Raw genomic sequence first — 115,105 nt, forward strand, 5'->3', positions numbered from 1 at the left:
GTTACGCTGTGCGCGTTCCTACCATCAACGTGTCCATGGTTGACCTGACTTTCGTGGCCAGCCGCAACACCAGCGTTGAAGAAGTGAACGGCATCCTGAAGGCGGCTTCTGAAGGCGCCATGAAGGGCATTCTGGACTACTGCACCGAACCTCTGGTGTCCATCGACTTTAACCACACCACCGCTTCCAGCACGGTTGATTCCCTGCTGACCAAAGTTACCGGCGGCAATATGGTCAAAGTGGCTGCTTGGTACGACAACGAATGGGCCTTCTCCATTCGTATGCTCGACAGCACCATCGCACTGATGTCGGCCAAGTAAGATCTGAATAGCAGGGGCGGGATTTCCCGCCCCTGTCACGTTAATTCCCAGAACAAAAAACCATGTCTACAAGCATCAAGACCTTGTCTGCGCTGGCCGAAACGGACGCGCTGCGAGGCAAGCGGGTATTTATCCGCTCTGATCTGAATGTCCCTCTGCAAGACGGACGTATTACCGAAGACACGCGCGTGCGTGCCTCGGTACCTGCCATTCGCATGGCGCTGGATGCCGGCGCTGCGGTGATGGTCACGTCTCACCTGGGTCGCCCTAAAGAAGGCGAGTGCCAGCCTGTGGATTCGCTGGAACCCGTGGTGCAACGTTTGTCCGAGTTGTTGGGCATGCCCGTTGAGCTGCGTCGCAATTGGCTGGATGGCGTGCAAGTGTCGCCCGGTCAGGTGGTCTTGCTGGAGAACTGCCGCTGCAACGTGGGGGAAAAGAAGAACGATCCCGAGTTGGCTCGCAAAATGGCAGCCTTGTGTGACGTTTACGTAAACGACGCCTTTGGTACGGCTCACCGTGCTGAAGCGACTACCGAAGGTATCGCCCGCTTTGCCCCCGTGGCTTGCGCCGGTCCCTTGCTGGAAGCCGAGTTGAAAGCCTTGGGCCGCGCTTTGAATCAGCCCGCCCGTCCTTTGGTTGCGATTGTAGGTGGTGCCAAGGTGTCCACCAAACTGTCCATCCTGCGCGCTTTGGCTGAAAAGGTTGACCAACTGGTGGTCGGCGGCGGCATCGCCAATACCTTCATGATGGCCAGCGGCCTGTCCGTGGGCAAATCCCTGGTGGAAGAAAGCCAGCTGGAAGAAGCCCGCGAAGTGATCCGCATCATGAAAGAGCGCGGTGCAGAAGTACCTATCCCTGTGGATGTGGTGTGCGCCAAGTCCTTTGCTGCCGATGCAGCGGCTGAAATCAAGGCTGCTGATCAGGTCCAGGACGACGACATGATTCTGGACGTGGGCCCGCAAACGGCTCAGCAGATCGCTGACATCATTGCCAAAGCGGGCACAGTGGTCTGGAACGGCCCTCTGGGCGTGTTCGAGTTCCCGGCTTTCGCACAAGGCACCGAAACCCTGTCGCGCGCAATTGCAGGTTCCAAGGCCTTCTCGATCGCTGGCGGTGGCGACACCCTGGCAGCGATTGCCCAGTTCAATATCGGCGAAGATGTGGACTACATCTCCACCGGCGGCGGTGCATTCCTGGAATTCCTGGAAGGCAAGCGTTTGCCAGCCGTGGCTGCGTTGGAAGACAAGGCCTAAGCCAGTCTTTGCTTCGTAAGAAAAAGCCAGTCAACGAACGTTGGCTGGCTTTTTTGTTTGCTATGAAAGCTTACGCCCCATCTTTAATCAACTGAGCATACCCTTGCATCGAATCGGGCCAGTCCAGCTGAAAGCCGCTGTCCAGCAGTCGCTGGTTGCTCAGGCGTTTGCCACCTTCATTGGATTGGCGTCGTTCTGGGTGGGCCACTTCCAGTAGATCCGCCAGTCCGTCATACAGTTCGGTAATCCGATAAGGGCGGCTATCCGTACCTATGTAGCAAGGGAAGGGCGCGGGAGTGCGCAGCAGGTGCCAGCAGGCGCGCGCGGCGTCTTCAATATGCAGGCGGTTGGCCCAGTGCTCCGGGTCGTCCGGCACGGTGGCACGGCCTTCACGCAGGCGATCCAGCAATTGGGTGCGTCCTGGCCCGTACAGACCGCTTGGGCGGATGACGACGGCTTGAGCCGGGATGCGGTGGTGCAGCAGTTGCTCGGCCTCCAGCAGTACTCGGCCATTGAATTGCGTAGGCTCTGTGGGCGAGTTTTCGTCCACCCATTCAGTACTCGGCCCGTAGACGGCGCTGGACGATACAAAGACAAAGCGTTTCAGGGCTTTCAGGTCCAGCTCGTTGAGCAGGTTTTCCAGACCGTGCAGAAATACCCGCTCATAAGCAGCCTGGCTACGCTGGTCGGGAGAGACAGCGTAAATTACGTGGGTGATTTTGCGGTGTTTCAGGCGCAGGGAGGTGGGCTCGCTCAAATCGGCTTCCACCCATTCAATTCCGCTGTGATCGTCCAGGGGGATGCGGCGGCGCAGGCCGATCACCGGCCATTCGTGTTGGCGGGCCAGCTTCCCGGTGCGGGTGCCCAGATCGCCAGCGCCCGCTAAGAGCAAAGTACGTTGTCGAGAGTCCAAAGCAGCAAGTCCTTGAGTAGAATGATCTCGAGCAGGGCTCGATTGGCTGAGATAACAATAGCATTGGAGGCGGTCATGGAGTGTCGCAATTGGATTGACGGACAGCAACTTGGCGCGGAGGGCGGTGGTTTGCTACCGGTTATCGACCCCTCCACAGGCGAGACTTTCGCCCGCCTGGCGCAATCGTCCGAGGTGGATATTGATTGGGCCGTACAGGCCGCCCGCCGCGCCTGCCAGGGGCCGTGGAGCCGCCTGACTGCCGCTCAGCGCAGCCAGTTGTTGCTGCGTTGCGCCCGAACATTGTCTGATGCCCGAGAGGAGCTGGCGCGGCTGGAATCCCGCGATACCGGCAAGCCTTTGCGTCAGGCCCAGTCCGATGCTGCTGCCATTGTCCGCTATTTTGAGTTCTATGCGGGCGCGGTGGACAAGTTGCATGGTCAAACCATTCCGCTGGGCTGGGAAATGACGGCCTTTACCTTGCGTGAACCCTTAGGCGTTACCGCGCATATCATTCCCTGGAATTACCCCTTGCAGATTTTTGGGCGCAGCGTGGCCGCGTCCCTGGCAGCGGGCAATACCTGCGTGGTGAAACCGGCAGAAGATGCCAGCCTGTCCCTGCTGCGGGTGGCCGAGCTGTTGCACGAAGCGGGTTTGCCAGCGGGTGTGCTGAATATCTGCACGGGGTTGGGGAGCGAGGCCGGGCAGGCCTTGTCCGCACATCCTGATATCAATCACATTTCCTTTACCGGCTCTCCCGGCACGGGCCGTCAGGTGGCCTTGCAGGCGGCGCAGAATTTTGTGCCGGTCACCTTGGAACTGGGCGGCAAGTCTCCCCAAGTCGTGTTCTCGGATGCGGATCTGGATGCGGCCTTGCCAGTCGTGGTGAATGCGATCGTGCAGAACGCGGGGCAAACGTGCTCGGCGGGCAGCCGGGTGCTGATTCAGCGCGCTATCTATGGCGACTTTACCGAGCGTCTGGCCGAAGCCTTCAAGGCGCTGCTGACCGGCGCGGCCAGTGACAATCTGGATTGCGGTCCCCTGATCAGTGCACAGCAGCAGGCACGGGTCCGTTCCTATCTGGAGAATCTGGACCAGGACGGTATTGTGGTGCTGGCCCAGGGCAAGCTGGACTCCAAAGCCCCGGCGGCCGGCTTCTACCAGGTACCTGTTTTATTGGGCCATGTGCCTGTTGAACATCGACTGGCGCAGGAGGAAATCTTTGGTCCGGTTCTGGTCGCTCAGCCCTTCGGCACAGAGGAAGAAGCCATCGCCATGGCCAATGGCACGCCTTACAGTCTGGTGGCCGGGGTCTGGACCCGCGACGGGGCCCGTCAGGTGCGTATGGCCAGACAGCTGCGAGCCGGCCAGGTCTTTGTGAATAATTACGGCGCAGCAGGCGGGGTAGAGCTGCCTTTTGGCGGAACGGGTCAGTCTGGCATAGGCCGCGAGAAGGGTTTCGAAGCCTTGTACGCCCTGACTTCCCTGAAAACGGTTGCGCTACGTCATGCGGCCAGCTGATCGTAGGGGTATTTAGGGGTAAGCGCGGCTGTGGCGGTTCGGGTTTTCTGGCAGCATGGCAGCTGAACGCTAAACAGGTTTCACCAATGGCGGCGCACAGCCGCCATTTCTATATAAAAAGCAGAAGGAGACAAACATGCGATTGCAAGACAAAGTGGCTATCGTGACGGGCGGTGCATCGGGTTTTGGCCTGGGCATTGCACAGCGCTTTGCACGCGAAGGAGCGCGTGTACTGATTGCCGACCTGAATGCAGAGCAAGGGCAGGCCGCAGCAGCCCAGATTCAGGCACAGGGTGGTCAGGCCATTTTTGCCGCTTGCGATGTCTCGCAAGGGGACGAAGTTCATGCCCTGTTGGATATTGCCCTGCGCGAATGCGGCGGGCTGCATATTGTGGTGAACAATGCGGGCACCACGCATCGGAACAAGCCTTTGCTGGAAGTCAGCGAAAGCGAGTTCGATCTGGTCTATGCCGTTAACGTGAAAAGCATTTACTGGGCTGCGAAGCACTTTGTGCCCTATCTGCGCGCCCAGGGCTCGGGTTCCTTCATTAATATTGCGTCCACTGCTGCCTTGCGTCCGCGCCCCGGACTGGTCTGGTACAACGGCACCAAAGGTGCGGTCGTGACCATCAGCAAGGGCATGGCGGCAGAGTTGGGGCCGGATAACATTCGAGTCAATTGCATTAATCCGGTGATTGGTGACACGGCGTTGCTGGAACAGTTCATGGGTATGCCCGATACGCCGGAAAACCGCAGCCGCTTTTTGGCGGGAATTCCGCTGGGACGTTTTTGCACACCCAAGGACGTGGCCGCAGCGGCGCTGTATCTGGCCTCGGACGAGGCCGAGTTCATTACCGGCACCTGCATCGAGGTAGACGGCGGCCGTTGTATTTAAGCCCCACTGCGATTCGTTACAATCGTGCTATTGGCAGGCCCGTTCAGGGCCTGTAGTTTATTTCGCTTCCAAGGAAAAGCATGACATTCAATCGGCAGTCTCCCCGCGAGCATCCGGATCAATTGCGTATCGGCTTGGTGTCGGTTTCGGATCGCGCCTCCAGCGGACAGTACCAGGATCAAGGCATACCGGCGCTGCGTCGTTGGCTGGACTCGGCCTTGACGGTCGCGCCTGCCTATCTGGAGCGGCTGATTCCCGATGAGCGTGCCCAGATTACTGGCACTCTGGTCGAGTTGGTGGAAGCGGGTTGCGACCTGATTTTGACCACTGGCGGCACCGGCCCGGCCCGTCGCGATGTGACGCCGGAGGCGACTCTGGACGCTGGAACGCGCGAAATGCCCGGATTCGGTGAACAGATGCGCCAAATCAGTTTAAAATTCGTACCAACAGCGATTTTGTCGCGGCAAGTTGCGGTCATCCGAGAAATTCAGGACCACGCTGCTCTGATTATCAATCTGCCTGGGCAGCCCAAAGCCATTCAGGAAACTCTGGAAGGATTACGGGATACGGAAACCGGACAAGTATTGGTGCCGGGTATTTTTGCAGCTGTCCCGTATTGCATCGACCTGATTGGTGGACCTTACGCACAAACTCACGAGCATGTGGTCAATGCGTTCCGCCCCAAGTCGGCGCGCCGGACCGCCAGTTAACACGCTTACAAACGATCGGCTGTGCACGGAACCGTGCCCGGCCAAGTTTTTCAATTGTTTTAGTCTTCAGGAGGTCTTCTCATGGCCCTAGTTTCCATGCGCCAGCTGCTCGATCACGCGGCCGAGCACGGTTATGGTATTCCAGCGTTCAACGTCAATAACCTGGAGCAGGTCCAGGCCATTATGGAAGCCGCCTCGGAGACGGATAGCCCCGTCATCATGCAGGCATCGGCCGGCGCCCGTAAATACGCAGGCGAAGCGTTTCTGCGTCACCTGATTGAAGCTGCTGTCGAGTCCTACCCCAACATCCCTGTGGTGATGCACCAGGACCACGGCCAGTCCCCCGAGATTTGCAAAGGCGCCATCGAGCTGGGTTTCTCCAGCGTGATGATGGACGGCTCCCTGTTGCCCGACGGCAAGACCATTGCCGACTTTGAGTACAACGTGGAAGTCACCCGCAAAGTGGTCGAAATGGCTCACAAGCTGGGCGTGACGGTTGAAGGCGAACTGGGCTGCCTGGGTTCCCTGGAAACCATGCAGGGCGACAAGGAAGACGGCCACGGCGCTGACGGCGTTCTGACCTTGGACCAGTTGCTGACCGACCCCGAGCAGGCTGCTGAATTTGTGACACGCACTCAACTGGACGCACTGGCCATCGCCATCGGTACCAGCCACGGTGCTTACAAGTTCACCCGCAAGCCTACCGGCGATATTCTGTCCATCGAGCGCGTGAAAGAAATTCACCGTCGTTTGCCCAACACTCACCTGGTGATGCACGGCAGCTCCAGCGTGCCTCAGGAACTGCTGGCTGAAATCCGTCAGTTTGGTGGCAACATGAAAGAAACCTACGGCGTGCCTGTGGAAGAAATTCAGGAAGCCATCAAGTACGGCGTGCGCAAGGTCAATATCGACACCGATATCCGTTTGGCCATGACCGCTGCCATCCGTCGTTTCCTGTTCGAAAACCCCGAGAAATTCGACCCACGCGAATACCTGAAACCTGCTCGCGAAGCCGCCAAGAAAGTGTGCGTGGCCCGCTACCAGCAGTTCGGCGCCGCCGGTCAGGCCTCCAAGATCAAGGCCATTCCTTTGCAGGAAATCGCCCGCCAGTACAGCACCGGCGAGCTGTCCCAGATCGTTCAGTAATTTTGTCAGGCGGAGCAGGAGTGGGCAGCACGACTGCCCGCCCCGATCTCCGCGTCTTTGCCCGGTGCCGCAGGCGCCGGGATTGTCGTCCCGCCTGCATCCATAGTCAGCGGGATGTTTTCGTTTTAAGGATGAAATCGTGCAAGAGCCCTTACATCAATCCAGCCTGAGCTCCCTGCCGCTACTCGCGCGCGGCAAAGTTCGGGACATGTATGCGGTGGGTGAGGACAAGTTGTTGATTGTGGCCAGTGATCGCATTTCGGCATTCGATGTGATTCTGGACGACCCCATTCCCGGCAAGGGCGCTGTCTTGACGCAGATGACCGAGTTCTGGCTGAACAAGCTGGCACACATCATCCCTAATCACACGACGGGCGTGAACCCGGTTGATGTGGTGGCGCCTGAAGAGCGCGCCCAAGTGGAAGGCCGCTCCATGGTGGTCAAGCGCTTGAAGCCCATCATGGTGGAAGCGGTGGCTCGTGGTTACCTGATCGGTTCGGGCTGGAAAGACTACCAGGCTACCGGCGCGGTATGTGGCATCACCTTGCCTGCAGGCCTGAAGCAAGCGGCCAAGCTGCCTCATGTGCTGTTTACGCCGGCTGCCAAAGCAGAAATGGGCTCGCATGACGAGAACGTGGATTTCGCCCATGTGGTCAAGGAAGTCGGTCAGGAGCTGGCCGAGCAAATCCGTGATGTGACCTTGCGTTTGTACACCGAAGCTGCTGACTACGCGGCCAGCCGTGGCATTCTGATTGCCGATACCAAATTTGAGTTTGGCTTGGACGATCAAGGCCAGTTGCATTTGATGGATGAAGTGCTGACTCCGGATTCCTCGCGTTTCTGGCCAGCCGACAGCTATGCCGAAGGCATCAGCCCACCGTCCTACGACAAGCAATTTGTGCGCGATTGGCTGGAAACCCAGGTTTGGGACAAGACGCCACCGGCTCCTCGCTTGCCTGCTGAAGTGGCCGAGCGCACCGCTGACAAGTACCGTGAAGCCCTGGAACGCCTGACGGCGTGAACGGTTTGCAGTCCGGACAGGCACTCGACGTAAACGAACTGCCTGCTCGTCCTGAGCAGGGTCGTGTTGGGATGGGCCCTGCTGTTTTTCTATTTACCAAGGCGCCTGGCAGCATGGCGCCTTCTTCCTTTTAGGGCGTATCTCTGATGAGCGTACAAACTCCTGCGGCTCCCACAGTGGGCATTGTGATGGGTTCCTCCAGCGACTGGGATGTGATGAGCCAGGCCGTGGCCATTCTGGACGAATTTGGTGTGTCCTATGAGTGCCGTGTGGTCTCTGCCCACCGCATGCCGATTGATATGGTGGATTACGGTGCCCAGGCTCCGGCCCGTGGCCTGAAAGCCATTATTGCGGGTGCAGGCGGCGCGGCTCATTTGCCCGGCATGCTGGCTGCCCTGACGCACTTGCCTGTGTTTGGCGTCCCCGTGCCTTCGCGCTACCTGCGCGGTGAAGATTCCCTGCTGTCGATTGTGCAAATGCCCAAGGGCGTGCCAGTTGCCACCTTCGCCATTGGCGAGGCCGGTGCCGCCAATGCCGCTCTGCACGTGATTGCCAATCTGGCCGTCAATGACGCCGTGCTGACTGAAAAACTGATTGCGTACCGAGCCCGCCAGACCGAGGCCGCCCGAGCTATGCGTGTTCCTCCTGCTACTGCCTGATTTTATTTTGTGATGATGACCCCCATGACTGATGCTGCCCTTCTGGTCCCTGGCTCCTGGCTGGGCATGATTGGAGGCGGCCAACTGGGCCGCATGTTCTGCCATAGCGCCCAAAGCCTGGGCTACAAGGTGGCCGTGCTGGACCCGGATACCCATAGCCCTGCTGGTGCAGTGGCCGATCTGCATATCTGTGCGGCCTACGATGACGCCCAAGCGCTTGCCCGTCTGGGGGACTTGTGCCAAGCCGTCAGCACCGAGTTCGAGAACGTCCCGGCGCAGTCCTTGCTGACTCTGGCGCAGCACACACGAGTCACGCCGTCCGGCGATGCCGTCGGCATTGTGCAGGACCGTATTCGTGAAAAAGCCTTTATCTCGCAGGCCGGTGTGCCGGTGGCTCCTTATGCGGCCATCGAAAGCCTGGACGATTTGCAGGCCGCTGACGGCGCCTTGTTCCCCGGCATTCTGAAGACTGCGCGTTTTGGTTACGACGGCAAGGGTCAGGCACGAGTGGCAGACCGTGAACAGGCGCTGGCTGCCTTCAAGGAGTTCGGTTCCCAGGCCTGTGTGCTGGAAGCCCTGCAACCCTTGAAGTCCGAAATTTCGGTTGTCCTGGCCCGTGGCCTGGACGATCAGGTCAAAACCTTCCCATGTGCCCGTAACGAGCACCGTGATGGCATTTTGGCCGTGTCCACCATCAGCGCCCAGTTCCAGGACGATGCCTTGTCCGAACAGGCTCGTCAGGCGGCTGCCGCTATCGCCCGTACGCTGGATTACGTGGGGGTGTTGTGTGTGGAGTTCTTCATTCTGGAAGACGGCCGTTTGCTGGCCAATGAAGTGGCTCCCCGTCCGCACAATAGCGGTCACTACACCATGAATGCTTGCGTCACCAGTCAGTTTGAACAGCAGGCTCGCGTGATGGCGGCCTTGCCCCTGGGTGATACCGGCGCTTTGTGTCCTTCCATGATGCTCAATATCCTGGGCGATATCTGGTTTGACGAACAAGGCCAGATGCGTGAGCCGGATTGGGCCGCCTTGCTGGCTGTGCCTGGTGTGTCCTTGCACTTGTATGGCAAGGCCGAGGCCCGTGTTGGCCGCAAGATGGGGCACGTGAATATTGTGGGCGGGTCGGATCAGCAAGTGCGCGAACGCACTGCCCGAGCTGCCGCCGCTTTGCACATCGCTTTTGACCATGACTGATACTCCCTCCAGCCCTTCCGAGCAGCAGATAGAGCAAGCCGCCCGTGTGCTGGCACAAGGGGGGCTGGTGGCCTTTCCAACCGAGACGGTCTATGGTCTGGGCGCGGATGCAGAAAACCCGGCTGCAGTGCAGCTGATTTACAAGGCCAAGGGCCGTCCTGCGAATCATCCCTTGATTGTGCATGTGGCCCCCGGTGCCGACCTGCGTTACTGGGTGACAGATATTCCGCCCGTGGCACAGCAATTGATGGATGCCTTCTGGCCCGGTCCTTTGACGCTGATCCTGCCGCGCAATCCGGCTATTCCGGATACGGTCAGTGGCGGGCAAAGCAGCATTGGTATTCGTTGTCCTTCCCATCCGGTGGCTCAAGCCTTGCTCAAGCGCATGGCGGAACTCAAGCCCGGCGGTCAGGCCGGTGTGGCGGCGCCTTCGGCCAACAAGTTTGGTCAGGTATCGCCTACGGCTGCCAGCCATGTACGCGATGAATTCGCGGACATGAGTGCAGAGGAACTGCTGATTGTGGAAGCGGGCCCGTCGGAAGTGGGCATCGAGTCCACTATTGTGGACGTGTCGCGTACTCATCAGGGTGTGGGTGCCGTACTTTTGCGGCCCGGCCATATCAGTGCGGCCATGATTGCCGAGGTCATCGGCTACGAACCCGCCAGTCCGGATCAACAAGCCCCACAGGTTTCGGGCAGCTTGAAAGCGCACTATGCGCCGCGTACCCCTTTGTCTTTATTTGATGAAGGCAATGCACCTGCGGTGCAGGCTGCTTTGGCCAAAGGGGGCAAGCAGGCCATTGTTGCCTTTGCCTCTTTACCGCCTTTTTCGGCCGATGTGCACGACTGGTATGTGTGCAGCCCGGATGCGCAGCTTTATGCCCAGGATTTATACGCCATGTTGCGTCGCCTGGACCAAGGCCAGTACCAGCATATTTGGGTGCAGCGTTGCCCGGATATGCCAGACTGGCAGGCGGTCAATGACCGCCTGGGCCGAGCCGCAGCAGCCTTTGAGTAAGGCTGCTGTTCAGTAGGCGTGTGTGCTTTAAGGACTGAGCTTAGGGACTGAGTGAGTTCGCTGCTTAGCGGGCTGTTCGCTTCAGAAAGTCCACAATCGCCTGGTTCACCTGCGCTTCCTTATCCCGGTAGGGCAGGTGGCCGCATTGCTCCAGCTCCAGCAGCTCCGTGTGCGGCACCAGCTCCTTGATGCGACGGATCTGCTCCAGCGTGCCGTATTCATCATCCACGCCTTGAATGGCCAGAATCGGGCAGGTGATGCGGCTGACGTCCTCTTCAATATTCCAGTCGCGGAACCGGGGATCTGTCCAGGTGGCGTTCCAGCCCCAGAAAGCGGATTCCACATCATCGTGATAGCGGCCCAGACGTTCGCGTAAAAAACCTTGCTCGTAGGCTTCGCGGGCGACCAGAATGCCGCGCAAGGAAATATCCTCTACAAACAGGTGCGGGGCCATCACCACAATGCCTTGCAGCTTGTCGCTAAAGCCGCTGGCCGCCAGCAGGGCAATCGAGCCACCATCGCTGTGGCCAACCAGCACAATCGGACGCTTCTTGCCGTCTTCACCCAGTTGCTCCAGCAATTGGGGCAGCACCTCCAGCGACTGCTCATGCAGGTAGTCTGGCTCTTTGGGGCTATTGTCCGGGCGCGGGGTGCTGCGGCCATAGCCATAGCGGGAGTACATCAGGCCGCTGCAGCCGGTTTGCTCGCACAACTGTGCCGGCCAGTCTTTCCACATGGCAATGGAGCCCAGACCTTCGTGCAGGAACACCAGCAAGGGGGCGGTTTCACGCTCGGGGGCAATACGTTGATATTCCAGCTCGATGGCTTGGGTGCCCTGAGTCAGGCTCGCAAATTGCAAAGATGAATCGAGTGTTGTCATAGCCTTGGTGTGCATAGCCCTGAACAAACCGGGCGTTCAGGTAATTGGTAATTAGGAAACCCTCTTTATGCCATAGATTGATCCGCGACGCACAAGCGTGCCCCAGCTGATCCTTGATGTGGACATTTTGCTGCTGTTTTGAGCCGCTTTCCGCCGGGGGCTGCAAATTTTGACAGAGATGGTAGAGTGGCGCTCTCGATCTTTTTTTTGCCGCCGGGCCGTCCCAAGGTGAAAGCTCCCCCTTTGGGGGCAGCAAGCCGAAGGCGCAGCGTGGGGGCTTTTTTGTCGCCGGGCCGCCCCAAGGCAAAAACTCCCCCTCGGGGGGCAGCAAGCCGAAGGCGCAGCGTGGGGGCTTTTTTTGTCGCCGGGCCGCCCCAAGGCAAAAACTCCCCCTCGGGGGGCAGCAAGCCGAAGGCGCAGCGCGGGGGCTTTTTTCGTTGTACAACAACATGAAATTTGCTGAATTTGAAGTGGGTATGCTTATCAAGCACCCACTTGTTCCTGTGACTCGCGAAGAGATGCTGGATTTCGCCCAGAAGTATGATCCGCAGTCTTTTCATATCGACGACAAGCAGGCCGAAGAAGGCCATTGGGGCGGTTTGATCGCCAGCGGCTGGCTCACTTGTGGCAAAGCCATGCGTATGGCCGTGGATTCTGCCTTGCACGATTCCGAGTCCTTTGGCTCGCCGGGTCTGGAACGTCTGCGCTGGGTCTTGCCTGTGCGGGCCGGTGACTCCATTCGTCTGGAGGCCACGGTGGCATCCAAGCGTGTGTCCAGTAGCCGTTCAGATCTGGGCATCATTCGCTGGAACTGGAATGTGTTCAACCAGCGCGATGAGCTGGTGCTGGAGATGGAAGCGACCAGCATGTTTGAGTTAAAGTCCGAACAAGAATAAAAAGATCACCACAGCATAGCTTCGGTTTATCGATTTCCCAGTGGCCGCTTTGATCCTGAAGTGGCCTTGCAGCTGGAAAGAATCTCCACCCACACCAAGCTTTTTACCTCGGGTTTCCCGGCAGTAAAAACTGCCGATGCAGGCGGGGGGATGTGCCACTACTGCAGGCAATCCATCAGTTTGATCAGGCTCTGAACGGACAAGGGCAAAGCCTCTTGCTTTGCCCTGTTCGGTCTGCTTTAGAAGAAAGCCTGAATGCCGGTTTGTGCACGACCCAGAATCAGGGCGTGTACGTCGTGGGTACCTTCGTAGGTATTCACCACTTCCAGGTTGACCAGGTGGCGAGCAATGCCGAATTCGTCAGAGATACCGTTGCCACCCAGCATGTCGCGTGCCAGTCGGGCAATATCCAGTGCCTTGCCGCAGGAATTGCGCTTCATGATGGAGGTGATTTCGACGGCCGCCGTGCCTTCGTCCTTCATGCGTCCCAGACGCAGGCAGCCCTGCAGCGCCAGCGTAATCTCGGTTTGCATATCGGCCAGCTTTTTCTGGATCAACTGGTTGGCGGCCAAGGGGCGGCCAAACTGCTTGCGGTCCAGGGTGTACTGGCGGGCGGTGTGCCAGCAGGATTCGGCAGCACCCAAGGCGCCCCAGGCAATCCCGAAACGGGCCGAGTTCAGGCAGGTGAAGGGGCCACGCAAGCCCGAGACATGGGGCAGCATCTGGCTGTCTGCAATTTCCACGTCGGCCATGACAATCTCGCCGGTCAGGGAAGCGCGCAAGCCCACTTTGCCGTGAATGGCCGGGGTGGACAGGCCCTTCATGCCTTTTTCCAGAATGAAGCCGCGGATCTTGCCGTCGTCTTCACCGCCCACGACCTTGGCCCAGACCACCAGCACATCGGCAATGGGAGAGTTGGTAATCCAGGTCTTGTTGCCGCTCAGGCGATAGCCGCCGTCCACTTTCACGGCGCGGCTTTCCATGGCGCCGGGGTCCGAACCGTGATTGGGTTCAGTCAGGCCAAAGCAGCCAATCCACTGTCCGCTGGCCAGCTTGGGCAGGTACTTCTGTTTCTGCTCCTCGCTGCCAAATTCAAAAATCGGCACCATGACCAGGGAAGACTGCACGCTCATCATGGAGCGGTAGCCCGAGTCCACACGTTCCACTTCGCGGGCGATCAAGCCATAGCTGACGTAGTTCAGACCAGCACCACCGTAGGCTTCGGGAATCGTGGCTCCCAACAGGCCCAGCGAGCCCATCTCGGCAAAGATGGCGGGGTCGGTCTGTTCGTGGCGGAAGGCCTCCAGCACGCGCGGCAGCAGCTTTTCCTGTGCGTAAGCGTGGGCGGCATCGCGCACCATACGTTCTTCATCGCTTAACTGCTGATTCAGCAGCAAGGGGTCGTCCCAATGGAAAGAGGGATTGTCAGACATAGAGGTACTCCGGGTAGATCAAAGACGGTCAATCAGGTGGGGCCAACAAGGGCACCATCGGTCTGGAAACAGGGAAAGAGCAGGCCAAGTATCGCTGAACGCGGGAAGATTTGTGCATCTTCAGGTAGGCGATATCAGGTTAAAGTCCCAGCATAGTGTGCGTAAAGCGCACAAGGCAATTGATAAAATTGCACAATGTCGTGTGCTGGCGTAACGATCCGGCCCTGCGCTGTATGGGCAGAGCTGAGGTGGCAGAATTAAGAGGGAGACCTATGAGACAAGGCGTGCCCAGTTTGGGCGCTTTACAGGCCTTTGAGGCCACGGCCCGCTTGGGGACTTTTTCCCGCGCGGCCGAGGAGCTTTCTTTGACGCATAGCGCGGTGTATCGGCAGGTCAGCGGCCTGGAGCAACGCCTGGGCGTGACCTTGCTGACACGGGTGCGGCGGCGTCTGGTGCTGACCCCGGCTGGGCGCGATTATGCCGCCCGTATCCGCCACCATCTGGAGCAAATCGGCAAAGACACTTTCAGCCTGATTGCGCGCGCTGGTGTGGGCCGCAGCATTCATCTGGCGGTGCTGCCTACCTTGTCCACGGTGTGGCTGATGCCGCGCCTGGCGCGTTTCTCCCAGCGGTATCCGGATATCACGGTCAGCCTGTCCGTGCGTACCACTCCGTTTCAGTTTGGCGACCATCCCTTTGATGCCGCCATTTATCATGGGCGGCAGTTATGGCCGCAAACCGAGGGCATCAAGCTGTTTGATGAAGGCGAACTGGTGCCGGTGTGCTCGGCCAAACTGGCGGCCAGTGGCGACTGGAAAAAACTGGTTCATCTGCATATGTCCACACGCCCCGATAGCTGGTCGGACTGGTATCGCTCTGCCGGTCTGGAGCCTGACCTGCGTGTCAGTTCCGGCCCGCGTTACGAGCTGTTCAGCTTGGTGATGGCAGCACTGCATGCCGACATGGGCGTGGCCTTGATGCCGCGCTTTCTGGTGCAAGAGGCGCTGGAGCAGGGCGAACTAATCATGCCGCTGGACCATGCCATGCCCGTTAGCGAGGCCTATTTTTTTAGTTATCCCACGGCCAATGAGCCCAGCGAAGCGGTGCTTTTGCTGGAACAATGGCTGCTTGAGCACGAAAAGGAGAACACATGAGATTGCACTGGAAACCGGCTCTGCTGTCGGCTGCCTTGACCCTGGCCCTGGCGTTACCGACGCATGCCCGGGAAGTAGCCAGCCAGCACTTGAATCCGGAAGCGGCCAGCAGTGTCATGCAGCGCGACAAGCTGGTCACCCAGAAAAGCATGGTGGTGACAGCTCACCCTTTGGCGACTCAGGCCGGTTTGCGCATTCTGGAACAGGGCGGCAGTGCGGTTGATGCGGCCATTGCGGCTCAGTTGGTGCTAGGGCTGGTGGAGCCACAGTCCTCCGGTATTGGCGGTGGCGGCTTCTTGCTGATGTTCCAGCCCAAGACCGGCTTGATGAGCTATGACGGACGGGAAACGGTGCCTGCAGCCAGCAGTCTGGATCGCTTCGAGCTGGACGGTAAAACCATGTCCTTCAAACAGGCGGTCAATAGTGGTCGTTCGGTAGGCGTACCGGGTTTGCTGCGTGCCCTGGAGTTGATGCATAAAGATGGTGGCGTGCTGCCGTGGGCGAATTTGTTTGACCCGGCGATTGAGCTTGCCGAGGTCGGCTTCGAGGTCAGCCCTCGTTTGAATACCTTGATTGCCGATAATCCCGAACTGGCTGACAAGGCTGCTACACGTGCCTATTTTCTGAACGAACAGGGCAAGCCCTGGCCCGTCGGCCATCGTTTGCAGAACAAGGAATACGCGCAGGTGCTGCGCTTGTTGGCCAGCCAGGGCGCACAGGCTTTCTATCAAGGTGAGCTTGCTCAGGATATGGTGGCCGCCGTTGCCGCCGACCCGATTGCGGGCGATTTGGCGGTGTCCGATTTGATGCAGTACCGTGCGCTGCGCCGCGAACCCCTCTGTATGGACTGGCAGCAAGTGGCGCTTTGTGGCATGGCGCCGCCCAGTTCCGGGGCTATCAGTGTGATGCAGATGTTGGGTATCTTGCAGCACACGCCCATTGCTGACGCAAAACCGCAATCTGTCGAAGCGATTCATTATTTCTCTGAAGCAGGGCGCCTGGCTTTTGCGGATCGGGATGCCTGGGTGGCTGATCCGGCGTTTGTGTCTGTGCCACAGCAGGCTTTACTGGCTCCGGAGTATCTGAAATCCCGCGCCGCCTTGATCCAGCCTGACCGGTCCATGGGACACGCCCAGCCAGGCAAGCCTTTGGCTGACTCACAAGCCGTAACCGACAACACGCCCGAGTTGCCCTCCACCACGCATCTGTCCGTGGCGGATGACAAGGGGCAAGTGGTGTCCATGACCACGTCGGTAGAATCTGCTTTTGGCAGCAAGATTATGGTGCATGGTTTCTTGCTGAACAATCAGCTTACAGATTTTGCCTTGAGTCCCAAGGACGAGATGGGACGCCTGTCCGTGAATCGGGTGGAGCCAGGCAAACGTCCGCGCAGTTCCATGGCGCCGATGATGGTGCTGCAGGATGGTCGCCCTGTGATTGCCCTGGGTTCACCCGGTGGCAGTGCCATCATTCCTTACGTGGCTCAGGCCCTGACCGGCATGTTGATGTGGAATCTGGATGCTCAAGAAGCTGTCAGCCTGCCGCATTACGGTAGCCGCAATTGGGCGACTGAGCTGGAGGCAGGAACCGCAGTGACAGAACAAGCGCAGGCGTTGAGGGCGATGGGGCACGAGGTGCGTGAGCAGCCTTTTCCTAGCGGTACGCATGTGATTCGCTGGACTCAGGATGGACTGGAAGCCGGGGTAGATCCACGGCGGGAAGGGCTGGCGCTAGGGCAATAAGCAGCATTTTGTAGCCACGTATCCTAGCTAAACATTGGTTATGTCTAAGAGACATGCTGCTCAGCTGAAAACGCATGTTGGACTTGGATAAGCAGTCAGATTCGGGAAAGACCGTCGGCAATTTGAAGCAGAGACTCGTCAGAGATTGGCAGAGACAGCAGTCGATCGTTGCCAGAGGCTGGTAGAGCTAATTGCCAAGTAGCTAGCAGGCTCAAATCGTCTGGCTTTTGAAAAAATGGGTGACCAGTAAAAAAGCCCTCAATGCTGTGGATATAGATCCACGCATTGAGGGCTTTTTTTCGGCTTAAGGTAGGCCTGATCTCGCTGCTTAGCGGAATACCACCGTGCGCTGATCGTTCAGCAAGATGCGATGCTCAACGTGGGCGCGCACGGCACGGGCCAGAACCAGAGACTCCACATCGCTACCTATTTGGGTCAGCTCAGCTGGGCTGACCGAGTGGGTGACGTGTTCCACGTCCTGTTCAATGATCGGGCCTTCGTCCAGATCAGCCGTCACGTAGTGGGCGGTGGCACCAATAATTTTCACGCCGCGGGCGTGTGCCTGGTGGTAGGGGCGTGCACCCTTGAAGCTGGGCAGGAAGCTGTGGTGAATATTGATGGCGCGGCCAGACAGGGACTGACACAGATTGGTGGACAGAATCTGCATGTAGCGGGCCAGCACAACCAGATCAATCTTCAGATCACGAGCCAGGTCGATGATTTGCTGCTCTTGCTCGGGGCGAGTTTCCGGTGTCACGGGCAGGTGATGGAAAGGAATGCCGTAAGAAGAAGCCAGACCAGCGTGGTCGGTATGGTTGGAGGCAACGGCAGCAATTTCCACCGGCAGTTGGCCGCTATGGGCGCGGAACAGCAGATCGTTCAGGCAGTGGCCTTGGCGGCTGACCAGGATCAGCAGGCGGGCTTTGCGCTGGGCGTCATAAATATTGGCGTCCATGCTGAATTTTCCAGCAATGGGGGCGAAGCTGGTTTGCAGCGCGTTGACGTCCTGCTTTTCGGGCAGGGAAAACTGGATGCGCAGGAAAAAGCGGTTGGTGGCGGCATCGCCAAACTGCTGTGCCTCAAGAATGTTGCCGTTCTGCTCAAGCAGCCAGCCCGATACGCTGTGGACAATGCCGGTACGATCCGGGCAGGATAGGGTCAAGATGTAATCGTTCATCGACAGTATTGTAAAGATTTCAGAAAAGTTTTTAAGCTGCCTGGGCCAGGGTTTCTTGGCTGTGTTGTGCAATCGCTAAACACGCGGTCAGGCCGGGCGATTCGATGCCGAACAGATTCAGCAATCCGGGTATGCCGTGCTCGGCGGGACCCGAAAAGACAAAGTCGGCTGCCGCATGGCCTGCGGGCACAATTTTAGGCCGGATACCGCTATAGGCGGGGTTCAGGCTGTCATCAGGCAAAGCGGGCCAGTACTCGCGCACGGCCGCGTAAAAAGATTGGCCCCGCTGCGGGTCCATATCGTAGTTCTCGTCCTGTACCCATTCCGTGTCCGGGCCAAAGCGGGCCTGACCGGCCAGATCCAGCGTCAGATGCACACCCAGCCCGGCTTTATTGGGCATAGGGTAAATCAGGTGCTTGAAGGGCGAGCGACCCGTCAAAGAGAAATAGCTGCCTTTGCACAGATAGGCATTCGGGATATGGCTGGCATCCAGCCCCTCGATCTGGCGTGCGGCGGCGACCGCGCCCAAGCCAGCGGCATTGATCAGGTGGGTAGTCGTCAGGCTGAAAGCTTCTGCTCCACCGACGTGGACCTCAAAACCTTGTCCGGGCAGGACACGCGCACTGACAAAGGGTGTATTGAAGGCCAGTTGGGCACCGTGGTTCTCCGCATCGCCCTGCAAGGCCAGCATCAAGGCGTGGGTATCCACAATGCCGGTGGAAGGAGAGAGCAGGGCGGCGCTGCAATTCAAGGCCGGCTCCAGAGCCTGGGCCTGGGCGGCATCCAGCCACTGCAAGTCGTCCACACCACAAGCCCGCGCCTGGGCCTGCAATTTCAGCAGGTCTGCTTCCTGTTCGGGCGTAGTTGCCACAATCAGCTTGCCGCAACGGGCGTGGTCGACATGGTGTTCCTGGCAGTAGTCATACAGCCGGGCTTTGCCTTCTACGCACAGGCGGGCCTTCAGGCTGCCCGGCGTGTAGTAAATGCCCGCGTGTATGACTTCCGAGTTGCGCGAACTGACGCCATTGCCAATGCTGGCGGTTTGCTCGATCAGCAGAACCTCCATGCCTTGCTGGGCCATTTGTCGGGCGCAGGCCAAGCCTACGACCCCCGCTCCCAGCACTATGCAATCGACATCGTTTGCCATGAATCAGGACCTTATTGGCGCGTTAAAGCAAAAGGCGTAGTGTACTCCCGCCATGCAGCCGTCGTCAGGGGGGCGTTGCAACACCCTGTCACGCCAGGGATGGGGTCAGGTCAAAGTCGCCCGCATGGTAGATCAGGGGCTGATGGGCGCTGCGTTCGCAGTGGGTGACTTCACCGATAAAGATCAGGTGGTCGCCTGCCTCATGCACGGCATAAGGCTTGCACTCGAACCAGGCACTGCAACGCTCGTCGTCCAGCATGGGCAAGCCGTGCGGGGAGCGTTTGGTGGGGTGATCGCGAAAGCGCTCGGCTTGTTCGCCCCAGGCAAAACGCTTGGCCAGCGATAGCTGACTGGCTCCCAACACGTGAATCACATAGCCTGCACCGTCCACAAAATGCGGCAGGGACTGGGAGCGCTTGGCCAGCGACCACAGTACCAGAGGCGGGTCCAGGGAAACAGAGTTAAAGGAGCTGACGGTCAGGCCAATGGCCTGATCCGGGTGATCTTTGTTGGCTCCGGTCACCACCGTCACGCCGGTGGCGAAACGGCCCAGTGCCGAACGAAAGAAGTCGCTATCGAAGGTAGAAGAAAAAACAGTCATTGCATCGAGTCTGCGGGCAGGCGTACCCAAGGGTACGTCTTAAGGAGCCAGTCGGCTCACCTGCCAGTCAGATTGGTCCTTGCGGTCGAACACCAGCCGGTCGTGCAGGCGTGAGGCACGGCCTTGCCAGAATTCGACATGGTCTGGAGTCAGTCGGAAGCCACCCCAGTGTTCAGGGCGGGCGGGATGTTCACCTAAGCTTTCAGTGTACTGCTTGGCACGGGCATCCAGCTCTGCGCGGCTGATGGGCTGGCTTTGTGGCGAGGCCCAGGCACCAATGCGCGAGCCCAGAGGACGGCTGTGAAAGTATTCGTCGGACTCGGTCGCACTGATGCGGCTGATGCGGCCTTCAAAACGCACCTGGCGTTGCATGGAGGCCCAGAAAAAGGACAGGCTGGCCCACGGGTTCTGGTCCAGATCCGTGCCCTTGCGAGACGCGTAATTGGTAAAGAACACCAGACCTTGCTCGTCGTACCCCTTGAGCAGGACCACACGCGCCGAAGGGCGGCCTTCCGCGTTCACGGTGGCCAGCGTCATCGCCGTGGGTTCGACTTCCTTCAGTTCAATCGCCTGATCCAGCCAGCGTTGAAATTGCTGGCGAGGATCGGCACAGAGTTCGTTTTCGCTCAGCGAAAAGCGTTCGTATTCGTTACGAAAATCAGCAAGGGACATGAGGCGCTCTTAGGCTTGTTGAGGATTAAGCAGTGCAGTCTGGCTCTGTAGTAATTGAACCACTGATTGCAGGCGTTTATCCAGAATTTTAGAGCGTTGCAGCGCCGAGGCGGTTTCCATGACGTATTCAATGCAAGGGCCATTGGTTCCCTGGGCCGAATACACCACTTGCCGCAGCTGTTCGTCCGGCATGCGGGGCACGTAAGCGTCGGTCTTGCGGTTCATGGTAAAGACCAGGGCGCGAATATCGCCCTGGCTGGTGCGGCAGCGCAACCAGCGGGGAATATAGGCACCGCTGGGCATTTCGCGCAGCCATAGAGCATCGAAGACCTTGGGCACGCTTTCGGCGGGAATACGGAAAGCCATGCCCCGGCAAGAACCACCTACATCCAGCCCAAAGACCAGACCGGGCTGCTCGGGCGTGCCGCGGTTGATACGTGACCACAAGCACAGCGCCCGGTGGTAACCGCGCAGCAAGGCCTGGCGCTGCTCGGCAAATTCAAAATCGGGACGCCAGATCAGGGAGCCGTAGCCATAGACCCACAGGTCCTGTTTTTCACACCACTGCGCCTCTTCCAGGGATTGACGCAAAGAGGCGTTGCGCTCTTCGTCAGTCAGGACACGAAAGCTGCACGGTGTGGGTACGGCGGAAGGTGAGGCGGAAATAGAATCGATGTTCACGGCAAAAAGGGGTGGTAAGCCAAAATCACAGATGCTTGAAACCTATGACAATTGTAGAGCAAGCACAGTCCACTGTAGCGGGCTTTGCTGCTGATAACTAAGGAAAAATACTAATTTGCTTATATGAGTGTTGCTATTTGGCAGAGCACAGTCAAGCCACCAGGGCATAAGGCCTGCTTCGCGGGCTGGGCAGGCGAAATTAGACGTAGAATTAACGGGTTTGGCCGCATGGGCCGGTGATGGACAGATTGCATGACAGAGCAGCACAACATGGATGCCGAACGCCGCTTCGGTGGTTTGGATCGTTTGTATGGAGCCGGAGCGCGTGAGCGTCTGGCGGCCGCCCATGTGATGGTGGCGGGTATCGGGGGCGTAGGCACCTGGGCGGTGGAGGCTTTGGCCCGTTCTGCTGTGGGCCGGATTACCTTGATTGATCTGGATAATATTGCCGAATCCAATATCAACCGCCAACTGCCTGCTCTGGACAGCACCCTGGGCATGGCCAAGATTGAAGCCATGGCCCAGCGCATTGCGCAGATCAATCCACACTGCCAGCTGCAATTGATTGAGGACTTTGTTACCGAGGACAATGCAGCCAGCCTGATGGAGCAGCGTCCCGATGTGTTTCTGGATTGTACCGACCAGGCCAGCGCCAAGATCGCCCTGATCTTGCAGGCCAAGCGTTGCAAGGTGCCCCTGTTGAGTTGTGGTGGGGCAGGTGGCAAGACCGACCCGCTGAGCTTGCGCCGGGGAGATTTGTCGGTGGCACGCCATGATGCGTTACTGGGCAAGCTGCGTCAGATTCTGCGCAAGCAGCATGGCTTCGCGCGTGGCAGCGATGCCCAGGGCCGTGCCCTGAAGCGTGTGCCCCGCATGGGGGTGGATTGCTTGTGGTTCGAGCAGGAAACCCGCCTGCCACAAAACTGGACCCAGGCTGACGATGGTGCCCTGCAAGGTTTGGCCTGTGCAGGCTATGGTTCCGGAGTGACGATTACGGCCAGCATGGGGATGCAGGCCGCCGACTACGCCTTAAACCGGATTCTGAATCAGTAAGGCGTTCTGCCAGCCGCGCAGGGCGTTCGAAACACGAATCGCCCGTGCATGCAGCAAGTCATCCAGAAAAAGCTCCGTTTCACGGGCCAGACCGCTATTCAGAAGCGCCTGTCGTTGCACGCCAGGCAGGAGCCAGCCTTGTGCGGGTGGCGTCCACCAATGACCCTGCTCATCCTGGATATAGATATTGCTGCGGCTGCCTTCGCAAACCCGGCTTTGCGTATCCAGAAAAATCACATCAAAGAGTTGGGGATGCTTTTCCAGCAGGGCAGCGGCGTCCTGATACCAGGGGCGATGCGTGGTCTTGTGGGAAAGTAGCGGATCCTGGGCTGGCAGAGGGGTCTTGGACAGGCACAGTTGCAATGGCCCTTCCAGAGCGGGCAAGGCCTGTGCCTCGGCTTTCGCACTGGCTTTTGCGTTCCATAGAATGCGTAGCCGCAAGGGAGTATTGACGGGAGCCTGGCCCAGCGCCGTATGCATGGCTTGCAGCCAGGTCTGGGCGTCCCAGTCGTAGCCCAGTTCCGCGCAACTGCGCGCCACGCGTTCCAGGTGCAGTTCCAGCAGGGGGATCTGGCCGTCCGCGTCTACCCGCAAGGTTTCTATCAATTCAGGTTTGCTTTGACTCATGATGCTGCCTTTAAGTCAGTGTTACAGGGGCCTGCAAGACACGTGCTTTCCATAAGCACTCCAACCATTCCTGGTCCGGGTCCGAGTCCAGCACAATGCCACCGCCCACGCCAAACCTTCCTTGGCCGTGATTGTCCAGTTCCAGACTGCGGATGCTGACATTCAGGGACAGATCGCCCTGGGGGCTGAGATAACCCACCGAGCCGCAGTAAATACCGCGTCGCTGCGTTTCTAACTGGCGTATGCATTGCATGGCAGCCAGCTTGGGGGCGCCGGTAATCGAACCACAGGGGAACAGGGCGCGCAGCAGGGTCTCCAGGCTGCAATCCGGCTCTACGTCGGCCTGAATGCTGGAAGTCATGGTCCAGACCGAGGCATATTGCTCTACATCGAACAGGCTGGTGGTTTGTACAGTGCCGGTGCGGGCTACCTGACCCAGATCGTTGCGCAGCAAATCCACAATCATCAGGTTTTCAGCCCGGTCTTTCAGGCTGCTTTGCAGCTCCTGGGCATTGTTCTGATCTTGAACAGGGTCGGTATCGCGCGGGCGTGTGCCTTTCATGGGGCGGGTCCGCACGGTGCTGCCACGTTTTTCCAGAAACAGTTCAGGCGAAAGCGACAGGATATGACGATCACCCAAATCCAGATACGCAGCGTAGGCTACCGGGTGACGGCTGGCCAGTGCGGTATAGAGATCACGCGGTGCCATGCCGGTTTGAATGCTCAGCGGCATGGTGTAGTTGATCTGGTAAAAATCCCCGGCTTGCAAGCCTTGCTGAACTTGGGTCAGTGCATCCCGGTAGTCTTGCTGACTGATTTGCAGGCTGACTTTCAACTCGGGCTTTGCCTGACTATCCCATAAAGCCACTTCCTGCGCCTGCTCAAACACCAGCGCGTTCAGGGGAGCATGGGTCGCCGCCTCTCGAGCAGGCAGACGGGGTTCGAACAGCTCGGCCAGTTCGTAATCCAGTGCCAGGGCCACCCAGTGGCCGGCCTGACGAGCCTGTTCGATTTTTTCAAAAGCAGTACTTAAGTCTTCAGGACTACGAGCCTGGATATGGCCCATGTAGCCCTGCATTTCCAGCGCATAGCCTTTTAGTCTGTCTTCAAATCGGCCATACATGCGCCGTGTTCCTTTAAAAATTCCGCCAAGGCCATGCCGGTATGCGAGGCATGGTTGGCCTGTACCTGATCCGGGGTGCCCTGCACCACCAGCCTGCCGCCACCCGAGCCGCCTTCGGGGCCCAGATCGACAATCCAGTCTGCTTCGGCAATCAAATCCAGATTATGTTCAATCACCAGCACGGTATGACCGGCATCAACCAGTCGGTGCAGTACCACAATCAGCTTTTCCACATCCGCCATGGACAGGCCCACGCTAGGCTCATCCAGCACGTATAGGGTGTGTGGAGCCTTGTAGGCGCGGCCGGTACGGGTCAGACCTTCGTCCAGGCGAGCCTTGACCAGTTCGCTGACCAGCTTGACGCGCTGCGCCTCGCCACCGGACAGGGTGGGGGAGGGCTGACCCAAAGTCAGATAACCCAGGCCCACGCTTTGCATCAGCTGCAGGGGGCGCAATATTTTAGGATGTGCGGCAAAGTATTCAACCGCCTCATCCACATCCATTTGCAAAAGCTGACCGGCGGAGACGTCGCGCCAGGTCACCGCCAGTGTTTCGGGATTGAAGCGCTGGCCGTGGCAGGCGTCACAAGGCACTTTCACGTCCGGCAGGAAGCTCATTTCCAGGGTGCGCATGCCCTGGCCTTCGCACAAGGGGCAGCGACCATCGCCGGTGTTAAAGGAGAAGCGTGAGGCGCTCCAGCCGCGCAGACGGGCATCGTTGGTGTTGGCAAACAGTTTGCGCACCTCGTCCCAGAAGCCGATATAGGTGGCCGGGCAGGAGCGGGGGGTTTTGCCAATCGGGGTCTGGTCCACTTCCAGCACGCGGTCCAGGCTTTCCCAGCCGCTGATGTTGGAACAACCCTGCCACACCGGTTTTTCTTTGCTGCCGACAACGCGCTGCAAATTATCCAGCAGCACATCGCGGGCAAAGGTGGATTTACCGGAACCCGATACGCCCGTTACAAGACTGAGCTTGCCCAGCGGAATACCGGCCTGGACCTTGTTCAGGTTGTGCAGGCTGGCATCGTGTACCGTCAGCATGGGCGCATCGGCCTGAACGGGACGGCGTGCCTGCATGGGGTGTTTGAGCGGCTCGCGCAGATAGCGGCCAGTCAGCGAATTGGGGTTGGCCTCAATTTCTGCCAGTGTGCCCTGGGCGATGACTTCACCGCCGCGTTTACCGGCACCGGGGCCCATATCAATAATGTGCTGGGCACGGCGTATGGTGTCTTCATCGTGTTCGACAACCACCAGCGTATTGCCATTGCCTTCCAGGCGTGCCATGGCGTTCAGCAGAATCTGGTTATCACGCGGGTGCAGGCCAATGGTGGGTTCGTCCAGCACATAGCACACGCCCTGCAGGTTCGACCCCAACTGGGCGGCCAGACGGATACGTTGGGCCTCGCCACCCGACAAGGTGGGGGCAGCGCGATCCAGCGCCAGATAACCCAGGCCCACTTCGTGCATGAAGTCCAGACGGCTGCGTATCTCGTTCAGAATATCGCGCGCAATATCGGCTTCGCGGCCACTCATGTTCAGGCTGCCAAAAAAGGTCTGTGCTTCGTCCACGGGCAAACCGGCCAGCTTGGCAATGGATTGGTCGCGCCATTCAAATGCCAGAGAGACCGGGTTCAAGCGCTGGCCGTGGCAGCTTGGGCATTCCACGGCTTCGCCGTCGTAGCCGTTGTTCCAGCTGTTTTCCTCGCCCGTTTGTTCCTGGTCGAAGCCGGTCAGCTTCAAGCCTGTACCAAAGCAGTCCTTGCACCAGCCATGCTTGGAGTTGTAGGAGAACATGCGTGGGTCCGGCTCGGGGAAGCTGGTGCCGCAGCAGGGGCAGGCCCGTTTGACGGAGAAATGTTGCTGGCTGGCATTGGATAGCGGTTGACCTTGTCGGCGTTGCTCCAGCGACATGGAACCTGATGGTGTCAATGGAGCCAGCACACTAAAGGAACCGTGACCCAGTTCCAGCGCTTCGCGTATGGCTTGGCGCAGTTGCAGTTCGTGGCGAGGGTCAATGATCAGATCGGCCACCGGCAGTTCCAGCGTATGTTCGCTGTAACGATCCAAACGGGGCCAAGGGTTGACGGGGATGAACTCGCCATCCACACGCAAATGGGTGTAGCCCTTGCCCTGCGCCCATTTGGCCAAGTCGGTGTAGTAACCCTTGCGAGCGGTGACCAGCGGAGCCAGCAAACCAATATGCTCACCCTTGTGATCACGCAGCAGTTGTGCGGCGATTTGCTCGGCGGTCTGCGGGGCCACAGGCACATGGCAGTCCGGGCAGTATTGGGTAGCCAGTTTCACATACAGTAAGCGCAGGAAGTGGTGGATTTCCGTCATGGTGGCCACGGTGGACTTGCGACCCCCGCGGCTGGTGCGCTGCTCAATGGCAACGGTAGGCGGAATACCGTAGATCGCGTCTACATCAGGCTGACCGGCAGGCTGCACAATCGCACGTGCATAGGCGTTCAGGGACTCCAGGTAGCGGCGCTGACCTTCGTTAAACAGAATGTCGAAGGCCAGGGTCGATTTGCCCGAACCGGATACGCCCGTCACGACTGTGAAGGTGTTGTGCGGGATGTGCACCGAGATATTCTTCAGATTGTGCTCGCGCGCATTCAGGATGGCGATCTGGCCATCGTTGCTGCCGCCGGAGCTGACCTGGTAGTCCACCTCGGGCTCCTGGAACAGGGCCGAGCCCTTGCCCAGAATGGCTTGCTCATACTCTTTCAAGGCATGGCCAGTGTGCGATTGCTCCAGCGCCATGATGTCGCCAGGCGTACCCGCGCCCAGCAATTGACCGCCATGCTCGCCACCTTCAGGGCCTAGATCAATAATCCAGTCTGCCGCGCGGATCAGGTCCAGATTGTGCTCAATAATCAGCAGGCTGTGACCGGCGGCCAGCAGCTTGCGGAAGGCGCGCATCAGGCGGGCAATATCGTCAAAGTGCAGGCCGGTAGTGGGCTCGTCAAACAGGAACAGATTGCCTTTCTTGGCAACTTTCACCTGGCTTAGACGGGTGCGCGAGGCCTGGGCCAGATAAGCCGCCAGTTTCAAGCGCTGTGCCTCACCGCCCGAGAGTGTGGGCACAGGCTGGCCCAGTTTCAGGTAATCCAGACCCACATCGGCCAGTGGCGCCAGGCCGGTTTGCACATCGCGCAGGCCTTCAAAGAACTCCATGGCCTGATGTACGGTCATGTCCAGTACCTCGTCAATCGAGGCGCTGCGACCAAAGTGTTCGATACGCACTTCCAGCACTTCGGGGCGGAAGCGCTTGCCATCGCAATCCGGACAGCGCAGGTACACATCGGACAGGAACTGCATTTCGATATGTTCAAAGCCTGTGCCGCCGCAAGTTGGACAGCGGCCATCGCCACTATTGAAGCTGAAGGTGCCGGGCGTGTAGCTACGTTCTTTGGACAGCGGGGCCTGGGCGAAGAGCTTGCGGATAGGGTCAAAGGCACCGACATAGCTGGCCGGGTTGGAGCGGGCCGTCTTGCCAATAGGCGTCTGGTCCACCATCACCACTTCGGCAATCTGCTCGGCACCCAGCAGGGCACCGTAAGGGCCAGGGGCTTCCGTTGGTTTGCCTTGTTGTTTCAGGATGGCCGGGTAGAGCACGTCCTGAATCAGCGTGGATTTGCCCGAGCCGGAGACGCCCGTCACGCAGACCAGACGGCCCAGTGGAATGGACACCGAGATATGGCGCAGATTGTGCGCGCTGACGTCTTCCAGCAGCAGGCGGGGCGTGTTTTCGGCCACCGGCATAGGGCGGGGCGATTCGATGCTGAGCTCGCCACTCAGGTAGCGGCCTGTCAGCGTTTCCGCGCCGCGCAAGGCTTGGGGCGAACCATCAAACAGAATCTGACCGCCACGCTCGCCAGGGCCGGGTCCCATGTCCAGAATACGGTCGGCTGCCACCATCACTTGCGGGTCGTGCTCAACCACCACCAGCGTGTTGCCATTGCCGCGCAGACGGTGCATCACTTCAATAATGCGGTGCATGTCGCGCGGGTGCAGGCCAATCGAGGGCTCATCCAGTACGAATAAGGTGTTCACCAGCGAGGTGCCCAGTGCTGTGGTCAGGTTGATACGCTGTACTTCGCCGCCAGACAGGGTGCGGCTCTGGCGGTCCAGGGACAAATAGGACAGGCCCACATCGCACAGATAATCCAGGCGGGATAGGGTTTCTTTCAGGAGCAGGTCAATGGCCGCATCGCGCGCGTCGCCAAAGTGCAGACCACGGAAGAAGGTACGTACATGCTCAATAGGCAGACGCATCAGGTCCGGGACGCTCAGGCCGGGCATGGCATCCAGTTGCTCGCGCAGCCAGTTGGAATGCACGGGCATGAAGCGTGGATAGCGGGAGTCGGCGGGCGCTGCCTGATCACCCACGCGCCACAGGCTGGCTTCGGGTTTCAGACGAGAGCCTGCGCAGGCCGGGCAGGTGGTGTAGCTGCGGTATTTGGACAGCAGTACACGCACGTGCATCTTGTAAGCGCGCGATTCCAGCCAGTCGAAAAAGCGCTGTGCGCCGTACCACTGGGTTTTCCAGGCCTGATTGCCGCCTTTCCAGTCCGGGGTGCCGTTAATCACCCAGTCGCGCTCCTCCTGGCTCAAGTCCTTCCAGGGCACGCTCAGACGCACACCCGCCGCCGGAGCGTAGCGCTCCATCTCGACCTGACATTCTTTGTAGCTGGCTGTCTGCCAAGGGCGGATCGCACCTTCCAGCAGGCTTTTGCTGGGGTCAGGAACGACCAGACCGTAATCAATACCCATCACGCGGCCAAAGCCACGGCAGGACTCACATGCACCCAAGGGCGAGTTAAAGGAGAAAGTGCTGGCGACCGGCGTGCTGTATTCAATATCGCATTGGGCACAGTGCAGGCCCTGGCTGAAACTCCAGGCGGTTTCGGGGCCATCGGCGCTGGCCGAGGCATATACCGTCAGCTTGCCCTGGCCGTGACGCAAGGCCGCTTCGATAGCTTCCATGAAACGTTCTGGCTCGACCGTGCTGGCACGGAAGCGGTCCTGAATCACATAGAGGAGCTTTTGTTCTGTAGGAGCGGCTTTGCTGCTTTTGCCCTTTTTCGTGCTGCTGGGCGTGATGGATTGGGTTTCTTCGTGGTGCAGGCGGGTGTAGCCCTGCTGATGCAGCAAGGTTTCAATTTCTTGCTGCGTGAAGTTGGCCGGAACCTTGACGGCAAAGGTCAGAACCAGGCGTGGGTCATCGTGGTCCTCTGCCAGCTTGCGAATCTGCTTGGCGATGCTGTCGGCATTGTCGCGGCGCACAGGCTGGGCGCACTGGCGGCAATACAGCTCGCCCAGACGGGCGTACAGCAGCTTGATGTAATCGTTCAGCTCCGTCATGGTGCCCACGGTACTGCGCGAGTTGCGCACCGGGTTCACCTGGTCAATGGCAATGGCGGGCAAGATGCCTTCAATGCGGTCGACCTGGGGCTTGTCCATGCGGTCCAGGAACTGGCGCGCATAGGGAGAAAAGGTTTCCACATAGCGCCGTTGCCCCTCTGCATACAGGGTATCAAAGGCCAGCGAGCTTTTGCCTGAACCTGAAACGCCGGTAATAACCAGTAACTCGCCCGTTTTGATACGTACATTCAGGTTTTTCAGAGTGTTCTGGCGGGCGCCAAAAATGCGAATTTCTGAGCTCATGGCAAGGTCGGCTTTCTGGAGAGGGCAGGGTAGGGAAGCGGCAGCGAAAAGGCCTGTCAAACAGGCCCCATGCGCCAGTGAGAGCGGTGCATGCCAGCAAGGTGTTGCCGGGGATGCACACTCTAGCCTTTGTATCTTAACGCGGATTACGGTAGAATTTCTGGTTAGCTATTGCGCTTTTGTCGGGATCATCCGGCAGGGCTTACATTAAGATCGGAGATCACCATGGCGGAAATCAAACGCACTCGCCGCAACACGCTGGAGCGTCGTTGCCTGGGTAAAGCATTCAAACGTCTGTTTGTGCGCGCACCCAAGGGCGTTTTCAAAATGCTGGAAAAGGTCAAGCGCGTCTAAGTGTCTGGCTTGAGCGGTGTACAAGCAGAAACCTGATTTTTCAGCTTGAAATCACACCCAGCAGCAAAAAAACCACAGGCTTGCCTGTGGTTTTTTTGTGCGCGTTTGGTTTTTCTGCGGGTTCAGAAAAAGTGTTGCAGATAGTGCCTTGTACAGCGAGAAGCTTGCCTTATGATGGTGTCATCTTTATGCAGATGTAAGAGTTGCCCGTAACAATAATCAAAACGGCTGATTGCCTAGTTGGGGGACATTAGCTCATGGAATGGCGCCATTTATTCACTGTCCTGACACCGAGTTATAACCGTGCTCATACCCTGGAGCGCGTCTACCGTTCATTGTGCGAGCAAACCTGCCAGGACTTCGAGTGGGTTGTGGTGGATGACGGCTCCACGGATGGCACGCGGGAACTGGTAGAGGGCTGGCAACAGCAGGCCTCCTTTCCGATTCACTATGCCTGGCAGGAAAATCGTCACAAGAAGGCGGCTTTCAATCATGGCGTGGCCCTGGCCCAGGGCGAATTGGTCGTTGCTTTGGACAGTGATGACACCTTGCTGGTCAATGCGCTCTACGATATGGCGCAGATCTGGGCCGACATCCCCGTATCAGAACGAGCGGGCTATGCCGGCATTACGGGCCTGTGTGTGCGTCCCGATGGCAAGGTCGTCGGGGATATGTTTCCCCAGGATGTCTTTGATGCCAGCTCCTTGGACATGAGCTTTCGCTACCATGTGCGGGGTGAAAAGTTCGGTTGCTTGAGTACCGCCGTGCTGCGCAAGTTTCCCTTTCCCGATCAGATCGAAGGCTTTGTGCCTGAAAGCCTGGTGTGGCGGGCGATTGCCCGAGCGGGCTACAAGAACCGCTTTGTAAATACCGTGTTCCGCGTCTACCACGACAGCCCGGACTCTTTGTCGGTACAAGGCAAGACCAGCCAGCAGCACGCATTGGGCTTGTGGCTGCTGGCACAGGATACAGTGGTGAAGTGTCTGCCCTGGTTTCGTTACGAACCCAAGGCTTTCTTGATGGCTGCCGCGCGTTACACCCGCTTTGGGCTGCATTTACGAGCCAGCGGGCGCAAGCCACCCGCTGGTTACGGTCTGAAGGGGATCGCTTCCTGCATGCTGGTGGGCCTGATGTGGCCAGTAGGGCTTGCTTTGTATCTGCGGGACAAGCAGCGGGCCTGAGTGCGATCAGTGCAGGGTATGACCGTGCACGCCCGGCTCCGGGCTGTCATCATCGTCCTCGTCGTCGTCTTCATCCGTATCGTCTTCGGGGGCGAAGGCATCTTCGCTCAAGGCGAAAGGCAGCAACTCTTCCAGGGTTTCAGTCCAGGCGACTTCCTCACCTTCCTCGTCCACTTTGATAAAGCGCACGGGCTCGGCATCGCTTAACTGGATGGCCCAGAGGTAGCGGCAGGCGTAGACAGCATTGTCCTTGGGGTCCAGACCACCGCGGTTGCCCACGATGCGGGCCTGTTCGCCGCCTACCTGTACAACCGTGAATTCACTTTCGTCCTCGTTCTTGTCCAGGGGCATGGCAAAGATGACCCATTCAAAGCCGGTTTCTTCCGCGCCCACGATCTCGGCCAGTACGGCACGACCCAGGTAGGCGCTTAGTGCATCGGCAGTGCGACCCAGGGTTTCGATCTCTTCGGTGGTAAATACAAGTTCAGGGGCGTCAGGTGTGGGCATGGCGTTTTTGGATTGTCGACAAAAATGAGTATATTACCTGAGACAGGCCTGTACTCAGGCCGGGTGTTTCGTTCTGGTCGGGGCAGAAGCGCACCTTTTGGGCGCCAAACGCCTACAATCCCAGTTTTCCGAACACGACCTGTTTTTCCTTTTTAGGTTTATATGGCTCAATACGTTTATTCGATGAACCGCGTAGGCAAAATTGTGCCGCCCAAGCGGCAGATTCTGCGCAATATCTCCTTGTCTTTTTTTCCAGGTGCCAAGATTGGTGTGCTGGGCCTGAACGGCTCGGGTAAATCCACCTTGCTCAAGATCATGGCCGGGGTAGATACCGAGATCGAGGGCGAAGCCGTCCCCATGGCGGGGATCAAAATCGGTTACCTGCCACAAGAACCTCAACTGAACCCGGAACACAGCGTGCGCGAAGCCGTGCAGGCCGGTTTGGGCCAGGTATTCGAGGCGCGTCAGCGTCTGGAGCAAGTCTACGCCGAATACGCCGAGCCCGATGCGGACTTTGACGCTCTGGCCGCCGAGCAGGCCGAGCTGGAATCCATTATTGCGGCCGCCGCGACCAGCGGGGCGGACGATATCGAAACCCAGATGGAAATTGCGGCCGATGCGCTGCGTCTGCCACCTTGGGATGCCTCCATTGCCAACCTGTCCGGTGGTGAAAAGCGTCGCGTGGCCCTGTGCCAGTTGCTGCTATCCAAGCCCGACATGTTGCTGCTGGATGAGCCAACCAACCACCTGGACGCGGAAAGCGTGGACTGGCTGGAAGTGTTCCTGCGCCAGTTCCCCGGCACCGTTGTGGCGGTAACGCACGATCGTTACTTCCTGGATAACGCCGCCGAGTGGATTCTGGAGCTGGACCGTGGTCACGGTATCCCCTGGAAGGGCAACTACAGTTCCTGGCTGGAGCAAAAGGACGATCGTCTGAAGCAGGAAGAGGCTTCGGAAAGTGCTCGTCAGCGCACCATCAAGAAAGAGCTGGAGTGGGTGCGTCAGAACCCCAAGGGGCGTCAGGCCAAAGCCAAGGCTCGTCTGGCCCGCTTCGAGGAACTGTCCTCGCACGAATACCAGAAGCGCAATGAGACCCAGGAAATCTTTATTCCTGTGGCCGAGCGTCTGGGTAACGAAGTGATTGAATTTGAAAATGTCAGCAAAGGCTATGGCGATCGTCTGTTGATCGATAACCTGAGCTTCAAGGTGCCAGCTGGTGCCATCGTCGGGATTATTGGTCCTAACGGTGCCGGTAAGTCCACCTTGTTCCGCATGCTGGCCGGTAAAGAGCAGCCTGATTCCGGTACCGTCAAACTGGGCCAGACCGTCAAGCTGGCTTATGTGGATCAGTCACGTGATGCGCTGGCCAATGAAAAGACCGTCTTTGACGCGATCGCTGACGGTGCTGACCTGCTGACCGTGGGCCGCTTTGAGATGCCATCACGTGCTTACCTGGGTCGCTTCAACTTCAAGGGTGCGGATCAGAACAAGATCGTGGGCAATCTGTCCGGCGGGGAGCGTGGTCGTCTACACCTGGCCAAGACCCTGATTGCCGGTGGCAACGTCCTGCTGCTGGACGAACCGTCCAACGACCTGGACGTGGAAACCCTGCGTGCCCTGGAAGATGCCTTGCTGGAGTTTGCCGGCTCGGTCATGGTGATCAGCCACGATCGCTGGTTCCTGGACCGTATCGCCACCCATATTCTGGCTTTTGAGGGTGATTCGCAGGTTGTATTCTTCGATGGCAACTATCAGGAATACGAAGCAGACAAGAAAAAACGTCTGGGCGAAGATGCTGCCAAACCTCGTCGTATCCGCTACAAATCCCTGAAATAAGGAAAGTGCCATGCCTGTGCTCAATGCCCACCAGTCTTTCGTCCTGATTGTTGATATGCAAACCGGGCTTTTGCCCGCCATTGCAGACCACCAAGCCTTGGTCGAGCGGGCCGGGAAATTTGCACAGGCGGCTCGCCTTTTAGGGGTGCCGGTTCTGGCAACCGAGCATTGGGCCGAGAAAATCGGCCCGACCGACGCCTCCCTGCTGCCCCATATTGATAAAGTGCTGCATAAAACCCACTTCGATGCCACACGCGAAGCCGATTTTTTGCCCGCTTTGCCGGTAGGACGCACACGAGTCTTGTTACTGGGTACAGAGTCTCACGTGTGTGTGTTACAAACTGGCCTGGGTTTGATGGAGCGTGGTTATGAGCCCGTGCTGGTCGGGGACTGCGTAGGCTCGCGCCATCCCGATTCCCGGCAGGCCGCCTGGGATCGCTGGGCGATGCATGGATTGGAGCGCGTTAGCGCCGAAATGGCCATGTTTGAGTGGCTGGAAACTCCGGCTAACCCTGCATTCAAGCAGGTTCTGGCCCTGATCAAATAAACTGAACAAAAGCTGAATTACATCTGTTGCGTTGCCTAACAATAGGGTCTGGACTAATCGGCTCCAGAGGGTGAAGATAGCCTTTAACGCCGTGTTAAGCACGGATACTTCACGGAGGTTTACGGATGAAAATGACGACTATCACTAAAGTGGGTATGGCCACGGTTCTGGCCGTCGTGATGGCGGGCTGCTCTTCCTGGGATGGAATGAGCAAACGTCAAAAGGGTGCCGTAACTGGCGCTGGTCTGGGTGGTGTGGCTGGTGCAGTCATCACAAATGGTGGCATTCTGGGTACGGTTGGTGGCGCTGCGATTGGTGGCGTAATCGGCGATCAGGTCGGCAAGAACCGCTAAATTCAAATTTTCTGGCTGAGCTGAAACGCTCATCGGAACAAAAGCCTCAAAGCTTGGGACAGGAGTCCCGACTTTGAGGCTTTTTTATGGGCTCTATCAACAACAGACTTGTGCCTTATGGTCGGCGGTCCTCGTCCATCATGGAGCGATACCATTCGTGAAAGTGTTCCATGCCGTCCTCCAGTGGTGACTGGTAGGGCCCCACTTCGCAGACTCCACGCTCCATCAGGGCACGGCGACCCGCATCCATGCGCTCGGCAATCTCGTCGTCCTCCACTGCCGTTTCCATATAGGCGGCGCGCTGCGCTTCGACAAAGTCACGCTCGAAGGCCACGATGTCCTCCGGGTAGTAGAACTCCACCACATTCATGGTTTCCTGCGGCCCCTTGGGGTAGAGCGTGGAGAGCACCAGCACATGAGGATAGATTTCGATCATGTGGGTGGGGAAGTAGGTCACCCAGACGGCACCGAAGTCCGGCGCTTCGCCCTGGCGGTAGGCCAGCAGAGCGTCATGCCATTGGCGATAGGTAGGTGAGCCCGGATTGGCCAGGGCTTGGTGCACACCGACTCGCTGCAGGCTGTACCAGTCGCTGAACTCCCACTCCAGATCGTCACAGGTTACGAACTGACCCAGGCCGGGGTGGAAGGGGGCGACGTGATAGTCCTCCAGATAGACCTCGATAAAGGTCTTCCAGTTGTAGTTGCACTGGTGGATTTCGACGTGATCCAGCACATAGTCCTGAAAGTCGAACTCGGGGCGGCTGAACAAGGCAGCCATATCCCTGGCAGGATTGCGCGGGCCTTCAAACAGCAGGCCATGGCAATCGCGCAAGGGATAGCGCTCCAGGTTCAGACAGGGCTTGTCCTTGAAGCGGGGTGCCGCCAGTAAATCGCCTTGGGCGTTATAGGTCCAGTTGTGCAGGGGGCAGACAATATTGCCTCCAGTGCTGCTCAGGGAGCCGTGGTTGGCCTGCCTGGGCTGGCCGGGCATGCCACCCAGCATCAGGGCCTGACGGTGTCTGCAGACGTTGGAGAGCAGTTCTACGCCGTGTTGGCTGCGTATCAGTGTACGGGCAGCGTTTTCCTGAATCAGGGTGCGCCAGTCGCCGGGTTCGGGAACGAGCTTTTCATTGCCGACATACAAGGCCGATTGCTGAAAAATACGCTCTTGTTCGCGCTCGAACAGAGCGTGGTCAAAGTAGGCGCTAACAGGAAGCTGGGGGTGAGCGGGCACAAGACGTGCCATCTGACCGAGCTCGGTCATGATTCCCTCCGCATGGGTCAATAAGCCAGGCCTTTGGGGGGCATTGGATGGCACCACTTGCCATCTCTGGCGCGAAGAAAAATCGGAACTGGCCGATTACCAAGGCAAAATTGTACCTTATCTATTAGCCGCCTAGCCGCATTGCACCAGCCTTGGCGGGTGTTTTGCGTAATGCTTTTGGTATAGGGAACAGCCAAGAAAATGGCCATCCGAAAGGATGGCCATTTCAAGCAGCAAGGGTTTGCCTGTCAGCGACGCTTTACTTGTTTTCCAGCGCGCTGGCATCAATTTGCGGCATTTCTATTTTGACTTCCAGCACTTCCAGCGAGTCCTGGCGATCAAGGTTCACCTTGATGTCATCGGGATTAATCTTCACGTAGCGCGAGATCACTTCGACCAGCTCTTTTTGCAAGCGGGGCAAGTAGTCCGGGGCAACACCCCCTTGGCCACGTTCGTTAATAAGGATCAGTTGCAGACGGTCCTTGGCAACTGTTGCCGACGTTTTCTTGTGACCGAGCAGGAAGGACAGGAAAGACATATCACTTTCCTCCGAACAGGCGCTTGAACAGACCTGGCTTTTCGTAATCCACAAAACGCAATGGTTTTTCGCCACCCAGGTAACGATCTACGATGTCCTGATAGGCCTGGGACACATCACTTTCCTTGATATGGATAACGGGTACTCCTTGGTTGGATGCCTGCAGCACGGTTTCCGACTCGGGGGTGACCCCAATCAGTTTGATGCGCAAGATATCTTCAACGTCTTGCAGGGACAGCATTTCGCCATCCGACACACGTTTGGGGCTGTAGCGGGTTAGCAGCAAATATTCTTTGATGGGCTCTTTGCCCTGTTCACCACGGCGCGATTTGGCGGCCAGAATGCCCAGGATGCGGTCCGAGTCACGAACCGAAGACACTTCGGGGTTGGTCACAACCAGTGCATCGTCTGCAAAGTAGGAGGCCATCAAGGCGCCGGTTTCGATACCTGCGGGCGAGTCGCACACAATGTATTCAAAGCCCATGCCCTTGAGCTCTTCCAGTACTTTCTCCACGCCTTCGCGGGTCAGGGCGTCTTTGTCACGCGTCTGGGAAGCGGGCAGGATGAACAGATTTTCCAGCTGTTTGTCACGGATCAGGGCCTGGTTCAATGTTGCTTCGCCCTGGATCACATTGACGAAGTCATACACCACGCGTCGCTCGCAACCCATGATCAAGTCCAGGTTGCGCAAGCCGACGTCAAAGTCGATGACCACGGTCTTGTGACCGCGCATCGCAAGACCAGATGCAAAACTGGCACTGGTGGTGGTTTTGCCCACGCCACCCTTGCCGGAGGTCACTACAACTATACGCGCCATGACAATCGGATTCCTTTGTTTTTCAAGTCACATAATCGTAAAGCATAACGGGCCTAATTTTGACATCCGTTCTGCCACTTAGCCTACTGCTTAGAAACAAAACATATCAATTGCTTTGTTCCGTGTCAGCTTACACGGTTGCGCTTGCACTTGCTTGCTCTCATGCGGGCTATAGGTGCAAGCCACTATAAAAAGCGCCGGCAAATGCCGGCGCCTTGTACTGTCAGGAGCTCAGGGGATCAAATCTGAGCGTGTCGTCTTCCAGCGTGACGACAACGGGCTTGTTGCGCAGTTGCGCATCCAGTCGCGTTTCAATAATGCGATACACACCGGCAATGGCGATCAGTTCCGGGTCCAGTTCAGTGGTGAAGATGCGTGCTTTCGCATCGCCACGGGCACCGGCCATGGCCTTGCCGCGTAGTGGGCCGTAGACGTGGATATTGCCATCGGCCACCACTTCCGCACCTTGGCTGACGGCACCGATCACGATCAGGTCCGTGTGGCGCGCGTAGATGCGCTGGCCGGAACGCAGCTGACGGTTGATGATGAGCGCAGCCGGAGCAATGGCGGGCGGTGGCGGGGCGGCCGCCGCGGGGGCTTCTTGCTGGGCCGCTTGCGACAACACAGGCACTTCCTTGTCCGGTGCTGCCTGAGCTTGTGGGCGGGCAGGTGGATTGGACAGTTCGACGTGTGGCAAGCCACTGTCGATGGCGTTATCCGCATGGTCAGGGTGGGCAATGATGCCCACAGGGTGCAGCTTGTGCTCACGCAAAGCGGCAACCAGCGTGGCCCAATCCACTGGCGCGTCAATGGCGCTGGCATCAATGACGACGGGCTCGTCCTCAAAGAAGGAGCCAGCGTCTTTCATGCGTTGAGACAGAGCGGCTAACTGCTCGGCCGTGTCAGCCGAGCGCAGCACCACCCGTACGGCGTACAGTGTGGCGCTTTTGAAATCCAGGGCCTGTGGCCCTTTGGCATGAGTCTGATCGTTCACGTTAATAGCCTTAGACCCAGGTGTCTTTCAGAGTCGTGGTGCGGTTAAGAACGGGTTTTTCCGGGGTGGAGTCCACACGGTCCGCCACAAAGTAGCCCAGGCGTTCAAACTGCCAGCGGGCATCGGGCGTGGCCTTGGTGCCGGGTTCCAGCCAGCCCTGAATCACGCGCAGCGAGTTCGGGTTGATGTGCTCCAGGAAGTCCTGGTCGGCCGCATCGGGCTGAGGATGGGCAAAGAGACGGTCGTACAGACGAATCTCGGCCGCAATGGCGTGCTCAGCGCTGATCCAGGTGATATTGCCCTTGACCTTGACCGAGTCCGCACCGGGCGTGCCGCTCTTGGTGTCGGGCAGGTATTCAGCCAGCACCTGGGTGACATTGCCTTGCTCGTCCTTGACGCAGCCAGTGCAACGCACCACATAGCCGTACTTCAGACGCACGGTATTGCCGGGGAACAGACGGAAGTACTTTTTAGGCGGCTCTTCCTTGAAGTCCTCGCGTTCAATGTACAGGCGACCGGAGAAGGGGAACTCGCGTTGGCCAGCCTCCGGATTGTGCGGATTGCGCGGTGCGTGACACAGCTCGGTTTGGCCTTCCGGGTAATTGGTAATGATCAGTTCGATCGGGTCCAGAATGGCAACGCTGCGGTCGGCCACCGGGTCCAGATCATCGCGCAGGGCTTGTTCCAGCAGGCTGTAGTCCACGTGCTGGGCGGCTTTGGACACACCCAGACGGTCCGTGAACAGACGAATGGCACCGGCGCTGTAGCCACGGCGGCGCAAACCGGCCAGGGTGGGCATGCGCGGATCATCCCAACCGGACACATGGTTTTCCTGAACCAGCTGGCGCAGCTTGCGCTTGCTGGTCACCACATAGGACAGGTTCAGACGCGAGAACTCGTACTGCTTGGGCAGCGGGTCGGATAACTGACCCAGCTCGACCAGGCGCTCCAGAATCCAGTTGTAGAAGGGGCGCTGGTCTTCGAATTCCAGGGTGCACAGGCTGTGGGTGATGCGCTCGAGCGCGTCTTCCACGGGGTGTGCCCAGCTGTACATGGGGTAGATGCACCATTTGTCGCCGGTACGATGGTGTTCGGCATGGCGGATACGGTACATGACCGGGTCGCGCATATTGATATTGGGCGAGCCCATATCAATCTTGGCGCGCAGGGCCATGCTGCCATCGGGGTGCTTGCCGTCGCGCATTTCGCGCAGCAGCTTGATGGATTCCTCGGCAGGGCGGTCGCGCCAGGGCGAGTTCACGCCTTTTTCGGTCAGGGTGCCCCGGTTAGTGCGCATTTCTTCAGCGCTTTGCTCGTCAACATAGGCATGACCCGCATTTACCAGTGCTTCGGCAAACTGGTACATGTAATCAAAGTAGTCGCTGGCAAAGTACAGGTTTTCTTCTTTCTTGAAGGTCCAGTCAAAGCCCAGCCATTTCACCATGTCGATAATGGCGTCCACGTATTCCTGTTCTTCTTTCTCAGGGTTGGTGTCGTCAAAACGCAGGTGGCAGGCGCCCTGGTAGTCGCTGGCCAATCCGAAGTTCAAACAGATGCTTTTGGCGTGCCCAATGTGCAGATAGCCATTGGGTTCGGGGGGGAAGCGCGTACGAATACGCGCGGCATCAACAGCCGCCCCTTCCTGGGTGCTTGCCGGGCCCGGTTGACCGGCCCAGGTCTTTTGTGCGTAACGGCCAGCGCTCAGATCCTGGTCGATGATCGTGCGCAGAAAATTAGATACGGGAGCGGGAGTGGTGTCAGAGGTCATACACGTTTGAAATAAAGAAGCCGACAGACTAATCGGCCATTTTGCCACGTTCTTGTTTTAGAGGGGTATTTGTCCCTTGAACAGCTTGCAAAAACTGGCGTAGTAACTTGAGGTAGTATTGTGGCGTTTGTAAGCCAATTCACCCTACACTAGCGCTCATTATGACGCACTCCGCCCTTTCTCTGTCTCATGCCCAGTTTTTCCTTAGCCTGGGCTTCATGCTGCTGTTTCTGGCTCTGGAGCTGGGGCTGGCCTGGGTATTGCTGTACTTCAAGCTTAGAACCTTTGGCAGCAACGCAACAGCCTGGATGGGGGCCTACCGTTTTTGGGTGCGTCTGTTTGCGCTGGCGTTCATTTTAAGTTTTGCCGCGTCCATGCCGGTGCTGATTCAGTTTGGCAGTGTCTGGCCGGGGCTGATGGAGCAGGTGGGCGATGTCATTGGTCCCATGCTGGCGGCTTCCATGTTGTCGCTGTTCATCTTCAAATCCTGCTTTTTGGGGGTGATGCTGTTTGCCCAGCGCATGCTCTCCAATCTGGTTCATACCCTGGTGGTGTTGATGGTGGCTCTGGGTGTGACGGTGACGGCCTTCTGGCTGGTGGCGATTGTGGCCTGGATGCAGGTGCCTACGGGTGTCGATGTCATTGAGGGCCATTACGTGGTGATGGAGTGGCTGGATGTGCTCAGCACACCGGCTTTGCCCTGGTACGCTGGCCTTTTATTTGCCGGCAGTTTGCTGACGGTCGCTTTTTTCATGCTGGGTGTGACTTGCGCACAGACCATGCAAAAGCCGGTTACCGATCAGGAGCGTCTGGCTTTTCGTAGCGCCTTGTTTCTGGGGGCGGGCGCTTGGCTGGCTCTGGTCTTTGCGGTGGTCGGCAATGGTTTCATGACCGCCGAGCATCAGCCTGCCAAGGCCGCGGCTGCGGCGGCGTATTGGGAAAGCGGCTCGCAGCCTGACCTGATTCTGGTCGCTGCGCCTTCGGCCATGCAGGACAGCGTATTGGGTGTGCTGCGCTGGTCACACGCCGGTGGGCGTTGGTTGGGGCGCAATGATAGTGGCATCCTGATGGGCCTGGATCAGTTTTCCGAGGCCATGCCGCCCGTTACCTTGACCTTCTGGTCCTTCCGTGTGGCGGTGCTGGCCGGGACCTTGATGCTGTTCCTTCTGCTTTGGGTGATGTTGCGTACCCGCCGTTACGGGCTGGACCCGCATTCCCTTTCTTATAGAGAGCGCCAGCTCATGGTGGCGGCATCGGTGCTGGGCTGGATCCTGTTGCTGGGTGGTGCGGCCTATGTCCTGTTGGGCTTTTTGCCGTATCTGGTAGGTAACGATATCAAGGCCGTGCAGGTGCAAAGCACCGAAAGCGTCTTTACCGTAGGCCTGGGTTTGCTGTTTTATGGCCTGGTCTACGTCTTGTGCATGATTGGTTTTTTCCAGAAGTTGCGACATGCCGTTCGTTTTGGTGTGGTACCGATCGCACGTCATCGGGGGCGGGCATGATTGATTCTTTTGCAAACGCGTTGGGCCTGGGGGCCCATGATCCCGCGTTCTGGATGCCGCTGGCGTTTCTGGCCCTGTTCTTGTTGATTATTGTGGCCGGTACGGTTCTGGACGGCTTCGATATTGGTGTGGGCTGCCTGTCCTTGCTGGCACCGGACTCCTTGCGTCCCCGTATGTTGTCATTGCTCAGCCCTTGGCGTGATGCCAACGAGTTCTGGCTGTTTCTGGGCCTGGGCTTGTTTGTCTGCGCCTTCCCCAAGGCTTGGGGGGCGGTAATGGGCGGTCTGTATGAGCCGTTATGTGCCTTGGGTGTTGGCGTCTTTGCCCGTTCCGTCTCCTTCGAGTTCCGGCTGCGTGCCCCGGTAGAGCGTCAGTCCCGCTGGCAGATGGGTTTTGCGCTGGGCTCCTGGCTGACAGCGTTCTCCCATGGTGTGCTGCTGGCACAAGTCGTGGTAGGTTTCCAAAGCGACGCAGGCTATATCTGGTTCTCTGTTTTCATGGGCTTTTGCGCTATTGCCGCCTATTGCTTGCTGGGTGCCAGTTGGCTCATCATGCGCGAAGCCGGGGAGCTGCGTGCCCGTGCGGTCAACTGGGGCCGTCGTTCGGTACGCTGGTTTGCTGCCGGTGCCGTGGGCGTTTCGGTGGTGCTGGCCTTTGTGAATGCTGGCGTGCTGCTTAAATGGAGCGACGGGCCGTACTGGGGCTTGGTTCTGTTCTTGTGGGCCTTGATTCTTAGCTGCTTTGTGTCGATTGAAATGAGCCTGCAGCGCATGATCAACAGCAGCTATCGCACCACCACCTTGCCCTTTTTGCTGACTTTGTTCGTGATGGTTTCCGTCATGGCCGGGCTGGCGTTCAGCTTCTTCCCTTATCTGATTCTGGACGAGATGACGATCTGGGACGCCGCTGCCGGGGTGCCTGCCCTGAGTCTGATCCTGTCAGCGATTGTGATTACCTTGCCCATCGTGCTGATTTTCAACGTGTGGGTGTACTGGCGCATGTTTGGATTGTCCCGCCCACCTTTGCCGCCCAGCTTTAAAGGCTGACCTTTTTTATGATTGCCCATTCTGTACTGTCGATGCGCAAGCGTCTGCAGGGTTTCAAGTGGTTGTCTGATATGCCCGCCATGCTGGCGTGGGCAGTCTTGGCCGGCATTTTGGGTGCCTTGGCTACGCTGGCCTTTCATCAAGGCATGCGTTTTGTGCAGCAAATTGTCACGGGGCAGCATGGCGGCATTGTTGCGGTAACGGAAAGCCTGCCCTGGTATATGCGCCTCTTGTTTCCCACCTTGGGCGGTTTGTGTGCTGGTGTTTTGCTGTGGCTGGCGGGGCGTCTGCCTTCGGGAAGCAATTCAGATTATATGGAAGCCGTGGCCATTGGTGATGGGCGTTTGTCCATTCGTCAGGGCTTGCTGCGATCCTTGTCTTCCTTGATGACGGTGGCCTCCGGCGGCTCGATTGGTCGGGAAGGGGCGATGGTGCACTTGGCCTCCTTGTCCGCCTCGGCGATTGGTCGCTTCACCTTGTTTGGAGAAGCCCGCCTGCGCTTGCTGGTTGCCTGTGGCGCCGCAGCCGGTGTGGCAGCCGCCTATGGTGCCCCCATTGCCGGTGCCGTGTTTGTGGCCGAGATTGTGCTGGGCACCATGACCATGAGCAGTTTTGGCCCCCTGTTGATGGCGGCGGTCAGCGCTCACCTGACCATGCGTGTGATGGGGGGCTATCACGCCCCTTATGAAATGACGAATGTGCAGGCCGTTGCAGGCTGGGACATCTTGCCCTTTCTGGTTCTGGGCGTCCTGATTGGCCTGGCTGCGCCTGCTTTCCTGAAATTGCTGAATCTGTTCCGTACCCTGTTCAAGCGTACCGGCCTGGGTTTGCCCTTGCGTCTGGCTCTGGGCGGCTTGTTGCTGGGGCTTTTGCTGATCACCATGCCGCGCGTGGCGGGTAACGGGTTCAGTGTGGTGTCCTCCATGCTGCATAGCGACTGGGCCTGGTACAGCGTGCTGCTCATCCTGGCGTTCAAGGTCCTGGCTACAGGGCTGACAGTTGGCTCGGGCGCCGTCGGCGGTGTGTTTACGCCTGCCATCTTTGTGGGCGCGGCTTTTGGCACCTTGTTTGGTCAGCTGACTTTGTGGGTTCTGCCGGGCCTGGATTTGCCCTTGTATCTGTTCACTCTGGTGGGCATGGGCGCGTTTCTTGGGGCAGCAACCAGTGCGCCCTTCATGGCCATTCTGATGTTGTTTGAAATGACATTGAGCTATCAGCTGGTACTGCCGCTGATCGTGGCCTGTGTCATGGCTTATTTTGTGTCGCGCGGGGTGGCCGAGGTGGCCATGTACGAAGTTACGCTGGTGCGTGAGCGCGATGCCTTGCTGCGTCACAAGCTGCGTCACACCACCCTGGCAGAACTGGTACGTCCGGCGGACACGGTGGTCAGCACTACCACCCAAATGCGCGATGCCTTGCAGATGTTTCTGGATTACCCCGTGCGCTACCTTTACGTAGTGAACGAGGAGCAGGTTTATCAAGGCGTGATTGCCCAGCCCGACCTGACGCGTATGTTGCTGGACGACAACGCGGCCCAGGAGCGTGTGGTGGGGGACATTTTGCGTATGGATTTCGTCAAGACGCTCTACCCGAACATGAGTCTGGACGAGGCTCAGGAACACTTCGTCAGCTTTGCCGGAGAGCGCCTGCCCGTATTGAATGGTGACGGCTCGGGTCGCCTGATTGGTGTAGTCTATAAGTCTGCTGTGCTGGAAAAATACTCTGCCATCAAACGCTCCCTGGATGCGAGTGGCGAAGTGATGCTGGATGCCCGGCGCTAAACTCTTTTTGTGACATAAACCATGCGTACAAAAGCTTGCCAGCGAGGCTTGGCAGGCGGGCTGATTGTCGGTCTTGCCATGCTGTTCGCGGTTCCATTGGCCACCGCTCAAAACCGTGTCGGACTGGAAAACCTGTCCGCCACGCGTGTGTATGGTGTGGATGAGGCTCAGGCGATTCCTGCTCAGGAGCTTCCCCCGGTAGAGCCGTTTTTTGATGCCTCGCAATGGCATCGCCAGGGCGACCAGGATTTGGTCAACCCAGCCACGTCCATTGACTTTTCTTTTTCTGATTTCAGCCTGAGCGGTTCCAGTACCGCCAGTCTGGCTCGCTCCATCCAATATAGTCAGCAGTCCTCTCCAATTTGGAGTGCCCGCTGGTTGAGCAGTGCGCCCGACCAGGTCTGGCAATTTGGCGAGCGCAACTGGCGCTATGTGAATGAAGACGGGCTGCAGCTGACCTTGGGCAATGACACGGTTACCGCACCGGACTGGGCGCGGCCCGTGGAACTGGGCGGTATCAATATCACTCAGCAGTTCGAGCAGGGCCCGGCCGGACCATGGCGTTATGCCCTGGCCGTTGGCGCGCTGGATATGACGGGCAAGCAGGATAACGGGGATCTGGTGTATGGCTCTTCAGCCGGCAGCTTGATGCTCAGCACTGATGTCACCAGTCGTACCAGTATTGATACTCAGATGGAAAGCGCTCGTGATTTTGGGTTGACAGGTCTGGGTGCAACCTATCGATCGCCGGATTTTGGCGTGTGGCAGGCCAGTGTGGCCAAAGCTTCCCATTCCGTGGGACAGGGTTGGCGTTATCAGGCCGCCTATGGCCTGGATGTGCTGGACGATTTGCATCTGCAATGGCAGGGCGAGCGGTACCAGGACAACTTCCTGGATTTAAGCCGTTATCAGGGCATGAAGGTCGACGCGGCCAGCAGCCGGCAGGTGGTGGGTTTGTCCATGCCCCTGCGCCGCTGGGGCGAAGTAAAGACTCAGTACGAGGTGCAGCAGGTAGTTGCCGGGGGGGAGAACCGCTACCTTGGGGTCACGCAGCAGTTCTGGTACAGTCCCCACCTTAGGGTGGGTTTGCAAGCTCGCCGTCATCTGGAAAGTCGTCAGTCGAACATCGCGCTGCGTTTTTCTATTCCGATTTTTTAAGCAGGCGGCATGGCCCAGTCAGCACTTGAGGTTCTTCAGGAAGTTTTTGGTTATGACAGTTTTCGTGGTTCTCAGCACGAGATTATCGAGACCCTGATCCAAGGCGGTGACGCCCTGGTCTTGATGCCCACCGGCGGCGGCAAGTCGCTGTGTTACCAGATTCCTGCTTTGGTGCGTCCCGGCACCGGCGTGGTCGTGTCCCCCTTGATCGCCCTGATGCAGGATCAGGTGGACGCACTCAATGAATTGGGCGTGAACGCCGCCTATCTGAACTCCACCCAGGATTGGCAGACCGCCCGTGAGGTCGAACGCGAGTTTCTGACGGGGCAACTGGATCTGCTCTATGTGGCGCCCGAGCGCCTGCTGACAGACCGCTGTCTGGATTTGCTGGCTCGTGGTCAGATTTCCCTGTTTGCCATTGACGAAGCCCACTGCGTATCACAATGGGGCCATGACTTCCGTCCGGAGTATCTGGGCCTGGATTTGCTGGCTCAGCGCTGGCCGGGTGTGCCACGGGTTGCCTTGACGGCAACTGCCACTCAGTTGACGCGGGTAGAAATTGCCCAGCGCCTGAAGCTGGAAGAGGCCCGGCATTTTGTCGCCAGTTTTGATCGCCCCAATATTTGCTATCGCATTATCGAAAAGAACGAGGTGCGCAAGCAGCTCTTGAGCTTCATTCAGGAAGAACACTCGGGCGATGCGGGGATTGTGTATTGTCTGTCGCGCTCGCGCGTGGAAGATACGGCCGAGTTTCTGTGCAAGAACGGTATCCATGCCTTGCCCTACCATGCGGGGCTGGATGCGCAGCAACGCGCCATCAACCAGGCCCGCTTTCTTCGAGAAGAAGGGGTGGTCATGGTGGCGACCATTGCGTTTGGCATGGGCGTCAACAAACCGGATGTGCGTTTTGTGGCCCACATCGACCTGCCCAAATCGGTAGAGGGGTATTACCAGGAAACCGGACGGGCAGGGCGCGATGGTGAAGCGGCTACGGCCTGGCTGGCCTATGGCCTGCAAGACGTGGTGCAGTTGTACCGCATGATTAACCAGTCGCAGGGCGATGCGGCACACCGACGCCAGCAAGGCCAGGCGCTGGATGCCATGTTGGGTCTGTGCGAAACCATTTCCTGCCGCCGTCAGCGCTTGCTGGCGTATTTCGATCAGCAGATCGAGCCTTGCGGTAATTGCGATACTTGCCTGGAAGCACCGGAAGCCTGGGACGGTACGGTGGCCGCGCAAAAAATGCTGTCCACTATCTATAGATTGTGGCGCGAGCGTGGTCAGCGTTTCGGGGCCGGGCACCTGATCGACATCTTGCTGGGCAAGCTGACGGATCGTGTCAAAGAGCATGAACACGACAAGCTTACTGTCTTTGGTGTGGGCAAAGAATTGACCGACCAGGCCTGGCGCGGGGTGCTGCGCCAGTTGCTGGCACACAGTCTGGTTACCGTTGACCCGGAAGGGTACGGCACTTTGTTGTTGACCGATGCCAGCCGTGAAGTGCTCAAGGGCGAGCGCACCTTAATGTTGCGGCGCGAAACCGTAACACGCGGACCGGCTGCTCACCGAGTAAAAGGTCAGGCGCCTGCCGGGCCTGCTCTGGAACCCGATCAACAGCGACGGTTCGAGGCTTTGCGTGCCTGGCGTGCCGCGACCGCTCGCGAGCATGGCGTTCCCGCCTACGTCATTTTCCATGATGCCACGTTACGTGAGGTAGCCATCCGCTGCCCCAGCTCAGAGGCAGATCTGGAGCCGATTACAGGCATAGGTGTACGCAAAAGAGAAGCCTACGGCGAGGCTTTGCTGCGCTGCGTTCAAGAGTTCCAGACGCAATAGGAAATTGTTAGCAGAGCAAAGATTGGTTGCATTTTTGTATATTGAATCTGCTCTGCAATTGCGAAACCACTATTCGCTCAATCCGCTATATGTAGTAGAATGACGTCAATATCACACTATATATGGTGTGCATCAAATGACGCTGGCGGCTGCAAAAGCCGCGTCTTCCGTCAATCTTCACCGATTTCCGAGACTGAAATGCAATCAACCGAACAGTTAATGGTCACTAAAAGAGATGGCCGTACAGAACCTATTAACCTCGACAAGATTCACCGAGTGGTTGATTGGGCCGCTGAAGGTCTGAGTAATGTGTCCGTCTCTCAAGTAGAGCTGCGCTCTCACATTCAGTTTTACAACGGCATTCGCACCAGCGACATCCACGAAACCATCATCAAGTCGGCTGCGGATCTGATCTCTGAAGATACGCCTGACTACCAATATCTGGCTGCCCGCCTGGCGATTTTCCACCTGCGCAAAATCGCTTTTGGCCAGTTTGAACCCCCCAGCCTGTTCGATCACGTGACCTTGCAGACCAAGGAAGGCCGCTACGATCCGCATCTGTTGCAAGACTACACGCGCGCCGAATTCGATGAGCTGGACGCTCATCTGGATCACTGGCGTGACATGAACTTCTCCTACGGTGCCGTCAAGCAGCTGGAAGGCAAGTACCTGATTCAGAACCGCGTGACCAAGCGCATCTACGAAAGCCCCCAGTTCCTGTACATGCTGGTGGCCATGTGCCTGTTCGCCCGTTACCCAGCCGACACACGTCTGAGCTTCATCAAGCGCTTTTACGACGCCGTATCGCAATTCAAGATTTCCTTGCCCACGCCCATCATGGCTGGTGTGCGCACACCCACTCGCCAGTTCAGTTCTTGCGTGCTGATCGAGTGTGACGACAGCCTGGACAGCATCAATGCCACGACCAGCGCCATTGTTCGTTACGTGTCGCAGCGTGCCGGTATCGGTATCAATGGTGGCCGCATTCGCGCCGTAGGCAGCGAAATTCGTGGTGGTGAAGCACAACACACAGGCTGCCTGCCGTTCTTCAAGATGTTCCAGGCGGCGGTGAAGTCCTGCTCGCAAGGCGGCGTGCGTGGTGGTGCGGCAACCTTGTTCTACCCCATGTGGCATCTGGAAGTGGAAACACTGCTGGTCCTGAAGAACAACCGTGGTGTGGAAGAAAACCGTATTCGTCACCTGGACTACGGCGTTCAGATCAACCGCCTGCTGTACCAGCGCCTGATCAAGGGCAGCCATATCACGCTGTTCTCGCCACATGACGTGCCCGGTCTGTACGAAGCCTTCTTTGCCGACCAGGACGAGTTCGAGCGTCTGTACGAAATGTACGAGCAGGATCCTGCCATCCGCAAGCGCAGCCTGCCAGCCGTGGAGCTGTTCTCCCTGCTGATGCAAGAGCGTGCCAGCACCGGCCGTATCTACATTCAGAACGTGGACCATTGCAACACGCACAGCCCATTCCAGGCTGACCGCGCTCCTGTGCGCCAGTCCAACCTGTGCATGGAAATCGCTCTGCCCACCAAGCCTTTGAACGATCTGAACGATCCTGAAGGCGAAATCGCACTGTGCACCCTGTCGGCTTTCAACCTGGGTGCTCTGGAGTCCCTGGACGAGCTGGACGGTCTGGCTGAATTGATTGTTCGTGCTCTGGATGCTCTGCTGGATTACCAGGACTACCCGGTCAAGGCCGCGCTGAATGCTACCAACAAGCGTCGTTCCCTGGGTGTTGGCGTCATCAACTACGCTTACTACCTGGCCAAGAATGGCACCCGTTACTCCGATCCCGCTGCCTTGGGTCTGACCCACCGCACGTTTGAAGCCATCCAGTACTACCTGTTGAAGGCTTCGGTGCAATTGTCGCGCGAATACGGTCCTTGCGATGCCTTCGATGAAACGACGTACGCCGCTGGTTTGCTGCCTACCGACACCTACAAGAAAGATGTGGACGGTATCTGCAACGAGCCGCTGCACCTGGATTGGGAAGCCCTGCGTGCTGATATCGTCAAGCACGGTCTGCGCAACTCGACCCTGACCGCCTTGATGCCTTCGGAAACCTCCAGCCAGATTGCCAATGCCACCAATGGTATTGAGCCTCCGCGTGGTCTGGTATCCGTCAAGCAGTCCAAGGACGGCATCTTGCGTCAGGTGGTGCCTGAATTTGAAAAATATAAGGATCAGTACGAGTTGCTGTGGCAAATGCCCGGTAACGACGACTACCTGAAGTTGGTTGGCGTGATGCAGAAGTTCGTTGACCAGTCGATCTCTGCGAACACCAACTATGACCCACAGCGGTTCGAGGGTGGTCGCGTACCGATGAAGCAACTGCTCAAGGACCTGCTGCTGGCCTACAAATACGGTGTGAAGACCTTGTACTACCACAACACCCGCGACGGTGCCGATGATTCGCATGGCGAAGTAGAGGACGACGGTTGCGCAGGCGGCGCGTGCAAGATCTAAGTAAGGGTAAAGAGCATCATGACTACCTATAGTACTTTTTCTAAAACGGATAACGACCAGCTCAAAGAACCCATGTTCTTTGGGCAGCCGGTTAACGTGGCTCGCTATGACCAGCAAAAATATCCGATTTTTGAAAAGTTGATTGAAAAGCAGTTGTCCTTCTTCTGGCGTCCGGAGGAAGTGGACATTACCCAGGACCGGATCGACTATCAGAACCTGCCTGACCACGAAAAGCACATTTTCATCAGCAATCTGAAGTATCAGACCTTGCTAGATTCCATCCAGGGCCGCAGCCCCAACGTGGCCTTCCTGCCTTTGGTATCGATTCCAGAGCTGGAAACCTGGATTGAAACCTGGGCTTTCTCCGAGACGATTCACTCGCGCTCGTACACGCACATCATTCGCAATATTGCCAATGACCCGTCCGTTATTTTTGACGACATCGTGCGCAACGAGAACATTCAGCTGCGTGCGGCCGACATTTCCTCGTACTACGACGATCTGATCAGTGACACCATGCTGTACGCCCAGCTGGGTGCTGGCGAGCACGAGATCAACGGTGAAACCCGTACGCTAAGCATCTACGAGCTGAAGAAGAAGCTGTACCTGTGCATGATGAGCGTCAATATTCTTGAGGCCATCCGCTTTTACGTCAGCTTTGCCTGCTCCTTCGCCTTTGCCGAGCGCAAGCTGATGGAAGGCAATGCCAAGATTATTCGCTTGATTGCGCGCGATGAAGCGCTGCACCTGACTGGCACGCAGCACATCATCAATATCTTGCGTTCCGGTAGTGATGACCCTGAGTTCGCTCAGATCGCCCGCGAACTGGAGCCGGTCTGCTTTGACATGTTCAAGGATGCGGCTGAGCAGGAAAAACAGTGGGCAGACTATCTGTTCCGCGACGGTTCCATGATTGGTCTGAACAAGGACATTCTGGGTCAGTACGTGGAGTACATCACCAATATCCGTATGGGTGCAGTGGGACTGAAGCCTGCGTTTGAGTCTGTCAAACACAACCCCATTCCATGGATCAACACCTGGTTGTCCTCGGACACCGTACAGGTGGCGCCTCAAGAGGTGGAACTGAGCTCTTACCTGGTCGGTCAGATCGATTCGGCCGTGTCGGCTGGCGACTTCGACGGTATCGAGCTATGAGTCTAGTCCGGACAACTGATGATCACTTTCAGTTGCGGGACGGCGAAACCTTGCTGGAAGGTTTGGAACGAACCGGCCATCAGGTTGAGTACCAATGCAGGAGCGGCTATTGCGGCTCCTGCCGTATTCCTCTTGTTTATGGAAAGGTTGCTTATAAAGAGCAGCCCTTAGCGTATGTCGGCCCAGGCGAGGTTCTGCCGTGTTGTTGCACGGTACTCGAACCGATCATGGTCGATTGTCAGCGCATTGCCCGGATTCAGGAGGAAGCAGAGGATCAGTTCGGCTTTACCGGGCTGAATCCCTGATTCCTCTGTCTCCCTTTAGGTGGCCAGGCGCTTTTCTTCCAACTTTTCCCAACGCTCAAATAACTGTTCCAGGTCAGTGTTGAGCTGATCCAGTTGTTGGTTGATCTCGTCGGCTCGAGCAGAGCCATCTTTATACAGATCCGGTGCGCTCAGCTGTTCCGCCAGCTCGGCTTGCTGGCTTTCTATGGCTGCAATTTTCTCGGGCAGCGCTTCCAGTTCCTTTTCTTCCCATGGCGCCAGACGGCCAGGCTTGGCGGTCTTGTTGTTGCGCTCAGCGGCAGGTTTTTCGGCTGCAGCTGGAGCTGGGGCACTGTTGGTCGCTGTCTCGGTTCTGGTTTGTGGACGCTGTGCCAGCCACTCGTCGTAACCACCCACATACTCGCCCCAATGGCCGTCGCCCTCAGCGGCGATAACCTGAGTGACTACGTTGTCCAGGAAGGTACGGTCGTGGCTGACCAGCAGCACGGTGCCCGTGTAATCCTGAATCAGGTCCTCCAGCAGTTCCAGCGTTTCGATGTCCAGATCGTTGGTCGGTTCGTCCAGTACTAATACATTAGTGGGTTGGGCAAACATACGGGCCAGCGCCAGTCGGGCACGTTCACCGCCGGACAGACTGCGTACGGGGGAGTGGGCGCGAGCAGCCGGAAACAGGAAGTCTTCCAGGTAGCTCATGATGTGCTTGCGCTGATTGCCGATTTCCACCCATTCGCTGCCGGGGCTGATGGTGTCAGCCAGCGTGGCGTTTTCGTCCAGGCGACTGCGCATCTGGTCAAAGTAGCCAATATTCAGTTTGGTGCCATGGCGTACGACGCCGGAATTGGGCTCCTGCAAACCCAGCATGATGCGCAGCAAGGTGGTCTTGCCTGCACCGTTGTGGCCGATCAGACCGATGCGGTCGCCACGCATCAGCACGGTCGAGAAGTTCTTGATCAGGATGCGGTCGTCGTAGCCGTGCGTGACATCCTGCAGCTCTGCTACCAGCTTGCCGGAGCGTTGGCCTTCGGAAATGGCGAATTTGACGTCGCCCGAGCGCTCGCGTCGCTCGGCACGGTCACGGCGCAATTGTTCCAGGCGCCGTACACGGCCTTCGTCGCGCGTGCGACGCGCCTGTACGCCTTTGCGTATCCAGACTTCTTCCTGGGCCAGAAACTTGTCGAACTTGGCGTTTTGTTGCTTTTCCGCTTCCAGGAATTCCGCTTTGCGTTCCTGCCATTGACTGAAGTTGCCGGGGAAACTGAAGAGCTTGCCGCGGTCCAGCTCGATAATGCGGGTGGTGACCACATCCAGGAATCGACGGTCATGGGTAATGATGATGGCGCTGCCGCGAAAATCCAGCAGCAGCTGTTCCAGCCAGAGAATGCCGTCAAAGTCCAGGTGGTTAGTGGGCTCGTCCAGCAAGAGCAGATCGGGCTCTTCCACCAGCGCGTTGGCCAGAGCAACACGCTTGCGCTGTCCGCCAGACAGGCTGCCGGTCGGGGCGTCGGGGTCCAGTCCCAGCTTGTCCATCAGGGCATTGACGCGGGCAGGGCGCTGCCAGTCTTCGGTTTCAGTGAAGTCACCGCACAGAAAATCGTAAATGCTCAGCTCGGGATTCAGCTCGGGCTCTTGCTCGACGGTGGCAATTTTCAGCCCGCCCAATCGTTGAACCTGGCCGTCATCAGGCGCCTGGCGTTGATCCAGAATTTTCAAAAGCGATGATTTGCCAGCACCATTGCGCCCGATCAGACCGATGCGTTCGTTTCTTTGTATGACCAGATCGGCATGGTCCAGCAAAGGATGGTGGCCGAATGCCAACTGGACATCGGTCAGGGAAATCAGATTGTTGGACATAAGACTCCAGATAAAACAGCGCGTCCTGCGAATTTCTCTATTGTCGCAGGTTACAATGCATCTGTGAGGCAGGCTGGGCAGTCGCGGTACGCAAGTATCGAGGAAGGTCCGGACTCCATAGAGCAGGGTAGCGGCTAACAGCCGTCCGGCAAGTGTGGCATCACGCCAGACGAGCCGAGGACCAGGGCCACAGAGACGAGACCACAGCAAGGGCTTGCGCAAGCAGGCACAGATACGGCCACTTCCGTGTTTTCTTGCACTTCGGTGCAAAGTGCTGTGGGGTGAAACGCGGTAACCTCTACCCGGAGCAATACCAAATAGGCATACGCAGGCTTTTTAGCCCGAGAGGCGGCTCGTCTCAGTATGCGGGTAGGTAGCTAGAACCGGCCAGCAATGGTCGGTCCAGAGGAATGATTGCCGGTCAGCGGGTTCCCGCTGGCATACAGAATCCGGCCTATAGGCCTGTCTCACACTTCTCCTGGCATTCGCCACCAATTGCACCGATTTCGTACATTTGAAAGCAATTGTTAAGGATGTTGAATCCTTGGCAAGAGTCGCTTGCGCACATTTTTATAACAATTCACTTTTAATGCGCCCCGCAATTTCTTGATTTCACACAGTATTTTTTTTTAGCCACTTCTAGGATAGTGCGCTAAGTGCTTGTTGTGATTGAAAAAATTGCAACCACTGCCTTGACCGCAAAGGCTTTCCCCCGTAGAGTGGGGAAAAGTAGGAAATAGTGTAAAAAAGTGGGGGAAAAAAGTGTTCCAAGGCAGCAGCGCACTCACACTGGATGCTAAGGGTCGGATGTCCATTCCGACTCGGCACCGTGACGCGCTTTTGCAGCAGGAACAAGGCCGCTTGACCCTCACTCGCCATCCCGACGGCTGTTTGCTGGTGTATCCGCGCAGTGTGTGGGAAGAAAAGCGCGAACAAATTGCCCGCTTTCCCATGAGTGCCCGTTTCTTGCAACGCCTGCTGCTGGGTAGTGCTCAGGACGTTGATCTGGACTCCGCTGGTCGGATATTGATCGCTCCCGAACTGCGCGCTGCAGTGGGGCTGGAGCGCGACGCCATGCTGCTGGGTATGGCCACCCATTTTGAGTTGTGGAATGCGCAGGAACTGGAACGCCGACAGGCCCAGGATCTGGCTGAAAACTCCACAGACGTATTCGACACTTTTTCTTTCTGAGTAAGTCATGACGCTGGTACATCGATCCGTGCTGCTGGAGCCTACGGTGGCGGCCCTCGTGGATCCGTCCTTTGAGGCCCGGCGCTGGGCGCAAAACCCCGACATTCAGGGTTTGGTCGATGGTGTGTACGTGGATTGCACCTTTGGTCGTGGTGGTCACAGCCGCTTGCTGTTGTCGCACTTGAGCTCCCAGGCGCGCCTGATCGTGATCGACAAGGATCCTCAGGCGATCGCCGTGGCTCAGGAGCTGGCGGCGCAGGATAGCCGGGTCACGGTTGTACATAGCGGTTTTGGTGATCTGGCCCAGGCTCTGGACGAGCTGGATGTGGGGCCATTGCAGGGCGTCATGATGGATTTGGGCATTTCCTCGCCACAAATCGACGACGCAGAACGAGGTTTCTCTTTTATGCGCGAAGGTCCTTTGGACATGCGCATGGATACCAGCGGTGGTTTGACCGCTGAACAGTGGCTGGCCGAGGTCAGCGTAGAAGTTTTAAAGGAGGTCATTGCAGAATATGGCGAAGAACGGTTTGCTTTCCAGATTGCAAAGGCGATTGTTGATCGCCGCCAATCCCGCCCGCTACATACAACGCGTGATCTCGCCGAGCTCGTCGCCGGTGTCGTCCGCACGCGCGAAAAGGGTCAACATCCGGCAACCAGGACCTTCCAGGCTATACGGATTTACCTCAATCGTGAGCTCGAAGAGCTCGCGTACGCGCTTCCGTCAATTCTGAGTCGATTGGCGACTCGGGGCAGGCTTGCGGTGATTGCATTTCATTCACTGGAGGACCGCATGGTCAAACAGTTCATGAACGCAGCTGCGCGTCCCGCGCAGGAACAGTCACGTCTACCTATTCTTGAAAAAGACTTGCCCCAGCCTCTGGTGCAGTCTTTGGGCAGAATCTTGCCCACTGACGAGGAGTCCAGCGATAACCCCCGAGCCCGCTCGGCGGTATTACGTGTGGTGCAGCGCACCGACACCCCCATCCCCCAGGACTGGATGCGCAGCGCCAGCGAGCGTCTGCTGCAACAGGCCGCCTATAGCCGACAGCCCGCCGGCAAGCGAGGCCGCCGATGATGCGCCTGGTCATCACCCTCTCTTTGGTGTTGATGCTTTCGGCCATCTCTTTGGTGACGGCGCGCTATCAGGCGCGCGAGCTGTTTGTGCAAACCGATCGTCTGGTCACCAAAGCGGGTGAACTGGACACGGACTGGCGTCGTCTGCAACTGGAGCGTGCCGAGCTGGCTCGCAACGCCCGGGTGGACGACATTGGCCGCAACGAATTGGGCCTGGTGCTCAGTTCTCCGGAGCGCACGCTGTATGTGCAAGGTGGTGAGTTGAGCTCGAACCAGGCTCAGCCCGGAGGGCGGCCATGAGACGATTCGGCTATCACGATAATCCTGTTTTAAGCGTCCAGATTCCATTCTGGCGTTCGCGTTTGGTCCTGGTGCTTTTGTTCCTGGGCTTTGGTGCATTGATCGTCAAGGCCTTGTACTTGCAGGGCCTGTCTACCGAATTCCTGCAGCAGCAAGGCGAGCGCCGTTACGAGCGCACCCAGGTTCTGCCGCCCATGCGTGGCAAGGTTTTTGATCGCTCCGGGTCCGTGGTGCTGGCCTCCAGCGTGCCCGTCAAGGCAATCTGGGCCATTCCGGATGACGCCCGCAATGCCAAACCTGAGCAGATTGCTCAACTGGCCAAGTTGCTGGGTATGGGGCAGTCCGATATCGACCGTCGCCTGTCCGTTGAAGATCGCAACTTTGTCTACATCAAGCGTCAGGTAGATGTGGATGTGGCTGCCCAGATTGCCGAACTGAAGATTCCCGGTATTCACCAGCAGGAAGAAATGCGCCGCTTCTATCCCGAAGGGGATGTGATGGCGCACATTGTGGGTTTCACCAATATTGAAGACCAGGGCATTGAAGGCATTGAACTGGCCTTTAATTCCGCCTTGTCGGGTACGCCTGGCTCGCGCCGTGTGATTCGTGACCGCCTGGGCCGTGTGGTAGAGGACGTGCGCGCCATTATCCCGCCTACGCATGGTCAGGATTTGCACCTGTCCGTTGATGCCGGTTTGCAGTTTGATGCCTACACCGCGCTGAAAAAGGGGATGGAAGACGTCAAGGCCAATGCGGCTGCCGCTGTGGTCATGGATGTAAAAACCGGGGAAATTCTGGCCCTGGTGAACCTGCCTACCTATAACCCCAACGACAGGGACGACCGCAAAGGTCCGGCCCTGCGTAACCGTGCCCTGACTGACACCTTTGAGCCCGGCTCCATCATGAAGCCGTTCACCGTCGCCTTGGCACTGGACATCAACCGCATCACCACCGCCACCCAGTTCAATACAGGCAATGGTCAGTATCGCTACCAGGGCAGTGTGATCAGCGACGTCAGCCGCAACAACGGCATGCTGGATGCGGCCGGCATTTTGCGGCGCTCCAGCAATATTGGCATGACCATGATTTCCGAGCGTCTGACTTCTCAGGAAATGTGGAATAAATTTACCGAGCTGGGTTTTGGTCGTTCTCCTCAGGCCGACTTCCCCGGTATTGCCAGCGGACGGCTGCGCCCCTGGGAGCGCTGGCGTCCCATCGAGCGCGCCACCATGTCGTATGGCTATGGCCTGTCGGTTTCCCTGCTGCAAATTGCCCACGCCTACACGGCGTTTGCGCGTAATGGCGACATGGTTTCCATGACACTGCTCAAGCGGGACGGCAAACCTGCCAGCGTTCAGGTTTACACCCCCAAAGTGGCCGCCGAAGTGCGCGCCATGCTGGAAGCGGCCGCTGGTCCGGCCGGTGCCCGTCTGGCCCAGGTACAAGGCTATCGCGTGGCTGGCAAAAGCGGTACGGCCCGCAAGATTGTGGATGGCCGTTACAGCAAGTCCCTGTATCGCGGCTCTTTTGTAGGCTTTGCGCCTGTCTCCGATCCTCGCATTGTGGTGGCCGTCACGATTGACGAACCGCATAGTTCCAATTATTACGGCGGGCGTATTGCCGCGCCGATTTTTTCAGAAATTGTGGCCCGGAGCTTGCGACGCCTAGGTGTCCAGCCTGATGCGCCCATAGATTCGCTGGTGGCTGTAGGCCCCGGTGCGGAGAATGTACGATGAACGCCGCAGCAATATTGGAGTGGCTGGCGCAGCATGTAGCGCCCACGGCTAATCTGTGTTTGGATTCCCGCCAGATCAAGGCGGGTGATGCGTTTTTTGCCTGCCGCGGCCATCAGGGTGATGGTCGTGAGTACGAAGTTCAGGCTGTGCAACAAGGTGCGGTTGTGATTGTGCGCGAGCAGGGCGATCAGGCGGTAGATCCCGGCGTACCTGTTTTGCAGGTTGCCAACCTCAGTGCCTTGTTGGGTGAAGTGGCTCATCAGTGGTGGGGTCGTCCTTCCGAGGAAATGACGGTTGTCGCGGTGACCGGCACCAATGGCAAGACCTCCACGGTGCAGTGGGTGGCTTCGGCTCTGAACCATTCCCAAGTGCCGTGCGGCACCATTGGTACGCTGGGCGTGACCTTGCCTGACGGCTCCAATCTGGGTGGCGTGCTGACGACGCCGGACGTGCTGACCGTACATCGCAGCTTGGCCGCCATTCGCGCCCAAGGTGGTAATGCCGTGGCGCTGGAAGCCTCGTCGATTGGCCTGGAGCAAGGCCGCTTGGACGGTGTCCGCATTGATATTGCCGGGTTCACCAACCTGACGCATGACCATCTGGACTATCACCACAGCATGGAAGAATACAAGCAGGCCAAGCTGCGCCTGTTTAGCTGGCCCGGTCTGCGTAGCGCTGTGGTGAACGCCGACGATGAAACTGGCCGTGAGTTGATGCAGGCCGGTCTGGCTGCTCGTGTGATCTCGTACTCCATGAGCCAGCCTGGCGTGGATCTGCTGGCGCAAGACGTGCATACCGGCGCTGATGGCCAGGTATTCAATCTGGTTACTGCTCACGGTACTGCTCAAATTCTGACTCACCTGCTGGGCGAGCATAACGTCGCCAACCTCCTGCTGGTGGCCGGTGTGCTGCAAGAGGTGGGTTGGCCGGTGTCCAAGATCGCCCGCATCATGGACAAGCTGGAATCCGTTCCTGGTCGCCTGCAAATTGTGACGCCCAAGAGCACCGCTGGTCGTCAGCCTCTGCCGTTGGTCGTAGTCGATTACGCGCATACCGCTGACGCGCTGGAGCGTGCCTTGCAAGCATTGCGTGAAGTGGCCAGCGTGCGTGGTGGCAAGCTGATTTGCGTATTTGGTTGCGGCGGTAACCGTGACACCGCCAAGCGCCCCATCATGGGTGAGGTAGCCGCCCGTTTGGCTGACAGCGTTCTGGTCACGACCGACAACCCGCGTTTTGAAGACCCTGCCGAAATCATTCGTCAGATTGTGGCCGGCATGCCTGAAGCGCCTGCCGTGCAAATGGATCGGGCTCGCGCCATCCTGTCTTCGATCTGGGCTGCCAGCCCTGAGGATATTGTGTTGTTGGCCGGTAAAGGTCACGAAAGCTACCAGGAAGTGCAGGGCGAGCGCTCTGTGTTTGACGATTCTGACTGGGCCAAAGCTGCCTTGCTGTGGTTGCGTGGCGTGCGCTTGAGCACCGATTCCCGCAGCCTGAGCAAAGGTGATGTGTTCCTGGCCCTGAGCGGCGAGCAGTTCGACGGCCACCGCTATCTGGAAAAAGCGAAAGAGCAGGGTGCGCTTGCTGCCATCGTGGCTCAGCGTGATGCTCAGGTAGAGCTGCCACAAATTGTGCTGGGCGATACACGCCGTGCCTTGATGACCTTGGCTACCGAATGGCGTTCGCGCTTTGACATTCCCGTCATCGGCGTGACGGGCAGCAATGGCAAGACCACGACCAAGGAAATGATTGCCGCTATCTTGCGCGCCTGGTTGGGCGAAGCAGAAAGCTTGGCAACTCGCGGTAATTTGAACAACGATCTGGGCGTACCCCTGTCGATCCTGCGCTTGAGCTCCGAGCACAAGGCCGCCGTTCTGGAAATGGGCATGAACCACCCCGGCGAAATTGCCGTGCTGGCGTCCATGGCTCGCCCCACCATTGCCCTGATCAATAACGCCCAGCGTGAGCACCAGGAGTTCATGCATAGTGTGGAAGCCGTGGCCCGTGAAAATGGTGCCGTTATCGACGTGTTGCCACACGACGGTGCGCTGGTGATTCCAGATGACGACGCGTTCAGCGCCATGTGGGCTGAGCAAGCCGGTCAGCGCTCCGTATTGCGCTTTGGCCTGAGTGGTCAGGAAACGGTCTTTGCTGCCGATATGTTTGTCGAGCCCGCTCAAACTCGCTTTGTGCTGCATGTGGCAGGCCAGTCCTCTGCGCTGACCTTGCACAGCCCAGGCATCCATAACCTGCGCAATGCCTTGGCGGCTGCCGCTTGTGCCCATGCCGCTGGCGCGCCTTTGAGCGCGATTGTGCAGGGTCTGGAAAGCTTCCGTCCTGTTACGGGCCGTATGCAGCCCAAGCAGCTGTCTTCCGGTTACCAACTGATTGATGACACCTACAACGCCAACCCGGATTCGGTACGTGCTGCCATTGATGTGCTTGCACAGCTGAAAGGCCGCAAGGTGCTGGTGCTGGGCAATATGGCCGAGATCGGTGACAACAGTTCCGAGTTGCACGCTGAAGTCGGTGCCTACGCCAAAGAGCGCGGCATGGATGAATTGCTGACCTTGGGTGGCGACGCCAGCCATGCTGCCCAGGCTTTTGGTGCGCGTGCGCATCAGTTCGAGACACTAGAGGACATGGTGGCTTACCTGCTGGCGCTGGAGCCCTCCCATGTGTTGATCAAGGGTTCGCGCAGCGCGCGTATGGAGCGTGTGGTTGCCGCCCTGGAGAACCACTTCTCCCATAACGAAGGGGCCACTCATGCTTCTTGAACTGGCACGCTGGCTATCGGACGATCATATTCGCGCCTTTGGGGTGTTTGAGTACATCACCCTGCGTGCTATTTTGGCCAGCGCCACCGCGCTGGCTATCGGCTTGTTGGCAGGTCCCTGGGTTATTCGCAAGCTGACCGAACTGAAGATCGGTCAGGCTGTACGCGCTTACGGCCCTGAATCGCATCTGCAAAAGAATGGCACCCCCACCATGGGCGGTGTCCTGATCCTGATCTCCATCGGTATCAGTACCTTGTTGTGGGCAGACTGGACCAACCGCTTTGTGTGGGTTGTTCTGCTGGTGACGTTCGGTTTCGGCTGGATTGGTTGGGCTGACGACTACAAGAAAGTCGTCAATCGTGACCCCGAAGGCATGTCCTCGCGTCAGAAATTTTTCTGGCAAGCCTTGATCGGTATCGTTGCGGCCGTGTACCTGAGCTTTGCCGTTTCGGTGCCTGCCAATACTGAGCTGTGGCCCTTGTTCAAAGAGTGGGTTTTGAGCGGCTTCACCATGCCCCTGCCTACGCAGGCTGACCTGATCGTGCCGTTCTTCAAGTCCGTCAGCTACCCGCTGGGTGTGCTGGGCTTTGTGGTATTGACCTGGGCAGTGATTGTTGGCTCCAGCAACGCCGTCAACCTGACGGACGGCCTGGACGGTCTGGCCATCATGCCTACCGTGCTGGTGGGCGCTGCCCTGGGCATTTTTGCCTACGTGGTTGGCCGGGTCGACTACTCCAAATATCTCTTGTTCCCCTATATCCCCGGCGCGGGCGAGCTGATGGTGATCTGTGCGGCCATCGCCGGTGCCGGTTTGGCCTTTTTGTGGTTCAACGCCTATCCCGCCCAGGTATTCATGGGTGACGTGGGTGCGCTGGCCCTGGGTGGCGCGCTGGGCACGATTGCTGTGATCGTTCGCCAGGAAATCGTGCTGTTCATCATGGGTGGCGTGTTTGTGGTGGAAACCTTGTCGGTGATGCTGCAGGTGACCTGGTTCAAGTACACCAAGAAACGCTACGGGCAGGGCAGGCGAATGTTCCGTATGGCGCCGCTGCATCATCACTTTGAAGTTGGCGGCTGGAAAGAAACACAGGTGGTGGTTCGCTTCTGGATCATCACCATGATGCTGGTCATGGTCGGTCTGTCTACATTGAAATTGCGATGAATGCTTTGAGTTTTCCTTCGATCCGTAAAGACGGTCTCATGCTTATCCTTGGGTTAGGCGAGACAGGCTTTGCTGCGGCTCGCTGGTCTTTGGCCCAGGGGGCCAGCATTCGTTTGGCGGATACACGCGAGAACGTGCAGGGTCTGGACAAGCTTCAGACCCTGAGCAACGCGCCTCTGGACGTGCGTCTGGGGCAGAACGCCTTGCAGGCCGATAGCCTGAGCGACGTGCACACTGTAGTGATCAGTCCCGGTCTGTCCCCCGTGGAACCTGCCTTGGCCGGTTTTTTGGCTCAGGCGCGCGATCGTGGAATCGAAGTCATTGGCGAGATCGAGCTGTTCGCCCGTGCTTTGAAAGACCTGGCCGATCAAGGCCATGAAAGCCGCGTAGTGGCTGTCACGGGCACCAATGGCAAGACGACGGTCACCGCCATGACGCGCCATTTGCTGGAGCAAGCGGGTGTCTCCGCGCTGGCCGTGGGCAATATCAGCCCCGCAGCTCTGACCGCCTTGTGCGATGCTCTGGAAAACAATGCCTTGCCTCAGGTCTGGGTGCTGGAACTGTCCAGCTTCCAATTGGACAGCACCTTTAGCTTGCAGGCGGATGCTGGCGTTGTACTGAATATTTCGCAGGATCATCTGGACTGGCACGGTGGCATGGATGCCTATATCCAGTCCAAACAACGTATGTATGGCATGTGCGATGTGACCTTGGTCAATCGCGATGACCCGGCCGTCATGGCCATGATTCCCGATGCCAGTCAGGAGTCGGTACGCAGCTTCGGTCTGGACAAGCCCGCTTTGCTGGGCGATATGGGCTTGTTGACGGATGGCGGCATGCAGTGGCTGGTGGCCAACGAGCCTACCGATTTTGAGCTGCCTGCCACCGGTCTGAAAAAACGTAATGCGCCGGTTGAGCCTGCCGTGCGTGGCAAGGGCGGCTTGAAGCGTCTGATGCCGGTTGAGGCTTTGCAGATCAAGGGCCGTCATAACGCCTTGAATGCTCAAGCCGCTTTGCTGCTGGCTCGCTGCCTGGGGCTGGGTTGGGCTGAGTTGCTCAATGGCCTGCGCACCTATCAAGGCGAGCCGCACCGTGTAGAACTGATTCGTGTGCTGGATGGTGTTCAGTATCTGGATGACAGCAAAGGCACCAACGTTGGCGCGACTGTCGCGGCCTTGCGTGGCTTCGATCAGCGCGTCTGGCTGATCGCGGGTGGTTTGGGCAAGGGTCAGGACTTTGAGCCGCTGGCTGTGGCCGCTGCACCGAATGTGGCTGAAGTGTTTTTGATTGGTCAGGACGCCAAGCAGATTGCTGCTGTTCTGGATACGCATGATGTTCGCTACCGTTTCTGCGATGGCCTGGAAGCAGCGGTGCAAGCGGCTGCTGAACAGGCACGCTCGGGCGATGTGGTCTTGCTGTCGCCGGCCTGCGCCAGCATGGATATGTTCAAAAGCTATCACCACCGTGGCATGTGCTTTGTCGCTGCCGTGACGGAGATGGCCCTGGATAGAGGAGAGCTGGCATGAGTCTGTTTGCTGAGCTGACCTCGGGTGTCAATGCCGTACGTCCTGGACGCACGGCATTGCCTGCGTTTGATCGCCCCTTGTTGGCCGCTACCCTGATGCTGACCCTGTTCGGTCTGCTGATGGTGTATTCGGCCTCGATCGCTTTGGCAGACGGGCCGCGCTATGAAAGCTACGGTCGCTACTACTTTGTGATACGCCACGCCTTGTTCATCGTGGTAGGCGTGGTGCTGGCCATGTTTACCGCTACCGTGCCCTTGCGCGTGTGGCAGAAGCTGGCTGTACCCTTGTTTGCACTGGCTATTTTCCTCTTGATGGTCGTGTTGATTCCCGGAATCGGCCGTGAAGTGAACGGCGCACGTCGCTGGTTGCCATTGGGCATCATCAACTTCCAACCCTCGGAACTGATGAAAGTGGCCATGGTGCTGTACGCCGCCGATTACACCGTGCGCAAGCAGCAGCACCTGCATACGTTTATACGAGGTTTCCTGCCCATGGCGGTGGCTCTGGGCCTGGTCGGTGTTCTGCTGTTGATGGAGCCTGACCTGGGCGCCTTCATGGTCATTGTGGCCATTGCAGTGGGCATTCTGTTCATTGGCGGAATTAACGGCAAGCTGTTCTCTGCCTTGCTGGGCATCATGGTCAGCAGCTTCCTCTTGCTGATCTGGTTATCGCCCTGGCGTCGTGAACGTCTGTTCGTGTACCTGGACCCCTGGAACCCTGACAACGCCTATGGCAGTGCCTATCAGCTGTCGCACTCGCTGATTGCCTTGGGTCGTGGTGAATGGTTTGGTGTGGGCTTGGGCTCCAGTGTGGAAAAACTGCATTACCTGCCTGAAGCCCATACTGACTTCATCGTTGCGGTAATTGGCGAAGAACTGGGTTTTGTTGGCGTGGCCGCCCTGATCCTGACTTTTGGTTTTGTGGTCTGGCGCAGCTTCAATATCGGTCGTCAGGCCAGCGCCATGGATCGTTTGTTCAGCGGTGTCGTCGCTCAGGGTGTGGCGCTGTGGTTCGGCGTGCAGGCCTTTATCAATATCGGTGTGGTGCTGGGTCTTTTGCCAACCAAAGGGCTGACCTTGCCTTTGGTCAGTTATGGCGGTTCGGGCATTGTGATGAATCTGGTGGCTTTTGCCTTGTTGCTGCGGGTTGATTTCGAGAACCGGCAAATGATGCGAGGTAAGCGCACATGAGCACCCCAACCATCCTGATCATGGCAGGCGGCACAGGCGGGCACATCATGCCCGGGCTGGCCGTGGCCGAAGCCATGCAGCAGCGCGGCTGGAACGTGTTGTGGTTAGGTCATCCCGAGCGCATGGAAGGTAGCTTGGTCCCTCAGCATGGGATTAAAATGCTGCCTCTGCGATTTTCCGGATTACGAGGCAAAGGCGTGAAGGCGTTGCTCTCTTTACCCTTTACCTTGATCAGTGCCTGCTGGCAGGCACACCGCTGTCTGCAAGAGGCCAAGCCTGATGTGGTTCTGGGAATGGGCGGCTATGTCGCCTTCCCTGGTGGCCTGATGTCTTTTGTATTGCGCCGCCCGCTGGTGGTGCACGAACAAAATGCAGTGGCTGGAACTGCCAATCGCTACCTGGCCAAAATGGCGACCAGCGTGCTCACCGGTTTCCCTGGGGCCTTGCCCGGCGCTGTGACGGTTGGCAATCCTGTGCGCGATGCCTTCGTAGGCCAGGGCCCCGCTGCCGAGCGTTACGCCAAACGTAGCGGACCACTGCGTATTCTGGTGGTGGGGGGCAGTCTGGGTGCGGCCGCACTGAACAAGGTGGTGCCTGAAGCCATGGCGCTGATCCCTGCCGAGCAGCGTCCTCATGTGACGCACCAGTCCGGTCAGCAGCATCTGGAAAGCTTGCAGCAAAGCTATGCAGACAATCAGGTACAGGCTGACTGCAAGGCCTTTATTGGCGATATGGCACAGGCCATGAAAGAGGCCGATGTGCTGATTTGCCGCGCCGGTGCCATGACGGTAGCGGAGGTGGCGGCGATCGGCGTAGCAGCCCTGTTTGTGCCTTTGCCACATGCTATTGACGATCACCAGACAGCCAATGCCCGTTACCTGAGCGAATGCTCGGGCGCGTGGCTCAAGAAACAATCGGAGTTGACGGCTCAGTGGCTTGCACAGTGGTTGCAAGACCTGAACCGTGAAGAATTAAGTCGCGTGGCCAGCCACGCGCAAGAACATGCACAGTTGAATGCCACGCAGCAGATTGCCGAAGCATGTCAGCAGGCGGCAAGGAGGGTGGGATGAAACACCGCATTCAACGTATTCATTTTGTAGGGATTGGCGGCTCGGGCATGAGCGGCATTGCCGAAGTCATGCTGAACCTGGGCTTTGCCATCAGTGGCTCGGATATCCAGGAAACGGCGGTGACCCGTCGTCTGGAGCAACTGGGTGCTCGTATTGTTATCGGCCATCAAGCTGAGAACGTCGCTGGCATGGGCGCTATCGTGACTTCCACCGCTATTGCGGGCGATAACCCTGAAGTGCTGGCCGCGCGCGCTGCCCGTATTCCGGTGGTGCCTCGTGCCCTGATGCTGGCCGAGCTGATGCGCTTGAAGCGCGGCATTGCCGTGGCCGGTACGCACGGCAAGACCACCACCACCAGTCTGGTCGCCAGCCTGTTGGGCGCGGCTGATCTGGACCCCACCTTTGTGATCGGTGGCCGCCTGAATTCGGCCGGTGCCAATGCCCGCCTGGGGCAGGGTGATTACATCGTGGTGGAAGCGGATGAGTCCGACGCTTCTTTCCTGAATCTGCTGCCGGTAATGGCCATCATTACCAATATCGACGTAGACCATATGGACACCTATGGTCATGACGTTGCCCGGCTGAAAAGCGCCTTCATCGACTTCACGCATCGCCTGCCGTTTTACGGCAGCGCCATCGTGTGCAATGACGATGCGAATGTGCGCGAAATCATTCCTTTTGTATCGCGGCCTGTCACGACTTACGGCATTGATACCGATGCTCAGGTTCGTGCAATCAACATTGAAAGCCGTGGCACCACCATGTGTTTTGACGTGCAGCGCAAAGGGGCAACAGGCGATCTCCCGCTGCTGTCCGTGTGCCTGAATCTGCCCGGAAAACACAATGTACTCAATGCCTTGGCCGCCATTGCGGTAGCGACTGAACTGGGTGTCAGTGACGAGGTCATCGCGCGTGGTCTGAAAGAGTTCACGGGCGTGGGGCGCCGCTTCTCCATGGTGGGAGACTTCCCAGTCTCGACCGAGCATGGCGGTGGCACGTTTACCGTTGTTGACGATTATGGTCACCATCCTGTCGAAATGGCTGCTACCTTGGCGGCCGCACGGGGTGCTTGGCCTGATCGCCGCATCGTGCTGGCATTCCAGCCACACCGCTACACGCGCACCCGTGATTGCTTTGAAGATTTCGTGCAGGTACTTAGCCAGGCCGACGCGGTTCTCCTTGGAGAGGTCTATCCCGCCGGCGAGGCTCCCCTTGTGGCCGCCGATGGCCGTGCCTTGAGTCGCGCAGTGCGTGTGCTCGGCAAGGTCGAACCCATTTTCGTGGCCGAAATCAGCGATATGGCACAAGCCGTTCTGGACTTTGTCCGCGACGGCGATGTGGTGTTGGTAATGGGTGCAGGGTCCATCAGCCGGATCCCTGCTCAATTGGGAGAAATGGCATGACAGCGGATTTTGGTCGGGTCGGCGTGTTGTACGGCGGCAAGTCCGCCGAACGTGAAGTGTCCTTGATGTCTGGCGCAGGCGTGCATGAAGCCCTGTGCAGCATGGGCGTGGATGCGCATTTGTTCGATATGGGCGAGAAAGGACTGACCGAACTGGCTCAGGCCGGTTTTGACCGCGTGTTTATTGCTTTGCATGGTCGTTACGGCGAAGACGGCACCTTGCAGGGAGCTCTGGAGTGGATGGGTATCCCTTACACCGGCAGCGGGGTGATGGCCTCGGGCCTGGCCATGGACAAGATCATGACCAAGCACGTCTGGCAGCACCTGGGCTTGCCGACCCCCGGCTTTGCGCAGCTGGATCATGTCAGCCAGGTTGCCGCTGCCGTGGAACGTCTGGGCGTGCCCCTGATCATGAAGCCGCCCCATGAAGGCTCCACTGTAGGTGTGGTGCGTGTGGATCGCGCCGAAGAAGCCGTTGCTGCCTTTGAAACTGCCATGCATTACGACACGGCCGTGCTGGCCGAACAATTCATTCGTGGCCGCGAGCTGACGGTGCCCATCATTGGTGTGGGCGCTCAGGCACGTGCTTTGCCCGTGATCGACATCGTGGCCCCGCAAGGCAATTACGACTTTGAACACAAGTATTACTCGGACGAAACCCAGTACTTCTGTCCTGCAGATCTGTCGCCTGAACTGACGGCGCATATCCAGGATTTATCGGTCCGTGCGTTTAATGCACTGGGCTGCGAAGGCTGGGGCCGGGCTGATTTCATGCTGGACGAGCAGAACCGCCCCTGGCTGCTGGAGATGAACACCTCTCCTGGCATGACCAGCCACTCTTTGGTGCCCATGGCGGCCAAAGCAGAGGGCACCAGCTATGCCCAGTTGTGCGTGAACATTTTGGCAACGGCGCGCTGCAAAGTGCAGGCCATTGCCCGCAGCCTATAGAACGTGGAGCCTGATTCATGTTTTCCGATGCCCGTCTGACCAACCTGATCGCTAATACGCTGGCTTTGCTAGCGGTATCGGCATTGGTGATCGGTGTTGTGGTTTGGGCGGTGCGTCGTCCGTACTTCAATATCGAGCGCATTCAGATTGAGTCCTCGCAGGGCGAGCCTCTGGCCTATGTGACTCCTGAAGGGGTGAAAGCCACAATTGCCGGTCGCCTGCAGGGCAACTTCTTCACAGTGGATCTGGACCAGTCCCGCGCCTTGATTGAAACGGCTCCCTGGGTACGACGCGCGCAAATTCGCCGCGTCTGGCCCAACAGCCTGTCGGTACGGATTGAAGAACAGCAGCCGCTGGCCTACTGGAATGAAGACGAGATGATTAACACCTGGGGTGAGTCATTTTCGGCCAACAAGGCGGTGGTGCCGGATGACGTGGATTTGCCCCAGCTCAGCGGCCCTCCGAATTCGGAGCGTCTGGTGGTGCAACGGTATGCCGAGCTGGCACGCTGGTTTGGCCCTCTGGATGTGCAGGTCAGCGAAGTGACCTTGAGCCCGCGCTATGCCTGGGATGTGGTCTTGTCTAACGGAATGCAGTTGAGCCTGGGCCGAGACCCAGCTGCGGATATTGCTGATCCGCACGGTCGCAAGGGTGCATTGCCCTTTGCGGTACGTGTTGAACGATTTGTGCAGGCCTGGCCTGCCTTGATGCAACGGCTTGGCGACCGTGCTTTGCAAAGTGCCGATTTACGTTACCCGAATGGCTTTGCGATAACGCTGGCTCCGGTTTCATCTACCCCTGTGAAGTAAAGAACATATGACTCGTGACATCAAAGACCTGATCGTTGCATTGGACATCGGCACCAGCAAAGTGGTTGCGGTGGTGGCCGAAGTGCTGCCGGAAGGCCGGTTTGAAGTGCTTGGTCTGGGCCAGCATGAATCCCAGGGCATGCGCAAAGGGGTGGTCGTCAATATCGAGACGACGGTCAATTCCATCCAGCGCGCTCTGGAAGAGGCGGAGCTGATGGCCGATTGCAAGATCCGTGAGGTCTACACCGGCATTGCAGGCAGCCACATCACCAGCTTCAACTCCAGCGGTATGGTGGCGGTGAAAGACAAGGAAGTGACGGCAACCGATGTGGCGCGCGTGATCGAAACGGCCAAGGCCGTGAACATCCCCACCGACCAGCAAGTGCTGCACGTGCTGACGCAGGAATTCATTGTGGATTCGCAAGAAGACATTCGCGAGCCCATTGGCATGAGCGGTCTGCGCCTGGAAGTGCGGGTGCACATTGTGACCGGTGCGGTCAGCGCAGCGCAGAACATCGTGAAATGCGTGCGTCGTTGCGGTCTGGAAGTGCAGGACCTGATTTTGCAGCCTTTGGCCTCCAGCCTGTCCTGCCTGACCGCGGACGAGAAGGAGCTGGGCGTGGTGCTAGTGGATATTGGCGGCGGTACGACCGACATCGCCATCTACACCGGCGGTGCTATCCGTCATACCGACGTGATCCCGATTGCCGGCGACCAGATCACCAGCGATATCGCCGCCATGTTGCGCACCCCTACGCCGGATGCGGAAGAGATCAAGCTGCGCTTTGGGGTGGCCAAGCAATCGCTGGCCCATCCGGAAGAAATGATTGAAGTGCCCGGCCTGGGTGACCGCCCCAACCGTCAGGTCAAGCGCCAGGCTTTGGGTGCCGTGATCGAGCCGCGTGTGGAAGAGCTGTTTACTTTCGTGCAGCAAAGCCTGCGCGAATCGGGCTACGAAGATTTGTTGTCCTCGGGTGTGGTGCTGACCGGTGGGACGGCCATGTTGCCGGGCATCGTGGAACTGGCCGAGGACGTGTTCCTGAAACCGGTGCGTATCGCGGTGCCCAGCTACGAAGGCAGCCTGGCTGATGTGATGCGCAACCCCCGTTTTTCGACGGTGATGGGTCTGTTGACCGAAGCTCGCCTGCAAAGCGCTCGTGGCCGCAAAGTGGCCCAGCAAAAAGGCAGTGTCAAAGGTCTGATGGCACGCATGAAGGAATGGTTCATGAATTAAGGGCGTTGCAAGACGCTCAGGTCGGGCAGCCTGAAAGGGCTGTCCAGGAGGCAGTTCAAACCGGGTGCGAACCCTTTGGTTGGCAGATGTTTTGAGCTGATTCCAAATTTCAGTTGTATCGGGGAAGTACGTAGAAACTTGACTAATTAAGTGTTTGAGTGGGAGTCAATCATGATGAACTTTGAAATGTTAGATACCAGCGGTAGCGGCACGGTCATCAAGGTCGTGGGTGTGGGCGGCGCAGGCGGTAACGCTGTGATGCATATGATCAATTCTGGTGTTCAGGGCGTTGATTTCATCTGCGCCAATACCGACTCGCAGGCTCTGGCCAGCAGCGATGCACCTATCCAGATCCGTCTGGGCCGCAGCGGCCTGGGCGCCGGTGCCAAGCCTGACCAAGGCCGTGCGGCTGCTGAAACGGCTCGCGAAGAAATTCGTGCAGCTTTGAACGGCGCCAATATGGTGTTCATCACGGCCGGTATGGGCGGTGGCACCGGTACGGGTGCCAGCCCCGTTGTTGCCGAAGTGGCCAAGGAATTGGGCATTTTGACCGTGGGCGTAGTCACCAAACCTTTCTCCTTTGAAGGCAATCGCCGTTTGCGCATGGCCGAAGAAGGGATCGAGGAGCTGAGCAAGCACGTTCACTCCCTGATCGTTGTATTGAATGAAAACCTGTATGACTTGATGGATGAGGACGCAACGCAGTCCGATTGCTTCAAGGCAGCTGACGATGTCTTGCACAATGCCTGCGCCGGTATTGCCGAGATCATCAATGTTGAAGGTAACGTGAACGTCGACTTTGAAGACGTGAAAACCATCATGGGCGAGCAAGGTCAGGCCATGATGGGTACGGCTGTGGCTTCTGGCTCGAACCGCGCTCGTGAAGCGGCCGAGCGTGCCATCGCTTGCCCATTGCTGGAAGGTGTGGACCTGCACGGTGCCCGCGGCATGCTGGTGAACATTACGTCCTCCTCGTCCCTGAAGATGCGCGAAACGCGCGAAATCATGGACACCATCCGTGGCTACGCTGCAGAAGACGCCACCGTTATCTTTGGTACCGCTTACGATGAGTCCATGGGCGACAGCCTGCGCGTGACCGTTGTGGCTACCGGCCTGGGTCGCAAGCAAGCGCGCCCACAGTTGGTACAAAACAACGAAGAAGTGTTACGTACAGGTACGGACAACATGCCTGTCATCGGCGCTGATTACGCCAATGCCGACGTGCCTGCCGTCATCCGCAACCCACGCAGCCAGGCTTCGGCTCAGGTGCGTGCTCTGGAGACAGCCGGTATGGATCACTTCGATATTCCGGCGTTCTTGCGCAAGCAGGCTGATTAAAAATCAGGTTCGGCGATTACCCGAGTCGCCAATTTGATTTCTCCCACGACTCCCCCTGGGCGCTCGAGCTCAGGGGGTGTAAGTGCTTTGTCGTGCTCTGGTGTTTGACGCTTGACAATGACGTATGCTTGAAGAAAGCCTATAGTGGATAACCCGTATTACGGTTACAATAGTCTTTGCGAACAACACTTTACAAGTACAAGAACAGCTATGCTTCGTCAGCGCACCATCAAGAATGTCATCAGTACCAAAGGAGTCGGCTTGCACTCTGGTCGTCGTGTCGAACTGACACTGCGCCCTGCTGCGCCTGACACGGGTATTGTGTTTCACCGTATCGATCTGCCCGAAATCGTGGATTTGCCCGCGCAGGCAGACAAGGTCGGTGGTACGCGTATGGCTTCTGTGCTGATCAAGGACAATGTTCGGGTGTCGACCGTAGAGCATCTGATGTCGGCCATCGCTGGCCTGGGCATTGATAATCTGCACGTGGACCTGACAGCTGAAGAAGTACCCATCATGGATGGCAGTGCCGGTACGTTTGTGTACTTGTTGCGCTCGGCAGGCTTGCAAGAGCAGGAAGCTGCCAAGAAGTTTTTGCGTGTCCTCAAGCCCATCGAAGTTTCTGAAGGCGAGGGACAGGACATTAAATGGGCCCGTCTGGAGCCCTATGAAGGCTTTGCCCTTCAGTTTTCCATCGATTTTCACCACCCGGCCATTGATGCAACGGCCAATTTTGCCGAGGTGGATTTTGCGCACGACTCGTACGTGAAGACCATTTCGCGTGCGCGCACTTTCGGGTTCGCCAGCGAAGTGGAAGCCTTGCGTGCGGCTGGTCTGGCCCGTGGCGGCAGTTTGGACAATGCCATCGTCATGGACGAGTACCGCGTTCTGAACAGCGACGGTCTGCGTTACGAGGACGAGTTCGTCAAGCACAAGATTCTTGATGCCATTGGCGACTTGTACCTGATTGGCCACCCCCTGATTGCGCGCTATGTGGCGTGCAAATCCGGCCATGGTTTGAACAACCAGTTGGCGCGCGCCTTGCTCGCCGCCCAGGATAGCTGGGAACTGGTGACTTTCGAGTCTGCTGCCAGTGCACCCCATGCATTTTCCAGCGAGTGGAAATTCGCTTGATCCTTGCCTAGGGTTCCGATCTTGGTGCTTTGTTTAGCCGCGATGATGACGCAACAAGCGTTCGATGGCTTGCGCCAAGGGACCTTGCGGCAATGAGTCATGCAGCTTTTCGAATGATTCCAAGGCCCGTTCGTCCAGGACTTGTACCTGGCGTGCGGGCTTTTCTGTCACGCTTGCAAACAAATGGGCTTGCACGTGCACCAGCGCCTCGCTAATGTTCCAGCCAGCGGCATTCATCTGCCGTGTGACAGTGGGCAAAAGCTGGCGCAGCTTGGCCGCATGCGCCGCGCTGGGAACTGCCAGCGTCAATTGCTGTCTGTCTATACGGGCTACTTTACAAGCCTTGCCCAAAGCAGGTGGCAAGGCTTTGCTTACATGGGTCTGAGCCGCCATCAGCTGCCGGGCCATTTCCAGTACCTGGGAACCTTGCTGGTCGCTGGCCAGCCAACCCAAAGCGTGGCTTTGCCCGCTACTGCGTTTTGGCGCGGATGAGGAAAAAGGAGGCTTCCAGGACATGTTCGAGGTTATACGAGAGTGGATCAACATAAAGACTATACGTCCTTAGATGCCAAAGCCAAAGGGGTCCGCCGTACGGTGATCGCCCTGGTGGCCTTGGTGTCGCTGGGCGTTTCCGCAGCGGCGGGAGCTCTGGTGCAGTCGCACTGGGGTGAACGCAGCGGTGTGTCGCTGGATGCGGATATGGCTCAAAGCCAGGCCGCCGCCATGCAGGACAACGTTACCCGCCTGGCTGAGAAAGTCGGCGGTTTGCAGGCCAAGCTGATCGAGATGGATGGTGTCAGCAAGCGTGTGGCCAAGGCTGCCGGGATCGAGTATACCGATCCGGAGCTGGCCGGTGCCATGCCCGTGCAGGATCTGGCCGTCATGGACAGCATGGATGGCGCTGACCTGGTCTGGAACGCCGACCGTTTGGGCGAGCAGCTGGATAATCTGGCCAAACAGATGTCCGAGCAGCAGGACTGGTTCCAGATGCTGGATACGGTGCTGACCGAGCGCACCGGCAACGAAGCCCGCTTGCCCAATTACCGTCCGGTGGATTATGACGAGGTAGCTTCCTCCTTTGGCTGGCGTCGTCATCCGATTTCGGGTCGCCACGCCCTGCACGAGGGGCTGGATTTCCCGGCTCCCAAGGGCACGCCTATTTATGCGGCCTCTGGCGGGGTCGTGTCCGAAGCCCGCTATATGACAGGCTACGGCAAGCTGGTGGAAATCAATCACGGCAATGGCATGAGCACGCGATACGCCCATGCGTCATCAATCGTTGTTAAATTAGGCGACGTAGTAGAAAAAGGGCAGTTGATCGCCCGTGTTGGATCTACTGGCCAGTCCACAGGCTCACACCTGCACTTTGAAGTGCGTATGGCCGGACATGCCCTGGATCCCAAGCTTTTTCTGCCGGCGCGTGAGTACGTAGAGCAGCAAGTCGCGCAATTGGATTCGGACAAGTAGTTCCGTCTTGCAGCATGTGCGTTAAACTGATTGTTTGCTTGCGCATCCCTTTTAACCAGAGATAGGCTCGAGGCACAGATTCAAGCCCTTGCGGCCTCGCCTACATTGACGACACAAGAATGGTTTCATTGCTGAAAAAGCTTATTGGCAGTCGTAACGACCGACTGCTCAAACAGTACCGTAAGCAGGTCGCCCAGATTAATGCTCTAGAGCCTACTATTCAGGGCCTGAGCGATGAGGCCTTGGCAGCCAAGACGCAGGAGCTGCGCCAACGTGTTCAGGATGGCGCCTCGCTTAACTCGCTCTTGCCCGAGGCGTTTGCCGTCGTGCGCGAAGCGGGTATCCGTGTGTTTGGCATGCGCCACTTTGACGTGCAGATGCTCGGTGCCATTGCTTTGCACAATGGCAAGATTTCCGAAATGCGTACGGGTGAGGGCAAGACCCTGACCGCAACCCTGGCCGTGTACCTGAATGCACTGTCCGGCAAGGGCGTGCACGTGGTGACCGTCAACGATTACCTGGCACGACGCGATGCGAACTGGATGGGTCGTCTGTACAACTTCCTGGGTCTGAGCGTGGGCGTCGTAGTTCCCCAGCAAGACAATGCCGAGAAGATTGCTGCCTACCAGGCCGACATTACCTACGGTACCAATAACGAATTTGGTTTTGACTACCTGCGCGACAATATGGAATACCGCGCCGAGGATCGCCGCCAGCGCGGTTTGTCCTACGCGATTGTCGACGAAGTTGACTCCATCCTGATTGACGAAGCCCGTACACCGCTGATCATCTCCGGCCAGGCCGAAGACAATACCGAGCTGTACGTGCGCATGAACGTGGTCCCGCCCATGCTGACCCGCATGACGCAAGAGCCTCGTCCCCACGAGCCCGAGCCCGAAGGCGACTTCTGGGTCGATGAAAAGGGCCAGCAGGTTCATATTTCCGAAGCCGGTCACGAACGTGCCGAGCAGATCCTGACCGAAATCGGTCTGCTGCCCGAAGGCGAGTCGCTGTACGAGCCACGTCACATTTCCCTGATGCATCACCTGATGGTCGCTCTGCGCGCCCACAACCTGTTCTTCCGCGATCAGCAATACGTGGTTCAGGACGGTGAAGTGGTGATCGTGGACGAGTTCACGGGCCGTTTGATGGCCGGTCGCCGCTGGTCCGATGGCTTGCATCAGGCCGTGGAAGCCAAGGAAGGCGTTCGCATCCAGAACGAAAACCAGACCCTGGCGTCGATTACCTTCCAGAACTACTTCCGTATGTATGACAAGCTGGCTGGCATGACCGGTACAGCAGATACGGAAGCCTACGAATTTCAGGAAATCTACAGCCTTGAAACCGTCATCATTCCACCGAATCGTCCGCTGGCCCGCAAGGACCAGAACGACCAGGTCTTTAAAACCGATGACGAGAAGTTCAACGCCATTCTGAAAGACATCCAGGACTGCCACGAACGTGGTCAGCCTGTTCTGGTGGGTACCACCAGCATTGAAAACTCCGAGCTGATCTCCACACGCCTGAACGCCGCGGGTGTCAAGCACGAGGTGCTGAACGCCAAGCAACACGCCCGTGAAGCCGATATCGTGGCTGAAGCTGGTATGCCGGGTCATGTCACCATCGCTACCAATATGGCCGGTCGTGGTACCGATATTGTGTTGGGTGGCAGCATCGAGCGTCCGATTGCTCAGGTTCGTGAAGACGAGTCCCTGAGCGCCGAACAGAAAGAAGCCAAGATCCAGGCTATCCGCGCCGCGTGGGAGCCTTTGAACCAGCAGGTCAAACAGGCGGGTGGTTTGCGCATTATTGGTACCGAGCGTCACGAGTCCCGCCGTATCGACAACCAGTTGCGTGGTCGTGCCGGTCGTCAGGGTGACCCAGGTTCCTCGCGCTTCTACCTGTCGCTGGAAGATTCGCTGATGCGCATCTTCGCCGGTGACCGGGTGCGCGCCATCATGGAGCGTCTGCGTTTGCCAGAAGGAGAGCCTATCGAAGCCCGTATGGTGACTCGTTCCATCGAGTCGGCCCAGCGCAAGGTCGAGGCCCGCAACTTCGATATTCGTAAACAGCTGCTGCAGTATGACGACGTGGCCAACGATCAGCGCAAGGTGATCTACGCCCAGCGTAACGAAGTGCTGGAGTCCGCTGATATTACCGACACCATCAGCAGCCTGCGTGAAGCGGCTGTCAGCCGTCTGTTCCGTGAATACGTGCCGCAAGACACGATGGAAGAGCAATGGGATATCCCTGGCCTGACTACTGCTTTGCAAAGCACCTTCCAGATTGAGCTGCCTTTGGCTGAAATGCTGGAGAAAGAATCCAATCTGACTGACGATGATTTGCATGATCGCGTTATCGATGAGTCCCAGCGTCTGCTGCAAGCCAAGATTGATATGGTAGGCCAGCCTAACTGGGGCAACTTCGAGCGTTCGGTGCTCTTGCAGTCCATTGATACGCAATGGCGTGGCCATTTGCAGGCTCTGGATCACCTGCGTCAGGGTATTCATCTGCGTGGTTACGCCCAGAAAGACCCCAAACAGGAATACAAGCGCGAAGCTTTCGAGCTGTTCTCCGACATGCTGGACCGTGTGCGTGATGAAGTGGTCAAAGTGCTGATGACCGTGCGCATTCAGACACCGGAGCAGGTTGAGGAAGCGGCTGTTGAAGCACCCGCCAACTCCAATGTTCGTTTCCATCATTCGGATTACGACGCTGCCCTGAGCGGTGAAGATCCCGGTCTGGATGAAGCAGCCAAGGGTGAAGTGCCACGCGTGGGTCGTAACGATCCTTGCCCATGCGGCAGCGGCAAGAAATACAAGCAGTGCCACGGACGCTTGAGCTGATTTTGACTCAAGCCGCCCAGCCTGCTGGCTGTTAGCAGCAAGCCCCATGCGCCTCTCTGGCCCATGGGGTTTTTTCTTGGATTCCCATTTTGTTGCTGCGGACTGATTTCGGAATGGGCATATTGCGGTCATGCGGGGTTATTTTTCCCTGTAAGCTACAAGGCGCAGCCTGGTGTTACCGGTTGCGGCTTATCGTTTTCTCTGTGTATTTCCTCTATGACAACATCTCCTTTATTGCATCGAGTTGCCCTGATCGGGGCGGGCGAAGTCGCGCGTTTTTATGGTGCCGCCTTGAAGTCGGCGGGTGTGCAGGTGCCGTTTATCCTGGTGCGCCGGGAAAGTGCCCCAGCCAGTGAGCTGGCTCAGCAATTGGGGGCGCAGCTGTGTTCGCAGGCGGATGCGCGCTGGCAGGATCTGGACGGGGTGTTGTCGGCTGTCACGGGGACACAGGCAGAGGTAGTGGCCAAGGCCGTCATGCCGCATTTGTCCTCCGGAACACTGTACATGGACTTGTGTACGGCTGAGCCTCAGGACATGGAAAGCATGGACGCCCTGGCGCAACAGCATGGAATCGAGCTGGCTGATCTGGCGATTATGGGTTCTGTGCCCTCTACAGGCGCTCAGACGGCCTTATTGGCAGCAGGACAAGGGGCAGGCAGGGCAGCGGCCTTCTGGCAGGCTCAGGGCGCTCCTGTGCGGATTCTGCCAGGGAAGGCCGGGGATGCGATGCGCTTGAAGCTGCTACGCAGCCTGATGACCAAGGGGCTGGAGGCATTGGGGATTGAAAACCTGATGCTGGCTGAACGTATGGGTTTGCGGGCCGAGCTGTATGAAGTACTGGAGGATTTGAATCAGCGGGGTTTGCAGGACTTCATGGAGTCCTGCTTGCGCAGCCATCTGGTGCATGGTGTGCGCCGCCGTGACGAGGTTTTGCAAGTACGTCGTCAGCTGGAGCTGGCAGGCATCGCACCAAGAGTGACCAATGGCGTGCTGAATTTCTTTGAGCACACAGCGCAGACCGAGTCTCTGCAAAGAGCTCAGGCTGTGGGGACGCAGGAGAGTCTGGAGGTGTTTCTGGAAGAGGCCCGGCTGTCGTCCTCCCGGTCTTAGTTACCTGGAAGGATAGTTTGATGCTCGCATCAGATGCTTCGCGTCTGAGTTTGAGGCAGACATAAAAAAACCGGCCAGGAGCCGGTTTTTTTAATCATGCCCGCGAGCGATTTATAGCAGGAACACCGTCGCCAGTCCCAGGAACAGCAGGAAGCCCAGCGAGTCCGTCGCAAAGGTCAGCAGTACCGAGGAGCCCACAGCGGGGTCATTACCAAAGCGATCACGCAGAATCGGGATCATGACGCCCAGCGCCGCGCCAATCAGCATATTGCCGATCATGGCAGCCATCATCACGGCGGCAATGGCGATCGAGCCGGAGATGAACCAGGCAAAGAAAGCCGTCACCGCGCTGCCACAGATTCCGACCAGGAAGGTCACCAGCAGTTCACGCTTGATCAGCGGGATGACGTTGGAACCCGTGACCCGGCCAGTGGCAATGGCACGAATAATCATGGTCATGGTCTGGTTGCCGGAATTGCCGCCAATACCGGCCACAATCGACATCAGGAAAGCCAGGATCACGATGTGGCTGACGGTGTCCTCAAAGCGCGAGGCAATAAAGGAAGCCGTTGCTGCCGTACAGAGGTTGATCAGCAGCCAGGGGGCCCGGTTGCGGATAGCCGTACGGATGGGCGAGAAAATGTCGTCCTCTTGCAGACCGGCACGAGACAGGGCCTGTTCTTCCGAGTCCTCTTGCAGCACGTCCACCACTTCGTCAATGGTGACTCGGCCAATCAGGCGGCCAATATCGTCCACCACGGGAGCAGACACCAAGTCATAACGCTCAAAGGCCCCGGCTGCATCCGAGTCCGAATCCAGTGGGTTCAGTGTCAGATAGTCGGTGGACATGACGGAGGACACCAGGGTTTCAGGCTCACTGACCAGCATGCGGGTCAGCGACAGCGTGCCTTGCAGTTTGTCGGCACGATCCACCACAAAGATCTGGTCAGTGTGGTCGGGCAGCTCCTGCAAGCGACGCAGGTAACGCAAGACCACTTCCAGGGTCACGTCCTCGCGCACGCGCACCATGTCAAAGTCCATGATGGCACCCACTGTATCTTCGGGGTAGCCCATGGCTTCGATCAGTTGCGCACGCTCTTCGTCTGTCAGGCCGCGCTGGACGGCGGCCACCACATCGGGCGGCAGATCAGGCACCAGATCGGCAATTTCGTCGGCATCCATATTGCCGGCGGCGGCGATCAGGTCCGCAGCGTCCATGGAGCGAATCAGCGATTCACGTGCCCAGTCCGCTACCTCCAGCAGCACATCTGCATCGTGCTCGGCATCCACCAACTGCCAGATGGCCTGGCGTTCCAGCTCGGGCAAGGACTCCAGAATGAAGGCAATGTCAGCTGGGTGCAGATCGTTCAGGATGGACTTGATCTCGCTCTCATGCTGGCGATGGATCAAGCCCTCAAGCAGGTTGGAGCGGTCGTCGTCCTCGAACTGGCGCTGGGCCAGCGACTCCACCACTTCCTGGCGCTTGAGGATGTTTTTCAGGCGATACAGTGCCTGCTGCGCATCCTCGGGCTCCAGACGGCGCGGCTTGGGAGTGTCACTGGGCGAAGTAGGGGGTACCAGGTTTTCCTGCATAGGCCTGCCTGTCACGAATACTTAGAGAGGGGGCAGCGGGCGGCTGCGGCGCTCGTCATCGGTGGCCACATAGGTAAGCGTGGCTTCCGTTACCTTGACCGTTTCCAGTTGCAGGCGTTTGCGCTCGGCATACACCTCGACTGAAACCGTAATGGAGGTACGGCCTGTTTTAATGATTTCTGTGTAGAAACTGAGCAAATCACCTACAAACACGGGCTGCTTGAAGGTGAAGGCATTCACGGAAATGGTGGCAACCCGGCCTTGGGCGCGTCGTGTTGCAGGAATCGCTCCGGCAATGTCCACCTGGGACATGATCCAGCCACCAAACACGTCACCGTGAATATTGGCGTCTGTGGGCATGGGCATGACGCGCAGGGTGGGGGCTCCGTCCGGGAGCGAAGAGATGTTGCTTGAAGTAGTCACAAATACTCCCGTATTGGAAGAAAGGGTGGTGGGACAGATGCCCGTCGCGCGGAACGCACGCCGTCAACAATAGAACCTGCCATTGTAACGGCAAGCTTTGGCCCCGCTATGAAACATTTGTTAAAGCATCAACGGTGTTGTGCCAGCCAGTCCAGGGCCAACTTGGCCCAGTAGCTGGCTCCAATGGGGATCAGGGCGTCGTTGAAATCGTAGCTGCCGTTATGCAGCATGCACGGACCCATGCCGTGGCCCTGGCTGCGATGGTCGCCGTCGCCGTTGCCTAGCCAGACATAGCAGCCGGGGACTTCCTGCAGCATGAAGGAGAAATCTTCGGCACCCATGGAGGGGCGGATGTCCTGTCGCAGCTTGTCGGGGCCGACCAGCTCCCGGATGACTTGCGCGCAAAAGGCCGCTTGCTCGGGATTATTGATGGTGGGAGGGTAGCGGCGGTCAAAGTCGAACTCGGCCTTGCAACCCTGGGCGGCACAGCTTTGCTCGCACAGTTCGCGCATGCGGGTCTCGACCAGATCCAGCGCTTCGGTGGAAAAGGTGCGTACCGTGCCGCGCATGACGGCTTCGTTGGGGATGACGTTGTCGGCCGAGCCGGCATGAATCTGGGTAATGCTCAGCACCACGGGCTCTAGCGGGTCCACATTGCGGCTGACAATGGTTTGCAGGCTTTGTGCCAGTTGTACCGCCGCCATGATGGGGTCCACGCCCAGATGGGGCATGCCACCGTGGGCACCTTTGCCTTCAATGCGAATTTCAAAGGTATTGCTGGAGGCCATCATGCCGCCTGGCAAGACGCCGAAGGTGCCAGCAGGCATGCCGGGCCAGTTATGCAGGCCAAAAACGGCTTGCATGGGGAACAGCGTGAACAAGCCGTCCTTGATCATTTCGCGTGCGCCGCCAAAGCCTTCTTCAGCAGGCTGGAAAATCAGATAGATGGTGCCCGCAAAATCACGGTGCTCGGACAGGTAGCGCGCTGCGCCCAGCAGCATGGCGGTATGTCCATCGTGTCCACAGGCATGCATCTTGCCGTCGTGACGGCTTTTGTGTTCGAACTCGTTCAGTTCCTGCATGGGCAGGGCATCCATATCGGCACGCAAGCCCACGGATGGCCCCTCGCCACCCGTACCTTTCAGGATACCGACAACACCCGTCACGCCCAGGCCACGATGCACCGGAATGCCCCATTTCTCCAGCCAGGACGCGACCTGATCGGCTGTCCGGGTTTCCTCGAAAGCCAGTTCGGGGTAGGTGTGGAGATCACGCCGGATGGCCGCAATTTCATGGGACCAGGCGGAAATGGGATCAAACAGCTTCATGATGCGGGCTTGTCCTTGGGCTTGAACAATAAAGTAGAGTAGAGTTAACCATAAATAAACACGTATTAGGTGACAAGCCCTTGGATACTCAGCAAAAACCTTGGCTCGAGCATTATCCGGCCTCCGTGCCCCATGACATTCAGTTAGGCGCCGAGCAGACCTTGATCGATTGTCTGGATGCCGCCATGAAAAAGCATAAGGACAGGACCGCGCTGACCTTTATGGGGCATGACATTTCCTATGAGCATCTGGATCGCAGCGCGGATGCCTTTGCGGCCTGGTTGCAAGCACAGGGCCTGGAGCGTGGCAGCCGTGTGATGCTGATGCTGCCCAATGGTTTGCCCTTCCTGATCTGCCTGCTGGGTACGATGCGAGCGGGCATGGTGGGCGTCAACACCAATCCTCAATACACCGAACGTGAGCTGGAGTTTCAACTGGCCGATAGCCAGGCCCAGCTTATTGTGATTCTGGAAACCTTTGCGCATGTGCTGCAGCAAGTTCCAGACAATGTGAAGCCTGCCCACGTGGTATTGAGTACCGTGGGCGACCTGATGGGCCTCAAGGGCAGTGTGGTGAATTTTGCCGTGCGTTTTTTGAAACGCATGGTGCCATCTTATTCCTTGCCGGGTTCGCAGCGTCTGGAGGCCGTGCTGGAGCAGGGCAGCAAATTGAGCCTGAGCCGTCAGCCCGCCAAACCGGATGATCTGGCGCTGTTGCAATACACGGGCGGCACAACGGGCCGTCCTAAAGGCGCCATGCTGAGTCAGCGCAATTTGATGGCAAACGTCTTGCAGGTGGAGGCCGTGGGCTTTCCCGCTTTGGGCGACTTTAAAGGCCCGGCTTACACCATGATGGTGGCCTTGCCGCTGTATCACATCTTTGCGCTGACGGTTTGCGGCCTGTTCGCCATGTATGCCGGCATGCATATGGTGCTGGTAATGAATCCGCGTGATCTGAATTCGGTGTACAAGGCCTGGAAACGCAATCCGCCCGAGGTCGTTCCCGCTGTGAATACCTTGTTCAATGCGTTGGCGAATCACGAGAAATTCCGTACCTTGCCGTTTGCGCAGCTCAAGCTGTGTCTGGCCGGTGGTGCCGCTTTGCAAAAAGCCGTGGCCGAGCGTTGGCTGGCTGTGACGGGCTGCCCTTTGATCGAGGGTTATGGTTTGTCAGAAACCTCGCCGGTGGTGGCGGTGAACTCGACGGACTCACGCGAATACAGCGGCACGATTGGCTTCCCCTTGCCGTCTACGGATGTGCTCTTGCTGGATGAGCAAGGCCAGCCAGTCGCTATGGGAGAACAGGGCGAGGTGGCAGTCAAAGGGCCACAGGTCATGTCGGCTTACTGGAACCAGCCAGAGGAAACCGCCAATGTCTTTACGCCCAATGGATTCTTGAAGACGGGTGATATTGGTGTCATGGATCAGCAGGGTCGGATTCGCCTGGTGGATCGCAAGAAGGACATGATTCTGGTGTCAGGCTTTAACGTCTATCCGAATGAAATTGAAGACGTGGTTGCGGCTCACCCTGATGTGCTGGAAGTAGCCGCGGTGGGCGTGCCTAGCGAACACAGCGGTGAAAGCATCAAGTTGTTTGTGGTGAAGCGTAATCCGTCCTTGACCGAAGCTGATATCAAGCAGTGGTGCAAGGAGCGTCTGACGGCGTACAAGCGTCCCCGTATTATTGAGTTCCGTGATGAACTGCCCAAGAGCAATGTGGGCAAGATCTTGCGCCGCGTCCTGCGGGATGAGAAAGCCAAGCCTGAAGCGCAGGCTTGATTTGGAGGTTTGGAGGAAGCGGCGATTATTCAGCAAATTGCTAAACCTTGCCTGCAACCTGCTCTGCATGAAAAAAGCGAGCCGTTTTAAATGGCTCGCTTTTTTATCGAGCGATGAAGATCGGAGCAGGAAGTTTGGCAACTGGCCCCGAATAAGGCGTTAAGGCTTGGGCTTGGTCGGACGCTGTGTCAGCGAAGGACGCACCATGCCCAGCAGCTCATTGGCAATGTGGGCATTGCCTGCGTAGACGTGACCACTGACGGGCCAGGGCTCTTCCTGATACAAGTCCTGGCACACGCCCTTGGCTTCACGCACCAGCAAAGTGCCAGCGGCAACGTCCCAAGGGGCCAGGCCCATTTCCCAGTAACCGTCGTAACGACCGCAAGCTACCCAGGCCAGATCCAGTGCGGCGGCACCCATGCGGCGCACGCCACGGCTGCCTGTAATGGCGGTGTTCAGGCTGGGCATGTACTGGTCGGAAAAAGAGAAGTCGCGGAAGGGAAAGCCTGTGGCCAGGACCGAATCCGCCAGTGTCTTCGCAGCAGATGTCTGAATACGGCTGCCATTCAACCAGGCGCCCACACCGTACATGGCTGTAAACAGCTCTTCGCGGTTGGGGTCGTAGACCACGGCAATGACCGGGGTGTCCTGGGTCAGTACGCCGTTATCCATTTGGGTACCGGCAGGAGCAATCAGGGCGACTGAGACGGCATAGTGCGGGATGCCGTGCAGGAAATTGGTAGTGCCATCCAGCGGGTCTATATACCAGGTGGGGCGGCCCGTATTCACGCCGCCGCTTTCCTCGGCCACGATATCAATGTCGGGGGTACGTTCCATCAGCACACTGATGCAGGCCTGCTCGGCTTCGTGATCGGCTTGCGAGACCAGATCGTTGTGCATTTTGTTGCTGATCACCAGAGAGCTACGGTCCGACGCATAGGCTTGTAAAATAGCGGCGGCGGCATGGGCTGCAGTAACAGCAGCGTCCAGGCAGGCGCTGAGCGGTAAACGTGACAATGGCATGGCAATCCGGTTTTAAAAAAGAAAAAATCTGGAACAGAGACTTTTCATTGTACGTGTTTGTTGGTGTCAGTTTGATTAAGGCCAGTTTAAGGGGTTAGACCGTGTGTGAGTGTTGTTATGGGCAGGAAAATTAATGGCTGCCTCTGCGTTTGAGCCCCTGGTCCCGGCCGTTCTGGAATTCAATGAGCACGGCGTGCCTGTCAGTGCGGTGTACCAGGATAGCTATCACCCGGCAGATGGCCCTTTGGGGCAGGCTCGCCGGGTGTTTCTGCAAGGCAATGGTCTGCCCGAGCGTTGGCGGGGGCGATCTCAATTCACGATTTGCGAAACCGGCTTTGGACTGGGAGCCAGTTTTCTGGCGACCTGGCAGGCCTGGCGTCAGGATACGGAACGCAGTCAGAGACTGCATTTTGTCTCGGTAGAAGCCCATCCTTTCCGTCAGGCGGATCTGGCGATTCTGTACGCTCGTTTGCCCGAGGAGTTGCAGCCCCAAGCCCAGGAGTTGCTGGCCGCCTGGCCCATGCTGGTGCCGGGCATACACAGACTGGAGCTGGACGAGGGGCGAGTCACGCTGACCTTGGCCTTCGGGCAAGCCGAAACCATGATGCGCGAACTGCAATGTCATGCAGACGCGTTTTACCTGGATGGCTTTGCTCCCCGTGGGAATCCTTCCATGTGGTCTCGTTCGGTCCTGGGGCAGCTGGTGCGTCCGGCCGCGCCGGGGGCGACAGCGGCTTCCTGGTGTTGTGCCGGGCAGGTGCGCCGTGATCTGGCCTCGGTAGGGTTTGAAGTGGAAAAAGTCCCCGGTGCCGGGGGCAAGTGGTGCACCATTCGCGCTCGCTTGCGCTCCCATCTGGGACGCCGTAGCAACCTGCCGCCGCAGCAAGGGCGGGTAGTGGTGATTGGTGCGGGTCTGGCGGGGGCGGCCTGTGCCTGGGAGTTGGCCCGTAAAGGCGTGCCTGTGCTGGTCTGTGACCCGGCGCTGAGCAAGGGCCTGGATGCCACGCATCAAGGTCACCGTCTGGCAGCCATCTCTCCTGTATTCGCTCTGGATGATGCTCCCTTGGCCCGCTTGAGCCGCAATGCGGTCCTGCATGCCTGGCGGGGCTGGAAAACCTTGCCGGAAACGGCCCGCCCGCGTCGGGTCGGGACGCTGGTGTTTGGTCAGGCAGGCAATAGTGATGCCGATATTCAGCAGGCGCTGGAGCGTTTGGCCTTGGACCAGGATTGGGTGCAGTGGTTGGATCGCGAGCAGGGTTCGGCCCTGGCTGGGGTGCCGCTGCAAGGTGGGGGCCTGTATTTTCCGCAAGGCATGGTGGTGGATCCGGGCGCATTGGTTGCCTGTCTGCTGAATCACCCTTTGGTTGAATGTCTGCCTGAGCACGTGTCCTTGACGGCCGGTCAGGAGCCGGGCGTGTGGGATGTCTGCAATCAGCGAGGAGAGCGCCTGGAAAGCAGCAATCGTGTGGTGATAGCCGCGGCAGCGCAAAGCCTGAGCCTGCTGCCCGACGAGCTCCTGGCTCAGCATCCCATGCCACGGCTGGCAGCGATGCAGCGCCTGGCCGGGCAGGTAACGTACTTGCCTGTCAAACAGGCTTTGACGCGTGGCGAAGTGACTTTAAGCGGCCAGGGATATATCCTGCCTGTTGACCCGCAGGGGCAAGTCATCGGTAGCACCTACGAGCGTTTTGGTGAATCTGCCCAGGTCAGTCGCCAGGGCCATCAGCAAAATATAGAAAAAGTTTCTGCCATGCTGGCCAATCCCGTTGGGAAGGTGGACACACCCGAACAGGGCTGGGCCGGTTGGCGTTGTGCCTTAAGTGATCATTTGCCCGTGATGGGTTTTGTGCCGGGTCAGCCCGGTTTGTTTATGGCTGCGGCTTACGGCTCACGTGGTTTGAGTTGGAGCCTGCTGGCAGCCAGCTTGTTCGCCGCTTATTGTCTGGAGGAGCCCATTCCTTTGGAGCGGCGTTTGGAGCAAGCCTTAATACCCCGCTAAGGCCTGTTTTTCGAATTATTTCGGCGAAATTTGAAGCAACATTTTCCTTTGTAGCGCAAATACGTCAAAATAGTGGCCTTGTTAAGTAATCTTGAGCGTGACCCTGCGATCAGCATCGTGCCGTTCGCTCCACTCTGACGACGTGACACAATTGTTTAATCATCTGAGTTTGTTGACGACGAAACCGGCCCAGGCCGATTTCGCTTTTGTCGAAACCGATTTTGCGCTGCGCATCGAAGCTCATGCGCCGGGTGTTTTTCGTTTCCGCTGTATGCCGCTTGCTCGGCTCGATAACGAAAAGCTCAGTACCCGTGCCAAGGCTTTGGGCGATATGCTGCTGGCCCGCCACGAGGCGGTCAGCGAATTTCAACTGGAAACAGCCGATTCCGGCTGGCGGATTGAGCAGGGCGAAGTCGCCTTGCATATTCAGTCCAAGCCCTGGCGCTTTGAGGTCCGGCGCGGCGATCAACTGCTCTTGAGCAGCGCGGCGCAACCTTTGACGCTGGAGCAAGAGCCCAACAGCTGCTGGCAACTGGATCTGGCCCTGGCCGAGGAAGATGCCTTGTATGGTCTGGGAGAAACCTTGGGCGAGCTGGACCGCCGCGAGGAAACGGTTGATACCGATCGCCCGGACGACCGCAGCCTGCCCTTGCTCTGGAGCACCCAAGGGTGGGGGCTGTACATCAATACCTTCGAGCGGGTTGAGCACGATCTGGGTCAGCAAGACCTCGATGCGTACCGCGCTCGCGTGCACGCTGCCGAACTGGATTTCTTCCTGTTCCTGGGCGATCCCAGCGAAATCATCAATCAGTACTCCGCCTTGACGGGCCGTGCTGGTCAGCCTGGTGTCACGCCCATGGGCTTGTGGCTGGATGGCGCTCAGGCGCAGGATGTGACGTCCTTGCGTGAGTTGGCCAATCAGTGCCGTGAGCAGGGTATTGCGCTGGATGTGGCCGTCTTGCCGCCCCCCGAGCCTTACGACTTCCAGCAGGACAAGCCCACGCTGGAGTGGGATGCCGCTCGCATGGCTGATCCTCGCGAGGCTTTCTCTGCCTTGCAGAATGATCAGTTGCAGCTGGCCGCCTGGACGCGTCCTTGTGTACTGGCCGGCACCAGCCTGTTTGAAGAATGGGAAGATCGCGGCTGGCTGCTTATCAATGATGACGACGGCTGCGCCTATGTATTCCCTGGCGACGAGCTGAGCGGTGGCCGTGACTACGGCTTGCTGGATCTGACCCACAAAGACGTGTTCCGCATGTGGACCGAGCGCCAGCGTCAGATGGTTGATGATGGTCTGGGTGCCGTGCTGTGCAATGCCCGTTTTGATATTCCTGATGCCATCACCAGCCGTGGTGGCGAGTCTGGCGCCTTGCTGCGTGCGATTTACCCTGTGCTGGCGCGTCAGGCCTTGTTTGACGCTGTTGCCGGTCACAAGACGCCGCAAGAAGGCGTGGTTGCCAGCCGCGACTTGAGCCCATCTTCCCAGCGCTTTGCCTGGCAGTTGGGTCCACAAGTGGAAAACACCTGGGCAGGTCTGACGCAATCCTTGAAGTCGGCCCTGGCTACGGGTAATAGTGGCGTGCCTATCCAGATTCATGGCTGGGGCAATGCAGCAGCATCGACTAGCGAAATGACACCTGAGCTGTACCTGCGCTGGTTGGCCATGTCGGTTTTCTCGGCGAACTTCAGCCTGCAAGGCATTTCTGCCTTGCGTCCTGATGCGTTTGATGAAGAAACCCAGGCTCAGGTTGCTCATTGGCTGGAGTGGCGTTTCCGTCTGGTGCCTTATGTATTGGGCATTATTGAAGACGCCGTGCGTACTGGCTTGCCGGTGCAGCGCTCCATGGCTCAAAGCTTCCCGGCAGATGCCCAGGCTCGCTTGTGGGATACCCAGTACTTGTTGGGGCCCGCCTTGCTGGTGGCTCCTGTCTTGCAGCCTGGTCAGGATGTTGAGGTCTATCTGCCTGAGGGCGATGCCTGGTGGGATCTGAGCACAGGCTGGCGCTATGAAGGCGGCACGACCTTGAAAATGACCGTGGGTCTGGATCGTTTGCCGGTCTTCGGCCGTGAGGGGCATATGTTGTGTCTGGGGCCGGTGGTCAAGCACACCTCCGAGTTCAACTCGGCCCGTTTGCTCGATGAGGTCTGGATGTTTGGCATGCCCGAGCACAGCCCGGTTGTGATGCGCAACAAGATTCGCGTCATGCAGATGCAGGGCTCCAGCTACATCAAGGGTCTGGAAGGATTGAAGATCCTGCCGTCCGAAGGGCTGGAGGTCAAACGCCGTGGTGCCGAGGTTCGTATTTCGCGTGCACGTTAAGCGCTAGACGAGTCTGATCGTCTTTGAATGCCTTTCGGCATTGGGGTCTGACCCCAGTACCGGGAGGCATTTTCTATTTTCAGCAGTCAATGTCTTTGGGCAGATGTTCAGATTTTGTTTCTGAAACCGGGGAAAGGGCTGGGGTAGGCCTGTCTCAAGGCCTTGTTTTCAGCTTTTTTGAAGAAAAACGCCTTTTTCCTGATTATTTTGCATTTAGTGCTTGACGGCTCCTTCGAATTAGGCCATAATTTCATCTTTCAGTCGGGGGTCGTTAGCTCAGTCGGTAGAGCAGCGGACTTTTAATCCGTTGGTCGCGCGTTCGAGTCGCGCACGACCCACCACTAAACTGAAACGTAGAAACAAGGCCGCTCTTAGCGGCCTTTTTCTTTGGGCGCTTGCCTTGCACAGCCAAGGTCACATCCGCGCATTGGCCGGTCGGAAATCTTGCTATACAGTGCAGCCCTCAGTATGGTTTCAATATTTCCATGGGTTATATCTATCTGGCCATAGGCAAATTTGCTTTATGGTAAATTTCGCTTACAGCTCAGGCTTTTATAACTCGACTGACTAACTAGGCTGAGTTCATCTTGATTCGTCTTGAACACATCTCAAAAACCTATTCCCTGGCAGGCAAGACCGTTCATGCTTTGAACGACGTTTCCTTGCAGATTCGCCAAGGAGAGGTCTTCGGTATTATTGGTCGCTCGGGTGCCGGGAAAAGTACGCTGATCCGCATGCTCAATTTGCTCGAGCAACCCAGCTCGGGCCAGGTCTGGGTGCAGGATCAGGACATCACACGCTTTTCGGGTGCGCAGTTGCGCGCGTTCCGACAAGGTGTAGGCATGGTGTTCCAGCATTTCAATCTGCTTCATTCCCGCACGGTTCTGGATAATGTCTGTTTTCCTCTGCGCCTGGCAGGAGTAGATCGTGCCCAACGTCACGCTCGCGCTCTGGAAGTGCTGGAGCTGGTGGGCTTGAAGGACCATGCCAACAAGTATCCCCGCCAGTTATCGGGTGGGCAGCAGCAGCGTGTCGGTATTGCGCGTGCCCTGGCCAACCGACCTCAGCTTTTGCTGTGCGACGAAGCGACCTCGGCGCTGGACCCGGAAACCACTCAGTCCATCTTGCGTTTGCTACGCGAGATCAATCAGGAGTTGGGGCTGACCATTGTCCTGATTACCCACGGCATGGACGTGATTCGCTCTGTCTGTGATCGGGTTGCCGTGATTGATGCCGGCAAGATCGTGGAGTGTGGTGAAGTGCTGGATGTGTTCCTGCACCCGCATCATCCCACTACGCAGTCCTTGCTCAGTGAAAGTGGCGTGAACGCTGACGACTGGCATGCCTTGGCAGAAGGTGTGCCCGGTAGCGTCATGCGCTTGAGCGTGCGCGGTGTGGCGACAACGGAGCCGTTGATCAGCCGTATCACCAGCCAGCTGGGGCTGAATGTCAGTATTTTGCAGGGCGCCATTGGCCGCATCAAAACCGAACCTTACGGACAATTGGTTGTGGCCGTGGAAGGCGATGCGCAGGCTAAAGCAGGGCTGGATGCCTTGCTGACTGAATTGAATGTCCAATTTGAGGTATTGCGACCATGAACTTTAGCAACCTGGATTGGGCGCTGATTGGTGAGGCCACGATTGATACCTTGTTGATGACGGGTATTTCGCTGGGCTTTACCGCAATTATTGGTTTGCCATTAGGCGTGTTGCTGTTTCTGACCAGCCGCAAGCAGATGCTGGACAATGCCTGGATCTACCAGACCTTGTCCCTGATCGTGAATATTTTGCGGTCCGTGCCGTTTTTGATTCTCCTGATCGTCATTATTCCTTTGACGCGCATTCTGGCCGGTACGTCGTTGGGGGTGCAGGGTGCAATTCCGCCTCTGGTCTTGAGCGCCGCGCCGTTTTTTGCCCGTTTGGTGGAGAACGTTCTGCGTGAACTGGACCCCGGTGTGAATGAGGCCTGCCGTGCCATGGGAGCGAACTCCCGTCAGACCGTTTTGCTGGCTTTGCTGCCCGAAGCCACAACCGGCATTGTGGCGGCCCTGATTGTGACCGCGATTGCGCTGGTGGGGTATTCGGCCATGTCCGGTGTGATCGGCGGCGGTGGTCTGGGTGACCTGGCCCTGCGCTTTGGTTATCAACGTTATCAAACGGATGTCATGGTGGTTACCGTGACGATCCTGGTGGTGCTGGTGCAACTCCTGCAGGTGTTTGGAGACGCCATGGTGGCTCGTTTGAGCCGAAAATAAGTCCCGGCAGCGATCGTCATAGTCCTGCCTTTCTGAAACTGGAGTCGCTCATGTCTTTGAAGAAATTTGTTCCCGTTCTGGCCTTGTCCGTGTCGGCTCTGCTGGCCAGCGTGGCCCAAGCTGCCGAGACCCTGTCGGTTGCTGCTACCCCCGTGCCGCACGCCGAGCTGCTGGAGTTTGTGAAGCCAACTCTGGCCAAGGAAGGCGTGAACCTGGATATCAAGGTGTTCACCGATTATGTGCAGCCCAACCAGCAAGTTGCTGACGGCCATATCGATGCCAACTTCTTCCAGCACAAACCTTACCTGGATACCTTCAATAAAGAACACAAAACCGATCTGGTGTCGGTGGCCGTGGTTCACGTTGAGCCCTTTGGTGCCTACTCCACCAAGATCAAGAGCCTGGACGAGCTGAAAGAAGGCGCACTGGTGGCGATCCCCAACGATCCCTCCAACGGTGCCCGTGCCTTGCTGCTGCTACAAAAAGCCGGTGTTCTGACTCTGAAAGATCCTTCCAATATCCTGGCAACTTCGCGTGATGTGGACCAGAACCCCAAGAAGCTCAAGTTCAAGGAGCTGGAAGCTGCTACGCTGCCGCGCGTGCTGGCTGACGTGGATATTGCCCTGATTAACACCAACTACGCGCTGGAAGCCGGTCTGAACCCGACCAAGGATGCCTTGGCCATTGAAGGTGCAGATTCGCCTTACGCCAACCTGATCGCCGTGGCTGCCAAGTCCAAGGACGACCCACGTGTTGCCAAGCTGATCCAGGCTCTGCATAGCGAAGACGTGAAGAAATTCATCGCTGACAAGTACAAGGGTTCTATCGTTCCTGCATTCTGAATTTGAGTTTTGACAGGACTCGCTGTATGAAAAACCTCGGGATTTCCCGAGGTTTTTCTTTTTTTAAAACTATTAAATACAAACAGTTGTGCTGCTTCGGGTAGGATAGATCAACGCTGGGGCAGGTCATGAGCCTGCGCTGACTTGGGTAAAACATCGAACTGGCTGGTTTTTGGTCAGTCCCTACAGAGGAGTAACGGATGTTCAATAAGAAAATGAAAACCCTGATGGCCGGTTTGGCCTTGGCTTTGGCTTTGCCCGCTGGGCAGGCCTTGGCGCAACAAGGCAAAGAGCTGGTGGTCGCAACCGATACGGCGTTTGTGCCTTTTGAGTTCAAGCAAAACGGTAAATACACCGGCTTTGACATCGACCTGTGGGATGCCGTCGCAAAAAAGGCCAACCTGAATTACCGCTTCCAGCCCATGGACTTCAACGGCATTATTCCAGGTCTGCAAACCCGCAATCTGGATGCCGCGCTGGCCGGGATCACCATTCGTGATGACCGCAAGCAAGTGATCGATTTCTCCGATCCGTACTACGAAAGCGGTCTGGCCATTCTGGTCAATACCGATAACTCAGACATCAAGGCCGCCTCCGACCTGGAAGGCAAGACGGTAGCGGTGAAGATTGGTACCGCCACGGTGGACTTCATGCAGCGCTCGGTGCCTACTGCCAAGCTCAAGCTGTTCCCCAATATCGACAATGCCTTCCTGGAACTGGCAACCGGCCGTGTGGATGCCGTGGTGCACGACACACCTAACGTGCAGTACTACGCCCAGACTGGCGGCAAGGATCGTGTGAAGGTGACTGGCGCGGTGAAAAGCGGTGACTTCTACGGTATTGCCTTTCCCAAGGACAGCGAACTGGTTCCGGTTGTGAACCAGGCCCTGAAAGACATTCGTGCTGATGGCACGTACGACAAAATCTACCAGAAATGGTTTGGCAAGCAGCCTGATTAAACAGGGCTGAAGCCAAGCGCATGCCAAGCGGTGATCGCGTGTCGTAACGGGATCACCGCTTTTATTTTTTGACGCTCTGTTTCGGGCGTTTATTCAAAGACAAAGGTAGCACTGTGACTTTTGAATGGGACGCTATCTGGGGGGCTTTACCCAGCCTTCTGGAAGGTACAAAAATGACGCTGCTCATTACCCTGTCGGGTTTGGTGGGCGGTGCTGTATTAGGTTTTCTGACCGGGGTGATTACCACCTACATTCGGGTACCGGTCACCTGGCGCCGAGCCGCTTTGTTCGTGCTGGGGCTGCTGGTTTTGGGCTTTGTGCTCAAGGGTCTGTCCTGGTTGATGAGTAACTGGCTCAGTTTCATCCCCGCCTGGATCTGGAACTCTGTGCAGGCGCTGATCGCCCTGTCCTTGCTGGGTTTTTTCAGACGTTATCTGCTGCTGGTGCTGTCGTTCCTGTGCCAGCTATACGTGCTGCTGATACGCGGTACCCCCATCGTGGTGCAAGTGATGTTCATCTACTTTGCACTGCCCATGCTGGCCAATATTCGTATTGATGGTCTGACGGCGGCGATCTTCACCTTGATGATCAACTCCGGGGCCTATATTTCCGAGATCGTGCGGGGTGCCTTGCAGTCCGTGCCCAAAGGTCTGAAAGAAGCCGGGGAGGCGATGGGACTGCCATTTCACAAGATTTTGCGCCACATTATTGGGCCGGTGGCGTTTCGCCGCATGATTCCGGCCATGGGTAACCAGTGCATTATCAGCTTGAAGGATTCATCGCTGTTTATCGTGATTGGTGTGGCAGAGCTGACTCGCCAGGGCCAGGAGATTATTGCGAATAACTTTCGTTCGGTGGAGATTTGGGGTGCGGTGGCCGTGATCTATCTGATCCTGACCGGCCTGATTGCCCTGACTCTGAAGTTGATTGAACACCGCATGAGGATTGTATGAGTATTGTCGAGTTCAAGAAGGTAACCAAGCGCTTTGGAGACAATATCGTGCTCGACGATATCAGTCTGACGATTGATAAGGGCGAAGTGGTTGTGGTGGTGGGCCCGTCCGGATCGGGGAAATCCACGTTTCTGCGCTGCATTAACAAGCTGGAAGACATTCAGGCGGGCGACATTGTGGTCAACGGCTTGAGTGTGAATGGCACGCCAGCGCAGGTGCGTGAGCTGCGTCGGGAAGCCGGCATGGTATTTCAGCAATTCAATCTGTTTCCGCAGATGAGCGCGCTGGAAAATGTCATGTTCGGGCCCGTTCATACCCGGGGCACCGGTCGCGCCCAGGCCCGTGAGGAAGCCATGGAGCTGCTGGCTAAAGTGGGTTTGGCTGAGCGCGTCAATCATTACCCAAACGAGCTGTCCGGCGGTCAGCAGCAGCGAGTGGCCATCGCTCGCGCCCTGGCGATCAAACCCAAGCTGATGCTGTTTGATGAACCGACTTCTGCGCTGGACCCGGAGCTGCGTCAGGAAGTGCTCAAGGTCATGCAATTGCTGGCTGAAGAAGGTATGACCATGGTGGTGGTGACACACGAGATGGATTTTGCGCGTCGTGTGGGCAGCCGTCTGATCTTTATTGATCAGGGCAGGGTGGCGCACGATGGCCCGCCTGCCGAGCTGCTGAGCGATCCCCCCAGTCAGCGCCTTAAGGACTTTTTGCAGCACGTGGCCTAAGAGTCCGCCAGGATCGCTGCACATAAAAAAAGCCCTTCAGGGTTTTGGCGATTGAGCCAAGGACCTGAAGGGCTTTCTTGTGACCCCCTGCCTGTGACAGACAGGCAGTGGTTGTTATCTGGAGGGTGTGACGTAGATGGTGCGAGTGGCAACCACTCGGTTTGCGCCATCAGGCTTGATGCGGATTGTGACCTGACGCGGTGTAAAGCCAGCGGGCAGCTCTGCGGAGCCATTGATGTAGGCATAACGGCCTACACTGACAGTCTGGCTGGGCAGGTCCACATTTCCACTGCGGCCATTGCTATAACGACCAGCGGCCACAAACTCCATGGTGCCGGTGAACTCGGCCTCTTTGCCCTTGTCCTGCATCAATAGCACAAAGTGATTGAGCTGGCCTTCATTGACGGTGAATTCAGCAGCGCGAATACCGGGCGAGGTACCACGTGGATCCGGTGGCATGGCATCGGCAAACAGCGCGATGTCTTTTTCCAGCTTGGTGACCATGGCCTGCAGATCGCTGGTCTGCTTGCCCAGCTTGTCTTCTTTCTGGCTGACGTCTTCCAGATCGCGGCTGGTTTGATTCAATTGCGCTTGCAGGCGCTGCTTGTCTGCATTGGCAGTGTTCAGGTCATAGTGCAGTTGTTCGGACTGCTCTACGGTCAGGCGTGTCGGGCCATAACTCTTTTGCAAGAACAGCAGGCCACCGGCACCTAGGGCAATACCTGTCAACAACAGGACAAACCAGCGTGGAATACGGCGTTTTCGACGGCTGGAGCCGTAGGCGGTGGGTTTGAATACGGTGCGTTTGGAGGAACCAAGCATGAGAACAGACGTTCCTGTCAGACAAGGGACTCAAGGCAAATCAAGTCCTGATTACAAAACCCATTAGCATAGACGTCATTGGGGCGATGGAGGCGCGATAGCTGGCTTTGTTGCCCTTTGTTGTGCTTGGAAACGTCTGCCAGCGCGCCTGGAAAATATCAGTTTACTGTGAGGGCGCTAACGATTCCAAGTGTTGGTTTAACTGGGCTAATCGTTCCGGTGTGCCAACGTCCATCCAGAAGCCTTGATGCAGGCTGCCCAGTACCTGATGGCGCTCAATGGCGGCATGGAGCAAGGGCGCTGCTTTGGCGGGCTGGTCTTTAGGCAAGTGCGCAAAGAGCTCGGGCTTGTAGACGCCTATGCCGCTCAAGGTGGCACTACGGGCGCCTGCAAGGGTTTTGGCGCATAGATGCAATTGCCCTTCCTGCATGCCAAAGTCGCCTTCGGGATGGTGGGGCGGGTTGGGTGTCAGGATCAGCCAGGCCTGCTCCGGGCCTGCTTGCAGGCGTTCGGCCATGACCAAAGCTTGGGCAGGGTCCCAATCGGACCAGATATCCCCATTCATCAACAGGAAAGGCTGGCCCTGGAAAAAATCCAGCGCCTTGGCAATACCGCCAGCAGTTTCCAGGGCCGACGTCTCTGGCGAGTAGCTCAGGCGCAAGCCCCATTGGCTGCCGTCGCCCAGCGTGGATTCAATCTGCTCTCCCAACCAGGCGTGGTTGATGATGACCTCACGAAAGCCTGCTTTGGCCAAGGCACGCAAGTGCCAGACGATGAGCGGCAGGCCGCCTGCAGGAATCAGGGGTTTGGGGCAGGTGTCGGTCAAGGGGCGCATGCGCTCGCCTCGACCGGCTGCCAGAATCATGGCGCGCATCAGACCGTCATGCCCAGGACAGTTTGGCGGCCTTCCAGTCGGTTCAGCAGGCGCAGCAAGCCGTTGAAACATTCGTAGCGGCTGGCCACCTGGTGCACATAGCCCAGCAGGCGGGGCATATGGTCCAGATAATGATGTTTGCCGTCACGCAGGGACAGGCGCGCAAACACACCCAGAATACGCAAATTGCGTTGCAGGCCCATCCATTCATATTGCTGATGGAACACGGCAAAGTCGGCGGGTACGTCCAGACCGGCTTCCATGGCGGCCTGCCAGTAGCGAATCGCCCAGTCCAGTTGCTGCTCCTCGGTCCAGGTCACGCGCGCGTCCATGACCAGAGAGGCAATGTCATAGGTGATGGGGCCTGCCAAGGCGTCCTGGTAGTCGATCACGCCAGGCTCGGTCTGGCCGGGCAGGGGCATCATCAAATTAGGGCTGTGGAAATCCCGGTGCACGAGTACAGTAGCGCTTTGCACATTGGCCTGAACCAGCTCGGCAAAGGTTTTGCGCAACATGTCCTGATCTTTGTCGCTCAGCTCGAACTGGCGGTGCTTTTGGATGTACCACTCGGGGAACACCTGCAGCTCTTCGAGCAGGCGCTGTTCGTTGTACGCAGGCAAGCCCGTGGTGTCGGCCTGTTGCAATTTCACCAAGGTCAGCAGCGTACTGCGGTACAGTTTGTCCAGTTCGCTTTGCGGCATGGGGTTTTTCAGGGCGTTCTGAAAGTTGTCCTGCCCCAGGTCACTTAACAGCAAGAAACCTTGTTCCGTATCGGCCGCCAGAATCTCGGGCACATGAATACCGGTGGGAGCCAGCAGTTCGGTGACGTGTACAAAGGGCTTGCAGTCTTCAGTGGCCGGGGGCGCATCCATCAAGACGACGCTGCGGTCCTGGGCTTGCAGGCGAAAGTAACGGCGAAAGCTGGCGTCGCTGGAAGCCGCTTGCAGGCTGTCGATCTCCAGCCCGAAGCGGGATTTCAGGGTGTTCAGCCAGGTGATGGCTTGTTGCAGGCGAGGGTCGGTAGCGGCAGAAATAGAAGCAGACATAAATAAAGGGAAGCAGAAGATCGTAACGGATTAGTGTTTAGCAGTGCCGCTAAACGGCAGGCTTAACTATAATACCGGGTCGCCAGGGTTTTTCGTCTCTGGTGGAACAAATGCAGGACACAAATGCAGGACACAACTGGAGGCGCAGTCTTAGTGCGAGTTGCGGCGTGGTATATCGTGTTGATGATGACAGGCATGGGGGTAGCCCAGGCTCAGTCGTCCGTGCGTCCGTCTTTAAAGACGTCCCCCGGTTTGCAAGTGCGCAAGCTCCAGGAAGAGGACATGGCCGTCTATTTGATAGGCGACCAGATGAAAACGCTGGAAGACGGCACCTTGCGTCTGGAAGGCGGTGCCCAGGTTCGACGTATTGATTCCGTCGTCAAAGGCGACCGGATCGACTATCAGGAAAAAACCGGCCAGGTGCAAGTGCGTGGCAATGGCCTGATCATGCGTGACGGCGCCCTGGTGCGCAGCCCGGAGTTTGATTACAACCTGGACGCGGATACGGGGCGCATGTCGTCCCCGGAGTTCTGGCTGGGGGCCACCGGTGGCAGCGGGACGGCCACGCAGGCTGACATTCTCAACTCCAATCATATGCGTCTGTCTGGTGTGAATTATTCGGGTTGCCCATGCCCCGAGCCTGCCTGGTATATCCAGTCCCCCAAGGTAGACCTGTACTCCAAGGAAAACGAAGGGGTGGCGCGTAATGGTGTTCTGTACTTCAAGGGCATGCCCCTTTTGTACTCTCCCTACCTGACCTTTCCGCTACGCAAAGAGCGCAAGTCCGGTTTCCTCTTGCCTACTTACGGCATGACGACTCGTGGTGGTCTTGATTTCAGCGTGCCGTACTACCTGAACCTGGCTCCGAATTACGACGCTACCCTGACACCTCGCTTCATGAGCAAGCGTGGCGCCATGCTGGGGGGAGAGTTCCGTTATCTGGGTGACAGCTTTTCCGGAGAGCTGACAGGCAACTACCTGCCTGATGACAAGGAGCTGGGTTACAAGCGCTGGCTGTTCATGGGCCAGTATCGTCAGAGCCTGCCCGCCAGTTTTTATCTGAATGCCGATATTCGCCGCGTATCGGATGATGATTACTTCCGTGACTTCAGCAGTTTTGGTCTGAATGATTCGACTATTCAGGATCTGGCCAGTACGGTAACGCTGGGTTGGGGCGGGTCCAAATATTTCCGCTCCCACGTCAGTGCAACGCGCTATCAGACTCTGCAGGACTCTTCCACCTGGTATCGCCAGCCACAATACGACAAACTGCCCGAATGGTATTTGGGGGCATCCCGTTATAACTGGGGTGGCTTTGATGTGGTCAGCGATAACTACGCGACTCGTTTTCGCCTGCCGTTCTACAGCGGTAACCTGAGCGAGTTCGACAATATGCGTAGCACCCGTCTGGCTCCAGATGGGACGCGTTTCTCGTCCTACACGACGGTGGCTTATCCTGTCGTTCGCCCAGGCTGGTACATCACGCCCAAAGCGGGCCTGCACATGAGCCAGTACCAGACAGACTGGTATGTGGGTGATCCTAATATGGCGCGTTTCGCGGACCGGGCCCGCACGCAAAGCCGTGTCTTGCCTATCCTGTCCCTGGACACCGGCATGACGTTCGAGCGAGACACCACGTTGTTCGGCAATGACTCCATCCAGACCCTGGAACCGCGTGTGTACTATTTGTATGTGCCTTATCGCGATCAGTCCTCGCTGCCCTTGTATGACACCAGTCTGGCCAGTTTCAACTTTGCCCAGGCCTTCAGCGAAAACATTTTTTCCGGTGGTTGGGACCGTATTTCCAATGCGAACCAGGTCACCGTGGGTCTGACCTCTCGCTGGCTGGACGCTGACACTGGCTACGAGCGTCTGGTTTTGCAGGCTGCTCAGCGCTTGTATTTTGATAAGCAAACCGTAACCTTGGGCAATGAAAAAGCGCGTACCAGCACCCGTTCAGACTATCTGGTCGGTGCCAGTGCCGCTTTGACCAATACTTTCTCGGTCAACTTCGATGCGCAATTCAATCCTGACGAAAAACGCCGCAACCGTCTGGCTTCTGGTATTCGTTGGCGTCCTAAACGCCTGGCAACACTGGGTGTGAACTATCGTTATGAACGTGACCCACGCCAGGTTGTTGATCCACTCTTTACGCCGACTGACGAGGATCATCGCGGCAAGGAATACGTCTCCATGACGGGCCAATGGCCCCTGAGCAACAAGTTGTATGCTGTGGGACGTTACGATTACTCCATCCAGGAAAGCCGTGGTACACAAACGGTGTTGGGCCTGGAGTACAAAGGTGATTGCTGCTGGGCGGCGCGAGTGGTTATGCAACGCTATGCGGTTTCGGCCAGGGAAACCAATAAAGCCATGTTCTTCCAGCTGGAGCTGTCCGGTTTGGGCGGAATTGGCAACGACCCTATCAAAATGCTGCGTGATCGCGTGATTGGCTATGAACCCATCTCGGACCCCGTACAGGAAAAAATGATTCATGAGAGGTATGAATAATATGCGTTTCAGCTTGAAAAACCGCAGCCTGTCATTGGCTTTGATGGCCGTCATGGGGCTGGGCACGGCCCAAATGGCTCAGGCGCAGTCCAAGCCCGCTGCAAACAAGGCGGCCCCTGCTGCCGCTTCCCAGTTTGTGGATGGCATTGCTGCTGTGGTCAATGACGAGGTGATTACCCTGCGTCAGGTTGATCTGGAAGCAGCTCAAGTGCTGGAACAGCTCAAGCACCAGAAAATTCCGGCCCCGGATCAGGATGTGTTGCGCAAACAGGTTTTGCAGCGCCTGATCAACGAGCGCCTGGAGCAGCAGGAGGCTCGCGCCATGGGTATTTCTGTTGGCCCGCAGCAAGTGGATGAAGGTGTGCGCATGATTTCCTCGCGCAACAATATGACTGAAGCCCAGCTGCGTGCCGAGATTGAAAAGAATGGCATCAGCTGGGAGCAGTACCGTGCCAATCTGAAGCAGGAAATCCTGCTGGATCAGTTGCGCATGCGTGCGGTTGACAGCAGCATCAATATTACGGATGCCGACATCGATATTTACCTGCGCTCTCAAGGTGGCGCGGGTTTGGGTAATCTGGGGCAGTCTGCGGCACAACGCCAGGATGCACCGGTTAGCCTGGCGCAAATTCTGGTGCGTGTCCCTGAAGGTGCCAACTCCAGTGAAGAAGCCCGTTTGCGCACCAAAGCCGAAGGCCTGTTGGCCCAGGTTCGTTCGGGTGCAGACTTTGCCGGTCTGGCTGCCTCCAGCTCGGACGGCCAGGAAGCCCTGAGCGGCGGCGTAATGGGAACCCGTTCCCTGTCCGACTGGCCTGACTTGTTCGCGCAAGCCGTTCATAACCTGGCTCCCGGCCAGGTTTCTGACCTGATCCGCAGTGGTCAGGGTTTCCATATTCTGAAGGTGCTGGAGCGTGGTGGTGCCGCGCCAGGCAACACCTCGCCGGTGGCCAGTGCGGCAGCGGCTCAATCGGGTCCCATGATGGTGACCCAGACTCATGCCCGCCACATTCTGGTCAAACTCTCCAAGGTCATGACCTCCGAGCAGGCTCGCCAACGCATCGAGCAGTTGCAAGTACGTCTGCGCAACGGCGAGTCCTTCCAGGATCTGGCCAAGCGTTACTCGGAAGACAGCAGCGCGCCGCAAGGCGGTGATCTGGGCTGGCTCTCGCCCGGCGAGACCGTGCCTCCGTTCGAGCAGGCCATGGACAAGCTGCAACCCGGTAACGATACCGCCGTGGTGGAATCCCAGTTTGGCTGGCACCTGATTCAGGTAATTGAGCGCCGCACCCGCAATATGGAAGGCGAGTACAAGCGCATGCAGGCTCGTCAGGCCCTGTTCCAGCAGCGCGCCGAGCCTGCTTTTGAAGACTGGCTGAACAGTCTGCGCGGCCGTGCTTACATTGATAACCGTTTGGACCCCGAGTCCAGTACCCGCCGTCGCTAAGGATAGGTATGGCCCAGCATCAGGCGCGCAAGCGCTTTGGACAGAACTTTCTGGAAGATGAGGCCATCATCGACCAGATCATCCGTGCGATTGGCCCTCGGCCTGTCGATAATATGGTGGAAATTGGTCCGGGCCTCTCGGCCCTGACCCGACCGTTGACGCAGGCGCTGGAGCGCTTGCGAGTGGTCGAGATTGACCGTGATCTGGCTGCTCGCTTGCGCAATCATTATTCGCCCAACAAGCTGGAAATCATTGAGGCTGATGCCTTGAGCGTGGACTTCGGTGCCCTGGGTCCGAATCTGCGTATTGTGGGCAACCTGCCTTACAACATCTCCAGCCCTTTGCTTTTTCATCTGCTGGACTACGCAGATGCTGTAGTGGACCAGCATTTCATGCTGCAACGGGAAGTGATCGACCGCATGGTCGCCAAGCCCGGTTCTTCGGATTACAGCCGTTTGTCGGTAATGCTGCAGGCACGCTACCGCATGACCAAACTGTTTGAAGTGCCGCCCGAGGCCTTCAACCCGCCGCCGCGAGTGGTGTCTGCTGTGGTGCGCATGGTGCCTTTGCCAGCTGACCGAGCCCAGGCTCGTGATGCAAAGGTGTTCAGTCAGGTGGTGGCCAGAGCGTTTGCGCAGAAACGCAAGATGTTGCGTGGCGGTCTGGGTGACTGGACGGCTCATATTGACTGGGAAGCATTGGAAATTGCGCCTACCAGCCGTCCGGCGGATTTGTCCTTGGAAAAGTACGTTGCCCTGGCCGATCACCTGATGGATAAGGGTGTCTTGCAGGCCGTCTGATAGACAAAATCCCGTAAAGAACAACACCCCAAAATTGGAAATCGATTCCGTTTTGGGGTGTTTTTGTATGGTGGGCCATGTTGAGGCTACACGCCCCTGAAATGATCAGTGATTCCTGGCTGAGTCTGCTGGGGCAAAGCGCCTTACCTTCATGGTGGCCCCTTGATTCCTAGCCAAAGAACCAATAGCAGACCGCAATCGCGGCCAGTACCCCGGCCAGATCGGCAATCAAGGCGCAGGAAACCGCGTGCCGGGCCCGTTGTATGCCGACCGCACCAAAATACACGGCCAGCACATAGAAAGTGGTTTCGGTACTGCCTTGCACCGTTGCCCCCAGCAGGGCAGGGAAGCTGTCCACACCGTGATGCTGCATGGTTTCAATCAACAGGGCTCGGGCTGCACCGGCCGAAAAAGGTTTGACCAGGGCCGTTGGCAAGGCATCAATAAAGCGCGTATCCAGCCCGGTCAGGTTGACCAGCCAGCGGATTACATCCAGCACGATATCCAGGGCACCAGAGCTGCGCAGAACGCCCACAGCGCACAACATGGCAACCAGATAGGGCAGCAGATCCCTGGCAACGCCAAAGCCCTCCTTGGCGCCTTCTACAAAGGCTTCGTATAGAGGAATCTTGCGACGCCAGCCCATCAGCAGGAATAGCCAGATAATGGACAGCAGGGTCAGGTTGCCCAGCAAGGACGAAAGTGACTGGATAGCCGCTGCGCTGAGTGTGGCCAGCAAGGCCATGAAGGATCCCAGGATCAGCGCAAAGATTCCAAACCACAGCATCAGCACCGGATCAAACAGACGCAGGCGCTGCACCAGGGCCACACTGAGCAGTCCGGCCAGCGAGGAGGCGGTGGTAGCCAGCAGAATTGGCAGAAACACCATCGTGGGATCAGGCGCACCCTGTTGAGCCCGGTACATGAAGATGCTGATGGGGATCAGTGTCAGTGAGGAAGCATTGAGCACCAGAAACAGGATCTGGGCGTTGGTGGCGGTGTCCGGGTGCGGGTTCAGTGTTTGCAGTGACTTCATGGCCCGCAAACCGATGGGCGTGGCGGCATTGTCCAGGCCCAGACCATTGGCGGCGAAGTTCAGGGTGATCAGTCCCAAAGCCGGGTGGCCGGCAGGCACGCCAGGCATCAGACGGCTGAACAGTGGTCCCAGCCAGCGAGCCAGGGTGTCGATCAGCCCGGCTTTCTCGGCAATCTTCAAAAAGCCCAACCACAGGGTGAGCGTGCCAAAAAGTAGCAGCATCAGTTGCACGGACAGGGCGGCCATATCGAACAGGCTGCGCACCATTTGTGCAAAAATTTCGCTATTTCCCCCGACCAGCCACTGGTAAAACCCGCTGACGGCGGCAATCAGGAAGAAAAACAGCCAAAGAGTATTGAGCATAGTGTTGGCAGTAAACAGGGCAGGGAAAAGCCAAGCTAGATTGTCGCAGAATACAGGCGGGTTTTAACGGCTACGGTATGTAAGGGTGGCGGCACAAATAGTCGCAATACACGATTTGGGCATATTTTTGCTGGGTTGGAAAATAAGGGGCATAAAAAAAACCGGCCAGTTAAGGCCGGTTCTGTTTGCTTTAATCCACGCGTCCTTTGGCCTGGATCAGCTCAATTTTGTAGCCGTCCGGATCTTCCACAAACGCAATCACGGTGGTGCCGTGCTTCATGGGGCCGGCTTCACGTACGACCTTGCCGCCGCGGGCCTTGATGTCCTCACAGGCTTTGTAGGCATCAGGCACTTCCAGAGCGATATGACCATAGCCATCGCCCAGATCATACGAGGGAGTGTCCCAGTTGTGGGTCAATTCCAGCACGGCGGCTTCGGACTCGTCCTGATAGCCCACGAAAGCCAGGGTGAAGCGGCCGTCCGGGTAGTCGGACTGGCGCAGCAATTTCATGCCCAGCACTTCGGTGTAAAAGGCCAGAGAACGGTCCAGATTGCCGACACGCAGCATGGTGTGCAGGATACGCATAAGGTAGAGCTCCTAGAGTTCAACCTGCCTTAAAGCAGGGGCAGGGTGCCTGGATCATATTGTCGTAACTGATTGCGCGCATTGACAAAATCAGGGTAGAGCGTTTCGACCAAGGCCCAGAAACGTGGGCCGTGATTCATCTCTTGCAGATGCGCGACCTCGTGAGCGACGACGTAATCAATGATGGATGGGTGAAAGTGTATCAGGCGCCAGTTCAGCATAATCGTGCCGTCACTGTTGCAGGACCCCCAGCGTTTGGCAGGCGCAGCCAGCCGTAATTTGCTGGCACTCAAGCCCGACAGGTTCAGATAGTGTTGCAGCCGCTGTTCAAACCATTGCCTGGCCTGTTTCTGCAACCAGGCCTGGGTCAGCTCTTGGACACGCTGGGGTTCGGCACCGATGGGCAAGGGGAGTGACAGGCCTTGACCACGCAGAACCTGGCCGGGCTGGCCCTCAAAATGCACCTGTTGAATCTGCGGGTTCAGGCTAAGGCGGATGGGCACGCCCATAAAGGGCAGGGTATCGCCATCAACCCATTGCAGGCTTTGCAAGGCTAGTTGTTCGCGACGTTGCTGGTATTCGCGCAGCTTGCGCAGTATCCAGGCGCTTTTGCTGTGCAGCACTTGTTCTGCCTGACTGATCTTGACCCAGGAGGGCAGGGCAACGGTCAGGCCACTGTCGTTGATGGTCAGGCCCAGGGTACGGCGGCGGGAGCGTTTGAGCTGATAGCCAATGGTGTGGCCATCCAGCTGCACCTGCTGCCATTGCACGCCTTCCGGCAAGCTTTCGGGCCGGACAGTCAGGGCACTTTGGGGGGGCAGAGCAGAACCGGCGGGCGGCTTTTCTGGCCGCTGCGCCGGGTGGGGAAAGGCCGTGTCAGGAAACAGGGCCAGTTGTGGGGGGACCGTCATAGCGTTCCGGATTCAAGACGCGCATTTCGGTTTCAATCCATGTCTGTACGCGTTGGTTGACTTCTTCAGGGGTCAGCCCGGCAGGATCAATGGGCGGCCCAAAGGAGATAGTAACCAAGCCCGGCGTCTTGATAAAGGCATTGCGACGCCAGCATTCTCCCGCATTATGCGCTACGGGAATAATGGGCGTGCCGGTACGGCAGGCCAGCAAGGCGCCACCCATTTTGTAGCGGCCAGTAGAGCCAGGGGCGGTACGAGTTCCTTCCGGGAACAAGAGGGGCCAGCGGCCTTCGTCAATGCGCTGCTGCCCGATCTTGATGACTTGTTCAAAGGCATCCCGGCCCTTGGCGCGATCAATAGGGATCATGCGCAGCAGGGCCAGTCCCCAGCCAAAGAAAGGGACTTTATGCAGCTCGCGCTTGTAGACAAAGCACACCTGACGCGGCATGTAGGAAGGAAAGAACAGCGTTTCCCAGGCCGACTGGTGCTTGGACAGGATGATGGCCTTGCCGTCGGGCAGGTTGTCCCAGCCCTTGGTCTGCCAGCGTATGCCCAGAATCGTGCGTGCTCCCCAGACAGCCAGCCGCGGCCAGCCGGTGGTAAAGCGATAGCGCATGTCCAGCGGCAGCGGCGCGATAATCAGGCAGGCAAAGGCGTAGGGGATAACGGTAATCAACAAAAAGAGTTGATAGAGTGAAGCGCGGATAATGCCCATATCAGTTTCCGTGGAGCCATTTGTCGACAACAGCGGCCAGATCGGCCTCGACGCGCGTGCCCTCGGGCAAGCCGCCTTTCTCTAGGGTACGCATGCCTTTACCCGTCTGGACCAGCCAGGGCGCACAGCCGGCTTGGCTGGCCGCTTGCAGATCACGCAAGGAATCGCCCACCGAGGGTACGGTTTGCAGGTTCACTTCATAGCGATGTGCAATGTCGCGAAACATGCCAGGGGCCGGTTTGCGACAGGTACAGCCCTCATCCGGGCCATGCGGGCAAATAAAGATGGCGTCGATAAAGCCACCCAACAAGGCCAGTTCACGGCGCATCTTGGCATGGATGGCGTTCAGCGTGGTCATGGAAAACAAACCACGTGCCAGACCGGACTGGTTGGTGGCAATGACCACCTTCCAGCCGTTTTCGGTCAGGCGGGCCAAGGCCTCCAGACTGCCTGGAATGGCCTCCCACTCCTGTGGGCTTTTGATAAAGGCATCGCTGTCATGGTTGATGACACCGTCCCGATCAATAATGGCAAGTTTCACTAGTTAGCCAGCCTGGAAAGATCCGCAACCTGGTTCATCAGTGTGTGCAGCTTGGCCAGCAAGGCCAGACGGTTGGCACGGATGGCAGGGTCTTCGGCCATGACCATGACGTCCTGGAAGAACTTGTCCACGGCACCACGGGCCTGGGCCAAGGTGGCCAGGGAAGCGTCAAATTCACCCTCTTCAAACTGGGCCTGGGCCACGGGCTGCAATTCCTGAATCTTGGCAGCCAGCTCGCGCTCGGCAGGTTCGACCAGCAGCTTGTCGTCCAGCGTTGCCAGTTCGCCTTCGGCTTTCTTGAGCAGATTGCTGACGCGCTTGTTGGCGGCAGCCAGGCTCTCGGCTTCAGGACGTTGGGCAAAAGAGGCGCAAGCCTGAATACGGGCGTGAACCTGCTCCAGTGGCGGACGCAGGGCCAACACGGCATCCACCACGCTGCGCTCGTAATCGTTGCTGAGCTGGTTACGGTAGCGTTCGTAAATGAAGGCTTGAACCGCATCGACCGTGTCAGCCGCCAGGACGCCATCCTTGAAGAAAGAGGCAGTGGTGTTCAGCAGCGTATCCAGATTCAGGCTATTGGCCTTCAACTGGGCACCGGCTTGCAACTGTTCGTAGGCGCTGATCAGGCCCAGAGCGGCACGGCGCAGGGCATAAGGGTCGCGTTCACCTGTAGGAGCCAGACCAATGCCCCAGATACCAACCAGAACCTCGGCGCGCTCGGCCAGGAACAGAATGGCCTGGGTCAGGCTGGCTTCTGTGACAGGCTGGTCCAGGCGGTGACGGTATTGCTCGCGAATAGCCAGCACGATGTCCTCGGGCTCGCCATCGCCTTGGGCGTAGTACGCACCCATCACGCCTTGCAGCTCGGGGAACTCGCCCACCATATTGGAGTTCAGGTCTGCCTTGGCCAGAAGCGCGGCACGACGGGCGTGCTCTTCATTGGCACCCAGTTGCTTGGCGATGTAGCCAGCCACGGATTGCAGACGCTCGATACGGTCCAGCTGCGAACCCAGCTTGTTGTGGTACACGCTGCCAGCCAGCGTGGACACACGCTCGGCCAGAGTCTGTTTGCGATCGGTTTCAAAGAAGAACTGGGCGTCCGCCAGACGGGGGCGAACCACGCGCTCGTTACCTTCGATGATGTTGCTGGGATCGTCCACCTTCATATTGCTGACGATCAGGAAGCGATTGGTCAGCTTTTGTGTGGCGGGATCAAACAGCGGGAAATACTTTTGATTCAGACGCATGGTCAGAATCAGGCACTCGGAAGGCACTTGCAGGAATTGCTCGTCGAACTGGCCCACGTACACGGTGGGGTATTCGACCAGAGCGGTGACTTCGTTCAGCAACGCTTCCACTTCGGGATCGTCGCCTAGGGTGGAGTTCAGACGTTTGGCCTCAGCTTCCAGGTCGGTGCGAATCTGTTCGCGGCGAACTTCAAAGGAAGGAACCACCCAGCCTTGCTCCTGGACTTGTGCGGCCCAGCTGTCGGCGTCACGGATGTCGAAGGGGGCATCGCACATGAAGCGGTGGCCGTGTGTCTGGCGACCGGCTTGCAGACCCAGGGCGCTGACGGGAACGATGTCCGACCCCCACAGGGCGACCAGACCGTGAGCAGGGCGCACAAAGCGCACGCTGCTGACACCATCGGCCAACTGGTAGCGCATCACTTTAGGGATGGGCAGGTGGGTAATCGACCATTCCAGGGCTTCCTGCAGGCCGTCTTTCAGGGCAGCACCAGTGGCAATGCCGCTGGCGTACAGGTAATCCTGCTTGCCATCGGATTCGCGCAGCAGGTCGCTGGCTTTCAGATGTTCCAGACCTTTGGCGGCCAGTCGCTTGGCCAGAGCCGGGGCGATCTCGCCGTTGGCATCCAGGCCAATATGGGCGGGCATCAGTTTTTCGGTGTAAGGCTGATCTTCGGCTTGCTGGTAAGCAGCGCTGAACCAGGCCGCCAGACGGCGTGGCGTCGCGTAAGCGCGCACTTCACAGTTCGGTGCCAGCAGGGCCTGTTCGCCCAATACTTTTTGCAGACCTTCGCTAAAGGCCTGACCCAGCTGTTGCAGCGCTTTGGGGGGCAGTTCTTCCGTGAACAGTTCAATCAGCAAAGGCTGTGTGGTGGAGGCGTTCATTACTTGGCCTCCGAGGATTTGTTGCTCAGCATGGGGAAACCTAGGCGTTCGCGGGAGTCGTAGTAAGCCTGTGCGACAGCGCGGGACAGATTGCGGATACGGCCAATATAGGCAGCACGCTCGGTCACACTGATGGCGCCGCGGGCATCCAGCATATTGAAGGTATGGGCAGCTTTCAGCGTTTGCTCGTAAGCGGGCAGGGCCAGCGGCACATCAATGATGCGCTTGGCTTCGGCTTCGTAGTCGTTGAAGTGCGCAAACAGCACATCGGTGCTGGCGTGCTCGAAGTTGTAGGTGGATTGCTCCACTTCGTTCTGGTGGAATACGTCGCGGTAGTAAATGCGCTGGCCGTTGTGACCTTCGGTCCAGACCAGGTCGTAGACGCTTTCCACGCCTTGCAAGTACATGGCCAGACGTTCCAGACCATAGGTGATTTCGCCCGTGGTTGGCGTGCAATCCAGGCCGCCTACTTGCTGGAAGTAAGTGAACTGGGTGACTTCCATCCCATTGAGCCAGACTTCCCAGCCCAGACCCCAGGCACCCAGTGTCGGGTTTTCCCAGTCGTCTTCAACAAAACGGATGTCATGCGCTTTGGGGTTGATGCCCAAGGCTTCCAGCGAGCCGATATACAAGTCCAGAATGTTCTCAGGTGCGGGCTTGAGCACGACCTGAAACTGGTAATAGTGCTGCAGGCGGTTAGGGTTGTCTCCGTAACGCCCGTCTTTGGGGCGGCGCGAAGGCTGCACATAGGCAGCGCGCCAGGGTTCGGGGCCGATAGCCCGCAAAAAGGTTGCCGTATGAGAGGTTCCGGCACCGACTTCCATATCGTAGGGCTGAAGCAGAGCGCATCCGTGCTTGTCCCAGTATTGCTGGAGCGTAAGTATGATTTGCTGAAAGGTGAGCATGAGCAATGGCCAGTAAAGCGAGAATCTGCAAAATTTTTCTATTTTAGCGTGAACTGCGCCCTTGCAGCAGAAAAGCGCCCGCAATGGGCTATTTTGGCCGTCCGGGCCATGGGCAAGGCCGCTGTGTACCGGGCGGTCAAGTTGTTTTTAGACGTATCATATGCGTTTGTCCAAATACTGCTTATTTGCTGACCTGATCTTGAAACAGAATCTCGGGCAGCAGTCTAAAGGAGGTTAGGTCCATGAGTGAACTTGTCACGCTTGAACGTATCGGCAAGGTAGTGTTGATTACCTTGAACCGTCCCGAGGCACGTAATGCCATCAACCTGGAAACCGCGCAGGCGCTGGCCCAGGCTCTGGATGAGTTCGATGCCGACCCCAGTATTGCCGTGGGCGTGCTGACCGGTGCCAACAATACGTTCTGCGCCGGTATGGATTTGAAAGCCTTTGCCAAGACTGGCCAGCGCCCCTATGTAGGCGACCGCGGTTTCGCTGGTATTTGCGAGCGCCCGCCTGCCAAGCCATTGATTGCCGCCGTGGAAGGCTACTGCCTGGCCGGTGGTTTTGAAATTGCCCTGTCCTGCGACCTGATTGTTGCGGCCGACAGCGCCAACTTTGGCCTGCCTGAAGTGAAACGCGGCATTGTCCCCGGATCGGGCGGCATGGTGCGCTTGCCTAGCCGTATTCCTTACCACATGGCCATGGAAATGGTGCTGACCGGTGGTATGTACCCTGCAGCCCGCATGGCCGAACTGGGTCTGGTCAGCCGTCTGGCCGAACCCGGCAAAACTACCGAGCAGGCGCTGGCACTGGCCGAGCAGATCGCCGCCAACGGTCCTTTGGCCGTGCAAACCGCCAAGAGCATCATTTCCCAGTCGCGCGACTGGCGTCAGTCGGATCTGTTCGATCTGCAGCGCCCCCGTATCGCTGGCATTTTTACCTCTGCAGACGCCAAGGAAGGCGCGACGGCTTTTGCCGAGAAGCGCGAACCTGTCTGGCAGGGCAAATAGTTTCCCCTTGTTCATCCCGTTTTTTATATAGACGCCACCATGACCACGATCAAAGAAGACGATCTGATTCAGTCCATCGCTGATGCGGTGCAGTTCATCAGTTACTACCATCCCACCGACTATCTGGAGCATCTGGCCCGCGCTTACGAGCGTGAGCAGAACCCGGCGGCCAAAGATGCCATCGCCCAGATCCTGACCAACTCGCGCATGTGTGCCGAGGGCCATCGCCCTATCTGTCAGGACACCGGGGTGGTGAACGTATTCCTGAAAGTGGGCATGGGTGTGCGCTTTGATACCAAGCGCTCCTTGCAGGAGCTCTGTGACGAGGGTGTGCGTCGCGGTTATCTGAATCCGGATAATCCACTGCGCGCCTCCATCCTGAACGACCCCTTGTTCACCCGTAAAAACACGCGCGACAACACACCCTGTATTGTGAATGTCGAACTGGTCGCTGGCGATCAGGTCGACATTCAAGTGGCCGCCAAGGGCGGTGGTTCGGAAAACAAGAGCAAGTTCGTGATGCTCAACCCCAGCGATTCTCTGGTGGATTGGGTTCTCAAAACCGTTCCTACGATGGGTGCTGGCTGGTGTCCTCCAGGCATGTTGGGTATTGGCGTTGGCGGTACAGCCGAAAAAGCCATGCTGATGGCCAAGGAAGCCCTGATGGAAGACATCGATATGTACGAGCTGCTGCAACGCGGCCCGCAAAGCAAGCTGGAAGAGCTGCGTATCGAACTGTATGAGAAGGTCAATGCTCTGGGTATTGGCGCGCAAGGTCTGGGCGGTTTGACCACCGTGCTGGACGTGAAGATCAACACCTTCCCGACTCACGCCGCTTCCAAGCCTGTGGCCATGATCCCCAACTGTGCCGCGACCCGTCACGTGCATTTCTCGCTGGACGGCAATGGCCCAGCCGAGCTGGCACCTCCACCACTGTCGGCCTGGCCTGACATTCACTGGGCGCCGGACTACAACAAGTCCCGCCAGGTGAACCTGGATGAGCTGACCCCTGAAGAAGTGGCTTCCTGGACGCCAGGCCAGACCTTGCTGCTGTCGGGCAAGATGTTGACTGGCCGTGACGCTGCTCACAAGCGTATTCAGGACATGCTGGAAAAGGGCGAGTCCCTGCCTGTGGACTTCACCAACCGCGTGATTTACTACGTAGGCCCGGTTGACCCTGTGCGTGACGAAGCCGTTGGTCCTGCAGGCCCAACCACTGCCACTCGCATGGATAAGTTCACCGAGATGATGCTGGCCAAGACTGGCCTTATCTCCATGATCGGCAAGGCCGAGCGTGGCCCAACCGCCATTGAAGCCATTCGTGCTCACAAGTCGGCTTACCTGATGGCCGTGGGTGGTTCTGCGTACCTGGTGTCCAAGGCCATTCGCAATGCGAAAGTGGTGGCTTTTGAAGATCTGGGCATGGAAGCCATTTACGAGTTCGAAGTTCAGGATATGCCAGTAACCGTGGCCGTGGATTCGCAAGGCGTGTCCGTGCACAACACCGGCCCTGCCGAGTGGCGCAAGCGTATTGCAGAGATCTCTTTGGTCGCTGTGTAAGGCGTGAAGCGGGAAGCTTGGGCTTCCCGGCTTTGTCGATAAGAAACCCGCATGAGTGTTTCTGGTCTGCTTGTAAAAGCAGTATCAGCACAACATTCAATGCGGGTTTTTTTATGTCTGGCGTTTATGTGGCCCTTACTTGGCTGCCAGCAGGTTCGGGTGTTGCCTGCTCAGGACTTGATCAGCAATCCGCGCAGCAGCAAATCCAGTGCTGCCAGCCCCTTTGCCAAGCGAGCATCGCCGTCCTCTCCCTGCGCAATCCAGAATGCGGCTTCGGCCAGACTGCCGTAAATCAGGGAAGCCAGGGCGTGGGGATCGGCCTGTTCAATCCGGCCTTGATCCATCAGCGCCTGAATCAGGCCTTCCATGGAGCCTACACAATATTGATGCGATTCGGGCGAGGCGCCCCCCAGTACGGCCTTGGCATCGCACAAGACAATGCGCTGCATTTCCGGCTCCAGCGCCATTTCCAGATAGGCATGGCAGCGGCGCACAAACCCTTCCCAGGCATCGTCGGTATTGTTTGAAATAGCCTGCAGACGTTCGTCCATTTCCGCATCGATCTGATCGACCACCGCCGCCAGCAAACCTTTTTTGTCACCGAAGTGGTGGTAGAGGGCACCGCGTGTCAGGCCCGCCTGAGCCGTCAATTCGTCCATGGATGTGTCGGCATAACCACGGTCTGCAAAGAAAGTGCGAGCGGTGGCCAGCAGCGTGGCGCGGGTTTCTTCCATCTCGGCGCGGGTACGGCGTGCCATAGTTTCTCCTTACATACGGGGTGAATGTATATTTACATGCACAGCGTATGTATATATTATTTTAAACATACGCCTTGTATGTATTGTCGATGCATCACCGTGTCGTGGCAAGCGGGCGTTCACGGAGAATGTAATGGCTCAGCCTTATCGAGAACTTTTTGCCGCGCCCGGCGCACGGGGTTTTGCCCTGGCCGGGCTGCTGGCCCGGATTCCGCTGCCCATGATAGGGATAGGAATCATCACCATGCTGTCGCAACTGCGGGGCAGCTATGCCTTGGCGGGGGCGGTGTCCGCCTCTTTTGTCCTGACCTATGCGCTGGTGTCGCCGCAGGTGTCCCGTTGGGTGGACCGGCGTGGGCAAAGCCGTGTTCTGCCGCTGGCAACAGCCATCAGTGTGCTGGGCCTGCTGCTCTTGTTGGGGGCGACCTGGTGGCAAGCGTCTGATTGGATCTTGTTTGCAGGCGCGGTGCTGGCCGGTTTCATGCCCAGCATGTCGGCCATGGTACGTGCCCGCTGGACGGTGATTTATCGTGGTCAGGATCGGTTGCAAACGGCTTGTTCGCTGGAAACCGTGCTGGATGAAGTCACCTTTATTGCCGGGCCGCCCTTGTCAGTAGGTTTGGCTGTCGCGGTGTTCCCGCAAGCGGGTGTGCTGGCCGCTGTGGTATTGCTGATAGCCGGCGTGTCGGCCCTTCTGCTGCAAAAAGGCAGTGAACCGCCGATTCAGGAGCAGGAGCAGGGCAGTCGCCCTTCGGTGCTGCGTCTGAATAGCGTGCGTTTGCTGGCATTGCTGATGGTCGCCATGGGCGTGATTGTGGGCACCGTGGATATTGTCAGCGTGGCCTTTGCCGAGCAGATGGGGCAGCCGGGGGCGGCCAGTCTGGTGCTATCGGCTTACGCCTTGGGTTCTTGCGTAGCGGGTCTGGTGTTTGGTGGTTTGAAGCTGAATATCCCTTTGCACCGGCTATTGCTGTTGGGTGGTTTGGCTACCGCCGCCACGACCTTGCCTTTATTGCTGGTGGCCAGCGTGGCACAGCTGGCGGGGGCGGTCTTGCTGGCTGGTCTGTTTTTCGCTCCCACCATGATTGTGGCCATGTCGCTGGTTGAGCGTGTGGTGCCGGAGCAGCAATTAACCGAGGGCATGACCTGGTTGCTGGCTGGTCTGAACATCGGTGTAGCTATGGGGGCTGCTGCTTCGGGGCGGATGGTGGATCAAGGCGGAGCCAGCTCCGGTTTTATGGTCGCGCTTTATGCCGCCGCCCTGATCGTCTTGCTTGCCTTGTGCAGCCATCAACGTTTGCGTACGCCTGGAACGGCCCGTTCCTGCGCTGTTTAGCCTTCTTTCCTCGAATATTTAGCAATGAATACTTCTTCTTTATCCATGGCCGTGCGGCCTGGCAAACGGCAGTCCTGGTTGGCGGTTAGCGCTGTTGGCTTGGCCACCTTTTCAGTCGTCACCACGGAAATGTTGCCCGTAGGTTTGTTGACCTCCATTGCAGACAGTTTGCAGACCTCTACAGGGACGGTGGGTTTGTTGATTTCCCTGCCTGCCTTATTGGCCGCCTTGTTTGCGCCGCTAGTAGTGCTGGCTTCCGGCGGCGTTGACAGGCGACGCATCCTGTGTGGATTGCTGGCCTTGTTGGTGATGGCCAATATTGCGTCTGCCCTGGCTCCCAGCATCGTCTGGATGCTGGCTGCCCGTGTACTGGTCGGCTTTTGCATGGGCGGTATCTGGGCCATTGCAGGTGGTCTGGCTTCCCGTCTTGTTCCGGCTCAGTCAGTAGGTTTGGCAACCTCGATCATTTTTGGTGGGGTTGCCGCCGCTTCTGTATTGGGGGTGCCATTGGGCGCCTTGATGGGCGATCTGCTTGGGTGGCGCTGGGCGTTTGGTGGCATGGCGCTACTGAGCGCTTTGGTGCTGATCTTCCATCTGGCCGTGATTCCTTCTTTGTCCGTGTCGCGTTCGACCACATGGCGCCAGTTCGCCGAGCAATTGGGCAATCGGCGGTTATGGTTTGGCCTGCTGCTGACCTTGATCCTGGTTGCGGGGCATTTCAGCGCGTTTACCTTTGTGCGACCTCTTTTGCTGTCTGCTTCGGGAATAGGCTCTGAATGGATAGGGGGCTTGCTGTTCGCTTATGGTGTGGCCGGGATTGCAGGCAACTTCCTGATCGGGATTTCGGCGGCGCAACGCACTGAAGCCAGCTTGATGGCGATAGCGTTGGGTCTAAGCATCACTGCTTTGCTTTTCTTGACAGTGGGTGGTTCACCGCTGAGTGGAGGTGCGATTTTGCTGCTTTGGGGCCTGGCGTATGGCGGGGTGTCGGTAGGGCTGATGAGCTGGATGATGAAGGCTGCTGCCAACGCGGTTGAGGTAGCCACCGCGTTGTACGTGGCTGTCTTCAATATCGGCATAGGGCTTGGCTCCTGGCTGGGTGGGCAGTTTGTGGATGCCTATGGCTTGAATGCAAATCTGGGGTTGGCTGGCCTGGCCTCTTTTGTTGTGTTTTTGCTGCTTTTCGGAACAATTTTGCGACAAAAAACCTGAGCGAAAAAACAGGGCCCGGACTGATTTTCCCGGGCCTGCAAGGACGCAAGCGCGGGTTATTGCTTATTGGAGTCTTGAAGGAGCGCTGCGACGATGTCTGTCAGAACTCCTTGAAATATTCTGTACATTGTTATGTTGTACGGTATAGGGATGCTTTCTGGCTGACCTCCCCTTATGGGCACACAATGTCGGTATGGGTGGTCTTAATTAAGGGCCTTGTATGACGCAACTTCAGCGCTCCATTACTATTCCGCAGCTCAACCCCACTATTTGGAACACTCTTGAGCTCGTGCGCTTACGCCAAACTCCCTGGCACAAGAAACAAGCTGTTTTCGAACAATTACAGTCGCTGGGATTAGTCCAAGCCATCCCTCAAACGACGCAGACTCCTTCCCCTTTTCCCGCTCCCCTGATAGCCATGTTGACCGAAGAAGGGCGGCAATTGCTGGAAGCCCGATCCAATCACCAAGAGGCCTTGATCAAGCTTCTGGATGCTTGACCCCTTGGCTTGAGCTGGCTTGGCTGGCTTGTCCCTTGCCGGACAAGCCCGGCCGCTTGCCCTCTTTGAAAATGCGCCGGGGCCGTGACGCCCGGACCGAAAACTGTATAATGCTGTTTTTATATACAGTATTTCGATCATGGAGCTATCGCGCAAACTCGAAATTCTGGCCGATGCGGCAAAGTACGATGCCTCTTGCGCCAGCAGTGCCGCGCCCAAACGGGATTCCCGCGGGCGTGCGGGCTTGGGTGCCAGTACCGGTGCCGGTATTTGCCATAGCTTTACGCCGGACGGCCGCTGCGTGTCGCTGCTCAAGATACTGCTGACCAATTTTTGCCAGTATGACTGCCTGTATTGCGTGAACCGGCGCTCCAGCAACGTGCCACGCGCGCGTTTCCGGCCGGCGGAAGTGGTGGATCTGACGCTGGATTTTTATCGGCGCAACTATATAGATGGTCTGTTCTTGAGCTCGGGCATCATACGAAGCTCGGACTACACCATGGAGAGTCTGGTCGAGGTGGCGCGCTCCCTGCGCGAAGATCACCATTTTCGTGGCTACATCCACCTTAAAACCATTCCGGATGCCGATCCGCAGTTGATCACGCTGGCTGGTCATTACGCAGACCGACTCAGCGTCAATATCGAACTTCCTACGGATGCGGGCCTGCATCGCCTGGCACCCGAGAAAAGTGGCCATACGATCAAGCGGGCGATGGGGGTGATCCGTCTTGCTCAGGAGCAGGCGCAGGAAGAAAAACTTCCCAAGGTACCTGCC

At 57.8% G+C, this 115,105-nt stretch carries 98 protein-coding genes, 1 tRNA gene and 1 other RNA gene (2 of these 100 only partly in view); 66 read left to right on the forward strand and 34 right to left on the reverse strand.

Annotated features, from left to right (window positions below; all coding sequences use genetic code 11):
• Nucleotides 1-320: the final stretch of a type I glyceraldehyde-3-phosphate dehydrogenase gene (gap, locus tag Q9R35_RS06930; RefSeq protein WP_009455139.1), read on the forward strand. Its footprint begins 694 nt before the window's first position; 320 of the gene's 1,014 nt are visible here — the last part of the coding sequence; its start codon lies beyond the left edge, outside the window; its stop codon occupies nt 318-320.
• Nucleotides 321-382: 62 nt separating this feature from the next.
• Nucleotides 383-1,573, forward strand: coding sequence for a phosphoglycerate kinase (locus tag Q9R35_RS06935; RefSeq protein WP_022983435.1), 1,191 nt, complete (start codon nt 383-385; stop codon nt 1,571-1,573).
• A gap of 70 nt (nt 1,574-1,643) precedes the next feature.
• On the opposite strand, the gene Q9R35_RS06940 is transcribed toward Q9R35_RS06935, so the two are convergent.
• Nucleotides 1,644-2,486: an NAD-dependent epimerase/dehydratase family protein gene (locus tag Q9R35_RS06940; RefSeq protein ID WP_311219582.1), complete on the reverse strand. Its 843-nt coding sequence runs from the start codon at nt 2,484-2,486 to the stop codon at nt 1,644-1,646.
• Nucleotides 2,487-2,561: 75 nt separating this feature from the next.
• On the opposite strand from Q9R35_RS06940, the gene Q9R35_RS06945 reads away from it, so the two are divergent.
• From Q9R35_RS06945 to Q9R35_RS06980, 8 genes are all read left to right on the forward strand, one after another.
• Entirely contained in the window at nt 2,562-4,004 is a 1,443-nt protein-coding gene (locus tag Q9R35_RS06945; RefSeq protein WP_042483312.1) for an aldehyde dehydrogenase family protein, read from the forward strand.
• 136 nt (nt 4,005-4,140) lie between these two features.
• A complete protein-coding gene (locus tag Q9R35_RS06950; RefSeq protein ID WP_042483315.1) occupies nt 4,141-4,899 on the forward strand; it encodes an SDR family oxidoreductase in 759 nt (252 codons plus the stop codon).
• Nucleotides 4,900-4,979: 80 nt separating this feature from the next.
• On the forward strand, nt 4,980-5,609 hold the full coding sequence (gene mog, locus Q9R35_RS06955) for a molybdopterin adenylyltransferase (RefSeq protein WP_042483318.1): 630 nt from the start codon (nt 4,980-4,982) through the stop codon (nt 5,607-5,609).
• A gap of 81 nt (nt 5,610-5,690) precedes the next feature.
• Nucleotides 5,691-6,755 (forward strand): class II fructose-bisphosphate aldolase, encoded by a 1,065-nt coding sequence (gene fba, locus Q9R35_RS06960; RefSeq protein ID WP_009455128.1) that lies wholly within the window; start codon nt 5,691-5,693, stop codon nt 6,753-6,755.
• Between the two features lie 139 nt (nt 6,756-6,894).
• Nucleotides 6,895-7,776, forward strand: a complete 882-nt coding sequence (locus Q9R35_RS06965; RefSeq protein ID WP_009455127.1) for a phosphoribosylaminoimidazolesuccinocarboxamide synthase — start codon at nt 6,895-6,897, stop codon at nt 7,774-7,776.
• Between the two features lie 146 nt (nt 7,777-7,922).
• Complete coding sequence (gene purE / locus Q9R35_RS06970; RefSeq protein WP_009455126.1) at nt 7,923-8,435, forward strand: 5-(carboxyamino)imidazole ribonucleotide mutase; 513 nt, start codon at nt 7,923-7,925, stop codon at nt 8,433-8,435.
• Between the two features lie 15 nt (nt 8,436-8,450).
• Nucleotides 8,451-9,632, forward strand: a complete 1,182-nt coding sequence (locus tag Q9R35_RS06975) for a 5-(carboxyamino)imidazole ribonucleotide synthase (protein ID WP_042483599.1) — start codon at nt 8,451-8,453, stop codon at nt 9,630-9,632.
• Nucleotides 9,625-10,650, forward strand: a complete 1,026-nt coding sequence (locus tag Q9R35_RS06980; RefSeq protein WP_311219583.1) for an L-threonylcarbamoyladenylate synthase — start codon at nt 9,625-9,627, stop codon at nt 10,648-10,650. Before Q9R35_RS06975 ends, Q9R35_RS06980 begins: the two co-directional genes overlap by 8 nt.
• Before the next feature lie 64 nt (nt 10,651-10,714).
• Here Q9R35_RS06980 and Q9R35_RS06985 read toward each other — a convergent pair whose 3' ends face one another.
• Nucleotides 10,715-11,530, reverse strand: coding sequence for an alpha/beta fold hydrolase (locus tag Q9R35_RS06985; protein WP_080723729.1), 816 nt, complete (start codon nt 11,528-11,530; stop codon nt 10,715-10,717).
• Between the two features lie 449 nt (nt 11,531-11,979).
• Here Q9R35_RS06985 and Q9R35_RS06990 point away from each other — a divergent pair, with 449 nt between their 5' ends.
• On the forward strand, nt 11,980-12,426 hold the full coding sequence (locus tag Q9R35_RS06990) for a MaoC family dehydratase (RefSeq protein WP_042483327.1): 447 nt from the start codon (nt 11,980-11,982) through the stop codon (nt 12,424-12,426).
• A 239-nt stretch (nt 12,427-12,665) separates the two neighbouring features.
• On the opposite strand, the gene Q9R35_RS06995 is transcribed toward Q9R35_RS06990, so the two are convergent.
• Complete coding sequence (locus Q9R35_RS06995) at nt 12,666-13,859, reverse strand: acyl-CoA dehydrogenase (RefSeq protein WP_042483331.1); 1,194 nt, start codon at nt 13,857-13,859, stop codon at nt 12,666-12,668.
• Nucleotides 13,860-14,131: 272 nt separating this feature from the next.
• Between Q9R35_RS06995 and Q9R35_RS07000 the strand changes: the two genes are divergently transcribed.
• Nucleotides 14,132-15,013, forward strand: a complete 882-nt coding sequence (locus Q9R35_RS07000) for a LysR substrate-binding domain-containing protein (protein WP_042483334.1) — start codon at nt 14,132-14,134, stop codon at nt 15,011-15,013.
• On the forward strand, nt 15,010-16,755 hold the full coding sequence (gene ggt / locus Q9R35_RS07005) for a gamma-glutamyltransferase (RefSeq protein WP_311219584.1): 1,746 nt from the start codon (nt 15,010-15,012) through the stop codon (nt 16,753-16,755). The genes Q9R35_RS07000 and ggt overlap by 4 nt, the downstream gene beginning before the upstream one ends.
• Before the next feature lie 328 nt (nt 16,756-17,083).
• Here the strand turns inward: ggt and purU are convergent, their stop codons facing one another.
• From purU to Q9R35_RS07030, 5 genes are all read right to left on the reverse strand, one after another.
• Complete coding sequence (purU, locus tag Q9R35_RS07010; RefSeq protein WP_252606548.1) at nt 17,084-17,938, reverse strand: formyltetrahydrofolate deformylase; 855 nt, start codon at nt 17,936-17,938, stop codon at nt 17,084-17,086.
• 25 nt (nt 17,939-17,963) lie between these two features.
• Nucleotides 17,964-19,079, reverse strand: coding sequence for an NAD(P)/FAD-dependent oxidoreductase (locus tag Q9R35_RS07015; RefSeq protein WP_252606048.1), 1,116 nt, complete (start codon nt 19,077-19,079; stop codon nt 17,964-17,966).
• An 88-nt stretch (nt 19,080-19,167) separates the two neighbouring features.
• Nucleotides 19,168-19,680, reverse strand: coding sequence for a flavin reductase family protein (locus Q9R35_RS07020; RefSeq protein ID WP_042483346.1), 513 nt, complete (start codon nt 19,678-19,680; stop codon nt 19,168-19,170).
• Between the two features lie 39 nt (nt 19,681-19,719).
• The gene (gene pdxH, locus Q9R35_RS07025; RefSeq protein ID WP_042483349.1) at nt 19,720-20,352 is read right to left on the reverse strand and encodes a pyridoxamine 5'-phosphate oxidase; all 633 of its coding nucleotides are present in this window, start codon (nt 20,350-20,352) and stop codon (nt 19,720-19,722) included.
• Between the two features lie 9 nt (nt 20,353-20,361).
• A complete protein-coding gene (locus Q9R35_RS07030; RefSeq protein ID WP_042483350.1) occupies nt 20,362-21,033 on the reverse strand; it encodes a gamma-glutamylcyclotransferase in 672 nt (223 codons plus the stop codon).
• A 252-nt stretch (nt 21,034-21,285) separates the two neighbouring features.
• Between Q9R35_RS07030 and Q9R35_RS07035 the strand changes: the two genes are divergently transcribed.
• Nucleotides 21,286-22,086: a tRNA threonylcarbamoyladenosine dehydratase gene (locus Q9R35_RS07035; protein ID WP_311219585.1), complete on the forward strand. Its 801-nt coding sequence runs from the start codon at nt 21,286-21,288 to the stop codon at nt 22,084-22,086.
• On the opposite strand, the gene Q9R35_RS07040 is transcribed toward Q9R35_RS07035, so the two are convergent.
• The 3 genes from Q9R35_RS07040 to uvrA are packed head-to-tail and all read right to left on the reverse strand — an operon-like array spanning nt 22,063 to nt 29,508.
• The gene (locus tag Q9R35_RS07040; protein WP_270119095.1) at nt 22,063-22,713 is read right to left on the reverse strand and encodes an aminotransferase class IV; all 651 of its coding nucleotides are present in this window, start codon (nt 22,711-22,713) and stop codon (nt 22,063-22,065) included. The two genes, Q9R35_RS07035 and Q9R35_RS07040, sit on opposite strands and share 24 nt — an antisense overlap.
• A gap of 10 nt (nt 22,714-22,723) precedes the next feature.
• Nucleotides 22,724-23,836 carry an aminodeoxychorismate synthase component I gene (gene pabB, locus Q9R35_RS07045; RefSeq protein ID WP_063688574.1) on the reverse strand — a complete coding sequence of 371 codons (1,113 nt, stop codon included), beginning with the start codon at nt 23,834-23,836 and terminating at the stop codon, nt 22,724-22,726.
• Entirely contained in the window at nt 23,809-29,508 is a 5,700-nt protein-coding gene (gene uvrA, locus Q9R35_RS07050) for an excinuclease ABC subunit UvrA (RefSeq protein WP_311219586.1), read from the reverse strand. The genes pabB and uvrA overlap by 28 nt, the downstream gene beginning before the upstream one ends.
• A 225-nt stretch (nt 29,509-29,733) precedes the next feature.
• Here uvrA and Q9R35_RS07055 point away from each other — a divergent pair, with 225 nt between their 5' ends.
• Both Q9R35_RS07055 and Q9R35_RS07060 read left to right on the forward strand, forming a co-directional pair.
• A complete protein-coding gene (locus Q9R35_RS07055) occupies nt 29,734-29,862 on the forward strand; it encodes a hypothetical protein (protein WP_003803595.1) in 129 nt (42 codons plus the stop codon).
• A gap of 257 nt (nt 29,863-30,119) precedes the next feature.
• Nucleotides 30,120-31,043, forward strand: a complete 924-nt coding sequence (locus Q9R35_RS07060; RefSeq protein ID WP_236779869.1) for a glycosyltransferase family A protein — start codon at nt 30,120-30,122, stop codon at nt 31,041-31,043.
• A gap of 6 nt (nt 31,044-31,049) precedes the next feature.
• Here Q9R35_RS07060 and Q9R35_RS07065 read toward each other — a convergent pair whose 3' ends face one another.
• Nucleotides 31,050-31,550, reverse strand: coding sequence for a hypothetical protein (locus Q9R35_RS07065; RefSeq protein WP_311219587.1), 501 nt, complete (start codon nt 31,548-31,550; stop codon nt 31,050-31,052).
• A gap of 162 nt (nt 31,551-31,712) precedes the next feature.
• Between Q9R35_RS07065 and ettA the strand changes: the two genes are divergently transcribed.
• From ettA to Q9R35_RS07080, 3 genes are all read left to right on the forward strand, one after another.
• Nucleotides 31,713-33,386, forward strand: coding sequence for an energy-dependent translational throttle protein EttA (ettA, locus tag Q9R35_RS07070; RefSeq protein WP_009455087.1), 1,674 nt, complete (start codon nt 31,713-31,715; stop codon nt 33,384-33,386).
• Nucleotides 33,387-33,396: 10 nt separating this feature from the next.
• The gene (locus Q9R35_RS07075; protein WP_311219588.1) at nt 33,397-33,933 is read left to right on the forward strand and encodes an isochorismatase family protein; all 537 of its coding nucleotides are present in this window, start codon (nt 33,397-33,399) and stop codon (nt 33,931-33,933) included.
• Nucleotides 33,934-34,058: 125 nt separating this feature from the next.
• Nucleotides 34,059-34,286, forward strand: coding sequence for a glycine zipper 2TM domain-containing protein (locus Q9R35_RS07080; protein WP_042483375.1), 228 nt, complete (start codon nt 34,059-34,061; stop codon nt 34,284-34,286).
• Nucleotides 34,287-34,401: 115 nt separating this feature from the next.
• On the opposite strand, the gene Q9R35_RS07085 is transcribed toward Q9R35_RS07080, so the two are convergent.
• The 5 genes from Q9R35_RS07085 to Q9R35_RS07105 form a co-directional block, all read right to left on the reverse strand.
• Nucleotides 34,402-35,550, reverse strand: coding sequence for an aromatic ring-hydroxylating dioxygenase subunit alpha (locus tag Q9R35_RS07085; RefSeq protein ID WP_252606051.1), 1,149 nt, complete (start codon nt 35,548-35,550; stop codon nt 34,402-34,404).
• Nucleotides 35,551-35,809: 259 nt separating this feature from the next.
• Nucleotides 35,810-36,088: a cell division topological specificity factor MinE gene (gene minE / locus Q9R35_RS07090; protein ID WP_042483380.1), complete on the reverse strand. Its 279-nt coding sequence runs from the start codon at nt 36,086-36,088 to the stop codon at nt 35,810-35,812.
• A 1-nt stretch (nt 36,089) separates the two neighbouring features.
• Nucleotides 36,090-36,905 carry a septum site-determining protein MinD gene (gene minD / locus Q9R35_RS07095; protein ID WP_009455077.1) on the reverse strand — a complete coding sequence of 272 codons (816 nt, stop codon included), beginning with the start codon at nt 36,903-36,905 and terminating at the stop codon, nt 36,090-36,092.
• A gap of 223 nt (nt 36,906-37,128) precedes the next feature.
• Entirely contained in the window at nt 37,129-37,899 is a 771-nt protein-coding gene (gene minC, locus Q9R35_RS07100; RefSeq protein ID WP_042483384.1) for a septum site-determining protein MinC, read from the reverse strand.
• Nucleotides 37,900-37,909: 10 nt separating this feature from the next.
• On the reverse strand, nt 37,910-39,667 hold the full coding sequence (locus Q9R35_RS07105; RefSeq protein ID WP_042483388.1) for a glutamine--tRNA ligase/YqeY domain fusion protein: 1,758 nt from the start codon (nt 39,665-39,667) through the stop codon (nt 37,910-37,912).
• 161 nt (nt 39,668-39,828) lie between these two features.
• Here Q9R35_RS07105 and Q9R35_RS07110 point away from each other — a divergent pair, with 161 nt between their 5' ends.
• From Q9R35_RS07110 to yfaE, 8 genes are all read left to right on the forward strand, one after another.
• Nucleotides 39,829-41,169 carry a cytochrome ubiquinol oxidase subunit I gene (locus tag Q9R35_RS07110; protein WP_086069002.1) on the forward strand — a complete coding sequence of 447 codons (1,341 nt, stop codon included), beginning with the start codon at nt 39,829-39,831 and terminating at the stop codon, nt 41,167-41,169.
• Nucleotides 41,166-42,215, forward strand: a complete 1,050-nt coding sequence (locus tag Q9R35_RS07115; RefSeq protein WP_063688557.1) for a cytochrome d ubiquinol oxidase subunit II — start codon at nt 41,166-41,168, stop codon at nt 42,213-42,215. Before Q9R35_RS07110 ends, Q9R35_RS07115 begins: the two co-directional genes overlap by 4 nt.
• A gap of 8 nt (nt 42,216-42,223) precedes the next feature.
• On the forward strand, nt 42,224-43,996 hold the full coding sequence (locus Q9R35_RS07120) for a ClcB-like voltage-gated chloride channel protein (protein WP_063688553.1): 1,773 nt from the start codon (nt 42,224-42,226) through the stop codon (nt 43,994-43,996).
• A gap of 21 nt (nt 43,997-44,017) precedes the next feature.
• Nucleotides 44,018-45,154: a hypothetical protein gene (locus tag Q9R35_RS07125; protein WP_063688550.1), complete on the forward strand. Its 1,137-nt coding sequence runs from the start codon at nt 44,018-44,020 to the stop codon at nt 45,152-45,154.
• Between the two features lie 9 nt (nt 45,155-45,163).
• Nucleotides 45,164-46,990 (forward strand): DNA helicase RecQ, encoded by a 1,827-nt coding sequence (gene recQ, locus Q9R35_RS07130; RefSeq protein WP_063688547.1) that lies wholly within the window; start codon nt 45,164-45,166, stop codon nt 46,988-46,990.
• 198 nt (nt 46,991-47,188) lie between these two features.
• On the forward strand, nt 47,189-49,468 hold the full coding sequence (nrdA, locus tag Q9R35_RS07135; RefSeq protein WP_042483407.1) for a class 1a ribonucleoside-diphosphate reductase subunit alpha: 2,280 nt from the start codon (nt 47,189-47,191) through the stop codon (nt 49,466-49,468).
• 18 nt (nt 49,469-49,486) lie between these two features.
• Complete coding sequence (gene nrdB / locus Q9R35_RS07140; RefSeq protein WP_063688543.1) at nt 49,487-50,623, forward strand: class Ia ribonucleoside-diphosphate reductase subunit beta; 1,137 nt, start codon at nt 49,487-49,489, stop codon at nt 50,621-50,623.
• Nucleotides 50,620-50,928: a class I ribonucleotide reductase maintenance protein YfaE gene (gene yfaE, locus Q9R35_RS07145; RefSeq protein ID WP_045930947.1), complete on the forward strand. Its 309-nt coding sequence runs from the start codon at nt 50,620-50,622 to the stop codon at nt 50,926-50,928. Before nrdB ends, yfaE begins: the two co-directional genes overlap by 4 nt.
• A gap of 15 nt (nt 50,929-50,943) precedes the next feature.
• Here yfaE and Q9R35_RS07150 read toward each other — a convergent pair whose 3' ends face one another.
• Entirely contained in the window at nt 50,944-52,758 is a 1,815-nt protein-coding gene (locus tag Q9R35_RS07150; protein WP_063688539.1) for an ATP-binding cassette domain-containing protein, read from the reverse strand.
• Nucleotides 52,759-52,823: 65 nt separating this feature from the next.
• Between Q9R35_RS07150 and rnpB the strand changes: the two genes are divergently transcribed.
• From rnpB to lpxC, 16 genes are all read left to right on the forward strand, one after another.
• An RNA gene (gene rnpB / locus Q9R35_RS07155) (RNase P RNA component class A) lies at nt 52,824-53,231 on the forward strand.
• Between the two features lie 289 nt (nt 53,232-53,520).
• A complete protein-coding gene (mraZ, locus tag Q9R35_RS07160) occupies nt 53,521-53,949 on the forward strand; it encodes a division/cell wall cluster transcriptional repressor MraZ (protein WP_003803565.1) in 429 nt (142 codons plus the stop codon).
• A gap of 7 nt (nt 53,950-53,956) precedes the next feature.
• Nucleotides 53,957-55,027: a 16S rRNA (cytosine(1402)-N(4))-methyltransferase RsmH gene (rsmH, locus tag Q9R35_RS07165; RefSeq protein WP_086060878.1), complete on the forward strand. Its 1,071-nt coding sequence runs from the start codon at nt 53,957-53,959 to the stop codon at nt 55,025-55,027.
• Nucleotides 55,024-55,326: a cell division protein FtsL gene (gene ftsL, locus Q9R35_RS07170; protein ID WP_042483421.1), complete on the forward strand. Its 303-nt coding sequence runs from the start codon at nt 55,024-55,026 to the stop codon at nt 55,324-55,326. The genes rsmH and ftsL overlap by 4 nt, the downstream gene beginning before the upstream one ends.
• A complete protein-coding gene (locus Q9R35_RS07175) occupies nt 55,323-57,062 on the forward strand; it encodes a penicillin-binding protein 2 (protein WP_252606053.1) in 1,740 nt (579 codons plus the stop codon). The genes ftsL and Q9R35_RS07175 overlap by 4 nt, the downstream gene beginning before the upstream one ends.
• Nucleotides 57,059-59,836: a bifunctional UDP-N-acetylmuramoyl-L-alanyl-D-glutamate--2,6-diaminopimelate ligase MurE/UDP-N-acetylmuramoyl-tripeptide--D-alanyl-D-alanine ligase MurF gene (gene murF / locus Q9R35_RS07180; RefSeq protein WP_311219589.1), complete on the forward strand. Its 2,778-nt coding sequence runs from the start codon at nt 57,059-57,061 to the stop codon at nt 59,834-59,836. Before Q9R35_RS07175 ends, murF begins: the two co-directional genes overlap by 4 nt.
• Nucleotides 59,826-60,998 (forward strand): phospho-N-acetylmuramoyl-pentapeptide-transferase, encoded by a 1,173-nt coding sequence (gene mraY, locus Q9R35_RS07185; protein ID WP_035271084.1) that lies wholly within the window; start codon nt 59,826-59,828, stop codon nt 60,996-60,998. Before murF ends, mraY begins: the two co-directional genes overlap by 11 nt.
• Nucleotides 60,995-62,524 (forward strand): UDP-N-acetylmuramoyl-L-alanine--D-glutamate ligase, encoded by a 1,530-nt coding sequence (murD, locus tag Q9R35_RS07190; RefSeq protein ID WP_063688524.1) that lies wholly within the window; start codon nt 60,995-60,997, stop codon nt 62,522-62,524. The genes mraY and murD overlap by 4 nt, the downstream gene beginning before the upstream one ends.
• Nucleotides 62,521-63,714, forward strand: a complete 1,194-nt coding sequence (ftsW, locus tag Q9R35_RS07195) for a putative lipid II flippase FtsW (RefSeq protein WP_042483439.1) — start codon at nt 62,521-62,523, stop codon at nt 63,712-63,714. The genes murD and ftsW overlap by 4 nt, the downstream gene beginning before the upstream one ends.
• Entirely contained in the window at nt 63,711-64,784 is a 1,074-nt protein-coding gene (gene murG, locus Q9R35_RS07200) for an undecaprenyldiphospho-muramoylpentapeptide beta-N-acetylglucosaminyltransferase (protein WP_311219590.1), read from the forward strand. Before ftsW ends, murG begins: the two co-directional genes overlap by 4 nt.
• Nucleotides 64,781-66,187: a UDP-N-acetylmuramate--L-alanine ligase gene (gene murC / locus Q9R35_RS07205; RefSeq protein WP_042483446.1), complete on the forward strand. Its 1,407-nt coding sequence runs from the start codon at nt 64,781-64,783 to the stop codon at nt 66,185-66,187. Before murG ends, murC begins: the two co-directional genes overlap by 4 nt.
• Complete coding sequence (locus Q9R35_RS07210; RefSeq protein WP_045930954.1) at nt 66,184-67,134, forward strand: D-alanine--D-alanine ligase; 951 nt, start codon at nt 66,184-66,186, stop codon at nt 67,132-67,134. The genes murC and Q9R35_RS07210 overlap by 4 nt, the downstream gene beginning before the upstream one ends.
• A 17-nt stretch (nt 67,135-67,151) precedes the next feature.
• Complete coding sequence (locus Q9R35_RS07215) at nt 67,152-67,943, forward strand: cell division protein FtsQ/DivIB (RefSeq protein WP_042483453.1); 792 nt, start codon at nt 67,152-67,154, stop codon at nt 67,941-67,943.
• Nucleotides 67,944-67,950: 7 nt separating this feature from the next.
• Nucleotides 67,951-69,177, forward strand: a complete 1,227-nt coding sequence (gene ftsA / locus Q9R35_RS07220; RefSeq protein WP_009455039.1) for a cell division protein FtsA — start codon at nt 67,951-67,953, stop codon at nt 69,175-69,177.
• Between the two features lie 171 nt (nt 69,178-69,348).
• Entirely contained in the window at nt 69,349-70,515 is a 1,167-nt protein-coding gene (ftsZ, locus tag Q9R35_RS07225; RefSeq protein ID WP_042483457.1) for a cell division protein FtsZ, read from the forward strand.
• A gap of 210 nt (nt 70,516-70,725) precedes the next feature.
• Nucleotides 70,726-71,649: a UDP-3-O-acyl-N-acetylglucosamine deacetylase gene (gene lpxC / locus Q9R35_RS07230; protein WP_026485180.1), complete on the forward strand. Its 924-nt coding sequence runs from the start codon at nt 70,726-70,728 to the stop codon at nt 71,647-71,649.
• Nucleotides 71,650-71,682: 33 nt separating this feature from the next.
• On the opposite strand, the gene Q9R35_RS07235 is transcribed toward lpxC, so the two are convergent.
• The gene (locus Q9R35_RS07235) at nt 71,683-72,165 is read right to left on the reverse strand and encodes a DciA family protein (protein WP_042483463.1); all 483 of its coding nucleotides are present in this window, start codon (nt 72,163-72,165) and stop codon (nt 71,683-71,685) included.
• Between the two features lie 18 nt (nt 72,166-72,183).
• On the opposite strand from Q9R35_RS07235, the gene Q9R35_RS07240 reads away from it, so the two are divergent.
• From Q9R35_RS07240 to Q9R35_RS07250, 3 genes are all read left to right on the forward strand, one after another.
• Nucleotides 72,184-73,116 (forward strand): M23 family metallopeptidase, encoded by a 933-nt coding sequence (locus Q9R35_RS07240; RefSeq protein ID WP_042483466.1) that lies wholly within the window; start codon nt 72,184-72,186, stop codon nt 73,114-73,116.
• Nucleotides 73,117-73,235: 119 nt separating this feature from the next.
• Nucleotides 73,236-75,962, forward strand: a complete 2,727-nt coding sequence (gene secA, locus Q9R35_RS07245) for a preprotein translocase subunit SecA (protein ID WP_311219591.1) — start codon at nt 73,236-73,238, stop codon at nt 75,960-75,962.
• Between the two features lie 216 nt (nt 75,963-76,178).
• Complete coding sequence (locus tag Q9R35_RS07250) at nt 76,179-77,072, forward strand: NAD(P)-binding domain-containing protein (RefSeq protein WP_311219592.1); 894 nt, start codon at nt 76,179-76,181, stop codon at nt 77,070-77,072.
• A gap of 111 nt (nt 77,073-77,183) precedes the next feature.
• Here Q9R35_RS07250 and mgtE read toward each other — a convergent pair whose 3' ends face one another.
• The 3 genes from mgtE to Q9R35_RS07265 form a co-directional block, all read right to left on the reverse strand.
• Nucleotides 77,184-78,665 carry a magnesium transporter gene (gene mgtE / locus Q9R35_RS07255; protein WP_042483470.1) on the reverse strand — a complete coding sequence of 494 codons (1,482 nt, stop codon included), beginning with the start codon at nt 78,663-78,665 and terminating at the stop codon, nt 77,184-77,186.
• A gap of 21 nt (nt 78,666-78,686) precedes the next feature.
• Complete coding sequence (locus tag Q9R35_RS07260) at nt 78,687-79,031, reverse strand: acyl-CoA thioesterase (RefSeq protein ID WP_003803527.1); 345 nt, start codon at nt 79,029-79,031, stop codon at nt 78,687-78,689.
• A 185-nt stretch (nt 79,032-79,216) separates the two neighbouring features.
• The gene (locus Q9R35_RS07265) at nt 79,217-80,416 is read right to left on the reverse strand and encodes a M20 aminoacylase family protein (protein WP_063688516.1); all 1,200 of its coding nucleotides are present in this window, start codon (nt 80,414-80,416) and stop codon (nt 79,217-79,219) included.
• 80 nt (nt 80,417-80,496) lie between these two features.
• On the opposite strand from Q9R35_RS07265, the gene Q9R35_RS07270 reads away from it, so the two are divergent.
• The gene (locus tag Q9R35_RS07270) at nt 80,497-82,194 is read left to right on the forward strand and encodes an AMP-binding protein (RefSeq protein ID WP_063688514.1); all 1,698 of its coding nucleotides are present in this window, start codon (nt 80,497-80,499) and stop codon (nt 82,192-82,194) included.
• Between the two features lie 159 nt (nt 82,195-82,353).
• Here Q9R35_RS07270 and Q9R35_RS07275 read toward each other — a convergent pair whose 3' ends face one another.
• Nucleotides 82,354-83,217, reverse strand: a complete 864-nt coding sequence (locus Q9R35_RS07275; RefSeq protein ID WP_086068990.1) for an inositol monophosphatase family protein — start codon at nt 83,215-83,217, stop codon at nt 82,354-82,356.
• A 133-nt stretch (nt 83,218-83,350) separates the two neighbouring features.
• On the opposite strand from Q9R35_RS07275, the gene mnmC reads away from it, so the two are divergent.
• The 9 genes from mnmC (at nt 83,351) to glnQ (ending at nt 93,269) form a co-directional block, all read left to right on the forward strand.
• Nucleotides 83,351-85,216: an FAD-dependent 5-carboxymethylaminomethyl-2-thiouridine(34) oxidoreductase MnmC gene (gene mnmC / locus Q9R35_RS07280; protein ID WP_311219593.1), complete on the forward strand. Its 1,866-nt coding sequence runs from the start codon at nt 83,351-83,353 to the stop codon at nt 85,214-85,216.
• A 151-nt stretch (nt 85,217-85,367) separates the two neighbouring features.
• Complete coding sequence (locus Q9R35_RS07285) at nt 85,368-87,536, forward strand: glycoside hydrolase family 31 protein (protein WP_311219594.1); 2,169 nt, start codon at nt 85,368-85,370, stop codon at nt 87,534-87,536.
• Nucleotides 87,537-87,801: 265 nt separating this feature from the next.
• A tRNA-Lys gene (locus Q9R35_RS07290) sits at nt 87,802-87,877 on the forward strand.
• A 246-nt stretch (nt 87,878-88,123) separates the two neighbouring features.
• Nucleotides 88,124-89,134, forward strand: coding sequence for a methionine ABC transporter ATP-binding protein (locus Q9R35_RS07295; RefSeq protein ID WP_063688505.1), 1,011 nt, complete (start codon nt 88,124-88,126; stop codon nt 89,132-89,134).
• On the forward strand, nt 89,131-89,790 hold the full coding sequence (locus tag Q9R35_RS07300; protein WP_042483486.1) for a methionine ABC transporter permease: 660 nt from the start codon (nt 89,131-89,133) through the stop codon (nt 89,788-89,790). Before Q9R35_RS07295 ends, Q9R35_RS07300 begins: the two co-directional genes overlap by 4 nt.
• Before the next feature lie 50 nt (nt 89,791-89,840).
• A complete protein-coding gene (locus Q9R35_RS07305; RefSeq protein WP_197313614.1) occupies nt 89,841-90,632 on the forward strand; it encodes a MetQ/NlpA family ABC transporter substrate-binding protein in 792 nt (263 codons plus the stop codon).
• Nucleotides 90,633-90,859: 227 nt separating this feature from the next.
• A complete protein-coding gene (gene glnH, locus Q9R35_RS07310) occupies nt 90,860-91,591 on the forward strand; it encodes a glutamine ABC transporter substrate-binding protein GlnH (protein ID WP_371317319.1) in 732 nt (243 codons plus the stop codon).
• Between the two features lie 173 nt (nt 91,592-91,764).
• On the forward strand, nt 91,765-92,544 hold the full coding sequence (locus tag Q9R35_RS07315; protein WP_096917372.1) for an ABC transporter permease subunit: 780 nt from the start codon (nt 91,765-91,767) through the stop codon (nt 92,542-92,544).
• The gene (gene glnQ / locus Q9R35_RS07320; protein WP_042483491.1) at nt 92,541-93,269 is read left to right on the forward strand and encodes a glutamine ABC transporter ATP-binding protein GlnQ; all 729 of its coding nucleotides are present in this window, start codon (nt 92,541-92,543) and stop codon (nt 93,267-93,269) included. The genes Q9R35_RS07315 and glnQ overlap by 4 nt, the downstream gene beginning before the upstream one ends.
• 114 nt (nt 93,270-93,383) lie before the next feature.
• On the opposite strand, the gene Q9R35_RS07325 is transcribed toward glnQ, so the two are convergent.
• The 3 genes from Q9R35_RS07325 to Q9R35_RS07335 all read right to left on the reverse strand — a co-directional run bounded on the left by Q9R35_RS07325 (nt 93,384) and on the right by Q9R35_RS07335 (nt 96,011).
• The gene (locus tag Q9R35_RS07325; RefSeq protein ID WP_042483494.1) at nt 93,384-94,091 is read right to left on the reverse strand and encodes a membrane protein; all 708 of its coding nucleotides are present in this window, start codon (nt 94,089-94,091) and stop codon (nt 93,384-93,386) included.
• Nucleotides 94,092-94,254: 163 nt separating this feature from the next.
• Nucleotides 94,255-94,965 carry an N-acetylmuramate alpha-1-phosphate uridylyltransferase MurU gene (gene murU, locus Q9R35_RS07330; RefSeq protein ID WP_063688501.1) on the reverse strand — a complete coding sequence of 237 codons (711 nt, stop codon included), beginning with the start codon at nt 94,963-94,965 and terminating at the stop codon, nt 94,255-94,257.
• Nucleotides 94,965-96,011: an aminoglycoside phosphotransferase family protein gene (locus Q9R35_RS07335; RefSeq protein WP_045930963.1), complete on the reverse strand. Its 1,047-nt coding sequence runs from the start codon at nt 96,009-96,011 to the stop codon at nt 94,965-94,967. Before Q9R35_RS07335 ends, murU begins: the two co-directional genes overlap by 1 nt.
• A 123-nt stretch (nt 96,012-96,134) precedes the next feature.
• Here Q9R35_RS07335 and Q9R35_RS07340 point away from each other — a divergent pair, with 123 nt between their 5' ends.
• Genes Q9R35_RS07340 through rsmA form a run of 3 tightly spaced genes read left to right on the forward strand, consistent with a single transcriptional unit; the run spans nt 96,135 to nt 100,766 of the window.
• A complete protein-coding gene (locus tag Q9R35_RS07340) occupies nt 96,135-98,522 on the forward strand; it encodes an LPS-assembly protein LptD (RefSeq protein ID WP_311219595.1) in 2,388 nt (795 codons plus the stop codon).
• Nucleotides 98,515-99,966 (forward strand): peptidylprolyl isomerase, encoded by a 1,452-nt coding sequence (locus tag Q9R35_RS07345; RefSeq protein WP_311219596.1) that lies wholly within the window; start codon nt 98,515-98,517, stop codon nt 99,964-99,966. The genes Q9R35_RS07340 and Q9R35_RS07345 overlap by 8 nt, the downstream gene beginning before the upstream one ends.
• An 8-nt stretch (nt 99,967-99,974) precedes the next feature.
• The gene (gene rsmA / locus Q9R35_RS07350; protein WP_199265464.1) at nt 99,975-100,766 is read left to right on the forward strand and encodes a 16S rRNA (adenine(1518)-N(6)/adenine(1519)-N(6))-dimethyltransferase RsmA; all 792 of its coding nucleotides are present in this window, start codon (nt 99,975-99,977) and stop codon (nt 100,764-100,766) included.
• 169 nt (nt 100,767-100,935) lie between these two features.
• On the opposite strand, the gene Q9R35_RS07355 is transcribed toward rsmA, so the two are convergent.
• The 7 genes from Q9R35_RS07355 to glyQ all read right to left on the reverse strand — a co-directional run bounded on the left by Q9R35_RS07355 (nt 100,936) and on the right by glyQ (nt 107,955).
• A complete protein-coding gene (locus tag Q9R35_RS07355) occupies nt 100,936-102,165 on the reverse strand; it encodes a nucleoside recognition domain-containing protein (RefSeq protein ID WP_063688485.1) in 1,230 nt (409 codons plus the stop codon).
• 190 nt (nt 102,166-102,355) lie between these two features.
• Nucleotides 102,356-102,751: a lactoylglutathione lyase gene (gene gloA, locus Q9R35_RS07360; protein ID WP_035271035.1), complete on the reverse strand. Its 396-nt coding sequence runs from the start codon at nt 102,749-102,751 to the stop codon at nt 102,356-102,358.
• 29 nt (nt 102,752-102,780) lie between these two features.
• A complete protein-coding gene (locus tag Q9R35_RS07365) occupies nt 102,781-103,662 on the reverse strand; it encodes a M48 family metallopeptidase (protein ID WP_042483510.1) in 882 nt (293 codons plus the stop codon).
• A complete protein-coding gene (locus tag Q9R35_RS07370; RefSeq protein ID WP_042483513.1) occupies nt 103,628-104,377 on the reverse strand; it encodes a 1-acyl-sn-glycerol-3-phosphate acyltransferase in 750 nt (249 codons plus the stop codon). Before Q9R35_RS07370 ends, Q9R35_RS07365 begins: the two co-directional genes overlap by 35 nt.
• A gap of 1 nt (nt 104,378) precedes the next feature.
• On the reverse strand, nt 104,379-104,918 hold the full coding sequence (gmhB, locus tag Q9R35_RS07375) for a D-glycero-beta-D-manno-heptose 1,7-bisphosphate 7-phosphatase (RefSeq protein ID WP_045930968.1): 540 nt from the start codon (nt 104,916-104,918) through the stop codon (nt 104,379-104,381).
• Nucleotides 104,918-107,050, reverse strand: coding sequence for a glycine--tRNA ligase subunit beta (gene glyS, locus Q9R35_RS07380; protein WP_311219597.1), 2,133 nt, complete (start codon nt 107,048-107,050; stop codon nt 104,918-104,920). Before glyS ends, gmhB begins: the two co-directional genes overlap by 1 nt.
• A complete protein-coding gene (gene glyQ, locus Q9R35_RS07385) occupies nt 107,050-107,955 on the reverse strand; it encodes a glycine--tRNA ligase subunit alpha (RefSeq protein ID WP_026485201.1) in 906 nt (301 codons plus the stop codon). Before glyQ ends, glyS begins: the two co-directional genes overlap by 1 nt.
• On the opposite strand from glyQ, the gene Q9R35_RS07390 reads away from it, so the two are divergent.
• The 3 genes from Q9R35_RS07390 to Q9R35_RS07400 are packed head-to-tail and all read left to right on the forward strand — an operon-like array spanning nt 107,902 to nt 110,525.
• Entirely contained in the window at nt 107,902-108,147 is a 246-nt protein-coding gene (locus Q9R35_RS07390) for a hypothetical protein (RefSeq protein ID WP_162473396.1), read from the forward strand. The two genes, glyQ and Q9R35_RS07390, sit on opposite strands and share 54 nt — an antisense overlap.
• A 50-nt stretch (nt 108,148-108,197) precedes the next feature.
• Entirely contained in the window at nt 108,198-108,965 is a 768-nt protein-coding gene (locus Q9R35_RS07395) for a crotonase/enoyl-CoA hydratase family protein (RefSeq protein WP_125303682.1), read from the forward strand.
• A 39-nt stretch (nt 108,966-109,004) separates the two neighbouring features.
• Nucleotides 109,005-110,525: a fumarate hydratase gene (locus Q9R35_RS07400; protein ID WP_026485204.1), complete on the forward strand. Its 1,521-nt coding sequence runs from the start codon at nt 109,005-109,007 to the stop codon at nt 110,523-110,525.
• Nucleotides 110,526-110,695: 170 nt separating this feature from the next.
• Here the strand turns inward: Q9R35_RS07400 and Q9R35_RS07405 are convergent, their stop codons facing one another.
• On the reverse strand, nt 110,696-111,283 hold the full coding sequence (locus Q9R35_RS07405; RefSeq protein ID WP_311219598.1) for a TetR/AcrR family transcriptional regulator: 588 nt from the start codon (nt 111,281-111,283) through the stop codon (nt 110,696-110,698).
• Nucleotides 111,284-111,416: 133 nt separating this feature from the next.
• On the opposite strand from Q9R35_RS07405, the gene Q9R35_RS07410 reads away from it, so the two are divergent.
• From Q9R35_RS07410 to Q9R35_RS07425, 4 genes are all read left to right on the forward strand, one after another.
• Nucleotides 111,417-112,619, forward strand: a complete 1,203-nt coding sequence (locus Q9R35_RS07410) for an MFS transporter (RefSeq protein ID WP_311219599.1) — start codon at nt 111,417-111,419, stop codon at nt 112,617-112,619.
• A 24-nt stretch (nt 112,620-112,643) separates the two neighbouring features.
• A complete protein-coding gene (locus tag Q9R35_RS07415) occupies nt 112,644-113,831 on the forward strand; it encodes an MFS transporter (protein WP_311219600.1) in 1,188 nt (395 codons plus the stop codon).
• A 220-nt stretch (nt 113,832-114,051) separates the two neighbouring features.
• Entirely contained in the window at nt 114,052-114,330 is a 279-nt protein-coding gene (locus Q9R35_RS07420; RefSeq protein WP_022983473.1) for a hypothetical protein, read from the forward strand.
• 139 nt (nt 114,331-114,469) lie between these two features.
• A protein-coding gene (locus Q9R35_RS07425) for a putative DNA modification/repair radical SAM protein (protein ID WP_311219601.1) crosses the window boundary here: on the forward strand, nt 114,470-115,105 show its 5' portion. 570 nt of this gene lie beyond the right edge of the window; 636 of the gene's 1,206 nt are visible here — the first part of the coding sequence; the start codon lies at nt 114,470-114,472; the stop codon falls past the right edge of the window.

Source organism: Alcaligenes sp. AB3 (genome assembly GCF_031844565.1).
GTDB classification, from domain to species: domain Bacteria; phylum Pseudomonadota; class Gammaproteobacteria; order Burkholderiales; family Burkholderiaceae_B; genus Alcaligenes; species Alcaligenes faecalis.

Excerpts from the sequence above, each read along its gene's own strand:
- Q9R35_RS07020 (WP_042483346.1), bottom strand. The coding sequence starts at position 19,680 with ATGACTGTTTTTTCTTCTACCTTCGATAGCGACTTCTTTCGTTCGGCA.
- Q9R35_RS07325 (WP_042483494.1), bottom strand. The coding sequence starts at position 94,091 with ATGCTTGGTTCCTCCAAACGCACCGTATTCAAACCCACCGCCTACGGC.
- Q9R35_RS07235 (WP_042483463.1), bottom strand. The coding sequence starts at position 72,165 with ATGTCCTGGAAGCCTCCTTTTTCCTCATCCGCGCCAAAACGCAGTAGC.
- Q9R35_RS06990 (WP_042483327.1), top strand. The coding sequence starts at position 11,980 with ATGAAATTTGCTGAATTTGAAGTGGGTATGCTTATCAAGCACCCACTT.
- Q9R35_RS07315 (WP_096917372.1), top strand. The coding sequence starts at position 91,765 with ATGACGCTGCTCATTACCCTGTCGGGTTTGGTGGGCGGTGCTGTATTA.
- minD (WP_009455077.1), bottom strand. The coding sequence starts at position 36,905 with ATGGCGCGTATAGTTGTAGTGACCTCCGGCAAGGGTGGCGTGGGCAAA.
- mgtE (WP_042483470.1), bottom strand. The coding sequence starts at position 78,665 with ATGCAGGAAAACCTGGTACCCCCTACTTCGCCCAGTGACACTCCCAAG.
- Q9R35_RS07420 (WP_022983473.1), top strand. The coding sequence starts at position 114,052 with ATGACGCAACTTCAGCGCTCCATTACTATTCCGCAGCTCAACCCCACT.
- pabB (WP_063688574.1), bottom strand. The coding sequence starts at position 23,836 with ATGTATGGCCGATTTGAAGACAGACTAAAAGGCTATGCGCTGGAAATG.
- mnmC (WP_311219593.1), top strand. The coding sequence starts at position 83,351 with ATGGCTGCCTCTGCGTTTGAGCCCCTGGTCCCGGCCGTTCTGGAATTC.
- Q9R35_RS07105 (WP_042483388.1), bottom strand. The coding sequence starts at position 39,667 with ATGACCTCTGACACCACTCCCGCTCCCGTATCTAATTTTCTGCGCACG.
- Q9R35_RS07250 (WP_311219592.1), top strand. The coding sequence starts at position 76,179 with ATGACAACATCTCCTTTATTGCATCGAGTTGCCCTGATCGGGGCGGGC.
- glyS (WP_311219597.1), bottom strand. The coding sequence starts at position 107,050 with ATGAACGCCTCCACCACACAGCCTTTGCTGATTGAACTGTTCACGGAA.
- Q9R35_RS07260 (WP_003803527.1), bottom strand. The coding sequence starts at position 79,031 with ATGCCCATGCCCACAGACGCCAATATTCACGGTGACGTGTTTGGTGGC.
- Q9R35_RS06935 (WP_022983435.1), top strand. The coding sequence starts at position 383 with ATGTCTACAAGCATCAAGACCTTGTCTGCGCTGGCCGAAACGGACGCG.
- Q9R35_RS06995 (WP_042483331.1), bottom strand. The coding sequence starts at position 13,859 with ATGTCTGACAATCCCTCTTTCCATTGGGACGACCCCTTGCTGCTGAAT.
- secA (WP_311219591.1), top strand. The coding sequence starts at position 73,236 with ATGGTTTCATTGCTGAAAAAGCTTATTGGCAGTCGTAACGACCGACTG.
- murC (WP_042483446.1), top strand. The coding sequence starts at position 64,781 with ATGAAACACCGCATTCAACGTATTCATTTTGTAGGGATTGGCGGCTCG.
- Q9R35_RS07300 (WP_042483486.1), top strand. The coding sequence starts at position 89,131 with ATGAACTTTAGCAACCTGGATTGGGCGCTGATTGGTGAGGCCACGATT.
- nrdB (WP_063688543.1), top strand. The coding sequence starts at position 49,487 with ATGACTACCTATAGTACTTTTTCTAAAACGGATAACGACCAGCTCAAA.
- Q9R35_RS07395 (WP_125303682.1), top strand. The coding sequence starts at position 108,198 with ATGAGTGAACTTGTCACGCTTGAACGTATCGGCAAGGTAGTGTTGATT.
- Q9R35_RS07085 (WP_252606051.1), bottom strand. The coding sequence starts at position 35,550 with ATGACCGAGCTCGGTCAGATGGCACGTCTTGTGCCCGCTCACCCCCAG.
- Q9R35_RS07370 (WP_042483513.1), bottom strand. The coding sequence starts at position 104,377 with ATGGGCATTATCCGCGCTTCACTCTATCAACTCTTTTTGTTGATTACC.
- glnH (WP_371317319.1), top strand. The coding sequence starts at position 90,860 with ATGGCCGGTTTGGCCTTGGCTTTGGCTTTGCCCGCTGGGCAGGCCTTG.
- ftsA (WP_009455039.1), top strand. The coding sequence starts at position 67,951 with ATGACTCGTGACATCAAAGACCTGATCGTTGCATTGGACATCGGCACC.
- glyQ (WP_026485201.1), bottom strand. The coding sequence starts at position 107,955 with ATGCTCACCTTTCAGCAAATCATACTTACGCTCCAGCAATACTGGGAC.
- Q9R35_RS06975 (WP_042483599.1), top strand. The coding sequence starts at position 8,451 with ATGACCCCCATGACTGATGCTGCCCTTCTGGTCCCTGGCTCCTGGCTG.
- Q9R35_RS07015 (WP_252606048.1), bottom strand. The coding sequence starts at position 19,079 with ATGGCAAACGATGTCGATTGCATAGTGCTGGGAGCGGGGGTCGTAGGC.
- recQ (WP_063688547.1), top strand. The coding sequence starts at position 45,164 with ATGGCCCAGTCAGCACTTGAGGTTCTTCAGGAAGTTTTTGGTTATGAC.
- fba (WP_009455128.1), top strand. The coding sequence starts at position 5,691 with ATGGCCCTAGTTTCCATGCGCCAGCTGCTCGATCACGCGGCCGAGCAC.
- uvrA (WP_311219586.1), bottom strand. The coding sequence starts at position 29,508 with ATGAGCTCAGAAATTCGCATTTTTGGCGCCCGCCAGAACACTCTGAAA.
- rsmA (WP_199265464.1), top strand. The coding sequence starts at position 99,975 with ATGGCCCAGCATCAGGCGCGCAAGCGCTTTGGACAGAACTTTCTGGAA.
- Q9R35_RS06945 (WP_042483312.1), top strand. The coding sequence starts at position 2,562 with ATGGAGTGTCGCAATTGGATTGACGGACAGCAACTTGGCGCGGAGGGC.
- Q9R35_RS07175 (WP_252606053.1), top strand. The coding sequence starts at position 55,323 with ATGAGACGATTCGGCTATCACGATAATCCTGTTTTAAGCGTCCAGATT.
- minE (WP_042483380.1), bottom strand. The coding sequence starts at position 36,088 with ATGTCTTTCCTGTCCTTCCTGCTCGGTCACAAGAAAACGTCGGCAACA.
- Q9R35_RS07060 (WP_236779869.1), top strand. The coding sequence starts at position 30,120 with ATGGAATGGCGCCATTTATTCACTGTCCTGACACCGAGTTATAACCGT.
- Q9R35_RS07355 (WP_063688485.1), bottom strand. The coding sequence starts at position 102,165 with ATGCTCAATACTCTTTGGCTGTTTTTCTTCCTGATTGCCGCCGTCAGC.
- Q9R35_RS07080 (WP_042483375.1), top strand. The coding sequence starts at position 34,059 with ATGAAAATGACGACTATCACTAAAGTGGGTATGGCCACGGTTCTGGCC.
- Q9R35_RS07365 (WP_042483510.1), bottom strand. The coding sequence starts at position 103,662 with ATGACGGTCCCCCCACAACTGGCCCTGTTTCCTGACACGGCCTTTCCC.
- murU (WP_063688501.1), bottom strand. The coding sequence starts at position 94,965 with ATGCGCGCCATGATTCTGGCAGCCGGTCGAGGCGAGCGCATGCGCCCC.
- lpxC (WP_026485180.1), top strand. The coding sequence starts at position 70,726 with ATGCTTCGTCAGCGCACCATCAAGAATGTCATCAGTACCAAAGGAGTC.
- ftsZ (WP_042483457.1), top strand. The coding sequence starts at position 69,349 with ATGATGAACTTTGAAATGTTAGATACCAGCGGTAGCGGCACGGTCATC.
- Q9R35_RS07210 (WP_045930954.1), top strand. The coding sequence starts at position 66,184 with ATGACAGCGGATTTTGGTCGGGTCGGCGTGTTGTACGGCGGCAAGTCC.
- Q9R35_RS07035 (WP_311219585.1), top strand. The coding sequence starts at position 21,286 with ATGACAGAGCAGCACAACATGGATGCCGAACGCCGCTTCGGTGGTTTG.
- Q9R35_RS07110 (WP_086069002.1), top strand. The coding sequence starts at position 39,829 with ATGACGCACTCCGCCCTTTCTCTGTCTCATGCCCAGTTTTTCCTTAGC.
- Q9R35_RS07405 (WP_311219598.1), bottom strand. The coding sequence starts at position 111,283 with ATGGCACGCCGTACCCGCGCCGAGATGGAAGAAACCCGCGCCACGCTG.
- Q9R35_RS07410 (WP_311219599.1), top strand. The coding sequence starts at position 111,417 with ATGGCTCAGCCTTATCGAGAACTTTTTGCCGCGCCCGGCGCACGGGGT.
- Q9R35_RS07305 (WP_197313614.1), top strand. The coding sequence starts at position 89,841 with ATGTCTTTGAAGAAATTTGTTCCCGTTCTGGCCTTGTCCGTGTCGGCT.
- mraY (WP_035271084.1), top strand. The coding sequence starts at position 59,826 with ATGCTTCTTGAACTGGCACGCTGGCTATCGGACGATCATATTCGCGCC.
- Q9R35_RS07075 (WP_311219588.1), top strand. The coding sequence starts at position 33,397 with ATGCCTGTGCTCAATGCCCACCAGTCTTTCGTCCTGATTGTTGATATG.
- ettA (WP_009455087.1), top strand. The coding sequence starts at position 31,713 with ATGGCTCAATACGTTTATTCGATGAACCGCGTAGGCAAAATTGTGCCG.
- Q9R35_RS06985 (WP_080723729.1), bottom strand. The coding sequence starts at position 11,530 with ATGACAACACTCGATTCATCTTTGCAATTTGCGAGCCTGACTCAGGGC.
- Q9R35_RS07115 (WP_063688557.1), top strand. The coding sequence starts at position 41,166 with ATGATTGATTCTTTTGCAAACGCGTTGGGCCTGGGGGCCCATGATCCC.
- ftsL (WP_042483421.1), top strand. The coding sequence starts at position 55,024 with ATGATGCGCCTGGTCATCACCCTCTCTTTGGTGTTGATGCTTTCGGCC.
- Q9R35_RS07265 (WP_063688516.1), bottom strand. The coding sequence starts at position 80,416 with ATGAAGCTGTTTGATCCCATTTCCGCCTGGTCCCATGAAATTGCGGCC.
- Q9R35_RS07000 (WP_042483334.1), top strand. The coding sequence starts at position 14,132 with ATGAGACAAGGCGTGCCCAGTTTGGGCGCTTTACAGGCCTTTGAGGCC.
- murD (WP_063688524.1), top strand. The coding sequence starts at position 60,995 with ATGAATGCTTTGAGTTTTCCTTCGATCCGTAAAGACGGTCTCATGCTT.
- Q9R35_RS07150 (WP_063688539.1), bottom strand. The coding sequence starts at position 52,758 with ATGTCCAACAATCTGATTTCCCTGACCGATGTCCAGTTGGCATTCGGC.
- ggt (WP_311219584.1), top strand. The coding sequence starts at position 15,010 with ATGAGATTGCACTGGAAACCGGCTCTGCTGTCGGCTGCCTTGACCCTG.
- purE (WP_009455126.1), top strand. The coding sequence starts at position 7,923 with ATGAGCGTACAAACTCCTGCGGCTCCCACAGTGGGCATTGTGATGGGT.
- glnQ (WP_042483491.1), top strand. The coding sequence starts at position 92,541 with ATGAGTATTGTCGAGTTCAAGAAGGTAACCAAGCGCTTTGGAGACAAT.
- Q9R35_RS06950 (WP_042483315.1), top strand. The coding sequence starts at position 4,141 with ATGCGATTGCAAGACAAAGTGGCTATCGTGACGGGCGGTGCATCGGGT.
- ftsW (WP_042483439.1), top strand. The coding sequence starts at position 62,521 with ATGAGTCTGTTTGCTGAGCTGACCTCGGGTGTCAATGCCGTACGTCCT.
- Q9R35_RS07040 (WP_270119095.1), bottom strand. The coding sequence starts at position 22,713 with ATGAGTCAAAGCAAACCTGAATTGATAGAAACCTTGCGGGTAGACGCG.
- Q9R35_RS07065 (WP_311219587.1), bottom strand. The coding sequence starts at position 31,550 with ATGCCCACACCTGACGCCCCTGAACTTGTATTTACCACCGAAGAGATC.
- Q9R35_RS07125 (WP_063688550.1), top strand. The coding sequence starts at position 44,018 with ATGCGTACAAAAGCTTGCCAGCGAGGCTTGGCAGGCGGGCTGATTGTC.
- Q9R35_RS07345 (WP_311219596.1), top strand. The coding sequence starts at position 98,515 with ATGAATAATATGCGTTTCAGCTTGAAAAACCGCAGCCTGTCATTGGCT.
- Q9R35_RS06980 (WP_311219583.1), top strand. The coding sequence starts at position 9,625 with ATGACTGATACTCCCTCCAGCCCTTCCGAGCAGCAGATAGAGCAAGCC.
- Q9R35_RS07120 (WP_063688553.1), top strand. The coding sequence starts at position 42,224 with ATGATTGCCCATTCTGTACTGTCGATGCGCAAGCGTCTGCAGGGTTTC.
- mog (WP_042483318.1), top strand. The coding sequence starts at position 4,980 with ATGACATTCAATCGGCAGTCTCCCCGCGAGCATCCGGATCAATTGCGT.
- Q9R35_RS07335 (WP_045930963.1), bottom strand. The coding sequence starts at position 96,011 with ATGTCTGCTTCTATTTCTGCCGCTACCGACCCTCGCCTGCAACAAGCC.
- Q9R35_RS07215 (WP_042483453.1), top strand. The coding sequence starts at position 67,152 with ATGTTTTCCGATGCCCGTCTGACCAACCTGATCGCTAATACGCTGGCT.
- Q9R35_RS07340 (WP_311219595.1), top strand. The coding sequence starts at position 96,135 with ATGCAGGACACAACTGGAGGCGCAGTCTTAGTGCGAGTTGCGGCGTGG.
- Q9R35_RS07055 (WP_003803595.1), top strand. The coding sequence starts at position 29,734 with ATGGCGGAAATCAAACGCACTCGCCGCAACACGCTGGAGCGTCGTTGC.
- murF (WP_311219589.1), top strand. The coding sequence starts at position 57,059 with ATGAACGCCGCAGCAATATTGGAGTGGCTGGCGCAGCATGTAGCGCCC.
- rsmH (WP_086060878.1), top strand. The coding sequence starts at position 53,957 with ATGACGCTGGTACATCGATCCGTGCTGCTGGAGCCTACGGTGGCGGCC.
- pdxH (WP_042483349.1), bottom strand. The coding sequence starts at position 20,352 with ATGTCCCTTGCTGATTTTCGTAACGAATACGAACGCTTTTCGCTGAGC.
- gloA (WP_035271035.1), bottom strand. The coding sequence starts at position 102,751 with ATGCGTATCCTGCACACCATGCTGCGTGTCGGCAATCTGGACCGTTCT.
- Q9R35_RS07400 (WP_026485204.1), top strand. The coding sequence starts at position 109,005 with ATGACCACGATCAAAGAAGACGATCTGATTCAGTCCATCGCTGATGCG.
- Q9R35_RS07415 (WP_311219600.1), top strand. The coding sequence starts at position 112,644 with ATGAATACTTCTTCTTTATCCATGGCCGTGCGGCCTGGCAAACGGCAG.
- Q9R35_RS07275 (WP_086068990.1), bottom strand. The coding sequence starts at position 83,217 with ATGCCATTGTCACGTTTACCGCTCAGCGCCTGCCTGGACGCTGCTGTT.
- murG (WP_311219590.1), top strand. The coding sequence starts at position 63,711 with ATGAGCACCCCAACCATCCTGATCATGGCAGGCGGCACAGGCGGGCAC.
- nrdA (WP_042483407.1), top strand. The coding sequence starts at position 47,189 with ATGCAATCAACCGAACAGTTAATGGTCACTAAAAGAGATGGCCGTACA.
- yfaE (WP_045930947.1), top strand. The coding sequence starts at position 50,620 with ATGAGTCTAGTCCGGACAACTGATGATCACTTTCAGTTGCGGGACGGC.